The sequence below is a fragment of the Streptomyces sp. NPDC058239 genome (genome assembly GCF_042882185.1).
Taxonomy (GTDB): Bacteria; Actinomycetota; Actinomycetes; order Streptomycetales; family Streptomycetaceae; genus Streptomyces.
On sequence record NZ_JBHVWS010000018.1, the window covers coordinates 1 to 92,060 of the forward strand.

Here is a 92,060-nt window from a genome sequence, read left to right on the forward strand (position 1 = left end):
TCTGGCGTTGACTTTTGGCACGCTGTTGAGTTCTCAAGGAACGGACGCTTCCTTTGTACTCACCCTCTCGGGCTTTCCTCCGGGCTTTCCCTTCGGTCTTGCGTTTCCGACTCTATCAGACTCTTTCGTGTCCGATTCCCGGTCGAAGCGGCCCCCTGCGGAGCAGGAGAATTTTTACTGCGCTTTCCAGTTCTTCGCTTTCGCGTTTCCCTTTCCGGCGAGTCCGACTCTATCAGATCCTTTCGGGCCTGATTCCCAGTCAGCGGGGTTTGTCTTCCCGGCCGTTGGGCCGTTCCGACGAGTGAGACTTTAGCGAATCCTGGGCCTCGACGCTAATCGGGGTCGCGCTCCTTCGAACGCGGATTCTTCATTTCGCAAATGCGCACAGAAAGTCTGGCGACAGATGTCGCTGACCAGATGTGGTTACTGCGGAATGGCTGCCCGGGGACCGACCGGAGTCGGCGCTCACGTCGGACAACTCGGAGAACATTACGGATGTGGGCGTGTCGTGTCAACCTCGGGCCTGCCCGGCTTCTGATGGAAGGCCAGGCGGTAGTCGCGGGGGCTGGTGGAGAGGTGGCTGGCGAAGTGCTGGCGCATGGTGATCTCACTGCCGAAGCCGGTGCGGCGGGCGACCTCGGGGAGCGGCAGGTCCGTCTGTTCCAGGAGCTTCTGGGCTGCGGCAACGCGTTGGGTGATCAGCCACCGGAGAGGGGTCGTGCCGGTGGTGGCCTGGAAGTGACGGGCGAAGGAGCGGGGGGACATTCCGGCGTGCGCGGCGAGGCCGGCGACCGTGTGGGGTTCGTCCAGACGGGTCAGGGCGAAGGCCCGAACCGAGGCGAGGGTGTCGGCGTCACGGTCGGTGTGGGGCGTGGGGTGCTCGATGAACTGGGCCTGGGTGCCGGTGCGGAAGGGGGCCGTGACCATCGAACGGGCGATCGTCGCGGCCGTCTCCGCGCCGTGGGCCGTACGTACGAGATGGAGACAGAGGTCGATGCCGGCCGCGGTGCCCGCTGACGTCCAGATGTTGCTGTCGTGGAGGAACAGGGCGTCCTGGACGACCGTCACGTGGGGATGGTGGGTGCGCAGGAGGTCGGTGAGATTCCAGTGGGTGACTGCCTGGCGGCCGTCGAGGAGGCCGGCCTGGGCGAGGGTGAAGGCTCCGCCGCAGAGGGCCGCGATGGGGGTGGCTCGGGCATGGGCACGGCGCAGCGCCTCGAGGACCGGTTCGGGCGCCGGTGTCAGATGGTCGTCGAGGCCGGGGACGACGATCAGGTCGGCACGGGTGAGCCAGGCGAGGGTGCGGTCGGGGGTGAGGGAGAGGCCGCCGCGCAGGGGGATGGGGGCCGGGTCGGCGGCGGTGCGGCGCAGGTCGAAGGGCGGGACGCCGCGGTCGGTGCGGTCCACGCCCCAGACCTCCGTGATGACGGAGACGTCGAATGCGCGGATGCCGGGAAAGGAGACGAGCGCGATGCGGGTGGGCGGGCGGCCGGTCGTGGGCATGATGGCAGTAAAGCATCGATCGATGGCTTTTTGACCTCTGGGGCATAGGGGTGCGGCGCGGCAGCATCGTTCGTATGGAGATCGCAGAGAACGCAGCGCTGGTCGTGGTGGACGTGCAGGAAGGCTTTGAGGAGGAGGCGTACTGGGGGGCGCGGAACAATCCCGGGGCCGATCGGAACATTGCGGGGCTGATCGATGCCTGGCAGGCGAGTGGACGGCCCGTGGTGTTCGTACGGCATGACTCGCCCAAGCCGGATTCGCCGTTGCGGGTGGGGCAGCCGGGGAATGACTTCAAGGGGTACGTGGAGGAGCGGCGGGGGAAGGGCGGTGGGCCCGAGCTGTTGCTGACGAAGAGCGTGAACTCCGCCTTCTACGGGACGCCCGATCTCGGGGCGTGGCTGGATCGTGGCGGGGTGCGGCAGATCGTCGTGGCCGGGATCCAGACCAATATGTGCGCGGAGACGACGGCGCGAATGGGCGGGAACCTCGGGTACGAGGTGTTCTTCGCGCTGGATGCGACGTACACCTTCGACGGGGTCGGGCCGTGGGGGTGGACGCTGGGCGCGGATGAGCTGGCGCGGGCCACCGCCGTGTCGTTGCACGGCGGTGGGTTCGCGAGGGTGGTGCACAGTGCGGAGCTGATCGAGGCTGCCGGGTAGCCGTCAGCCGTTGCCGGAGGCGAGTTCGCGGCTGCGGTCGCGGGCTGCTTCGAGGGCGGCGATGAGGGCGGCTCGTACGCCGTGGTTCTCCAGTTCGCGGATGGCGCTGATGGTGGTGCCGGCCGGGCTGGTGACGGCTTCGCGGAGCTTGACCGGGTGTTCGCCGCTGTCGCGGAGCATCACGGCGGCGCCGATGGCGGCCTGGACGATCAGGTCGTGGGCCTGGGCGCGGGGCAGGCCGAGCAGGATGCCCGCGTCGGTCATCGCCTCGACGAGGAAGTAGAAGTACGCCGGGCCCGACCCGGAGAGGGCGGTGGCCGCGTCCTGCTGGGACTCGGGGACGCGCAGGGTCTTGCCGACGCCGCCGAAGATCGCCTCGGCGGTGGCGAGGTGTTCGGTGGTGGCGTGGCTGCCTGCGGAGATGACGGACATGCCCTCGTCGACGAGGACGGGGGTGTTCGGCATGACGCGTACGACCGGGCTGTTCGCGGTGAGGCGGTCCTCGATGAAGGCGGTTGTGATGCCTGCGGCGGCGCTGATGACCAGGCGGTCGGCGGTGACGTGCTGGGCGAGCTCGTCCAGGAGCCGGCCCATGTCCTGGGGCTTGACCGCGAGAATGAGGATGTCGGCGCGCTTGGCGGCCTCGGCGTTGGTGACGGAATCGACGCCGTAGCGGCTGTGGAGTTCCTCGGCACGCTCGGAACGGCGGGTGGTGACCAGCAGGTTCGCCGGGCGCCAGCCTGCCCGGATCATGCCGCTGAGCAGGGCCTCGCCGATCTTGCCGGTGCCGAGGACTGCAACTGTCTGGGTCATGCGGTTCACCCTCCGGGCGGTGCTCGCGCTTCTCGGTGCGTCGTGCTGACGGTTCTCGGTGCTCGTGTCCGTCATCCTCGCACCGGGGCCGGTCAGGCGGTACGTCGGCGGAGCGTGGCCGCGCCGAGGGCGAGGACGAGCAGGGCGCAGCCCGCGACGACCAGGACGTCGCGGACGAAGTCGCCGGTGACGTCGGTGTGGTGGAGGACCTCGTTCATGCCGTCGACCGCGTACGACATGGGCAGGACGTTCGAGATGGCTTCGAGGACGGGCGCCATCCGGTCGCGTGCGATGAACAGTCCGCAGAGCAGGAGCTGCGGGAAGATCACGGCCGGCATGAACTGGACGGCCTGGAACTCGGATGCGGCGAAGGCGGAGACGAAGAGGCCCAGTGCCGTGCCGAGCAGGGCGTCGAGCAGGGCGACCAGGAGCAGGAGCCACGGTGAGCCGGTGACGTCCAGGCCGAGCGCCCAGGCCGAGAGTGCGGTGGCCAGGAGGGACTGGACGATCGCGACGGCGCCGAAGGCCAGGGCGTAGCCGCCGATCAGGTCGCCCTTGCCGAGCGGCATGGCGAGGAGGCGTTCGAGGGTGCCCGAGGTGCGTTCGCGCAGGGTGGCGATCGAGGTCACCAGGAACATCGTGATCAGCGGGAAGATGCCGAGGAGCGAGGCGCCGATGGCGTCGAAGGTGCGGGGGCTGCCGTCGAACACGTACCGGAGCAGCGTGATCATCACGACCGGGATCAGGAGGAGCAGCGCGACGGTGCGGGGGTCGTGGGTCAGCTGGCGCAGGACGCGGGTGGCGGTGGCGAGCATGCGGGCGGGGCTGAGGGGTGGTGCGGCCGGGTGGGGCTGCGGGTGCGGAGTGCTCATCGGACGGTCTCCTGACGGGTGGCGGCTTCGTCGACCAAGTGGAGGAACGCCTCTTCGACGGTGGCGGCGTGGGCGGCGGTGCGCAGCGCCTCGGGGGTGTCGTCGGCGAGGATCGCGCCCTCGCGCATGAGGAGCAGCCGGTGGCAGCGCTCGGCCTCGTCCATGACGTGGGAGGAGACGAGGAGTGTGGTGCCGCGGTCGGCGGCGAGGGCGTGGAAGAGGTTCCACAGGTCTCGGCGGAGTACCGGGTCCAGGCCGACGGTCGGCTCGTCGAGGACCAGGAGTTCGGGGGTGCCGAGCAGGGCCACGGCGAGGGAGACACGGGTGAGCTGGCCGCCGGAGAGGGTGCCGGCCAGTGCGTCGGCGTGGCTGGCCAGGTCTACCTCGGCGATCGCGCGGGTGACGGCGGTGCGGCGGGCGTCCCGGTGGCGGCGGCCCGGCTGGAGGATCGCCGCGAAGTAGTCGAGGTTCTGCCGGACGGTCAGGTCGGTGTAGACGGACGGGGCCTGGGTGACGTACCCGATGCGCGGGCGGAGGGTGGGGTGTCCGGCGGGGCTGCCGAGCACGTCGAGGGTGCCGGTGACTTTGGCCTGGGTGCCCACGACGGCACGCATCAGGGTGGATTTGCCGCAGCCGGAGGGGCCCAGGAGGCCGGTGATCCTGCCGGGTTCGACGGTGAAGTCGAGGTCGCGGAGGACGGTGCGGCTGCCTCGTACAACGGTGAGGCCGCGGGCCTCGATGGCGACGCCCGGAGAATTCATCATGCGATGAATTTTGATCCTGGCGGTGTCTGCCCGTCAAGGGCGCGGTGCGGTCCGGCCTGTGGGGCTGCGGGGGTCTGCGCGGTGCGGCGTGGTGTGGGCGCGGGCGGTCGGGGCGCGATCGGACGGTGGCATTCCACCCCTTTGCGCTTCCGCGACCATCAGCCGGTTCCGGATCCCGGCCGGGCATTCAACTCCCTTAAAGGACAATGATTTTCACCGCCCCCGGTACCCATGCGTGCCTCCGGCGGGCTGCGTCATACCGACCACGCATGCCCCGCGGCCCTGGAGGGCTGGGCCGCGGAGCGGGAGGCTCGCGAGGCGCGCGCCCCCTCGACGTGCGGATCAGGAGCGCGGTGGGGCCGGGGTCGAGCCCGGGCGGATCGCCACGCTCAGGTCGACCACGTAACTCTCCTCGACCGTGCCGTCCGGGAAGAGCTCCGCCAGCCGGTCGCGCTCCTGGGTGAGGAATCGGTGCGTGGGCTCCTCACCGAGGACGAGAAAGGCGGAGTGGCTGGCGAGGTTGGCGAGGTGGGTGCCGAGGGACACCCGTCGGGTCCAGGGCACCGTGCGGTGTACGAAGCCGAGCCCGGACGGCAGATCGCGGGAGTGGACGGGCGAGCCGTGGGCACCCTCGTCGGCACCGAGGAAGCGGCGAAGACGGGCGTCCTGCTCGGCGATCCAGGGGACGGAGTGGTCGCAGACGTTCCACCAGAGGGCGAGTGCCCCGCCGGGGCGCAGGACGCGCAGGGCCTCGGCGGCGGCGCGGCTCCGGTCGGTCCAGTGCCAGGACTGGGCATACGTGACCAGGTCGGCCGATGCGGTGGCGATGGGAAGGCGGTTGCCGTCGCCGCGCACGAGCGGCACGTACGGGAGTGCCCGGTGCAGTTCTTCCGCCATGCCCGAGCCCGGCTCGACCGCGGTGACCCGGGCGCCCCGGTCGTGGAGAAGTCGGGTGGAGATACCCGTGCCCGCGCCGACGTCGATGGTGCGGGCACCACGCAGGGGGCGGCCGGCCAGTTCCTCGACCGTGTCGAAGAGGGCGGGCGGGTAGCCGGGGCGGGCCGCGGCGTACTGGGCGGCTGCGCGGTCGAAGGAGAGGGCGCGGGGTGGGGAGGCGGGTGAGGCGGTGCGTGCCCGGGAATCGGAGTCGGAGCCGGAGCCGGAGCCGGAAGGAAGCATGGAGCCATCGTGCGCCCGCGCGGGGGCCTTGCGCCGGTGCTCGCGGGACTCGACCCGCGCTTGTGGGGGCCCTGCGCTCGTGGGGCCCTACTTGCCCTTGGGTCGCTTTCCCTTGGTGATCTTGCGGGCGGCCGGGTTTCCGGTGCGGGCCGAGCGGCGCTTCGCGTAGCGGGCCAGGGCCGTCTCGTACTCCGTGCGGCGCAGTTGCTCGCCCGGCGCCTCCTTGAACGTACGGAGGAAGTACGCGATCAGTGAGCCGACGAAGCCGATGGTCTTGAGGCCGCGCAGATTGGCCTCGCGCGCCGGATCGGCCGGGCGGCGGCTGAAGCCTTCCCACGTCTTGCGGAAGGCGATGGCGCTGCAGATGGCGAACATCAGGACGACCAGGATGCCGACGGCGTTGCCGACGTCGGCGATCTCCAGTCCCTGGAAGGCGAAGCGGAGTACGAAGCAGGCGGCGACCGCGGCCGCGAGGGAGCCCACCGCCGCCCCGACGCGTCGCAGCCCGTAGCCCCCGTCGTGGTCGACCCAGGTCGTACCGAAGAAGAGCAGGGGCTCGGGCTGCGGGCCGGGCGTGGTGGAGCCGGGCGTGGTGCCGGGGCCGGGGGCTTCGCTGTTCTCGCTCACGAGGTCGATTATCCCCGGGCGGTCCCGGTCCCGATCGCCGTCCCCGTCACAGTCCCGATCGCGGTCCTGGTCGCCGTCCCGGTCAGTCGCAGCGCGGGGCGATGTAGCCGTCGCTGCCCGTGTGGACGTAGGCGTCCGCCACGAACTGGCCGTTGGCGATGTTGTCCCAGAGGTTCGAGGTGCCGTACGGGCCGGCGACCCGCTCCCCCGGCTTCTGGCAGTAGACCGGAACCTTCATTCCGTACGGAAGCGTCCTGACGATGCCGTACTGGGTGCCCGGTCCCGTGCGGACGTTGACCCGGTAGCCCGGTGCGATGGGGTACCTGGTGACGTCGTCGGTGCCGGCGAGCGCGGCCACGTCCTCGGCCGCGTCGGTGGTGCCGGTGGTGATGTCGGTGTGCTCTTCCATGGCCGTGAGGCCCTCCCCCGTTGAGAGACGGTGTGTACGACGCGCAGGCTACAAGCCCCGCCCGTTTCGCACGCACCATCGACTAGGCTCCGTGCGTCGCGCTTGCGGACGAACACACGGGGGTGGGCGATGCCGCCGCTGCGAGGTACCGGAGCCAATCCGGAAGCGGAGCATCCGGAGTACGCCGGTCACTACCGCCTTGAGGCATGTCTCGGCGCGGGCGGCATGGGTGTCGTGCACCTGGCGCGCTCCACCTCGGGGCTGCAGCTCGCCGTCAAGGTGGTGCACCGGCACTATTCGGCAGACCCTGAGTTCAGGGCACGCTTCCGGCAGGAGGTCGGGGCGGCGAGGCGAGTCAGCGGGGCCTTCACGGCATCGGTCGTCGATGCCGATCCGGACGCCGCACGGCCGTGGATGGCCACTCTCTACGTGCCCGGCCCCACGCTCTCCGACCAGGTGAAGCGGAACGGGCCGATGGCCCCCGCCGAACTGCGCAGACTGACGGCGGGACTTGCCGAGGCGCTTCGCGACATCCATCGGGCCGGAGTGATCCACCGCGACCTCAAGCCGAGCAATGTGCTGCTCTCCGACTCCGGGCCCAAGGTCATCGACTTCGGGATCTCCCGGCCGTACGACAGCGATCTGCGCACCGAGACGGGCAAGCTGATCGGCTCGCCGCCGTACATGGCGCCCGAGCAGTTCCAGCGGCCGCGTGAAGTCGGGCCCGCCGCGGACGTGTTCGCGCTGGGGGCCGTGCTCGTCCATGCGGCGACCGGCCGGGGGCCTTTCGACTCCGACAGCCCGTACATCGTGGCCTACCAGGTGGTCCACGACGAGGCCGATCTGGCGGGGGTGCCGACGGATCTGGCGCCGCTGATCGGCCAGTGCCTGGCGAAGGACCCTGCGGAGCGGCCCACTCCGGACGACATCATGGCGGCGCTGCGCCCTCCTTCGTACGACGCCGCCGCGTTCATACCGTCGCAACGGCGGCCGGGTGCGGTCGAAGCCCCGGCGGTGTCGGGGCCAAGGATCGCGACGGGGGCGGATGCGGACACGCATGCAGGCGCGGGCGCGGCGGCGCGGGGCAGGAAGGCGACCGCGAGCGGTGGCGGCAAGCGGCGGTGGCTGGCAGCCGCTGCGGCACTGCTCGTCATGGGTGCCGGTGGGGTGTGGGCTGCCGGGGTGGTGGGCGACTCAGGGGGCTCGGGTGAATCGGACGGCTCCGGTGAGTCGGGCGAGTCGGGCGGCACGGCAGCGGCGTTCGCGCCGTGGCGGACGCCGCTGCCGACCTCGGGCAGCTCCACGCCGGTCTGTTCCTCGGCGGGTGGTGCCGGCGAAGAGGCGTCCGGCCCGTCCGCCGCGCTGTACTGCGCGGCGGACGGTGTCGGCGCCGCCCGGTTGGACCCCGCGGACGGCCGGGTGCTGTGGTCCCGTCACGGCCCCGCCGGGGACACCCCGTCGGTCGGCGTGGTGTCGGTCTCCGGCGGTCTGGTGCATACGGCGGTGCCGGGCGGAAAGCTCCGGGCGTACGACCCCGCCAAGGGCGAACAGGTCTGGGACGCGGATCTCTCCCCGTACCTCGGCGCCCCCTTCGCCGCGGGTGACACGCTGCTGCTGGTCAGTGAGGACGGCACGACCGAAGCGCTCGACTCCGCGACCGGCGTGTCCCTCTGGCGGCATCCGCTCACCGGGCACCAGCGGCCGGACTACGCGCTGTACGACGAAGGATCGGGACTGGCCTACGCATTCGAGCACTCGGCCTACGGGTCCAGCACGCTGGTCACGGCCGTCGATGCGGCGACGGGGCACGCGGCGTGGCAGCGGCGGCTGGACGGAATGCTCACCCCGGTGGGGACCTCGGACGGTGCGCTCGTCCTGACGTCCATGAACGGGGACGCCCAGACCGTCGGGCTCGTCCGCTACGACCCGGAACGCAAGAGCGTCGCACGGGTGGCGCTGCCGTTCCGGATGAACGAACCGGAGGTCGTGGTGGGCGGGGACACCGCGTATCTGCTGGCACACGGTGGAACCCTGGTCGCCGTCGACACGGGCCCGGCAGGCGACGGAGCTGTCCGCTGGCAGCTGGAGACCGCTGCCGGGCGGACGTCGGCGCCCGTTCTCGCCACCGGGAACCGGCTGTACTTCTCGGCGGCGGACGGGCGGCTGCTCGCCGTGGACACCGAGCGCGGAACGCTGCTGGGCCAGACGAGCCCCCGGCTCCGGGACGGGAAGCTCACGTACGCATCGGCGCTGCCCGCCCCTGTCGCCGCCGGCCGGACCGTCTTCGGTACCGCGCCCGACGGGTCCGTGTTCGCCGTCGACGGACAGGACCCCGCTCACTGGTGAGAGCGGGGTCCTGCGGCAGCGTTCGCGGCTGCCTCGGTCAGCCTTTGTTCAGCCGAGCTTGGACACGTCCCGCACCGCGCCCCGGTCAGCGCTCGTCGCCATCGCCGCGTACGCGCGCAGCGCCGCGCTGACCTTGCGTTCGCGGTCCTTCGGCGCGTACACGCCGTTCAGCGCCTCACGGCGGGTGGTCAGCTCGGCCTCGGGAACGAGGAGCTCGATCGAGCGGTTCGGGATGTCGATCCTGATCCGGTCGCCGTCCTCGACCAGCGCGATCGTGCCGCCCGACGCCGCCTCCGGCGATGCGTGGCCGATCGACAGGCCCGACGTGCCGCCGGAGAAGCGGCCGTCGGTGACGAGCGCACAGCTCTTGCCGAGGCCGCGGCCCTTCAGGAAGGAGGTGGGGTAGAGCATCTCTTGCATGCCGGGACCGCCGCGCGGACCCTCGTAACGGATGACGACGACGTCGCCCTCCTTGATCTCCTTGCGGAGGATCTTGTCGACGGCCTCGTCCTGCGACTCGCAGACGACCGCCGGGCCCTCGAAGGTCCAGATCGACTCGTCGACGCCCGCCGTCTTCACGACGCAGCCGTCCTCGGCGAGATTCCCCTTGAGGACCGCGAGGCCGCCGTCCTTGGAGTACGCGTGCTCCAGGTCGCGGATGCAGCCGCCCGCCGCGTCCAGGTCGAGGGTGTCCCAGCGCTCGGACTGCGAGAAGGCCGTCGCGGAACGCACACATCCGGGGGCCGCGTGCCACAGCTCGACGGCCTCGGGGGACGGGGAGCCGCCCCGGACGTCCCAGTTCTTCAGCCACTCGCCGAGGGTGGCGGAGTGCACCGAGTGCACGTCCTCGTTGAGCAGACCGCCGCGGTAGAGCTCACCGAGGATGGCCGGGACGCCGCCCGCCCGGTGGACGTCCTCCATGTAGTAGGTGCCGCCGGGGGCCACGTTGGGCGCAACCTTCGACAGGCAGGGGACACGGCGCGAGACCTCGTTGATGTCTTCGAGGTCGTAGGCGAGCTCGGCCTCCTGTGCCGCGGCGAGGAGGTGCAGGATCGTGTTGGTGGAGCCGCCCATGGCGATGTCCAGCGCCATCGCGTTGTCGAACGCGGCGCGGGTGCCGATGGAGCGCGGCAGGACCGTCGCGTCGTCCTGCTCGTAGTAGCGCTTGGTGATCTCCACGACCGTGCGGCCGGCGTCCTCGTACAGCGCCTTGCGGGCGGTGTGTGTGGCGAGGACGGAGCCATTGCCGGGGAGGGAGAGGCCGAGGACCTCGGTCAGGCAGTTCATCGAGTTGGCGGTGAACATGCCGGAACAGCTGCCGCAGGTGGGACAGGCGTTCTCCTCGATACGGAGGATGTCCTCGTCCGAGACGTTCTCGTTGACGGCGTCGCTGATCGCATTGATCAGGTCGAGCTTGCGGACCGTGCCGTCGACGAGGGTGGCCTGGCCGGCCTCCATCGGGCCGCCGGAGACGAAGACCGTCGGAATATTCATGCGCATCGCGGCCATCAGCATGCCGGGCGTGATCTTGTCGCAGTTGGAGATGCAGATCAGCGCGTCCGCGCAGTGCGCCTCGACCATGTACTCGACGGAGTCGGCGATCAGGTCGCGCGAGGGGAGCGAGTAGAGCATCCCGGCGTGGCCCATCGCGATGCCGTCGTCGACGGCGATGGTGTTGAACTCGCGGGGGACGGCACCTGCGGCCCTGATCGCGTCGGAGACGATCCTGCCCACCGGGGCGAGGTGGGTGTGGCCGGGGACGAATTCGGTGAAGGAGTTGGCGACGGCGACGATCGGCTTGCCGATGTCCTCGCTCGCTACGCCCGAGGCCCGCATAAGGGCGCGGGCGCCCGCCATGTTGCGGCCGTGGGTGACAGTGCGGGACCTCAGCTGGGGCATCGTCTCTCGCTCCTTCGACAGAAAAGACTGCTTCCGAGCCTACGCCTCCGGCTCCAAGATCTGGACACGGTGTCCGGTATGCGGGATGGAACGCTCGGTGGGTGGGCGGGTGATCGGGGGCAGTGGGGGGTGCGCGGCGAGCGGGCCGCTGCGCGGGGCTGGTCCCTGCCCGCCCCTTCCCGGAGCCGGGGCTCTGTCCCCGACCCCGCTCCTCAAGCGCCGGAGGGGCCGGAGGGGCCGGATACAGCCGGGGGTGGCCGACGAGGCTGAAGTTTCAGGATTCCGTCAGGTAGCGCTGCAGTGTCGGTGCCACCATCTCGATGATCTTCTCCGGGGGCGCCGAAGCAAGCGGTTCCGCCCGGATGACGTAGCGCAGCATCGCGATCCCGAGCATGTGTGAGGCAGCCAGTTCCGCGCGGAAGGTCGCGTCCGGTACGTCCAGTGCCTCCGCGATGCGTTCCAGGAGGCGGCGCAGGACGAAGCCGCGGAGGACCTTCGCCGCCGCCTCGTGCGTCAGTGCGGACCGCATGATCGCCAGCAGGGGTGCCCTGGACGCCGGGTTCTCCCATACGGCGATGAAGTAGCGGGCCAGCCGCTCCCCCAAGCCGTCCGTGCCGCTGCCGAGGATGGCCGGGATCACCAGGGCCGGCTCGAAGGAGAGCTCGATGGCGGCCGCGAAGACCTCGTCCTTCGTACCGAAGTAGTGGTGGACGAGGGCGGAGTCGACGCCTGCCGCCTTGGCGATGCCCCGGATCGACGTCTTGTCGTAGCCGCGCTCCGCGAACTCGGTACGGGCCGCCTCCAGGATGCGGGTGCGGGCGTCGGGGCCGGTGGTCTCGGCCGTACGGGAGGGGCGGCCGCGGCGCTTGGGGGCGGAACCGGTGGGATCGGTGTGGCCACCGGTCATGGGCGCGGCGCCTCGGCCGAGGACGACGCCAGGTGGAGCCGGGTGAAGGCCAGCGCCTCCGCCAGGTCGGCCTCGCGTTCGGCGGTGGACATGGCGCGGCGGGTGTTGACCTCGATGACGACATGGCCGTCGAAGCCGGTACGGGCCAGGTGTTCCAGGAGTTCGGCGCAGGGCTGGTCGCCACGGCCGGGCACCAGGTGCTCGTCCTTGTTGGAGCCCTTGCCGTCGGCGAGATGGATGTGGGCGAGCCGGTCGCCCATCCGGTCGACCATCGCCATGCCGTCCGTGCGGGCCGTCGCGGTGTGCGACAGGTCCACGGTGAAGTGGCGGTAGTCGTCGTTGGTGACGTCCCAGTCGGGGGCGTACGCCAGCATCTCGCGGTCCCGGTAGCGCCAGGGGTACATGTTCTCGACGGCGAACCGCACATCGGTCTCGTCCGCCATGCGCCAGATCCCGGTGACGAAGTCGCGCGCGTAGTTGCGCTGCCAACGGAACGGCGGGTGGACGACGACGGTCGTCGCCCCGAGCTTCTCAGCGGCGGCACGGGCCCGCTGGAGCTTCACCCACGGATCGGTGGACCAGACGCGCTGCGTGATCAGCAGACAGGGCGCGTGGACGGCCAGGATCGGCACCTGGTGGTAGTCCGAGAGCCGTCGCAGCGCCTCGATGTCCTGGCTGACGGGGTCGGTCCACACCATGATCTCGACGCCGTCGTAACCAAGGCGCGCGGCGATCTCGAAGGCCGTCGCCGTCGATTCCGGGTAGACGGAAGCCGTCGACAGGGCGACCTTCGCATCCGGGATGCGCACCACTGGTTCTGCCACTGGGACAGCCTACGGGCAGTGCGACGCCGCGCCGAGAGACCCGGGCGGAAAGTGAGGAGGGCCATGGCGGGCTTCCGGCCGCCCCGGCGGTGCTCAGCTCGGCGCGGCCTGCTCCGTGGGCTCCGTCGGCATGTGGTCCAGACGGCGCAGGATGACACCCTCACGCAGCGCCCAGGGGCAGATCTCCAGCTCCTCGACCCCGAACAGATCCATGGCCCCCTCCGCCACCAGCGCCCCGGCCAGCAGCTGCGCGGCCCGGCCCTCGGAGACCCCGGGCAGGGTGCCGCGCTGCTCGACCGTCATCGCGGCCAGCTTCGGCACCCACTCCTCCAGCGCCTTGCGGGTGAGCGCACGCTGCACGTACAGGCCGTCGGTGGAACGTGCGGCACCCGCGATCCTGGCGAGCTGCTTGAACGTCTTGGAGGTGCCGACGACATGATCCGGGCGCCCGAGGCGGGTGAATTCCCCGACGCTCCGGGCGATCCTGGCCCGCACATGGCGGCGCAGCGCCTTCACCTCCGCCGGGTCCGGCGGATCGCCCGGCAGCCACCCGGCGGTGAGCCGGCCGGCCCCGAGCGGCAGCGAGACCGCGGCGTCCGGCTCCTCGTCCATGCCGTACGCGATCTCCAGCGAGCCGCCCCCGATGTCCAGGACCAGCAGCCGCCCCGCCGACCAGCCGAACCAGCGGCGCGCGGCGAGGAAGGTGAGCCGGGCCTCCTCCGCACCGCTGAGGACGGCGAGGTCGATGCCCGTCTCGTCCCGCACCCGGGCCATCACCCGGTCGGCGTTGCTCGCCTCCCGTACCGCGGACGTGGCGAACGGCAGAACGTCCTCGCACCCCTTGTCCTCGGCGGCCTGGAGCGCATCTGTGATCGTCGCCACGAGCCGGTCCACACCGTCGGGACCGATCGCCCCGTCCCCGTCGAGAAGTTCGGCCAGGCGCAGCTCCGCCTTGTGCGAGTGCGCGGGCAGCGGGCGGGCGCCGGGGTGCGCGTCCACCACCAGCAGATGCACCGTGTTCGAACCCACGTCGAGGACTCCGAGTCTCATACCAGGAACGCTACCGGGACCGCGGACTTACTCTTGGCGCGTGCCAAAGACGAAAAAGGCGAAGCCGGGCAAAATCACGAAGAAACAGAAAACGAAGCAGGAGATGCAGCAGCAGGAAGTGAACGGGCCGGACCGGTCCGAAGACGAGACGGGGATCGATTTCGCACGCGCCTGGGTCGAGTTCCCGGACCCCGCGGACGACGAACAGATCTTCCGCTGCGACCTGACCTGGCTGACGTCCAGGTGGACCTGCATCTTCGGCAGTGGCTGCCAGGGCATCCAGGCGGGCCGCGCGGACGACGGATGCTGCACGCTTGGCGCGCACTTCTCGGACGAGGACGACGAGAAGCGGGTGGCGAGCCATGTCGAACGGCTGACCCCTGATCTGTGGCAGTTCCACGATGTCGGTACGGAGACGGGCTGGGTCGAGGTCGACGACGACGGGGAACGCCAGACGCGGCGCTGGAAGGGTTCGTGCATCTTCCAGAACCGTCCCGGGTTCGCGGCCGGAGCGGGCTGCTCGCTGCACATCCTGGCGCTGCGGGAGGGCAAGGAGCCCCTGGAGACCAAGCCGGACGTCTGCTGGCAGCTGCCGGTCCGGCGTACGTACGACTGGATCGACCGGCCCGACGACACGCGCGTGCTCCAGGTCTCGATCGGCGAGTACGACCGCAGGGGCTGGGGTCCGGGCGGCCACGATCTGCACTGGTGGTGCACATCGGCGACCTCGGCGCACGGGGCCGGTGAGCCGGTGTACGTGTCGTACCGCCCGGAACTCATCGAGCTGATGGGCAAGAAGGGGTACGACCGGCTGGTCGAGCTGTGCGAGGAGCGCCTGTCCTCGCTGCTGCCGATGGCGCCGCACCCGGCGGATCCGGTCGATCCGGCGTGACGGCGTGACGGCGTGACGGCTGAGGTGCCTTCCGGCGACTCGGCCGGTCACGTCGCGTGGGCTGCCGCAGCCCCGGACGGACTGTTTCAGCCCGTCGGTGTGGTGGTGCCCGTACCCGGCTCGGTCGGGGTCGTGGAGCCGGACGGGCCCGGGGACGGCGTCGGATCGGTCGGGGACGGGCCCGACGGTGACGGCGTGGGGTCCGTCGGGTCGGGGGTCGGGTCGGTCGGCTGTGTGGGATCCGGCGAGGAGGGGGGCGGATCCGACGGTACGGACGGGCCCGAGGGGCCGGGGCCGCCGGGTGACGGTGCCGTCGCCCCGGATCCCCGGATCGCCACGACCGAACCGGAAGGGGCGAGGGCGATGCGTGCGCTCCAGGGACCGGCGGGTTCCCGCCGGTGGTCCACGAGGACGCGGATCGTGATGCTCGCGCCCGCGGCGAGCGTGCCCGAGGAGCTGCTGAGGCGCAGCCAGGACGCATCCGCGCGGGCCGACCAGGCGACGGGTGCGCCGCCCGAGGCGGTGAGGCGGATGAGTGTCGTGCCGCCGGACGAGCGGGCCTCGACCGTGAGCCCGCCGATGCCGCCCCGCACCGGACCCGAGCTGATCACCTCGGCCGAGACGTCCGGGGCATGGCCGTCCGTGAAGCTGACGCCGGGCTGGGGACGGGCATTGCCCGCGTTCTCGTAGTGGCCGTCCGGGGTGCCGTCGAGGTAGTCGTGGTGGACGTCCGTCCCGGTCGCGGTGACCGAGGAGCCGTCGTGGCCCTCGCCGGTCTGCGGCGCGCCGCGGTAAGCCGTCCACAGCGCGATCACCGGGGCGGCGACGACCGTCGCCACCACCGTCGTCGTCACGACTCTGGCCCGCAGCCGATCCCGGCGAGCGGCGTGGTCCTTCGGGTCCATGGGGAAGCCCGCCCGGTCGAAACGCGGGCCGGCGGACCGGTTCCGCTGGGCGTGGACCATCGCGACGTATGCGGAGGGCCGTGGCGCCTCGACGACCGGCAGCGCGGCGGCCGGGGTGACGGCCGCGCCCGGCCAGGGGCCCTCGGCGCCGGCCCGCTCGGCGGCCCGGCGGCAACGGGGGCAGTCGTCGACATGGCGGACGAGTTCGCGGCGCAGGGTCGCGGAGAGCAGGACGCGGTGGTCGCCGGTGAGCCGGGCGACGGTGGGGCAGTTGCTGCTCTCGACGACGGCGAGGGCTGCGCGGGTGCGTTCCACCTCGCAGGCCGCGGCGGCCAGGAGCTCGCGGGCGGTCGCCGGTTCGAGGCCCAGGACGGAGGCGACGGCGCGCGGGGCGAGGCGGTGGCGCACGGCGAGTTCGAGCGCTTCGCGCTGTTCGGGGGTGGTGCCCGCGGCCTCCGGCCAGGCCAGCTGAGCGAGTTCACGGCGGTGCGCCTCGGCGGCGGCTTCGGATTCGGGGGCGTTGCCCGCCGGGTCGCCGCCCGGCGTGAACGGAGCGACCTCAGTGGCCTTCGCGACGACGGCCGGGGACGTACGGCGGCCCGCGCGCGCCCCCTGGGTGGCCGTCCCGCCCGGCTGCTTGCCCGGAGGTCCTCCCCCCGCCCGCTTCGCCTCGCGCTGCGTCTCCTGCTCGGCCGACCGTCTTCCCGACAGCTTCCCGGCATTGTGGCGGTGGGCCTGACGGCCCTGTTTCTGCTCGGCGAGCTTGCGCAGACACATCCATCTGGCCAGCGCGTACAGCCAGGATTTACGTTCCTCCTCACCCGCCGGGCACCGGCCGTCCTGCCGTTCCGCGATCGCGAGCACACCGCCGAGCGCCTCGGTGGCGGCATCGTGGTCGCAGAGCACGGAGAGGCAGTAGGTGAACAGGCCATCGAGATGCGGCTCGTAACGTGCAGGCGGCCGCCGCGGCGAAGGCTGCGCCGAGGAGTGGGGCGCACGGTGTCGCGACCGGTGTGCGCCGGTGGTGTGCGTAGGGGGCTCCAGCCTGCTGCTCGTCACCTGGCGACCGTAGGCAGCACAGAGCATGCCTTTAGCGCCCCTTCAGCACATTTAATCCTTACGGGTGAACGTATCGCTCAAAAGGGGACAGGGATCCCTGGGCCAGAAGACGGAATCCCTGATTTCGCCGGTGCGCCGGGCCGATCCGGGGGCCGCCGGCGGAAGCGCGCCCGTGCCGGGCGGCGTCGGCGGACCGCGCCCGGCGGCATTGTCGGACCACACCTATACGGTTGCGCCATGGCTGCCCGTACAAAATCCGCGAAGGACCGGCCGTCCTACCGCTGCACCGAATGCGGCTGGACGACCGCCAAGTGGCTCGGCCGCTGCCCCGAATGCCAGGCATGGGGGACGGTCGAGGAGTTCGGCGGCGCCCCCGCCGTGCGGACCACCGCGGCCGGCCGGGTCAGCACCGCCGCACTGCCCATCGGCCAGGTCGACAGCCGGCAGGCCACCGCCCGGTCGACCGGCGTCGGCGAGCTGGACCGGGTGCTCGGCGGCGGTCTCGTGCCGGGTGCCGTCGTGCTGCTCGCGGGCGAGCCGGGCGTCGGGAAGTCGACGCTGCTGCTGGACGTGGCCGCGAAAGCGGCGAGCGACGACCACCGCACGCTCTATGTCACCGCCGAGGAGTCCGCGAGCCAGGTCCGCCTGCGCGCCGACCGGATCCGGGCGATCAACGACCATCTGTATCTCGCCGCGGAGACCGACCTGTCCGCGGTCCTCGGCCATCTGGACGCCGTCAAGCCGTCGCTCCTCATCCTCGACTCCGTACAGACGGTCGCCTCGCCCGAGATCGACGGGGCGCCCGGCGGCATGGCACAGGTCCGGGAGGTCGCCGGTGCCCTCATCCGGGCCTCCAAGGAACGCGGTATGTCCACGCTGCTGGTCGGCCATGTCACCAAGGACGGGGCGATCGCCGGGCCGCGGCTGCTGGAGCATCTCGTCGATGTGGTGCTGTCCTTCGAGGGCGACCGCCATGCCCGCCTGCGGCTCGTACGGGGCGTCAAGAACAGGTACGGCGCGACCGACGAGGTCGGCTGCTTCGAGCTGCACGACGAGGGCATCACCGGCCTCGCCGACCCGTCCGGGCTGTTCCTCACCCGCCGCGACGAGCCCGTGCCCGGCACCTGCCTGACCGTCACCCTGGAGGGCAAGCGGCCGCTCGTCGCCGAGGTGCAGGCGCTGACGGTCGATTCCCAGATCCCTTCGCCCCGGCGCACCACCTCGGGTCTGGAGACGTCCCGGGTGTCGATGATGCTGGCCGTTCTGGAGCAGCGCGGCCGGATCAGCTCGCTCGGCAAGCGGGACATCTACAGCGCGACGGTCGGCGGTGTGAAGCTCTCCGAGCCCGCCGCGGACCTCGCGGTCGCACTGGCGCTGGCCAGTGCCGCGAGTGACACACCACTCCCCAAGAACCTGGTGGCGATCGGCGAAGTAGGTCTCGCGGGCGAGGTCAGAAGGGTTACGGGGGTCCAGCGCAGGCTGGCCGAGGCGTACCGTCTGGGCTTCACGCACGCACTGGTTCCGACCGACCCGGGGAAGGTCCCGGCCGGTATGAAGGTCACAGAAGTCGCCAACATGGGTGATGCACTGAGAGTGCTCCCGCGCCGGTCTCGCGAACAGGCCCCACAGGAGGAGAACGCGCGCCGGTAGACTTTGCCCTGGTCTCGCCCGTCCGTACGAACGGTATGAGGGACGTAAGGGCACCGCAAACCTGTGACCGGAGGAGTGCAGTGGCAGCCAGCGACCGGGCAGCATCGCCCGGAAAGTCCGGCCAAGGCACCGGTAACGAGGCGCTGATGCGCGCCTCGTTGACCGCCGTCGCGCCCGGAATGGCCCTGCGGGACGGCCTGGAGCGCATCCTCCGTGGCAACACCGGCGGGCTGATCGTCCTGGGCATGGACAGAACCGTCGAGTCGATGTGCACCGGCGGATTCGTGCTGGACGTGGAGTTCACCGCGACGCGCCTGCGCGAGCTGGCCAAGCTCGACGGGGCGCTGATCCTCGACAAGGACATGACCAAGATCCTGCGGGCCGGTGTGCAGCTGGTCCCGGACGCCTCCATCCCCACCGAGGAGACCGGCACCCGCCACCGCACGGCGGACCGGGTCTCCAAGCAGTGCAACTTCCCGGTCGTCTCGGTCTCGCAGTCGATGCATCTCATCGCGCTGTACGTGGACGGGGAGCGCCGGGTCCTGGAGGAGTCCGCCGCGATCCTCTCCCGCGCCAATCAGGCACTCGCCACCCTGGAGCGGTACAAGCTCCGGCTCGACGAGGTCGCGGGCACCCTCTCGGCGCTGGAGATCGAGGACCTGGTGACGGTCCGGGATGTGACGGCCGTCGCACAGCGGCTGGAGATGGTCCGCCGGATCGCGACCGAGATCGCGGAGTACGTGGTGGAGCTGGGCACGGACGGCCGGCTCCTCTCGCTCCAGCTCGACGAGTTGATCGCGGGCGTCGAGCCGGAGCGAGAGCTGGTCGTGCGCGACTATGTACCGGAGCCGACCGCGAAGCGGTCCCGTACGGTCGCCGAAGCACTGACCGAACTCGACGCGCTCTCCCACACCGAACTGCTCGAACTCCCCGTCGTGGCAAGGGCGCTGGGGTACAGCGGCTCGCCGGAGACGCTGGATTCGGCGGTCTCGCCGCGCGGCTTCCGGCTGCTGGCGAAGGTACCGCGGCTGCCCGGGGCGATCATCGAACGGCTGGTGGAGCACTTCGGCGGTCTGCAGAAGCTCCTTGCCGCCAGCGTGGACGACCTCCAGACGGTGGACGGAGTCGGCGAGGCGCGGGCGAGGAGCGTGCGCGAGGGGCTGTCGCGACTGGCCGAGTCGTCGATTCTCGAGCGGTACGTGTAGCGGTACGCGCAACAGACACAGGCGGTGCCGGGGCCCGGGAGACCGGGCCCCGAAGTATTTTCCCGGGCCCGGTCCCGCAGGTTCCCAGCCCTCTTCTCAGTCCTTCGCGAGTACGAACGAGGCGCGCTGCAGCGGCTCGCCCGGCGCCTTCGCCTCGACCAGGTACGTACCGGGCCCCGCGGTTTCCGCGGGCGGCGTCGCGCACTGCGGAGTGCTCTTCCTGCGGTCCCACTCCACGGTGTGGACGACGGTCGAGCCCGCCGGGACCTTCAGCAGCAGGCTGCCCGCGTTGCGTGGGCAGTCCTTGGAGGACCACACCTGGCTGTCGTCGCCACCGGCCTCGGTGATGGTGAGCACCGCGCTCTTCGGCCCGAAGTCGGCCTTGCAGGTGGTGGACGAGGTGTTCTTGGCGATCAACCGGAACTTCGGCTTCTCACCGGGGCTGTAGTTGAGTTCGGTGCTCAGGCTCAACTGCAGTGTGCCGGCAGCGCAGTCGGGGAGCGAGGAGTCTGCCGGGACCTGCTCTCCGGTCGTCGCGCCGCCTCCGCTCACGCCGCCGGTTCCGGTGTCCGATCCGCTGCCGGTGTCCGTGCCGCCCTCACCGTCACCGCCGTCGCTCGCGCCGCCGTCGGAGCCCGCGCCCGTACCGCTGTTGTCTCCGCCGCCGCTGTCCGAGTCGCCCGACTCGTCGCGCCCGCCCGGCTGTTGACTGATGGCCGGACCCGACTGGGAGGGGCCGGGAGTGATCGAGCGTGCGGGACCCGATCCGCCGGGCCGGGAGTCGTCCGTGTTCCCCTTGCCGCCACCGGAGGTGACGGCCCACACGATCAGCAACGCGAGCAGCGCAACCAGCGTCGCCGCTACGGCCCTCCGTCGCCAGTAGATGGTGGAGGGAAGCGGCCCGATCGGATTACGCAAAGATCCCACGGCGCAAACTGTACGAGAGATCGGCGCCAACTCCCGCCCCACCCGCCGCCCGGCACTGAAGTTTTGCGGATCATCATCTCGGGGCGGCCCGCTCCGGCCCCGTACTTCCGCCGAGTTGGGCCCCGGGGAACGCCCAAGGTGACCACCCGGTTCTGTTGACTACCCTCTGTCACATGGATAGTTCATCTACTGCCCCGCTCTACCGGGACATCACCGACTTCGCGCATGACATGCCGTCATGGGTGCAACACCTGGCCGAGATATGGACGGAACTCGGACTCCTGGTCTTCGGCGTCCTGTTCATCACCGGGTGGTGGCGTGCCCGACGGGCGGACGACGGCGCCCTGGCGCTGGCGGCGCTCGCACCCATTGCGACGGCCTTCGCCTATGTGGGCAGCGAGGTGCTCAAGTCGATGGTGGACGAGGAACGCCCGTGCCGGGCGGTCGTCGGGGCGGCGGCCTCGCTGGTGCCGTGTCCGCCGACGGGCGACTGGTCGTTCCCCAGCAACCACTCCGCGATCGCCGGCGCGGCAGCCGTCGCCCTGGCGATCGCCCGGCCCCGGCTGGCCTGGCTCACTGCCCCGCTGGCTCTGCTGATGGCCTTCTCGCGGGTCTTCGTCGGGGTGCACTATCCGCATGACGTGGCGGTCGGTCTGCTGCTGGGTGCGGTGGTGGCCGCCGTGGCGGTCGCCGTGCTGTACCGGCCGGCACGGTCGCTCGTCCGGACGGTGCGGGGCAGCGGGGCGCCCCTGGCCGTCTGGGCATCGGGCCCGGGGGCGGCGGCCGGCCGGTCCAGGCGGCGGGGCAGACGGCACTGACGCCCCGGGGGAGTCTCCTTGGGCCGGTTGCCGGATATCGCGGGGACAGACGGGTGGCAATATCACCCCAAGGGCCCCCAGCAGGAGCGACACCACCGTGCCCGGAGCCATCGTCCGCCCTTCCGTGTCAGGATCGGTGATGCGATGACTGCCATGACTGCGACACAGACGCCCCCCGCCTCCCTCCACGCTCCCGTCATCGGGTGGTTCGAACAGCACGCCCGCGATCTGCCCTGGCGCCGCCCCGAAGCGGGCGCCTGGGGTGTGATGGTGAGCGAGTTCATGCTGCAGCAGACCCCCGTCAGCCGGGTCCTCCCGGTGTACGAACAGTGGCTGGCCCGCTGGCCGCGCCCGGCCGATCTGGCCGCCGAGCCGCCCGGCGAGGCGGTCCGCGCCTGGGGCCGGCTCGGCTACCCCCGCCGGGCGCTCCGCCTGCACGGGGCCGCGCAGGCAATAACTGAACGGCACGGCGGCGACGTACCGAGCGAGCACGGTCAGCTGCTCGCGCTGCCCGGGATCGGTGAGTACACCGCGGCGGCCGTGGCCTCGTTCGCGTACGGACAGCGGCATGCCGTACTCGACACGAACGTCCGCCGGGTGTTCGCCCGGGCCGCGACCGGCATCCAGTACCCGCCGAACGCGACCACCGCCGCCGAACGCAAGCTCGCCCGGGCCCTGCTCCCCGAGGAGGACGAACGGGCCGCCCGCTGGGCCGCCGCGACGATGGAGCTCGGTGCCCTCGTCTGCACCGCCAAGAACGAGGACTGCACACGGTGCCCGATCGCCGGACAGTGTGCCTGGCTGCTGGCCGGGAAGCCCGCCCACCAGGGGCCCCCGCGGCGCGGTCAGACCTACGCAGGCACGGACCGGCAGGTGCGCGGACGGCTGCTCGCCGTGCTGCGCGAGGCCGTGGCACCGGTGCCGCAGTCGGCACTGGACGCGGTGTGGGACGAACCGGTGCAGCGAGCCCGCGCGCTGGACGGCCTGGTCGCGGACGGCCTGGTCGAGCCGCTGGCCGGAGGCCAGTACCGGCTGCCGCTCAGCTGAAGGTCCCTGCTGCCCCTCCCCCGCTGTTACACAACCGATGGACAGCCGTGCGTCAGCGTATGGCTGCTCCGCACAGCCCCGTGACAACAGCTCCGTAGCGTCAGCGACGTCAGCCCGGCCGATCGATGGCTGACGGCGGTACTACGGGGATCTACGGGGACGGAGGCGGTTGGAATGGCGCAGGGCGAGGTGCTCGAATTCGAGGAGTACGTACGCACTCGGCAGGAGGCACTGCTGCGCAGTGCACGCCGGCTGGTCCCCGACCCCGTGGATGCGCAGGACCTGCTGCAGACCGCCCTGGTCCGTACGTACGGCCGCTGGGACGGCATCGCCGACAAGTCTCTCGCCGACGCATATCTGCGCCGCGTCATGATCAACACCCGTACCGAGTGGTGGCGGGCCCGCAAGCTGGACGAGGTTCCCACCGAACAGCTGCCCGACGCCAGCGTCGATGACGGCACCGAGCAGCGCGCCGACCGCGCCCTGCTGATGGATGTGCTGGGCGTACTGGCTCCCAAGCAGCGCAGCGTCGTCGTGCTGCGACACTGGGAGCAGATGAGTACGGAGGAGACGGCTGCGGCGCTCGGCATGTCGGCCGGTACGGTGAAGAGCACGCTGCACCGTGCGCTGGCACGACTGCGCCAGGAGCTGGAGAGCCGTGAGGCAGCGAGCAGGGAGGCCCGGCTCCGGGAGGAGCGGGGTCTGACGGCGGACGACCGTGCTCCGGCCGTCGGCGCCCCGGTCCGTGCGCGGGCAACGGCGCGGGTAGGGGCGCAGGCGGGCAGGCGTATGGACGAACGGGGGCGGGAGCGGTGCGCGGCCTGACAGCCAGCGGTGACAGCGGTAACGGCGACTGTGGCGGCGCAGGAGACGGCGGTGGCCACTGGGCCACCGGCAGTCGTGGCCGGGTCCTGACCGGCTGGGCGGCGAGCACCACGACTCTGGTCGGGCTCGCCGCTTTCGGGCTGCTCGCCGTCGGCTGCTCCACCGGCGGTACCGGCACCCGGGACGAGGGTCCGGCAGGCACCCAGCCGGTCGCCCAGGCCACGCCGAGCGCCGATCCGACGTCCACTGCGAAGCCCACGCCCCGGATCGATCCCGTGGCGCTGCTCAAGCAGGACCCCAAGGTCAGCGAGCGGGTCAGGATGGTTCTGAAGCCCTGCAGCGGCTCCGAGTACCCGGTGGACACCTCGTACGGCACCATGACCAACGGCCCCTCGGCCGATGTCGTGGTGAACGTGATGACCTGCGGCGATTCGGTGGGCGTCGGAACCTATGTGTACCGCCAGAAGGGCAACGGCACGTACGAGAACGTGTTCGCCATCGAGCAGCCCGCGGTGTACGGCACCATCGACCGCGGTGATCTGGTGGTGACGGCCCAGGTCTACGAGAAGAAGGACTCGGTCGCGTACCCCTCCGGCGAGGAAGTGATCACCTACCGCTGGGCGGACAACCGGTTCAACGAGCACGACCGGGTGCACAACGACTTCAACCGAGCCGTCGGCAATGGGGAAGCCGGTCTTCCGGAATCCGCCGAACCGGCGGGGAACTGAGAGCAGTCCGATGGCCGAGACCCACGTCCTGTTCGTCGAGGACGACGACGTCATCCGCGAGGCCACCCAGCTGGCGCTGGAGCGCGACGGCTTCGCGGTCACCGCGATGCCCGACGGACTGTCGGGTCTCGATGCGTTCCGGGCCGACCGTCCCGACATCGCCCTGCTCGATGTGATGGTGCCGGGGCTCGACGGGGTCAGCCTCTGCCGTCGTATCCGCGACGAGTCGACGGTCCCGGTGATCATGCTGTCGGCCCGGGCCGACTCGATCGATGTGGTGCTCGGCCTGGAGGCCGGCGCCGACGACTACGTCACCAAGCCCTTCGACGGGGCGGTCCTGGTCGCCCGGATCCGTGCCGTGCTGCGCCGCTTCGGTCATGCGTCGGGCGGGCAGCCGGGCAGCGGGGAGCCGGAGTCGCAGCCCGTCGGCGGGGTGCTGGTCTTCGGCGATCTGGAGATCGACACCGAGGGCATGGAGGTCCGCCGGGGCGGCCGGCAGGTGGCACTGACCCCGACCGAGATGCGACTGCTGCTGGAGTTCTCCGCCGCGCCCGGCACGGTGCTCTCCCGCGACAAGCTCCTGGAGCGGGTCTGGGACTACGGGTGGGGCGGTGACACCCGGGTCGTGGATGTCCATGTGCAGCGGCTGCGCACAAAGATCGGCCAGGACCGGATCGAGACGGTCCGCGGCTTCGGCTACAAACTCCGGCCATGAAGCGGCTCGCCCTGCGGACGGGTGTCCGCTGGAAGATCAGCATCGCGATCGCGGCGGTCGGCGCGCTGACCGCGGTCGCGCTCAGCTTCGTCGTCCACAACGCCGCCCGGGTCTCGATGCTGGAGAACGCGCGCGAGGTCCAGCTGGAGCGGCTGACCTACGCGCAGCTGCTGTACGAGGCGAAGAAGACGCAGAAGGCCGACCCCCGGTTCGGAGCCAAGCTCAACGACCCGACGATGCCGCGCAGCCTGCGCGCGGAGACCAACAGGAACCGGCGCGCCACGCACGTCGAGGAGACCAGGAACGGGGTGCCCGATGTGTGGGCGGCCGTGCCGGTCGGCAACGGCGATGTGCTCTCGCTGCACACCCGTTTCGCCGACCGCAGCGCCACGATCATGGGCGATCTCGACCGGGCGCTGATCATCGGCTCGGTCTCGGTGGTGTTCGGCGGCTGCGCGCTGGGCGTGCTGATCGGCGGGCAGCTGTCGCGCCGGCTGCGCAAGGCGGCGGCCGCGGCGGGCAGAGTCGCGCAGGGCAATACGGATGTACGTGTCAGGGAGGCCGTCGGCGGTGTCGTCCAGGACGAGACCGATGAGCTGGCCCGCGCGGTGGACGCGCTGACGGACGCGTTGAACGAACGCATCGAGGCGGAGCGCCGGGTCACCGCGGACATCGCACACGAGCTGCGTACCCCGGTGACCGGTCTGCTGACGGCGGCCGAGCTGCTGCCGCCGGGCCGCCCCACCGAGCTCGTACGGGACCGGGCGCAGGCGATGCGCACCCTGGTCGAGGATGTGCTGGAGGTGGCTCGGCTGGACAGTGCGTCGGAGCGGGCCGAACTGCAGGAGATCGCGCTGGGTGAGTTCGTCAGCCGGCGGATCGCGCTGCTGGACCCGGATGTGCAGGTGCAGGTCGTCCACGAGTCCTGGGTCAGCACCGATCCGCGCCGGCTTGAGCGGATCCTCGGCAATCTGCTGGGGAACGCCGCCAAGCACGGTGCCACTCCGGTGGAGGTCACGGTCGAGGGCCGGGTGGTGCGGATCCGCGATCACGGTGCCGGGTTCCCGGCGGCGCTGCTGCGTGAGGGTCCGAGCCGGTTCCGTACCGGAAGCAGCGACCGGGCCGGACACGGACACGGTCTGGGGCTGACGATCGCGGCCGGTCAGGCGCGGGTCCTCGGGGCCCGGCTGACCTTCCGCAACGCGGCGCCGGAAGGGGCGGCGAAGGGCGCGGGCGGGGCGATCGCCGTGCTGTGGCTGCCCGAGCACGCGCCGACCAACACCGGCAGCTTCCCGATCCTGCGCCTGTCCGAACAGCGCACGCCGGGCAGCGGCGACGGGCAGAGCGCGGAGTCCGGCCGCAGGCAGTCCGGCGGCTGAGCCGGATACGGGAGGAGGCTCCCGGGGCGCGCCCCGGGAGCCTCCTCGTACACCGCTCGTACACCGCTCGTGCAGCGCGAGGGCTCAGACGGCCTCGGGCTGCTTGTCGCCTGCGACCGCGGCCGACTCCTGCGCACTGTCCGACGACACGGTTTCCGGGCCCGCTCCCCGCAGCGGGACCTCCTTGACGAACACCGACGCGAGCAGGGCGATCACTCCGACCGAGGCGCCCACCAGGAACGCGATGTGGGTGCCGGACGACACCGCGAACTGATACGCCTCACGCATCGCATCCGGCAGCTTCGCCAGGCTCGCCGCGTCCAGCTGTGCGGACTTCGCCGTGGCTCCCCCGCCGCCGCGGGCCGCCATCTCGTCCTGCACCCGCCCGGTGAACAGCGCGCCCATGATCGCGACACCGAAGGAGCTGCCGAGCGTACGGAAGAGGGTGGTCGCGGAGGAGGCGACTCCCATGTCCTTCATCTCGACGCTGTTCTGCGCGACGAGCATGGTGATCTGCATCAAAAAGCCCATGCCCGCACCGAGCACCGCCATGTAGATGCCGGAGGTGAACCGCGTGGTTCCGGTGTCCATCTGCGAGAGCAGGAACAGACCGGTCACCATCAGGACCGAACCCACCACGGGGAAGATCTTGTACTTGCCGGTGCTGGTGGTGACCCGTCCCGCGATCAGCGAGACAACCATCATCGACAGCAGCATCGGCAGGAGCAGCAGACCCGAGTTGGTCGCCGACGCGCCCTGGACGGACTGCTGGAACAGCGGCAGGAAGAGCACCGCACCGAACATCACGAAGCCCGACATGAAGCCGACGACGGACATCAGGGTGAAGTTGCGGTTGCGGAAGATGTGGAGCGGAATGATCGGTTCTGCAGCCTTCGTCTCGACGAAGAGGAAGCCGACGAGCGAGGCGACACCGATCGCTATGAGCTCCATGATCACAGCGGAGTTCCAGTCGTACTCCGAACCGCCCCAGGTGGTGACCAGCACGATCGCGGTGATGCCGAGGGTCAGCAGACCCGCGCCGAGGTAGTCGACCTTCGCCTCGGTGCGCTCCCGCTTGGGCAGATGAAGCACGGCGGTCACCATGGTGAGGGCGACCGCGCCCAGCGGCAGGTTGATGTAGAAGCTCCAGCGCCAGCCGAGGTGGTCGGTTATGGTGCCGCCGACCAGCGGACCGCCGATCATGGCGATCGCCATCACACCGGCCATCATCCCCTGGTACTTGCCTCGCTCGCGGGGCGGCACCAGGTCACCGATGATCGCCATGACGCCGACCATCAAGCCGCCCGCGCCGAGTCCCTGGACCGCCCGGAAGCCGATCAGCTGACCCATGTCCTGGGCCATTCCGCTCAGTACCGAGCCGATCAGGAAGATCACGATGGACGTGAGGAAGATGCCCTTGCGCCCGTACATGTCGCCGAGCTTGCCCCAGATGGGGGTGGAGGCCGCGGTGGCCAGGGTGTACGCGGTGACGACCCAGGACAGATGCTCCAGGCCGCCGAGGTCACCGACGATGGTCGGCATGGCAGTGCCGACGATCAGATTGTCCAGCATGGCGAGCAGCATCGTGATCATCAGGGCGAGCATCACCACCTGGACGCTGCGCTGCCGCTTCTCGGGTTTCTCGGCAGGCCGGCCGTCCGCCTTTCCGCCCGCCGCCTTCTTCAGGTCCGACATGGTCCCCACTCCCCTGATCCCCTGTGCGTGCCGGGCACTTACTTGCCGCCCGGCTAGTTGACTACACTGGGGAAAGTAGACCCGTAACTAGCCGGGCGTCAAGTAAGTATCGAGGGAGAGCGCCATGGGCAGCACACCGCAGCCGCGCCGGGGCAACACGCGCCAGCGCATTCAGGACGTCGCCCTGGAACTCTTCGCCGAACAGGGCTACGAGAAGACCTCACTGCGCGAGATCTCCGAGCGGCTGGATGTCACCAAGGCCGCGCTGTACTACCACTTCAAGACCAAGGAAGACATCCTGACCAGCATCTTCGACGACCTGAACCAGCCGGTCGAGGAGCTGATCGAGTGGGGCAGGGGCCAGCCCCCCAGCCTGGAGACGAAGAAGGAGATCCTGCGCCGCTACAGCGAGGCGCTGACCGCCGCCGCCCCGCTCTTCCGGTTCATGCAGGAGAACCAGGCGACTGTACGGGAGCTCAGCATCGGGAAGACCATCAAGGACCGCGTCATCGGCCTGGTCGATCTGATCAAGGAACCGGACGCTTCGCTGACCGACCAGGTGCGCTGCTTCACCGCGCTCTTCACGATGCACGCGGGCATGTTCGCCCTCAAAGACTTCGAAGGCGACCCCGAGGAGAAGCGCAAGGCCGTCCTCGAAGTCGCCTTCGATCTGGTCACCCGGGCACACAGCCCGGGGTCCGTCGAGTAGGGCCGGACAGGCCCTGAGGGGTGCGTCCCGGTCGGGTCAGACCATGACGCCTTCCTTGTGCAGGAACGAGACCGGGTTGATCGCGGAACCATAGTTCGGCGTGGTCCGGATCTCGAAGTGCACGTGCGGACCGCTGGAGTTTCCGGTGTTGCCGGAGAGGGCGATCTTCTCGCCCGTCTTCACGGTCTGGCCGATGTGCACATCGATCCGCGACAGGTGGGCGTACTGCGAGTACACACCGTTGCCGTGGCTGATCACGATGGCATTGCCGTACGCGGGGCCGTCACCGCCGCCGTTCGGACCGGCCTTCACGACCGTGCCACTGTGCGCGGCCTGCACCTTGGTGCCGATCGGCACGGCGAAGTCCTGGCCGGAGTGCTTGTGGGCCCAGCGGGCGCCGTCGTTGCCGAAGCACGCGCTCAGCACGTAGTGGCGCACCGGGGTCTCCCAGGCGGCAACCTTCTTCACGGCCGCCTTCTTGACCGCCGCGCGTTCGGCCTTGGCCGCCTTGGCCGCCTTGCCCTGCACGGCCGCCTGCTTGGCGACCGAGTCGGCCGCACTGGTGTTGATCAGGTTCGCGGCGTCGGGGGCACCCGCCGTGCCGGCCGCGAACGCAGCGCCCACACCGAGAACCATCGACGTCCCCAGGCCGGCTGCCACGACGGCGCCACGGACACGGGACAGGGACGGGCGACGGGAGTGGAACGAAACGCGCTTCGACATAAGCGGAGAACCTCCGGAGATGACTGGACCCGACGCTTCCGCCGGGCTTGCCATCCCTTGGTAACCCGCATCCCCACCAATGCTCAAACACCCCATCTACGAACAAAAGCCGTAGCAGGAGCCTCGGGAATTCACCGGCGCAGGTTTCGCGGGCCCCATTTCCGAACTCATCGAAACTCTTGTTTCGGACAGGTTTAGCCCCAGCCCCAAACAGCCCTAATCGGACTAAACATAGCGATCCGGGCTTCTCTCCTTCCGCCCCGAAGACCCCTCCCCACGCAGGGGCAGAGGCCTCCGTCGCAGCCGCGGCGCCTGCCCCTATCACCCCTAGTAGGCCCGGAACGGGCTGTGCGCCTTGTCACTGGCGGTGGGACCTGAGGCCGTCCGATTCGGGACCTTCGGCCTGCAACCCGACTACGCCGACACGGCGACCGGCTCAGCTCCCGGGGGCAGGCCATGGCCGGTGACGCCGCAGGCCGGGGACATGGACGGTACAGAGCTCGCCGACGCCGTCGAGTCGGTCCGCAACCAGCTCATCGACGCCGCGGGCCGCGCCATCGGCCGCCCCGTGTCCTTCGAGGCCGGACGGATCGGCCACGAGGACGAGGGCAGCACGGCGCGCTTCGGCCGCAGGGCGGCGCAGCCGTGAGCAGTGCGCCGCCCACGGCCCCCGAGTCGCCCACTGCGCGTACGGTCGTCGTCCTCGGCCCCGGGGCGCCGTCCAGGGCAGCGGCGCCCTGCTCACCGACCGTCTCGTACTGACCTGCGCCCATGTGTGTGAAGGGAAGCCGGGCCACCGTCATCGGCAACCACGAGCTGACCCGGCGGCGAAGGACTCGATGTACGCCACTGACGGCAGCAGGCACGGCGGCACGGCGGCACGGCACAGCAAAAGGGGCTGCCCCGGACCGTTCTCACGGTTCCGGGGCAGCCCCTTCGGATGCTCAGGCGCTCGGGGGCGTCCTTACACGTCCTTCGACATGTTCGGGCCCGCGCCGCCTGCCGCCTGCTCGATCGGGGGGACGTCGGGCAGAGCCGACTTCTCCTCGCCGCGGAAGGTGAACTTCTTCTCCTCACCCTCGCCCTCGGTGCCGACGACCACGATGTGACCGGGGCGCAGCTCACCGAAGAGGATCTTCTCGGAGAGGATGTCCTCGATCTCGCGCTGGATCGTCCGGCGCAGCGGCCGGGCGCCCATCACGGGGTCGTAGCCCTTCTTCGCCAGGAGCGACTTGGCTTCCGAGCTCAGCTCGATGCCCATGTCGCGGTCCTTCAGGCGCTCGTCCACCTTGGCCAGCATGAGGTCGACGATCTGGATGATGTCTTCCTCGGTGAGCTGGTGGAAGACGACCGTGTCGTCGACACGGTTGAGGAACTCGGGCCGGAAGTGCTGCTTGAGCTCTTCGTTGACCTTGACCTTCATCCGCTCGTAGTTCGTCTTGACGTCACCCTGGGCGGCGAAGCCCAGGTTGAAGCCCTTCGAGATGTCCCGGGTCCCGAGGTTGGTCGTCATGATGATGACCGTGTTCTTGAAGTCCACGACCCGGCCCTGGGAGTCGGTCAGGCGACCGTCTTCCAGAATCTGGAGCAGGGAATTGAAGATATCGGGGTGGGCCTTCTCGACCTCGTCGAAGAGGACGACGGAGAACGGCTTGCGGCGCACCTTCTCGGTGAGCTGACCGCCCTCTTCGTAACCCACGTAGCCGGGGGGAGAACCGAAGAGGCGGGAAACCGTGTGCTTCTCGCTGAACTCCGACATGTCGAGAGCGATCAGCGCGTCCTCGTCGCCGAAGAGGAATTCGGCGAGCGTCTTGGAGAGCTCCGTCTTACCGACACCGGACGGGCCGGCGAAGATGAACGAGCCACCGGGGCGCTTCGGGTCCTTCAGACCGGCTCGCGTACGGCGGATCGCCTGCGAGAGGGCCTTGATGGCGTCCTTCTGGCCGATGACGCGCTTGTGGAGCTCGTCCTCCATGCGCAGCAGACGGGAGGACTCCTCCTCCGTCAGCTTGAAGACCGGAATACCGGTCGCGGTGGCCAGGACTTCGGCGATCAGCTCGCCGTCGACCTCGGCCACGACGTCCATGTCGCCGGCCTTCCATTCCTTCTCGCGCTTGGTCTTCGCGGCGAGAAGCTGCTTCTCCTTGTCACGCAGGGACGCGGCCTTCTCGAAGTCCTGCGAGTCGATCGCGGACTCCTTGTCGCGGCGGACGCCCGCGATCTTCTCGTCGAACTCGCGGAGGTCCGGCGGCGCGGTCATCCGGCGGATGCGCATCCGGGAACCGGCCTCGTCGATCAGGTCGATCGCCTTGTCCGGCAGGAAGCGGTCCGAGATGTACCGGTCGGCCAGCGTCGCGGCCTGGACCAGCGCCTCGTCCGTGATGGAGACGCGGTGGTGGGCCTCGTAGCGGTCGCGCAGGCCCTTGAGGATCTCGATGGTGTGCGGCAGCGACGGCTCCGCGACCTGGATGGGCTGGAAGCGGCGCTCGAGAGCGGCGTCCTTCTCCAGGTGCTTGCGGTACTCGTCGAGCGTCGTGGCACCGATGGTCTGCAGCTCGCCGCGGGCCAGCATGGGCTTGAGGATGCTGGCGGCGTCGATCGCGCCCTCGGCGGCGCCCGCACCCACCAGGGTGTGGAGCTCGTCGATGAACAGGATGATGTCGCCGCGGGTGCGGATCTCCTTGAGGACCTTCTTCAGGCGCTCCTCGAAGTCACCGCGGTAGCGGGAGCCGGCGACCAGCGCACCGAGGTCGAGGGTGTAGAGGTGCTTGTCCTTGAGGGTCTCGGGCACCTCGCCCTTGACGATGGCCTGCGCCAGTCCTTCGACGACCGCCGTCTTGCCGACGCCGGGCTCGCCGATGAGAACCGGGTTGTTCTTGGTACGGCGGGACAGCACCTGCATGACCCGCTCGATCTCCTTCTCGCGCCCGATGACCGGGTCGAGCTTGGATTCGCGAGCGGCCTGGGTGAGATTCCGGCCGAACTGGTCGAGCACCAGGGACGTGGAGGGCGTGCCTTCCGCGGGGCCGCCCGCGGTCGCCGCCTCCTTGCCACCCGAGTAGCCGGAGAGCAGCTGGATGACCTGCTGCCGCACCCGGTTCAGGTCGGCGCCCAGCTTCACGAGGACCTGGGCTGCGACGCCCTCGCCCTCGCGGATCAGGCCGAGCAGGATGTGCTCGGTGCCGATGTAGTTGTGGCCGAGCTGGAGGGCCTCGCGGAGCGACAGCTCCAGGACCTTCTTGGCCCGGGGCGTGAAGGGGATGTGCCCGGACGGGGCCTGCTGGCCCTGGCCGATGATCTCCTCCACCTGCTGGCGGACCGCCTCGAGCGAAATCCCGAGGCTCTCCAGGGCCTTAGCGGCGACACCCTCACCCTCGTGGATAAGGCCCAGGAGGATGTGCTCGGTGCCGATGTAGTTGTGGTTGAGCATCCGGGCTTCTTCCTGAGCCAGGACGACAACCCGCCGCGCGCGGTCGGTGAACCTCTCGAACATCGTTAATCGCTCCTCAGAGCGGTCAGGCAGTAAGGGGTCGGTCCCCTCCCTGTCCTTCCGCAGCTTAGTCCCGCAAGCGGGGACCGCTCATTCCAACTGCCGACACCGTCCTTGGCCTCCTGCCCCGAACGCCGACATCTGCTCCAACCCGATGGTGCGAGACGATGTTCCCGCAGGCCAGGCAGATACCCCTTTCACCAGTACGCCGATGGCGAACGTGAGATGCCCGAGCCTGCGTGTCGCCCCTTCCCACTAGGGATGTCTTACCCGCAATTACAGACAGTCCATGCGGCGCACGCCGGTTCCCTCCGCTACGGGCGAACATCTTCGCGCTCCCGAATACGTCCCTACGCCCCCAACTCGGACACACTGAGCACTCGACTGCAGACTCTGCGTAACCCCTGGGGTGACTCGGCCGTTCTCCCGGCATGGCCATCACCGTCCCGTCCACCCTGCTGTCGCTCGCCGACGAGCGGGAGGGCCACACCGAGTGCGCACGGTGGGCGCAGTGGTACGAGCGCGAGCTCGGCTGGGCAACGGAGGGCACCACACCGGTGCGGTTGCTGACCGGACTGCGGTTCGACGTCCTGGAGGTGCCTGCGGCCGCCGGCCATGCGGCGCTGCGGCGGGTGGGCCGCACCGGACCTGTGGCGCTGACGGGCTCGCGGATGAGCCTGCTGGTGGCAGCGGGAAGCGCCGACGAGCTGCCGGGGCTGCTCGACTGGCTGGAGTGGGGCGGGGTCGCCCTCTCGCTGACCGCCATCGGTACGGGCGGTCGGATCACTGCGCCGACGCCGCCCGGCCGGGTGGCGGGCCGGTCGGGGGCCGCCGCATGGCTGCGGCCCCCCGGGCTGCGGCACGATGGAGAACCGGAGTTCCCGGCCCTCGTCGGCCTCGGGAGCAGGGGTGGGGATGCTCCCGATCTCGTACGGCTCGTGGACGCGGTGGCGACGGAATGCCACCGGGTCCGGTTGATGCGCGCCCGAACGGGGCGGTCGACCGATGAGTCGACAGCTCAGCCGTTGGCCTTCTCGTAAGCCTCACGGATCTCCGCGGGAACACGGCCGCGGTCATTCACATTGTGGCCGTTCTCGCGCGCCCACTTACGGATCTCCGCGGTGTCCTTGTTGCCACCCGTAACGGCACGGCCCTTGCCACGGCCGGCCGCTGCACGGCCACCCGTACGCCGGCCACCCTTGGTGTACGGCTCAAGAAGACCACGGAGCTTGTCCGCGTTGCTCGTGGTGAGGTCAATCTCGTACGTCTTGCCATCCAGAGCGAACGTGACTGTCTCGTCCGCCTCGCCACCGTCGAGGTCATCGACAAGAAGGACCTGAACCTTCTGTGCCACCGGATTTCCTTTCATCGAAAATGCAGTACGCGGAAAGGAAACCGCTTTTCCCCGGAAAACACAAACCCCCGGGAGAGGTTCAGGATCCCGAGAAGACGGGAAACATGCGCGATTCGGACATAGGGCTACGGCTTCTTGTGGCGGTCACAGGTGCAGAAGCATCCGACTGTTGCCCAAGGTGTTCGGCTTCACTCGTTCGAGACCCAGGAACTCTGCTACACCCTCGTCATAGGAACGCAGCAGCTCGCTGTAGACATCTCCGTCGACCGGTGTCTCACCGATCTCCACGAAGCCGTGCTTCGCGAAGAAGTCGACTTCGAAGGTGAGACAGAAAACCCGCCGTACGCCCAGCCAACGGGCGGTCTGCAACAACTTGTCCAGTACTTGATGCCCGACTCCGGCGCCCCTGATGCTGTGATCGACCGCGAGAGTACGCACTTCGGCGAGGTCTTCCCACATCACATGCAGTGCACCGCAGCCGATGACCCGGGCGTCCTCGTCGCGTTCTGCGATCCAGAACTCCTGGATGTCCTCGTAAAGCGTCACCGTTGCTTTGTCGAGCAGGATGCCTTCGCGTACGTACCCGTCGAGGAGACGGCGGACCGATGCCACATCGCTGGTCCTGGCACGGCGGACTGTGATGGCCACGTTTATAACCGACGGTTCGGTACGGAAATCGGTATGCGGAAGCTCTGAGGACATACCCAGACGCTATCGCCCGGTCTCCGTGTCCGCGTCATCGGCCGGATCTTCGGTCGCTTCTCCGGCAGGTTCATCAGTCGGTTCATCGACCTCTTCACGGGTCGCTTCATCCGCCGCTTCATCGGACGGCAGCTCGGCGGCCCCCAGCAGGTTGGGCAGAACGATCCGCATGGCGTCCTTGAGGGCCTCGCGCTGCTCGGCGGACATCATGCCGAAGAAGGCGACGAGAGCGGCGGCGGGGTTGTCACTGTGCGACCATGCTTCGTTCATCAGTGCGGCCGAGTAGGCGGCGCGGGTGGAGACCGCCGTATATCGATATGCGCGGCCGTCGACTTCCCTGCGCACCCAGCCCTTCTGATGGAGATTGTCCATTACCGTCATGACGGTGGTGTAGGCGATGGAGCGTTCCTGCTGAAGGTCCTCAAGGACTTCCCGCACGGTGACCGGACGGTTCCATTGCCAGACCCGTGTCATCACGGCGTCTTCCAGATCTCCCAATTGGCGGGGCACAATGTCACTTTAGTGCCAGATGCCGGGAATGCTCGGCTATTTACGCAGCGAAAGGGCGCACGACTCTTGACAAGTCGTGCGCCCTTCACGTGCTGCGAGGTCCGGGGAAGTCAGACGCCGTCGGTACGCGGCGTCTGCTGGACCGAATCGGCGCGGCTGATCGCCATGTCCACGGCCGCGTCCTCCTTGGCCTTGTTGGGACCGCCCTGGCTCTTGACGATCGTCACGACGAGGCCGATGAAGAAGGCGGCCATCACCACGGGGGGCACGAGCGCGGATACGTAGTCCATGGCATCCAGAGTAGCGAGGCCGGCACCGACTTCCGCGCGCCCCCTCCGCGTTGCGGCGCGGCTATCCCGCGGCCCACTGCTGCGGTGGCGGGACCGGACGGCGGGGCGGGAAGACCTCCGAGGGCTTCGGCGCCGGGCGCTCGGACGGCGGGGCCGGCCGGGGCGGGGCCGCCGGGGTCTTCGGCCGTTCGGGTTCGGCGTCGGCGACCCGGCCGCCGGGCAGGGCAAGGAGCCGGCTGCGGGGTGCGGGGGCCGCCGACGGTGCGGAACGTCCGGCGAGGCGGGCCCGTACCGATCGCTCCGCGAGCGCCTGGCAGCGCTCCAGTAGCGCGGCGGCCACGGGTCTGTGGCGCAGGGCGCGCAGCGCGGCGAGGTCATCGGGACGGGGGTCGTATCCGCCCGCCAGGGCGTCCTGGAGAAGCTCCAGATAGCCGCTGACGGAGCCGGGGAGGGCGTCGCGGTAGCGGACGAGGTCGGCGAGGAGGAACGTGCGCAGCCGTCCCGCCTCGCCGACCGCCTCGTCCACGGCGCCTGCCAGCCGCAGGCAGTCCTGGACGTCCTCGTCGGGCAGGGGCGTGGGGTGAAGGGCGATGGCGAGGGCGCGTCGGAGCACACGCAGCTCGTCCGCGCTGAACGCCATACCGCCGCGTGATCCGTAAGGCGTGGGCATGACGCGACAATACGTGCTAAATGGACAAAATCGGCTTAACTGGCCGTTGACGGCGCGGCGGCGGCCCCCGTTCCGCCGAACCGTTCCCGCAGGTACGCCCCGCACCCGCTACATCCGGGACACGTTCCGCTCGTACACCAGACGCAGACCGATGAGGGTGAGCCAGGGCTCGTGCTCGTCGATGACGGAGGACTCGCCCAACACCATCGGCGCAAGGCCGCCCGTCGCGATGACGGTGACGTCGTCGGGGTCGGCCGCCAGCTCCTTCTTCATCCGTGCGACAACACCGTCGACCTGGCCCGCGAAGCCGTAGATGATGCCCGACTGCATCGCCTCGACCGTGTTCTTGCCGATCACGCTGCGCGGCCGGGCCAGCTCGATCTTGCGGAGCTGGGCACCCTTGACGCCCAGTGCCTCGACCGAGATCTCGATGCCGGGGGCGATGACACCGCCGGTGTACTCGCCGCGGGCGGAGACCGCGTCGAAGGTGGTGGCCGTGCCGAAGTCGACGACGATCGCCGGACCGCCGTACAGGTCGACGGCGGCGACCGCGTTGATGATGCGGTCCGCGCCGACCTCCTTCGGGTTGTCCATCAGGATCGGCACCCCGGTCTTGATGCCCGGCTCTACGAGGACCGCGGGGACGTCGCCGTAGTAACGGCGGGTCACCTCGCGCAGCTCGTGCAGGACGGCCGGGACCGTGGAACAGATCGCGATGCCCTCGATGCCGTCGCCCAGTTCCTCGCCGAGCAGCGGGTGCATGCCCATCAGGCCCTGGAGCAGCACCGCGAGCTCGTCCGCGGTGCGGCGGGCGTCGGTGGAGATCCGCCAGTGCTCGACGATCTCCTCACCGTCGAACAGGCCGAGGACGGTGTGGGTGTTGCCGACGTCGATGGTGAGCAGCATCAGACGCCGGCCCCGTCGGTGTCGCGGAAGTCCAGGCCGATGTCGAGGATCGGCGAGGAGTGGGTGAGCGCGCCGACCGCCAGGTAGTCGACGCCCGCTTCCGCGTAGGCGCGTGCGGTGTCGAGGGAGAGCCGGCCGGAGGACTCCAGGACCGCGCGGCCGCCGACCAGGGCAACCGCCTCGGCCGTCTGCAGCGGGGTGAAGTTGTCCAGCAGGATCAGGTCGGCGCCCGCGTCGAGGACCTCTCGGACCTGCTGCAGGGTGTCGACCTCGACCTCGATCGGTACGTCCGGGAACTCATCGTGTACGCGCTTGAAGGCTTCGGCCACGCCGCCCGCCGCGACGACGTGGTTGTCCTTGACCAGCGCCGCGTCCGACAGCGACATGCGGTGGTTGACACCGCCGCCGCAGCGCACCGCGTACTTCTCCATGGCGCGCAGGCCCGGGGTGGTCTTGCGGGTGTCGCGGACCTTGGCCTTCGTGCCTTCGAGCACATCGGCCCAGGCACGGGTGGCGGTCGCGATGCCGGAGAGCCTGCACAGCAGGTTGAGCGCGCTGCGCTCGCCGGTGAGCAGGTCACGGGTGCGGGTGGTGACGGTCAGCAGCTTCTGGCCGGGGGCGACGCGGTCGCCGTCCTCGACATGGCGCTCGACCGCGAACTCGTCCGTGCAGACGATCGACAGAACGGCCTCGGCGACGCGCAGACCGGCCACGACGCCCGCCTCACGGGCGGTGAAGTCGCCGGTGGCCACGGCGTCCTCGGAAACGGTCGCGACGGTGGTGACGTCGACACCGCCGTCGAGGTCCTCCTCGATGGCGACGTGCGCGACGTCCTCGACCTGGACCGGGTCCAGGCCCGCGTCGGCGAGGAGCTGGGCGAGGTCGGGGTCGAGGCCGCACTCCAGGGGGTCGAGCTCGTAGAACTCGTCCCCGCCGCAGCCGCAGCCGTCCCCGCAGCCGCCCGCGGACGGTGCGGGCGCGCCGATCTGGATCAGCGGTACGTCCACGGGTGTGGGGCGCGGATTCTCTTCGGGCGTGCTCACGGTTACGGCTCCTCGGTGACATCGGCGGGGTGAATCAGTGGTGCTGCTGCTGCGCAGTCTGGTGCCTGCGTCGGGCGTACGGGCCCGAATGCCTCGGTCTCCGTCCGACGGAGGACCGGTTGACGCTCCGGGGTGAGCCGGACGACGAGGTGGCGGCGCCAGTTCTCGTCGTCGCGCTCGGGCCGGTCCTCGCGCCAGTGGCAGCCGCGGGTCTCCTCGCGCCGGCGGGCGGCGGCGACCAGGACGCGTGAGACGAGGAGCAGGTTGGTGGCCTCCCACGCCTCGACACCGGGCACCGCGACCTTGGGCTCGGCAGCCCCGGCGGCCTCGGCGGCGCTGTTGTGCAGGGCCTCCAGCTCCTCGGCGGCGGCGGCCAGGCTCTCGGCGGAGCGGAGGACTCCGGCGCCCCGGGTCATGATCCGCTGGATCGTGGCGCGTGCCTCGGGGGCGAGCAGCGGCGAGGGGGCGGGAAGGGTGCCGGTGGTCGCGGCGCCCGCGCTGGGCCGGTCCTCGACGATGTCCGCCGCGATGCGCTCGGCGAAGACGAGGCCCTCCAGGAGGGAGTTGGACGCCAGCCGGTTCGCGCCGTGCACGCCGGTGCAGGCGACCTCGCCGCAGGCGTACAGGCCGGGCACGGTCGTACGTCCCCGCAGGTCGGTGCGGATGCCGCCGGAGGCGTAGTGCGCGGCGGGGGCGACCGGGACGGGTTCGGTGACCGGGTCGATGCCGTGGGCGCGGCAGGCCGCCAGGATGGTGGGGAAGCGCTGTTCCCACATCCGGGCGCCGAAGTGGCGGGCGTCGAGATACATGTGCTCGGTGCCGTGCAGCTGCATCTGGCGCGTGATGGCCTTGGCGACGATGTCGCGCGGGGCCAGTTCCGCCAGTTCGTGCTGCCCGGCCATGAAGCGCGTACCGGACGCGTCGACGAGATGGGCGCCCTCGCCCCGTACCGCCTCCGACACCAGGGGCTGCTGGCCCTCGGAGCCGGCGCCGAGGAAGAGGACCGTCGGGTGGAACTGGACGAATTCGAGGTCGGAGACCTCCGCACCGGCCCGCAGCGCCAGGGCCACGCCGTCGCCCGTGGAGACCGCCGGGTTGGTGGTGGCGGAGAAGACCTGGCCCATGCCGCCGGTGGCGAGGACCACCGCGGGGGCGCGGACCGCGCCGACACCGTCGTGCTGGCCCTCGCCCATGACGTGCAGGGTGACGCCCGCCGTACGGCCTTCGGCATCCGTCAGGAGGTCCAGGACCAGGGCGTTCTCGACGGTGTGCAGGGCGGCTTCGCGGACCGCTTCGACCAGGGCGCGGGAGATCTCGGCACCCGTCGCGTCACCGCCCGCGTGGGCGATACGGCGGCGGTGGTGGCCGCCCTCGCGGGCCAGCGCGATGTCGCCGCTGTCCGTGGTGTCGAAGTGGGCGCCGGTATCGATCAGCCGGCGCACGGCGTCGGGGCCCTCGGTGACCAGGGTCCGTACCGCGGCCTCGTCGCACAGGCCCGCGCCCGCGACCAGGGTGTCGTCCAGATGCTGCTCGGGGGTGTCGCCGTCGCCTAGGGCAGCCGCGATGCCGCCCTGCGCCCAGCGGGTGGAGCCGTCGTCGAGTCGGGCCTTGGTGACCACGACGGTGGCAAGGCCCGCGGCTGCGCAGCGCAGCGCGGTGGTGAGACCGGCCACGCCGGAGCCGACCACCACGACGTCGGCGTCGATGGACCAGCCGGGGGCGGGGGCGGTCAGCCGTATTCCGGTCACGTGGTGGCTCCGAAGGTCAGCGGGATGTTGTCGATGAGGCGGGTCTTGCCGACCTTCGCGGCGATGGCGAGGATCGCGTCACCGGTGGTGCGGTCGTCGGGGATCTCGGTGAAGTCGGCCGGGTCCACGAGCGCGAGGTAGTCCAGGGCGAGCGGCGGCTGTTCGGCGGCCGCGTCGTCGAGGATCAACTGCGCCGCGGCGCGTACCGCCGCGGGTCCGTCCACGGGGCGGGCCAGCGCCACCGCCTGGGTGTCGGCGGCCGCCCGGGTCTCACCGAGCGCGGTGAGCGCGGCGGCCCTGCCGGTGGTCGCCGCGGTGGTCTGCGCGCGGGCGTGCAGCGCCTGCTGGGCGGCGAGCCTGTCCCGCGCGGCGAACAGGGCCCGGGACAGGGCGAGGGCGGTGTGCCGTTCCTCGGCGTCCAGGAAGCGGTTGCGGCTGGAGAGCGCGAGGCCGTCCGGTTCGCGGACCGTCTCCACGCCGACGATCTCCACGGGGAAGTTCAGATCGCGCACCATGCGATGGATCAGTGCCAGCTGCTGGGCGTCCTTCTGCCCGAAGAACGCGGCATCGGGGCGGGTGAGGTGCAGCATCTTGGCGACGACGGTGAGCATCCCGTCGAAGTGCCCGGGGCGGGAGACGCCTTCGAGCCGCTCGCCCATGGGGCCCGCCGAGATCCGGACCTGCGGTTCGCCGCCGGGGTAGACCTCGTCGACGGACGGTGCGAAGACCGCGTCCGCCCCGGCGGCGCCGGCCACGGCGAGATCGGCGTCGAGGGTACGGGGGTAACGCTCCAGGTCGGCGGCCTCGCCGAACTGGAGCGGGTTGACGAAGACGGTGACGACGACCTGGCCGTCCGTGCCCGCGGCCGCACGTGCGGTACGGATCAGGGTGGCGTGGCCCTCGTGCAGGGCGCCCATGGTCATGACGACAGCCCGCTGCCCCTTGAGGGGGGCGAACGCGGCGAGTTCGGCGGCCGTACGGAGAAGGGTGGCCGCGGGGGCGGTGCCGGGTGTGCGGGGCGGGGCGGCGGTGTGGGACGTACCGGACGCGCCGGGCCTGCCGGTCCTGCCGGTCCTGTTTGTCATCGGGACTCCTGTGATCCGGTGCCGCCCGTGGTGCCGGCGCCGTCGGCCAGGACTCCGAGCAGGTCCTCGGCCAGCTCCGGCTTGAGCATGCCGTGGGCGAGTGCACGGTCGGCGGTGGCGCGGGCCATCGCGACATAGCCGGCCACGGCCTGCGGAGCGTGCCTGCGCAGCTCGCCGATGTGCGCGGCGACCGTGCCGGCGTCGCCGCGGGCCACGGGGCCGGTCAGCGCGGCATCGCCGGAGCGCAGGGCGTTGTCGAGCGCGGCGCCCAGGAGCGGGCCGAGCATCCGGTCGGGGGCGGCGACCCCGGCCGTACGCAACAGCTCCATCGACTGGGCGACCAGGGTGACCAGGTGGTTCGCGCCGAGGGCGAGCGCCGCGTGGTAGAGCGGGCGGGACTCCTCCGCGATCCATTCGGGCTCGCCGCCCATCTCGATGACCAGCGCCTCGGCCGCGAGTCGCAGTTCCTCGGGGGCGGTCACGCCGAAGGAGCAGCCGGCCAGCCGCTGGACGTCGACCGAGGTGCCGGTGAACGTCATCGCCGGGTGCAGGGCGAGCGGCAGGGCGCCGGCCCGCAGAGCCGGGTCCAGCACCTTCGTCCCGTAACGCCCCGATGTGTGGACGATCAGCTGCCCCGGCCGCACGGCGCCGGTCTCGGCGAGGCCCTCGACCAGGCCGGGCAGGGCGTCGTCGGGAACGGTCAGCAGCACCAGCTCGGCGCGTGCGAGGACTTCGGCGGGCGGCACCAGCGGTACGTCGGGGAGCAGGGCGGCAGCCCTGCGCACGGACGCGTCGGAGACGCCCGACACGGCTACCGGCCGATGCCCGGCGAGCTGCAGGGACGCGGCGAGAGCGGGGCCGACGCGGCCCGCGCCCACGACGCCGACCGTGAGGCGGGCGGGGCGGTCCCTCGCGTCGAGGGGCTCCTTGGGGGCTGTTGCATTCACGCGGCGGTGGCCTTCCGTTCCAGTCCGCGGGGGGTACCGGACGATTTCTCTGCATGCTACGCCAGCGTTTCGTCCTGACTCCTGGCTGTCCACAGCCTGTGGGAAAAGTCTGGGCGGGGGCGCGGCCCGAGGCCCGGGTGAACCCGGAAATCGTTCGGGCCCGAGCTGCGCTCTGCGTGATGATCGTCCCATGACAGACATGGCAGAAACGGACGAGCAGGCACGACAGCAGCAGGCGCAGGACGGGGCGCGGAGCGACGCTCAGGAGCCGGAGCGGTCGAAGGAGGACGTGCAGTCGAAGGAGGACGCGCAGTCGAAGGAGGACGCGCAGCGGCTGCGCAGGACAAATGCCTGGCGCGCGGCCGAGCGGGTCCTGATCACGCCGCCCGTGTACCGCTCGCTCGGTGAACGGCTGGCCGCGCTTGCGGCGGGGGCCGGATCGGTCACCGATCCGGACCTCCCGGTGGACATCTACGGCGATGGCGTCGTCGCCGAGCTGGAGGGGCGCATCGCGGGGCTGCTGGGCATGGAGGCCGCCGCGTTCTTCCCGACGGGGACGATGGCCCAGCAGGTCGCGCTGCGGTGCTGGGCCGGGCGGACCGGCAATTCCACGGTGGCGCTGCATCCCCTGGCGCACCCCGAGGTGCACGAGCGCGGCGCGCTCGGGGCGGTGAGCGGGCTGCGTACCGTCCATCCGACATCCGAGCCCCGGCTGCCCACGGCGCAGGAGATCCGTGACTTCGCCGAGCCGTTCGGCACGATGATGCTGGAGCTGCCGTTGCGCGATGCCGGTTTCGTCCTGCCGGCATGGGAGGAGCTGGAGGCCGTGGTGGCGTCCGCGCGGGAACGCGATGCAGTGGTGCACTTCGACGGCGCGCGACTGTGGGAGTGCGCCCCCCATTTCGGGCGGGAGCTGTCGGAGATCGCGGCGCTCGCGGACAGTGTGTACGTGTCGTTCTACAAGACCCTCGGCGGAATCTCCGGGGCCGCGCTGGCCGGTCCCGAGTCGCTGATCGAGGAGGCCCGCACCTGGCGTCACCGGTACGGCGGGCAGCTCTTCCAGCAGTTCCCTGCGGCACTCGCCGCCCTGATCGGCCTGGAGCAGGAGCTGCCGCAGCTGCCGTCGTACGTGGCACAGGCGAAGGTGGTGGCCGGGGCGATGGCCGAGGGCTTCTCGGCGGCGGGCGTCGGGTGGTTCCGGGTGCATCCGGAGCCGCCGCACACGCACCAGTTCCAGGTGTGGCTGCCGTACGAGGCGGAAGTCCTGGCGGAGGCGTCGGTGCGGCAGGCGGAGGAGACGGGCGTGGCGCTCTTCCGCGTCTGGCACCCCGCAGCTGCCGGACCGCCCGGAGTGTCGTTCACCGAGGTCACAGTGGGACGGGAAGGGCTGGAGTGGACGGCGGGGGATGTACGGGCGGCGGTGGGGGAGTTCGTGAAGCGGCTGGCTTGGTATTGGGCTTAGCGGGGGTTGGCCGGGCCGGCCGGGGGGTGCCGGACACGTGCCCCCGGAGTTCCGCCCGGACGGTTCCGTCCTCACACACCGGACGGGCTGGAGTTGCCGCATCGGCTGGGGACGCCGGGCCGGGCGGTGCGGTGGCGTCGGGTGAACAGGGCCCGTAGCGCCGTCCGCCAGCGGCGGCGCGCCGGGCGGCCCGCGATCACCGCGTCGAAGCGGCGCCGGTCGCGTGCCTCGCGCACCACCCCCCAGTCGTGCCGACCCGGCAGTGGGGGCGGCAGTTCCCCGTGCTGAGCTGCGCGGTAGCTGTCGATCATGTGCTGCTGAATGGCGTCCATGGCCTCAGCGTGAGCCTGTCCCGGCCGACCCGGCCCGTCGATTGACGACCACCGTCAAACGGCGCGTGGCCTGCTGCGCGCACCCCGCACTATGGAGGGGTGAGCGTGCACATCGACATCGCGGGGCTGGCGCCCGAGCGCATCGTTTTCGAGACCTCCCCCCTCGCCGAGCTGGGGCTGGCCCTGCACGCCCTCTCCGAGCCGGGGCACCACCCGGGCCTGCACGGCTGGGCGACGGCGACCGCCAGCGCGCTGGAGCCCGATCTCGCCGACCGGCTGCACGAGGCCGACTTCCTGTGGCGCCACACGTTCTCGGACGTCTTCATGCCGTTCGCCGGGGTCCGTGGCGGCAACGGCAGGACGGGAGCGAATCTCGCCGAGGACCTGGACATCCTCGACCGGCTCGACGACGAACGGTTCGTCTCCGCCGCCCTGGAATTCACCTGCCACAGCCTGTACGGGACGGGAGCACCCTCGCCGCTCAGCGACGCCACGATGCGCGCCCGCGCCCTGGACATGGCGGCGACGCGCGGCCCGCACCAGGTGGAGTTCACCAAGCAACTGCTGGCCGACCCCATCTCCGTACGCCGCTGGATCCGGCGCCTGTTCGAGGACTGCGACCAGGCGTTCTTCGCCGACACCTGGCGGCGGGTGCAGGTCCAGCTGGTCGCCGACGCCCGGCACAAGACGGATCTGCTGCGGCGCAAGGGGCTCGGCGAGGCGGTGGGCGCGGTGTCCCCGGCCCTGTCGCTCGACGAGGCCGGGACCCGGATCAGCGCCGACAAGCTGACCGAGGGCCGGACCGACGCGGCCGACCCCGCCGTGGGCCCCGGGCTCACCCTCATCCCGTCCACCTTCGGCTGGCCGCACCTGAATCTGCTGCACGCGCCGGGCTGGCGTCCGGTGATCCATTACCCGGTGCACCACCCCGAGCTGCCCTCCCCCGCCTCCGTGGAACTGCTCCAACTGCGCATGGAGGCGCTGGCCCACCCGATGCGGATGCGCCTGTGCCGCCACCTCGCCCGATCCGCGCACACGACCGGTGAACTCGCCGACACGCACGGCATCACGGCGCCCGAGGTCTCCCGGCATCTCGCGGTGCTGAAGAAGGCCGGCCTGGTCACCACGCGGCGGCGCGGCCGGTACGTGCTGCACCAGCTGAACCTGACCCTGGTGGCACGGCTCGGCAGCGACTTCCTGGAGGGCATCCTGCGCTGAGCCGTGGCCGGTTCAGTCGAAGCGGATGTGCTTGATCCCCGTCCAGGTACGCCGCACCCGGTGCCGCAGCGCGCTGTCCCTGTCCGGCAGCACGGTCAGCCCCGCCGATCCGGCGATCCTGTCGGCGACCTGCGGGATCGTCAGCCGGTCGGTGCGGAGGTGCTCGGCGAACTCCGGCTCCGCGAGCCGCTCCAGGCAGTGATCCAGCTTCCGCACGGCGAAACTCTCCCGCTTGAGCCCGCGCCCGAGCCCCCGTTCGCTCAGCCGGCGCAGCACCGTGGCCCGCTCGGCGAGCAGCGCGAAGTGGTGCACCGAGTGCCCGTCGTCGCGCAGTCGCCCGATGATCTCGGCGAAATAGCCGGGGTCGACGAGCGTCATCGGGACGATCACCGGCCCCGGATGACCCCGCAACGCCATTTCCAGTACCTCGCGAACGCCGTCGCGCCAGGCCGTCAGATCCTGGAAATCACCGCGCAGTGCGGGCGGCAGCATCCGGTGCAGCCCAAACCCGACGTGCTCGGGGTCGCAGACCACGCTGCCGGGCAGCCGCCGATTCAGCTCATACGCCGTTTGCGTCTTGCCGCCGCCGAACGGTCCGTTGATCCAGAGCAGCGCGCCCACGGGTCAGCCCACCCCGCCGCCGCCGGCCCGGACCAGCCCCGTCTCGTACGCGAGGACGACGACCTGCACCCGGTCGCGCAGGCTCAGCTTGGTGAGGATGCGGCCCACGTGCGTCTTCACGGTCGCCTCGGAGAGCACCAGGCGGGCCGCGATCTCGCCGTTCGACAGGCCCTGCGCGACCAGCAGCATCACTTCGCGTTCGCGTTCGGTGAGCTTGCCGATGCCCTTGTGCTGCGGTTCGCTGTTGCCGCTCGGCAGCATCGGTGAGAAGCGGTCGAGCAGCCGGCGGGTGGTGGACGGGGCGACGACGGCGTCGCCGCTGTGCACGGAGCGAATGGCGGCGAGCAGTTCGGCGGGCGGCACATCCTTGAGCATGAAGCCGCTGGCCCCGGCCTTCAGCCCGGAGAAGGCGTACTCGTCGAGGTCGAACGTGGTCAGGATGAGAACCTTGGGGGCTTCCGGCTGGGCACAGATGCGACTGGTGGCCTCGACGCCGTCCAGCCTCGGCATCCGGACATCCATCAGCACCACGTCGACGGCGGTGGCGCGCAGGATCTCGATCGCCTCCGCCCCGTCGCCGGCCTCGGCCACGACCTCCATGTCCGGCTGGGCGGCGAGCACCATCCGGAAGCCGGTGCGCAGCAGCACCTGATCGTCGACGAGCATCACGCGGATGGCCATGAGGTGTCCTGTCTCCTGTCTGTCCTGCAAAAAAATCCGAAGACCTAGTGGGCCGGCTTGAGCGGTAGCAGCGCGCTGATCCGGAACCCGCCGCCGGGCCGCGGCCCGGCGTCCAGCGTGCCGCCGACCATGCCGACCCGCTCGCGCATACCGATCATTCCGTGGCCCGCGCCGTCGGCGCCGCCGTCCTCGTACAGCTCGTGCGCCGCGCCCCGCCCGTCGTCCTCGACCAGCAGCCCGAGCCCGTCGTCGAAGTAGACCAGCCGCACACTGGCCCCGGCGTCCGGGCCACCGTGCTTGCGGGTGTTGGTCAGGGCCTCCTGCACGATGCGGTACGCGGTCAGCTCGACCCCGCTGGGCAGCGGGCGAGGCGTGCCTTCGATCTTGAAGTCGACGGTCAGTCCGGTCTGTCTGACCTGCTCGATCAGGACCTCGATCTGGTCCACATCGGGCTGCGGGACATACTCCCCGCTCTCCTTCGCGTCGCCGGTCCGCAGCACCCCGAGCAGCCGCCGCATCTCGGCGAGGGCCTGCCTGCCGGTGCTGGAGATGGTCTCCAGGGCCTGCCGGGTCTGGTCGGGGGCCGCGTCCATGACGTACGCCGCACCGTCGGCCTGCACCACCATCACGGAGACGTTGTGCGCGACGACATCGTGGAGTTCGCGGGCGATACGGGCCCGCTCGGCAGCCACCGCGACCTTCGACTGCGCCTCTCGCTCCCGCTCCAGCCGGGCTGCGCGCTCCTCCAGCTGGCTGAAGTAGGCGCGCCGGGTCCGCATCGAGTCGCCGAGCACCCAGGCGAGCACGAACGGCACGGTCATCACGACGACGACGAAGACCTGCTGGGGCCAGCTGTTCTGCGGTACGTCCTGCGGCCAGCGCAGCTGGGAGACCCCGGCCGCGCTCAGGCTGCAGACCAGTGCGAGCCGGGACGCCCAGCGTTCCCCCAGGGCGGCCACGGTGAAGACGATCACCAGCATCGCGAAGTTCGCGACGCCCGGCTTGACCCCGGACACCAACTGCGCGACGCCCATCGCGACGGCGAGCAGCAGCATCTTCTCCGGCGCGCGCCGGCGCAACGCGACGACGGTGCAGAGGCCGACGACGATCAGCAGGGCAGCGAGCCGCTCACCGGTGCTGTCCGCATGCGCCACCATGGACAGGCCGGAGAGCCCGAGGAGGAAGACAGCCCAGAAGCTGTCGACGCCCGTCGGGTGTCTGCGGATGAAGTCGTAGAGGCGCTGCACGTAACCCAGCGTAGGGACAGGCGGGAGGTGCATGGGTCAGCCGAAGGGCCGATCCAGCTGCTGGGACCGTACTCCCCAAGGTGGAGACTTGGAAACGTGACGGATGAGTGGCGTGGGTGGCAGGAGGCGGCAGAGACCGCTTTGTACGGAGACGGGGGGTTCTACCGGAGCCCCGAGGGACCGGCGGGCCACTTCCGTACCTCCGTCCACGCATCCCCGCTGTTCGCCTCCGCCGTCGCCCGGCTGCTGGTCGGGACGGCACGGGAGCTGGGCACGGACTCGGTCGACCTGGTGGACCTGGGGGCGGGGCGGGGCGAACTGCTGACGGGGGTGCTGGCGGCGCTGCCGGCCGTGGGCGCCGACGGCCTCGCCGTACGGGCGTACGCCGTGGAGATCGCCGCCCGCCCGGCCGGTCTGGACACCAGGGTCGAGTGGTGCGCCGAACCGCCGCAGAGGACGCACGGTCTGCTGTTCGCCAACGAGTGGCTGGACAACGTCCCGACCGACGTCGCCGAGACCGACGCGGACGGTGTCGACCGGTATGTCCTCGTCCGGACGGCGGACGGTACGGAACGGCTGGGCGAGCCGGTGACCGGGGCGGACGCCGAGTGGCTGCGCCGCTGGTGGCCGTCGGCCGGACCGGGCAGCCGCGCGGAGATCGGCCGGCCGCGCGACGAGGCCTGGGCACGGGCGGTGTCCACGCTGTCCGGGGGACTCGCGGTGGCGGTGGACTACGCCCACGTAAGGGAGGCCAGGCCTCCCTTCGGCACGCTGACCGGCTTCCGGTCCGGCCGCGAGGTGCGGCCGGTGCCGGACGGCAGCTGCGACCTCACCTCGCACGTGGCGCTGGACGCGTGCGCGGCGGCGGTGGACGCCGGGGCCGGCGCGCCGCCCGAGGTACTGACGCAACGCGAGGCGCTGCACCACCTCGGCATCAACGGCGAGCGCCCACCACTGACCCTGGCGTCGACCGACCCGGCCGGATACGTACGGGCCCTCGCCTCGGCGGGCGAGGCAGCGGAACTGACGGCCCGGGGCGGCCTGGGCGACTTCGGCTGGCTGATGCAGCGGCGGGGCTGAGGACCCAGCCCCGCCGGCGCATGAGGCGCGGACTCCGGAGGCCGAGCGAAATCCGGCCCCTCCGGCGATTGAGGCGCGGGGCCCGGGGCGGAGCCCCGGACGCTCAGGGAATACTGGCCGTATGACGGAGACGACAGTCGGCATCGGCGGCGCAGCGGAGAGCACCGACATGGTGCTCAACATCGGCCCCCAGCACCCCTCCACCCATGGCGTGCTCCGTCTGCGTATCGTCCTCGACGGCGAACGCATCCAGCACGCCGAACCGGTCATCGGTTACATGCACCGCGGCGCGGAGAAGCTGTTCGAGGCCCGCGACTACCGGCAGATCGTGATGCTCGCCAACCGCCACGACTGGCTGTCGGCGTTCTCCAACGAGCTGGGCGTCGTGATGGCCGTCGAGCGCATGCTCGGCATGGAGGTCCCGGAACGCGCGGTCTGGACGCGCACCCTGCTCGCCGAGCTGAACCGGGTCCTGAACCATCTGATGTTCCTCGGTTCGTACCCGCTCGAACTCGGCGGGATCACCCCGGTGTTCTACGCCTTCCGCGAGCGCGAGGAACTCCAGGCCGTGATGGAAGAGGTCTCCGGCGGCCGGATGCACTACATGTTCAACCGGGTCGGCGGCCTCAAGGAGGACCTCCCGGCGGGCTGGCTCGGCCGCGCCCGGGACGCCGTCGCCTCGGTCCGGTCCCGGATGGACGTGTACGACGACCTGGTGCTCGGCAACGAGATCTTCCGGGGCCGTACCCGAGGTGTCGGCGTGCTGTCCGCCGACACCGTGCACGCGTACGGGGTGTCCGGGCCGATCGCCCGTGCCTCGGGGGTCGACTTCGATCTGCGCCGCGACGAGCCGTATCTCGCGTACGGGGAGCTCCAGGACACACTCAAGGTCGTCACCCGCACCGAGGGCGATTGCCTCGCCCGCTTCGAGTGCCTGCTGGAGCAGACGCACAACGCTCTGGATCTGGCGGACGCCTGCCTGGACCGGATGGCCGGCCTCGCGCCCGGCCCCATCAACCAGCGGCTGCCAAAGGTGCTGAAGGCCCCCGAGGGTCACACCTACGCCTGGACCGAGAACCCGCTCGGCATCAACGGCTACTACCTGGTGTCCAAGGGCGAGAAGACCCCGTACCGGCTGAAGCTCCGATCTGCCTCGTACAACAACATCCAGGCGCTCACCGAGCTCCTGCCGGGCACGCTGGTCGCCGACATGGTGGCGATCCTGGGCTCGCTCTTCTTCGTCGTCGGCGACATCGACAAGTAGGCCGGCACCCGGACCGACCCGCGCAGCGCCTGCGCGCCTACGAGATCGCGCTGCGCAGCTCCGCCACGTCCAGCTGCTCGGTCTCGTCGTGCGCGGTCAGGTCGATGACCTTGCCGACGGCCCGGTTCTCGGCCGTGCCCGTGCGGTGCGCGGCCAGTGCCTCCTCGCCCACCACGTCCGCGAGGTCCTCGTTCTGCACCGACTCGATCGCGGCGCGCGCCTTCTGCGTACCGAAGAAGTCGAAGCTGCCCTGCGGCACCAGATGGCGGCGGGACGCCGCGTACGGAGCGATGGCGCTGGCGGCCGGCACGGTGCGCGCCGCGGGCAGCGCGGCGGCCGGCCGGGTCGCGGGAAGGGCGGTCGGCGGGCGGAGGTGCTGCGCCCCGGACGCGTCCGCGGCCGCCGCGTGCTTCCCCTGCCGCTCCTCCGCCTCCCGGGCCCGCTCCGCGAGATCCCGCTTCCTGGCCTGCTCGGCGGTACGGCGCGCCTCCTGGAGTGCCCCGTTGCGCGAGAGGTCCTCCAGCGCCTGGGCGGCACGCAGATAGGCGGCCGGTGTCGGTGTGCTGCGTGCGGCGGGCAGCTCCCGGGGCGCGGCGGCTTCGAGCGCGAGCTGCCTGCGGCCCTCCAGCGCGCTGGCCCGCTCGGTCTCGGCGTTGGCGTACCGCCGAAGCAGCGCGGCGTGCTCCCCGCGCAGACCGGCGAGCTCCACCCGCTTGCGGCGCAGCTTCGTCTCCAGCCGTACGCGCAGCTCCCGCGACTCCTCCAGGTCGGCCTCGAACTCGGCCATGCGCTCTTCGGCCCGCCATTCGTCGCCGGCCCGGGCACGCGTCAGCTCCGCGACACGACGGCCCGCTTCCCGGTCCCAGCTGCGCATCAGATACGCACCGGTCACGGCAGCGGCCGCCGCGGCGGCCACCAGACCGCGCAGGACCAGGGGCTCGGCGAGCAGCCAGGCGCCCGCGGCACAGAGGACCGAGACTCCGACGACGGCCGAAGACGGAAGGATTCTGTGCAGAGGTGGCGAATGGCGATGACGTCCACGTGGCATGGCCTGAAATTTACAGTGCGTACGGGGTGCTTGGGGGGCCGCCCGCCAATCTGTTCCCTGCCGGTTACCTGACGGCCCCTTATCCCCCCCAATCCCTACTTCTTGATGAGGCCCTTCGACTGCAGATAGTCCTTGGCGACATCGGCGGGCTTTGCACGCTCGGCGTCGACCTTGCGGTTCAGTTCCGCCAGATCCTCGGTCGTGAGGGCCTTGGTGAGCTTGCCGAGTGCGTCGGCAATGTCCTGGGACCCCGCGTCCTTGGCATTGACGACCGGCAGAACGTTGTCCGCGTTCTGGAGCTTCTTGTCGTCCTCCAGGAACACCAGGCCGTAGCTGTCCAGGACCGCGTCCGTGGTGGTGGTGAGGACCAGCTGGTCCTTGCCGTCCTTCACGGCCTGCTTGGACTGCGGAGTACCGACTCCCTTGGGGTCGATACCGGTGACATCGATGCCGTACGTCTGCTTCAGACCCGGTGCGCAGAACGGCCGCACCTCGCACTCGTCACCCGCCGCGATCTTCACTTCGGCCTTCGACCTGCCGAGATCCGAAAGGGTCTTGAGCTTGTTCTCGGCGGCGAATTCCTTGGTCACCGCGAAGGCGTTCTGGTCGACGGCCTCGCCGACCGGGAGCACCTTCAGCCCGCGCGGGGTGGCGAGCTTCTCCAGCGCCGCGACCGTGGCGGCCGCATCACCGGAGGCGACCGGCTTCTTCTCTGCCTCCTTCGCTCCGTTCACCTTGGCGTTGAGGAATTCGGCGATCGTCGCGGCATATTCGGGGACGACATCGATCTCGCCCTTCTCCAGGGACGGTTCGTACAGTTCCCTATTGGCCACCGTGGTGACCGAGGTGCTGTATCCGGCATCGCCCAGGATCTGCGCGTACAGCTCCGCGAGCACCTTGGACTCGGTGAAGGAGGCCGCGCCGACGACGAGCGAGCCCTTCTTGCCGGAGCCGCCGGAAGATGCCGATCCCCCCTTGTCCTTCTCCAGGCTGTCGCCACCGCAGGCGGCGAGCGAGCCGGCCAGCGCGACCATGCCGATGACCGCGCCCGCTATTCGCGAGGTCTTGCTCATGAGTTGTTCTCCGTCCACAGCGACAGGGTCTGTTTGAGATGGGGTCCGGGATCGAGGGGTGCGATGAAGTGGGCCCGACGGGCGGTCGTGCCGCGTCGTCATGCCGTCCTGCGGCGGCGCAGCGGTGAAAGCACCCGGTCCAGGCCCACCAGCACCGCCTCCACCAGCAGGGCGAGCACGGCGACCAGCAGCGCCCCCGCGACCACCTGCGGCGTGTTGTACGTGTTGAACCCGGCGGTGATGATCCGGCCGAGTCCGCCCTGGCCGACCATCGCGGCGATCGTCGCCGTGGCGACCACCTGGACCGCGGCCGAGCGCAGCCCGGTCATGATCATCGGGTAGGCCAGCGGGAGTTCGACCCGTACGAAGAGCTGGCCCCCGGACATTCCCATGCCCCGCGCCGCCTCGGTCACCGACCGGTCGACCTCCGTCATCCCGACATAGGCGTTGGTGAGCAGCGGCGGCACGGCGAACAGCACCAGCGCGATGATCGTCGGCACATACCCGGCGTTGCGCAGCGGCGAGACCATGAAGAGGGCCAGCACCGCGAAGACCGGGATCGCCCGCCCCACATTGGAGATGTTGACGGCCAGCGCGCCCCCCTTCCCGATGTGTCCGAGGCAGAGCGCGATCGGCAGGGCCAGGGCGCAGGCCAGGGCGAGCGCGACGCCGCTGACGTACAGATGCTCACCGAGCCGGTGGGCCGCCCCGTTCTCCCCCGACCAGTTGGCGCCGGTGGTGAGCCAGGTCCAGGCCTCGCCGAGAACTCCCATGGTCAGACCACCTTTGCCGTGGCGCCCGCGACCGCATCCGCGCCTGCTGTGCGTATTCGGGTCCAGGGGGTCAACATCCGCTGGAGGCCCAGCAGCAGCAGATCGGCGACGACCGCGAGCAGTACGCACAGGACCGAGGCGGCGAGCACTTGGGCCTTGAAGAAGCTGGGCAGCGCGTCCCCTATGAGGTTGCCGAGGCCGCCTCTGCCGATGATCGATCCGACCGTGGTCAGCGCGATCGTCGAGACCGTCGCGATCCGCACCCCGGCCATCAACGCGGGCATGGCAAGGGGGAGTTCGACCTCCCACAGCAGCCGGACCGGCCCGTACCCCATCCCCTTGGCGGCTTCCTTCGCCTCCTGCGGGACCGCTTCGAGGCCCGCCAGGATGTTCCGCACGAGGATGGTCAGCGAATACAGCACCAGGCCGGTGACGACCAGCGCCGCGGAAAGTCCGAACAGTGGCAGCAGCAGCGAGAACATGGCGAGCGAAGGCACGGTGTAGAGGACCGTCGTCAGCCCGAGGACCGGTCCGGCGAAGCGGCGGCTGCGGCGGGCGAGCAGCGCCAGCGGAAAGGCCACCAGGAGTCCGATCAGCACCGATAGCGCGGTGATCCAGATGTGCTGGACCGTCGCATCGGTCAACTCCTGACTGCGGGAACGGAGATACTCCCCACAGATCCAGTCGTTCGTCACCATGCAGTTCTGTGCGGCAGCCATCCGTCCCCCCTCCGATTACCGCCTCGTACCGATGTTCTGGTGACCCTATCCTCGACCACTGACAATCGCCGAGGCCGTTGTATTCCAGCAACATGTCCTTCACAGAACACGCGCGACAATGGGGAACCATGATCCGTTTCGAGCATGTCACCAAGCGGTACGCGGACGGCACCACCGCCGTCGACGACCTTTCCTTCGAGGTCGCCGAGGGTGAACTCGTCACGCTCGTCGGACCGTCGGGCTGCGGCAAGACGACCACCATGAAGATGGTGAACCGGTTGATCGAACCGACCGAGGGCCGGATATTCCTCGACGGGGACGACATATCCGCCATCGACCCCGTCCGGCTGCGCCGTCGTATCGGCTATGTGATCCAGCAGGTGGGGCTCTTCCCGCACCGCACGGTCCTGGAGAACACGGCGACCGTTCCTCATCTCCTCGGCTGGAAACGGGGAAAGGGCCGTGAGCGCGCGGCGGAACTCCTCGACCTTGTCGGACTCGATCCTTCCGTTTATGGCGACCGCTATCCGGAACAGCTCTCCGGCGGTCAGCGTCAACGCGTGGGCGTGGCAAGGGCACTGGCCGCGGATCCGCCGGTGCTCCTGATGGACGAACCTTTCGGTGCGGTCGACCCGGTCGTCCGGGAACGGCTGCAGAACGAATTCCTGAAACTCCAGGCACAGGTCCGCAAAACCGTGCTGTTCGTCACGCACGACATCGAGGAAGCGGTCCGGCTCGGTGACCGTATCGCCGTCTACGGACAGGGCTCCATCGAGCAGTTCGACTCCCCGGCGACCGTGCTCGGCGCCCCCGCCACCCCCTATGTCGCAGACTTCGTCGGCGCCGACCGCGGCCTCAAGCGGCTCTCCGTGACCCCCATCGAGGAGGGCGACCTCGACCAGCCGCCGGTCGTCCACCTCGACGACTCCCTGGCGAGGGCTACCGAGCGGCTACGGGCCGAAGGTGCGCGCTGGGCCGTCGTGCTGGACGGCGAGGACAATCTGCACGGCTGGATCCCGGCCGACGGCTTCACCACCGGGACCAAGGACACCGTGCGCGCCCACGCCCGCAGGATGGAGGCGTGGCTGCCCGTCGGCGCCCCGCTCAAGCAGGCGTTCGCCACCATGCTCCAGCACGACGCGGGCTGGATCGCCGTCATCGACAAGGAGAGCAACGGCCGCTTCCTCGGCGTACTCACCCCGGCCCGGCTCCATGAGGCGCTGCGCCGCTCGATCGACGCGGACGCCCAGGACGTCCCGCGTGCCGAGGTGGCCGTCGAGACGGTGGAGAGCGTCATCAAGACCACCGCACGGTGAGCCGGTGGACGGAAACCGGGAAGCGGGCCCCGAACCGGGCCCGTCTCAGTTCTCGCTCAGCCGGCTGCTCATCCAGTCCAGCGCCGAAGGGATCTCCCGCCGCCAGGTGTTGAAGTTGTGCCCGCCGCTGTCGAGCACGATCGACGAGACCTGGGCGGGCGGCTTCACCTTGGCGATGAACTGCCGCGTGGTGCGGTAGTTCCCCTCGCCGTGCCTGGAGGTCGTGACGAGGAAGGACGAGTCGGGCTGCGGCAGATTGTCCAGGCTCCACATCAGATCGGAACGGTCGCGCGCCCCCTGGTCGCCGTGGAAGAGGTCGCCGGTCGTCGGGTCCTCGGCCGCCTTGTAGTACGCGGAGAGCCCGGCGCTCGCGGCGAACCGGTCCGGATGGTGGAGCCCGATCTTCAGCGCACAGTAACCGCCGGTCGAATTGCCCATTATGCCCCAGTTGCGGGCCAACTTGCCGACCCGGTAGGTATCGGATACCGCCCGCGGCAGATCCTCGGCGAAGAACGTCTCGGCCTTCGGTCCACCCTTTATGTCCACACACTCGGTGTCCCGCGGCGGCGCCACCGTCGGCCGCAGCATCACCAGGATCATCGGCTGCGACCGGCCGGCCTTCACCCGCTCGTGCGCCGTCCGCGGGTACTGAAGGCCCTTCAGCAGGTTCTCCGCGACACCCGGGTAGCCGGTGAGGACGGCGACCGCGGGGAACTTCCGGCGGGCGAACGCCGCCTGGAAGTACTCCGGCGGGAGGTACACATACGCCGAACTCTCGATCTTCGACTTCCGCCCCGCTATCACGACCTTGTCGATCCGGCCGCCCATCGTGGGCCGCGAACCGCCCGGCACGTCCGGCCGCTGTATCCCGACCCGCACGATGTTTTTGGATGCCGGCGTTCCGGCCGCGTGGTCCGTGACCACACCCAGATCCTGCTTCTGGCCGAACAGATCGGCCCAGGAACCGTAGAAGAGGAACGAGTTGTTGGCCACCAGCCCGACGGAGACGAAGACCGTCACCTGAGTCGCCAGCAGCAGGCCGACCCTGCCGAACACCGCGGACACGCTGCGCCGGGCCAACCGCGGCCAGAGCCAGACCGTGGCGGCGAAGAACACAACGGCCAGCACAATGGCCGCGGCCAGAAATGTCTTGCTGGTAAGACCCATGGGAGGTGAGCTTTCTTGTCGGGAATTTTCCGGCCGGCGGGTGAACCCTCGCCCCGGAAGCCTCGTCCTACAGATCGCACATCGTCCGGAAGGCCTCAGCCGAAGGACTCAAGAATCTCTCGCGGAACCACGGGAAGCGATGTCTGTCACGCTAGATGGGGATAAATCAGGATCGGTTCCGAGTCCTGTACGCAAGTTCGTACGCGGCCCGCGTCCCGAATCCGTACCGACGCTGGTCGGTACCGCCTGCACCGTCGTCGGCCTGATCGATGTCGCCGCAGGCGTCTTCCCGCGCTTTCGGCACAGCCGGATGCACACTCTCGCCGAGGTGCTCCCCGGTGCCCTCGGGCCGTTCGCCGCCGCCCTCTCCCTGAGCGCGGGCGTCCTGCTGCTGCTTCTCGCCCACGGACTCAAGCGGCACAAGCGGCGGGCCTGGCGGGCGGCCGTCGTGCTCCTGCCCGCCGGTGCGCTGGCGCAGTTCGTCTACCGGCACTCGGTCATCGGCACGCTCGTCTCGCTGGTGCTCTGCCTGCTGCTGGTTCGCCATCGCGGTGAATTCGCCGCGCTCCCCGACCCCAGGAGCCGCTGGTGGGCCCTGGCCAACTTCGTCCTCCTCGGCGCGGGTTCGCTGGGTCTGGGTCTGATCATCGTCAGCGTCCACCCCGGCCGGGTCATGGGGAGCCCCAGCATCGCCGACCGACTCCAGCACGTGCTGTACGGGCTGTTCGGCTTCGAGGGCCCTGTCGAGTACGCCGGAGTCACCTCCTGGACCGTGGCGTTCTCGCTCGGCGCCCTCGGTCTGCTGACCGCCGTCACCACCATCTACCTCGCCTTCCGGCCCGAGCACCCGGCCGCCCGCCTCACCGAGGACGACGAGGCCCGGCTGCGTGCCCTGCTGGAGAAGCACGGCGGCCGCGACTCGCTCGGCCACTTCGCGCTCCGCCGCGACAAGGGCGTCGTCTTCTCCCCCAGTGGCAAGGCCGCCGTCTGCTACCGCGTCGTGTCCGGGGTGATGCTGGCGAGCGGTGACCCGATAGGCGACGTGGAGGCCTGGCCCGGCGCCATCGAGCGCTTCATGGACGAGGCCAAGGCCCACTCCTGGACCCCCGCCGTGATGGGCTGCAGCGAGACCGGCGGCGAGGTCTGGACCCGCGAGACCGGACTCGACGCACTGGAACTCGGCGACGAGGCGGTGGTGGATGTCGCGGATTTCTCGCTCGCCGGGCGCGCGATGCGCAACGTACGCCAGATGGTGAAGCGCATTGAACGTCTTGGCTACGAGACCCGGGTCCGGCGCATCCGCGACATCAACGAGGCCGAGCTGGCCCGCATCCGGCGGGCCGCCGCCGACTGGCGCGGCACCGACAACGAGCGCGGCTTCTCCATGGCGCTCGGCCGGATGGGCGACCCGGCCGACGGGGACTGCATCATCGCCACCGCCCACAAGGCCGACGAGCACACCGCCGACTCCCCGTACGGCGACCTGAAGGCCGTACTCCACTTCGTCCCGTGGGGCAGGGACGGCATGTCACTCGATCTGATGCGCCGCGACCGCTCCGCCGACCCGGGCATGAACGAGCTGCTGATCGTCGCCGCCCTGCAGGCCGCCTCCCGGCTCTCCGTCGAGCGCGTCTCGCTGAACTTCGCGATGTTCCGCTCGGCACTCGCCCGCGGCGAGAAGCTGGGCGCGGGACCGGTGCTGCGGACCTGGCGCGGACTGCTGATCTTTCTGTCGCGCTGGTTCCAGATCGAGTCGCTGTACAAGTTCAACGCCAAGTTCCGGCCCCGCTGGGAGCCCCGCTTCGTCGTCTACCGCGCCGCCCGTGACCTGCCTCGCATCTCCCTCGCGGCCATGCAGGCCGAGGGCTTCGTGAACTTCGCGCTGCCCCGCCCCCTCGCCCGCCGGTTCCCGGGACGTCGGCCGCGCCCCTGTGCCCACACCCGGGTGCCGGGCCAGGAGCACCACGCCCGCGCGGCGTAACGGCACTCCGTACGGGGCCTACGCTGGTCGCATGAGTACCTTGCGTGGACGAGGCACGGTCCAAGGCCTGCCGGAGTGGGACCGCTGTGCGGTCATGGGTGTCGTCAATGTGACCCCGGACTCCTTCTCCGACGGCGGCCGCTGGTTCGACACCACGGCCGCGATCAAACACGGCCTCGGCCTGGTCGCCGAGGGCGCCGACCTGATCGATGTCGGCGGCGAGTCGACCCGCCCCGGCGCCAGTCGGGTGGACGCGTCGGAGGAGTTGCGGCGCGTGGTCCCGGTGGTCAAGGGCCTGGCGTCCGAAGGGGTCACGGTCTCCGTGGACACCATGCGGGCCCGTGTCGCCGAGGAGTCGGTCGCGGCCGGAGCCGCCCTGGTCAACGATGTGAGCGGCGGCCTCGCCGACCCGGACATGGTCAGGGTCGTCGCCGCGGCCGGCACGCCGTTCGTCGTGATGCACTGGCGCGGCTTCAGCGAGTCCATGAACAGCCGGGCGGTGTACGAGGACGTCGTCGCCGAGGTCGTCGCGGAGTTGCGGGAGCGGATGGACGCCGTGATCGCGGGCGGTGTCGCCCCGGAACGGATCGTGATCGACCCCGGTCTCGGCTTCGCCAAGGACGCCGGCCACGATCTCTCCCTGGTCGCCCACCTCGACGAGCTGCGCACCCTGGGCCGCCCGCTGCTGGTTGCCGCCTCCCGCAAGCGCTTCCTCGGCCATGTGCTGGCCGGCGAGGGCGCCGCACCGCCGCCCGCCCGCGAACGCGACGCCGCCACTGCGGCGATCTCCGCGCTCTCCGCCCGCGCCGGCGCCTGGGCCGTCCGCGTCCACGAGGTACGGGCCACGGCCGACGCGGTACGGGTCGCCCGCGCCGTCGAGGGAGCCGCGTGAGCGGGCCCCGCGACGAGCACGCGGAGGCGGCTGCCGACATCGCGGCCGTCGAGCAGGCCAACACCGCCTTCTACGAGGCGATGGAGCGCGGCGACTTCGACGGGCTCTCCGGGCTCTGGCTGCCGGGCGAGGACCTCACCGTCTCCTGCGTCCACCCCGGCTGGCCGGTGCTCACCGGCCGCGGCGAGGTGTTGCGCAGTTACGCCCTGATCATGGCGAACACCGAGTACATCCAGTTCTTCCTGACCGATGTCGGGGTCTCGATGACCGGCGACACGGCCCTGGTGACCTGCACGGAGAACATCCTCAGCGGCGGCCCCGCGGAGGACGGCAACGCGCTCGGTCCCCTGGTCGGCCAACTCGTCGTGGCCACCAATGTGTTCCGGCGCACACCGGACGGCTGGAAGCTCTGGTCCCACCACGGCTCGCCCGTCCTCACCGAATCCGGTGAGGACGAGGACGAGGACACGTCCTCCTGACCGAGGCATCCGCCCGACAGGGGTTGGAATCCGGAACCGCGGGTAGAAGCGGCTACCAGCCCCGCAAGGCCCTGTCCATAGCCCCCGCGGGCGGGCACTGTCGGTGGTCGCAGGTAGATTCGAAAGAGAGCACCCAGCCGTCCGCACACGGCCCCCGTGTCTCTACGCCCAACGACAGCAGGAGTGATTCGCGTGGATCGTGTCGCGCTGCGCGGCCTCAAGGCCCGTGGACACCATGGCGTCTTCCCCCGAGAACGGGAAGAGGGTCAGACGTTCATCGTGGACCTGGTGCTCGGCCTCGACACCCGCCCCGCGGCAGCCGCCGACGACCTGACGAAGACCGTGCACTACGGCATCGTCGCTGAGGAAGTCGTCGACGTGGTGCAGGGGGAACCGGTCGATCTGATCGAAACGCTCGCGGAGCGCATCGCCCAGAAGTGCCTCAAGCACGAAGGAGTCGAGGAGGTGGAGGTGGTGGTGCACAAGCCGGATGCACCGATCACCGTCCCCTTCGACGATGTGACCATCACCATCACCCGGAGCCGAGTATGACTGCATTTTCTACCGAGGGGCAGAGCGACCCGACCGTACAGCCGGTTCCCGCCTCCGTGGTCGAGCAGGTGGACGCCGCGGACATCACCCTCTCCAACCCCAAACGCGCCGTGATCTCCCTGGGCTCCAATCTGGGCAACCGTCTGGAGACCCTCCAGGGCGCCATAGACGCCCTGGAGGACACCCCCGGCCTGCGGGTCAAAGCGGTCTCCCCGGTGTACGAGACGGAGCCCTGGGGCGTAGCTCCCGGCTCCCAGCCCTCGTACTTCAACGCGGTGATCGTCGTGAAGACGACGCTCCCCCCGTCCTCCCTCCTGGAACGCGGCCAGGCCATCGAAGAGGCCTTCGACCGGGTCCGTGAGGAACGCTGGGGCCCGCGCACCATCGACGTCGACATCGTGGCGTACGCAGACGTCGTCTCCGACGACCCGGTGCTCACCCTCCCCCACCCCCGTGCCCATGAGCGCGCCTTCGTGCTCGCCCCTTGGCACGACGTCGACCCCGAGGCCCAACTGCCCGGCGCCGGCCCCGTCGCGGAGCTGCTGGCCGGTGTCGGCCGGGAGGGCGTACTGCCCCGGGCCGATCTGGAACTCCGTCTGCCCGAGTAGTCGTTAGGCTCAACGGAAACGGATCACCGGCGACACGGATCACCGGCGACACGAACCACTGGTGACACGCACCACTGGCAGCGAAGGGCGGATCACTCGGTGAAGCAACTACGGCTCGGGGTACTGGCCGGCCTCTTCGCCGCAGCCGGGGTGCTCTCCTGGGGCGGTGCCCGTCTCTGGGACTCCCTGGGCAGTCTGCCGAGCGTTCCCCTCGCCGCGCCGATCGTGCTCGCGGTGATCGCCGCCATCCTGCTCGCGACGGCGCTCTCCATCCGTTCCCGGCTGCGCGCCCAGCGTGAGCGCCGGCCGGGAGCCAAGGGCGTCGAGCCGCTGATGGCGGCCCGCGCAGTCGTCTTCGGCCAGGCCAGCGCGCTGGTCGTCTCCCTGGTCTCGGGCATGTACGGCGGCACGGGCGTCTTCCTGCTCGGCTCCCTCGACATCCCGGCCCGCCGCGACCAGGCGATCTACGCGGGCCTCGCGGTCCTGGCCGGCATCGCGGTGGTCGCAGCGGCCCTCTGGCTGGAGCGCATCTGCAAGCTCCCGGAGGACGAGGACAACGACAAGAGCTCGGCGGCCGCGTAGCGGTCACCGAGCTCTCCCCTCACAGCCGCTCCGGAGCTCAGCGCGCCATGATCAGGCTCATGGCCTCGGCGCGCGTCGCGGGGTCGCGGAGCTGGCCGCGTACCGCCGAGGTCAGCGTCTTCGCACCGGGCTTGCGGATACCGCGCATCGACATGCACATGTGCTCGCACTCCACGACGACAACGACCCCGCGCGGCTCCAGAATCTCCATGAGCGAATCGGCGATCTGCGTGGTGAGCCGCTCCTGGACCTGCGGGCGCCGGGCGAAGACATCGACGAGGCGGGCCAGCTTCGACAGACCGGTGATCTTGCCGCTGGTCGCCGGGATGTACCCGACATGCGCGACACCCCGGAACGGCACCAGATGGTGTTCACAGGTGGAGAACACCTCGATGTCCTTGACCAGCACCATCTCGTCGTGGCCGAGGTCGAACGTGGTCGTCAGAACGTCCTCGGGCTCCTGGTAGAGGCCCGCGAATATCTCCTTGTACGCCCGTGCCACCCGCCCCGGCGTCTCTCGCAGTCCCTCACGGTCCGGGTCCTCGCCCACGGCGAAGAGAAGTTCGCGTACGGCCGCCTCGGCCCGCTTCTCGTCGAACTCACCGATCGAACCCTGGCCGTCCAACGTCACCGGGTCGGTCATCTGTGCCTCGTTCCTCTGAGCTGTCACCCGCACATACCTCCGCACGGGCGTACGAAAAAGCCGCGCCCCCACAGGCTAGAACCTGCGGGGGCACGGCATCCATTCCGGGCCCGGTGCGACTCCCGTGACAGGGGCCACACCGGGGTCGCGGGACCTCAGCTCTCGGAGCGGTCCTCCGGGAGCACCTCGGTGGCCGGGACGGTGTCCGTGGGGACGACCGAGCCGTTCGCCGTGGTGGCGCCGTTGGTGAGGGCGAGCTCCTTCGGCGAGAGCACCGGCGGCCGCGTCGACGGGGTGCGTCGGGCGGAACCGGTCCATGCCGGACGGGACGGGCGCTTCACGATCGGGGCGAAGATCTCGGCGATCTCCTCCTTGCCGAGCGTCTCCTTCTCGAGGAGCTGGAGAACCAGAGCGTCCAGCACGTCGCGGTTCTCGACGAGGATCTCCCACGCGTCGTTGTGCGCGGTCTCGATGAGCTTCTTGACCTCTTCGTCGACGAGGGCCGCGACCTCTTCCGAGTAGTCGCGCTGGTGGCCCATCTCCCGGCCCACGAAGGGCTCGGTGTTGTCGCCGCCGAACTTGATCGCGCCGAGCCGCTCCGTCATGCCGTACTGCGTGACCATCGCGCGGGCCGTTGCGGTGGCCTTCTCGATGTCGTTCGCAGCGCCGGTGGTCGGGTCGTGGAAGACCAGCTCCTCGGCCGCGCGCCCGCCCAGCATGTAGGCCAGCTGGTCGAGCATCTCGTTGCGCGTCGTGGAGTACTTGTCCTCCTCCGGGAGCACCATCGTGTAGCCGAGGGCGCGGCCGCGGGAGAGGATCGTGATCTTGTGGACCGGGTCCGACTGGGGGGAAGCCGCCGCGACCAGGGCGTGTCCGCCCTCGTGGTACGCGGTGATCTTCTTCTCCTTCTCGGACATGATCCGGGTCCGCTTCTGCGGACCCGCCACGACGCGGTCGATGGCCTCGTCGAGCATCTTGTTGTCGATCAGCTTCAGATTGCCGCGCGCCGTGAGGAGCGCCGCTTCGTTCAGCACGTTCGACAGGTCGGCACCGGTGAAGCCGGGCGTACGACGGGCAACGGCGCCGAGGTCGACGTCCTTTGCGATCGGCTTGCCCTTCTGGTGCACCTTGAGAATCTCGAGACGGCCCTGCATGTCCGGCCGGTCGACCGCGATCTGCCGGTCGAAACGGCCCGGTCGCAGCAGCGCCGGGTCGAGGATGTCCGGCCGGTTCGTGGCGGCGATCAGGATGACGCCGCCCTTCACGTCGAAGCCGTCCATCTCGACGAGCAGCTGGTTCAGCGTCTGCTCGCGCTCGTCGTGACCGCCGCCCATTCCGGCACCGCGGTGCCGGCCGACGGCGTCGATCTCGTCGACGAAAACGATCGCCGGAGCGTTCGCCTTGGCCTGCTCGAAGAGGTCACGGACCCGGCTGGCACCGACACCGACGAACATCTCGACGAAGTCGGAACCGGAGATCGAGTAGAACGGGACGCCCGCCTCGCCCGCGACGGCGCGTGCGAGCAGCGTCTTGCCCGTACCGGGAGGCCCGTAGAGCAGGACACCCTTCGGGATCTTGGCGCCGACTGCCTGGAACTTCGCCGGCTCCTGGAGGAACTCCTTGATCTCCTGGAGCTCCTCGACGGCCTCGTCCGACCCCGCCACATCGGCGAACGTCGTCTTCGGGGTGTCCTTGGTGATCAGCTTCGCCTTGGACTTCCCGAACTGCATGACCCGGGAGCCGCCGCCCTGCATCTGATTCATCAGGAACAGGAAGACGACCACGATCAGGACGAAGGGCAGCAGCGAGAGGAGGATCGAGATGAACGGGGACTGCTTCGACGGCGAGACAGTGTAGCCCTTGTCGATCTTGCCGCTCTCGAACTTCTGCTGCAGCGTGTCGGCCAGCTGGACACCCTGGTTGCCGATGTAGTTCGCCTGGAACTTGCTGCCGGACTCGCCCGAGAGCTTCTGGCCCTTGTTCAACTCGATCTTGATGATCTGTTCGTCACCGGTGGTCAGCTTGGCCTGCGCCACCTGGTCCTTGCTGATCGCCTGGATCACCTTGCCGGTGTCCACCGATTTGTAGCCGCCCGACGAGCCGACGACCTGCATCAACACGACCACGGCGAGGACGGCCAGCACGATCCACATGACCGGCCCACGGAAGTATCGCTTCACGTCCATCCATACGGGGCGATGACGCCCCGTCCCTCCTGCCCGTAGGTAAATGCTGCTGTGAGAAAAGACTGTTCTTCGGACGGTACCCCAGCATTGCCGCCTGCGGCTGCCGAGGACGTCTGTCAAAACCCGCCTTCAAAGGCTCAACGGCGGGAATCCGGTGAAAGGTTCCCGTCGTCCGCCCCGGACGGGCCGGGCGCCCCGGCTGGGCAAGAGGTGCCGGGAGGCGGTCAGCCCCCGTAGACGTGCGGAGCGAGCGTGCCGACGAAGGGAAGATTGCGGTACTTCTCCGCGTAATCCAGCCCGTATCCGACGACGAACTCGTTGGGGATGTCGAAGCCGACCCACTTGCAGTCGAGCGCGACCTTGGCCGCGTCCGGCTTGCGCAGCAGGGTGCAGATCTCCAGGGACGCCGGCTCACGCGATCCGAGGTTCGACATCAGCCAGGACAGCGTCAGGCCCGAGTCGATGATGTCCTCGACGATCAGGACGTGCTTGCCCTTGATGTCGGTGTCCAGGTCCTTGAGGATCCGGACCACTCCGGAGGACTGGGTGCCCGCGCCGTACGACGAGACGGCCATCCAGTCCATGGTGACGGGGGTGGACAGCGCGCGCGCCAGGTCCGCCATCACCATCACTGCGCCCTTGAGGACGCCGACGATGAGCAGGTCCTTGCCCGCGTACTCCGCGTCGATCTTCGCGGCCAGCTCGACGAGCTTCGCGTCGATCTCTTCCTTGGTGAGGAGCACCGACTGAAGGTCGGTGCCCATGTCCTTCTCGTTCACCCGCGTCTCTTTCTTTGCCTGCCGGATCCGGGGTATTGGCCCGGACCTGCGCGGCCGCTCGCCTGCATGTCAGCCGCTCGTGCTTCAGCTCTGCCGAATCACCAGTCTGCCACCCTGCCGCATGGCTTCGACCCGGCCGGGCAGGTTGATGGCCCGCTGGCCGCGCCAGCCGGTGATCAGACGGTCGACTTCCTCGATGTGCCGGGCGAAGAGCGAACCGGCCGGGGAGCCCGCCTCCATGGCGGCCCGGCGCAGTACGCGCCGGCGCACGGCGGGCGGCAGCGCGTACAACTTGGCGCATTCCAGCCGGCCCGCGTCGTCCCGTACGGCGCGGTCGGCCTCGGCGGCCCAGGTGTCCAGGGCGTCGGCATCGTCGCGGGAGAGCTGCGCCGTACGGGCCAGGGCCTCGACGACCCCTTTGCCCAGGGCCTTCTCCAGGGCGGGCAGGCCCTCGTGGCGCAGTCGGGACCGGGTGTAGGCGGGGTCGATGTTGTGCGGGTCGTCCCAGACGGGCAGCGACTGGACGAGGCAGGCCTTGCGGGCGGTCTGCCGGTCGAGCTGGAGGAAGGGGCGGCGGTAGCGGCCGGACGGGCCGGATGCGGCGGCCATGCCGGAGAGGGAGCGGATGCCGGAGCCGCGGGCGAGGCCCAGCAGCACCGTCTCCGCCTGGTCGTCACGGGTGTGGCCGAGCAGGACGGCGGCGGCGCCGTGCCGCTCGGCCGCTGCGTCCAGGGCGGCGTAGCGGGCGTCGCGGGCCGCGGCCTCGGGTCCGCCTTCCTGGCCGACCTGCACGGCGACGGACTCGACCGGGTCGAGGTGCATGGCGATGAGGCGGTCGACGACCTCGGCGGCCCGGGTGTCGGATCCGTCCTGGAGGCCGTGGTCGACGGTGATGCCGCCGGCCCGGACGTCGAGTTTGCGGGCCTCGAAGGCGAGGGCGGAGGCGAGTGCCATGGAATCGGCGCCGCCGGAGCATGCCACCAGCACCAGCGGGGTATCGGGGCGTTCGGGGAGTGCGGCGCGCTGCCTGCCCGCACCGGCTTCGGCGAGCTCGGGGTGCGGGGTGCGCCGGGCGTGCTCGGCGCTCCGGGCGTGTTCGGTGAGTACGTCGTGGAGTACGCGGCGGACCGCCAGGCGTATCGCCGCGACCGCAGGATGGGGACCCATGTCCGGTGCCCTTCGTGAAGTTTTGGGAGGTGCCTCGAGTGCCGGGACGGGAAAAGCGCCGTCACTCAGAGTGCGTCGATGGTGACAGAGGCAAGCCGTCCATCGAGCATTGCACGCCTTCCCATGCCTCTACGGTCCCTCGGATGGGTGAATACCGGCGCGTTCATGTCCTGTCGTCCGCCGTCGGGCCCGTCGTGATCAGGACTCTGCCTTACGGTGCACCCTCGCGATCCAGTCCGCCGGTTTCGCGATCTCCGCCTTGGTCGGGAGGGTGTTCGGCGAGGTCCAGACCCGGTTGAAGCCGTCCATGCCGACCTCGTCGACCACGGCACGGACGAATCGCTCGCCGTCGCGGTACTGGCGCAGTTTGGCGTCGAGTCCGAGAAGCTTGCGCAGCGCCTGGTCGAGTCGGCTCGCACCGCGCGCCCTGCGCTGCTGGAACTTCTCCCGGATCTCGCCGACGGAGGAGACGACCTCGGGGCCGACGCCGTCCATCACGTAGTCGGCATGGCCTTCGAGCAGGGACATCACGGCGGTGAGCCGACCGAGGATCTCGCGCTGGGCGGGTGTCTGGACCAGTTCGACGAGGCTGCGGCCGCCGTCCTCGCCGTCCTCGCCCTCGGGGCGGCCCCCGGCCAGGGACTGGGCGGCCTCGCGGAGCCGTTCCAGCACGGTCATCGGGTCGACGTCGGTCTCTTCGAGGAACGACTGGATCTCACCCTGCAGATGGTCGCGGAGCCAGGGCACACCGGTGAACTGGGTGCGATGGGTCTCCTCGTGGAGGGCGACCCAGAGCCGGAAGTCGTGCGGGTCGACCTCGAGTTCGCGCTCGACGTGGACGATGTTCGGGGCGACGAGCAGCAGCCTGCCGCCGCCGTCGGCCGAGGCCGGGAGCTCACGGGTGGCGGGGGCGAACGTCTCGTACTGGCCGAGGACCCGGGAGGCCAGGAACGACAGCAGCATCCCCACCTCGACGCCGGTCACCTTGCCGCCGACCGCACCGAGCACTGCGCCGCCCGGGCCGTTGCCGCGCCGGTCCTGCATCTTCCCCAGGAGCGGGCGGAGCAGTTCGCGGAAGCCCGCGACATTGGCCTTGATCCAGCCGGCCCGGTCCACGACCAGGACCGGGGTGTCCTCCGGCTCGGTCCCCTCGGGGATCATCCGGGTGAAGGAACGGACGTGCTCCTCCGCGGCCTTGGCATGCCGGCGCAGCTCCGCGACGACCTCGCGGGCGTCCTCGCGGCTGATCTCGGGCCCCGGCCGCACAAGTCGGGTCGCGGTCGCGACCGCGAGATTCCAGTCGACCATCTCGGCACCACCGATGCTCGTCATGCGTCAACCGTACGTGCTCGGGTGCGTCCGCGGTGTGGTGTTGACCGGCTCATCGGGTACGGGAGGCGAGGCTGGTGGCGAGGGCGTCGAGGGAGGACTGGGCCTCGGACGGGGATGTCGTACCGGATGCCAGGAAGGCGAACGCGAGCAGCCGGCCCTGCCTGTCGACGACCGTCCCGGCGAGGGTGTTCACGCCGGTGAGGGTGCCGGTCTTGGCGCGGATCAGGCCGGTGCCCGCGGACTTCTGGGTGTAGCGGCCGCTGAGCGTGCCGCTGAACCCGGCCACCGGGAGGCCGGTGAGGACGGGGCGCAGTTCGGGGTGGTCCGGGGCGGCGGCGCGGGCGAGGAGGCCGGCCAGCAGTCCGGCGGTGACCTTGTCCTTGCGGTTCAGCCCGCTGCCGTCGGCGAAGTTCGCACCTTTCAGCGGCAGGCGGAGCTTTTTGAGCTGTGCGGTGACGGCCCGTCGGCCGCCGTCGAAGTCGGCCCGTTCGCCCGCGGCCAGGGCGGTCTGCCGGGCGAGTGCCTCGGCGATGTCGTTGTCGCTGTTGGTCAGGGCCCGTTCGACCAGTGCGGAGAGCGGGACGGAGAGGTGTTCGGCGATCTGCCGGGACTTGGCGGCCGGACGGCCGGGCGCCGGGCCGGACCGGGTGGCGATCCCGGCATCGTCGAGCAGCTTGCCGAAGGTCCGGGCTGCGTCACCTGCCGGGTCGGCGCTGCGCGGGGCGGGTCCGCTGCTGGATTTGTCGAGCCTGCCCTCGTCGATCATCAGGGCGCTGACGGGCGCGATGTTCTCGTTGGGGCCGATCGGGTGCCGGGCCGGGCCGGAGTAGCGGGAGGTGTCGTACGTGAGGCGGACCGTTTTGACACCCCGGTCCTTCAGGGTGCGGGCGGTGCCGGCGGCCAGTGCGCGCAGGGCGGCCTTGTCGAGGGTGGGGTCGCCGCCGCCGACCAGGGCAATGCTGCGGGAGTCGGGGGACGCCCGGACCGTCGTGGCAATGCGGTGGTCGGGGCCGAGGGTGCTCAGGGCGGCGACCGCGGTGGCGATCTTGACGGTGGAGGCGGGTGTCATGGGCGTGTCGGCGCCCTGGCCGTACAGCCGCTCGTCGGTGGCGGTGTCGATGACGACGGCGGTACGCACGGTGCCCAGGGCGGGGACCTTCAGCAGCGGGCCCAGGGTGGCACGGAGGGCGGCCGCGGCGCCGTCCGGCGCGTCCCGGGCGTCCGGGGCGGCGTTGTCGACGACGGAGGACAGGGGGGTGAGGACGGCCGGGGCGCTGGGTGCGGGCTCCGGTCCGGACGGTGCGCCGGGTTCGTGATGTACGCCACCTGTGCGGCTCCTGGCGGCGGCCCAGTCCTGCTCGGCCTTACGCTGACCCGAGTCCCAGGGGCCGGCGGCAAGGACGACGCCGGCTGCGAGCGCCAGGCCGAGGCCGGCGGAGACAGCCGTGAACTGCCGATCGTTCAGTCCCCTCAACCTGATCATGCTGGCCTGCCGGGTGAGCCTGCTCAGCTTGTCGAGCGGATTGACCGACGGTCTTTTCACCGGCTCGTCCACCGTTGACCAGCCCCTTTCGCGAGCACACATCTGCGTGGGGGACACTTAATCACCAGTCGTATGTCTTGATCATGGAGGAGCCACCCGTGGAGTTCGACGTCACCATCGAGATCCCGAAGGGTTCGCGGAACAAGTACGAGGTGGACCACGAGACCGGTCGGATCCGCCTGGACCGTCGACTCTTCACCTCGACCAGCTACCCGGCGGACTACGGCTTCGTCGAGAACACCCTCGGCGAGGACGGTGACCCGCTGGACGCGCTGGTCATCCTGGACGAGCCGACCTTCCCCGGCTGCCTCATCAAGTGCCGCGCCATCGGCATGTTCCGGATGACGGACGAGGCCGGCGGCGACGACAAGCTGCTGTGCGTGCCGGCCTCCGACCCCCGGGTGGAGCACCTGCGCGACATCCACCACGTGTCGGAGTTCGACCGCCTGGAGATCCAGCACTTCTTCGAGGTCTACAAGGACCTGGAGCCCGGCAAGTCCGTCGAGGGCGCCGACTGGGTCGGCCGCGCCGAGGCCGAGGCCGAGATCGAGGCCTCCTACAAGCGCCTTGAGGCACAGGGCGGCGCACACTGACCCAAGGGTCGCGGCCGGATTCCGGCCGGGGTACATCGCACGGTTCCGTTTACGGTTCCGTGCCGGAGCCGGGCGGCATTCCTTCCCACGGGGTGCCGCCCGTTTCGTATGCCCGTCCGCGTATCCGTCCGGTCCGTGGTTCCGCCCGCCTCGCATCCGGACCCTTGCCCGTGGCCATACTGGGCAGAAGCGCAACCGAAGACGCGCAGCCGATGAGGAGCGAGGTCGAGTGGTGGCGGAACCGGGCGGTTCGGAGGACCAGAAGCCCCAGTCCGACGAGGCGCGCAGCGCCTTCGTCCCGCCAGCCGGGGTGGGGAGGCCCGCGTCTGCCTCCGACGACGACCACCCGACGTCGGAATTCGCCATTCCGACCGGTCTGACGACCGAGCTCCAGGGGTCGGGGACAGGTTCCGCTTCGGGCTCCGGATCCGGTTCCGGTCCGGCCTCCGGCTCGGACACGATCGGCTCCGCCTTCGCCCCGCCGCGCAGCTACAGCGACCGGCATCCGCCACCCGCGTTCACTCCGGCGCACGGCAGCCCGATGATCCGGCTGACCAAGGAGGCCCCTTGGCAGGACCGGATGCGCACGATGCTGCGGATGCCGGTCGCCGAGCGCCCGGCACCCGAGCCGGTGCAGAAGTCCGACGAGGCGGGGCCCGCGGTGCCGCGCGTGCTCGACCTGACGCTGCGTATCGGGGAACTGCTGCTCGCCGGCGGTGAGGGTGCCGAGGACGTCGAGGCGGCGATGTTCGCGGTGACACGCAGCTACGGCCTGGACCGCTGCGAGCCCACGGTCACCTTCACCCTGCTGTCGATCTCGCACCAGCCGTCGCTGGTCGACGACCCGGTGACGGCGAGCCGTACCGTACGCCGTCGCGGCACCGACTACACCCGGCTGGCCGCCGTCTTCCGGCTCATCGACGACATCACCACCGAGGATGTCGAAGTCTCGCTGGAGGAGGCCTACCGGCGTCTGGCGGAGATCCGGCGCAACCGGCATCCGTACTCCGGCTGGGTGCTGACGCTGGCCGGCGGCGGTCTTGCGGGGGCGGCATCGGTGCTGGTCGGCGGTGGTCCGCTGGTGTTCCTGGTGGCGGCGATCGGCGCGATGCTCGGCGACCGGCTCGCCTGGCTCTTTGCCGGGCGAGGGCTGCCGGAGTTCTACCAGTTCGTGGTGGCCGCGATGCCGCCCGCCGCGATGGGCGTGGCACTGACCCTCACCCACTGGTCGGACGTACGGCCGTCCGCAGTCATCACCGGTGGGCTGTTCGCGCTGCTGCCGGGGCGGGCCCTGGTCGCCGGTGTGCAGGACGGGCTGACCGGTTACTACATCACCGCCGCCGCGCGTCTGCTCGAAGTCATGTACTTGTTCATCGGCATCGTCGTCGGTGTGCTGCTGGTCCTGTACCTGGGACTTCAGCTGGGCGCCCAGCTGAACCCCGAGGCCAGGTTCGTCGCCCCCGACCGGCCGGTGGTGCAGATCCTGGCATCTATGGCGCTCTGTTTCGCCTTCGCGATCCTGCTCCAGCAGGACCGGTCCACCGTGCTGGCGGTGACCCTCAACGGCGCAGTGGCCTGGGTGATCTACGGGGCGATGGCCAGGACCGGCGGCATCTCGCCGGTGGCGGCGACAGCGACGGCGGCCGGTCTGGTGGGCCTGTTCGGGCAGCTGCTCTCGCGCTACCGGTACACCTCGTCGCTGCCGTTCATCACGGCGGCGATCGGCCCGCTGCTGCCCGGCTCCGCCACGTACTTCGGTCTGCTCGGCATGGCACAGGGCAACGTGAACACCGGGCTCGCCTCGCTGTCGACCGCGGTGGCGACGGCGCTGGCCATCGCGATCGGGGTGAATCTGGGAAGCGAGATCTCCCGGCTGTTCATGCGGGTGCCGGGGGCGGTCGGCGGGGCGAACCGCCGCGCGGCCAAGCGGACGCGCGGCTTCTGAGGCTGCCGCCGGTACGGCTCCGGGTCAGCGCTTGGCGTGGCGGCCGCGCTGGCCGGAGGCCGGGCTGCCGCCGGCGGACGGGCCATGGCCCTCGCCGCCACCGGCCGCCGCTTCCTTCTTCGACTTGGAACGAGCCCGCAGGAACTCGATCGCGATCGGCACCACCGAGATGAGCACGATCAGGATGAGCATCGCCTCGATGTTCTCGTGGACGAAGTCGATCTTGCCGAGGGCTGCGCCGAGCAGCGTGACCCCGACGCCCCAGAGCACACCGCCGATGATGTTGAACGTGATGAACGAGCGGTAGTTCATCCGGCTCACACCGGCGATGATCGGCGTGAACGTACGCACGATGGGCACGAAGCGGGCCAGGATCAGCGACTTCGGTCCGTACTTCTCGAAGAACTCGTGGGCCTTCTCGACGTTCTCCTGCTTGAAGAGGCGGGAGTCCGGGCGCTTGAAGAGCGACGGACCGACCTTGCGACCGAAGAGATAGCCCACCTGGTCGCCGATGATCGCCGCCAGCGCCACCAGGACGCAGACCAGCCAGAGCGGATACTTCAGCTGGCCCGTGGTCACCAGCAGACCCGTGGTGAACAGCAGAGAATCGCCGGGAAGGAAGAAGCCGATCAGCAGTCCGGACTCGGCGAACACGATGAGGAGGACGCCGGGAAGTCCGAAGGTGTTGATCAGATAGTCCGGGTCCAGCCAGCTCGGTCCGAGCGCAAGCGTATTCAAGGGTCCGGGCTCCTGGATCGATCGATGGCGGCTGCGTGGCCGCCCAAAGCTATCAACGCAGGATGACGCCCCCGGGTTCCAGTGGCCCCCGCGAGAACGCGCACGGGGCGAACCGGGACAAAGCCGCCCTCTGGAGGTGCCACGCGATGGGCATTGAGGATTACGGCGGCGGTCAGCACAGTCCAGGTTCTGGTCGTCACCACGAACGACGTCCCGGGCTACCAGGTGACCCAGGTGATCGGCGAGGTATTCGGCCTGACGGTACTTCCCCGAGCTCTCGACTGCGCTCAAGCGGGGAGACCCCGTTCGCCACCTCGGCAGCCGGATCGGCGCCGGGCTGAAGTCCATGATCGGCGGCGAGCCGAAGGGACTGACGAAGACCCTCGTCGCAACCCGCAACCAGGCGATGGAACGCCTCGTCGAGCACGCGCAGGCCCGGGGCGCCGACACGGCGCTGATGATGCGCTTCCATGTGACCGAGGCGGCCGACGTGCGCACGGAGGTGTGCGCGTACGGAACGGCCGCCGTGATCAGCAGGAGCTGAGCGACGCGGCCACGGGGGTGAGAGCGCCCCACCCCCGTGCCGATCACGCGAGGCGCTCCGCGTTGGCGTCGATCGCGTCCCGCAGGTGCTCGGACAGGCCCGGCCGCATCGACTCGTAGTACGCGCGGAACTGCGGGTCGGACACATACATCTCGCCGAGTCCCCGGTGGATCTCGGGAGTGCACTCGTAGAACCACTTGGTGATGTGGAGCCGATGGGCCTCGGCGAGCTCCATCGCCCGTTCCCCGGTGGCCGGTTCACCGGCCTCCATCAGCGCGTTGTAGGCGGCGCCCCAGTCGGCGACCTCCGCCTGCATCCGCTTCCAGTCGTCCTTGGTGTACCGGGCGACCCGGCGCTGCGACTCGGCGTACGTGGCAGTGCCGCCCCAGCGGCGTTCGGCCTCCTCCGCGTGCTCCTCGGGGTCCTTGCCCCCGAAGACCTCGAACTTCTCCTCGGGCGTGAGGTTGATGCCCATCTTCCGTGCCTCCATGGCTGTTTCGACGGCGGCGGCCATCTTTCGCAGTTCGGCGATCCGGTCGGACAGCAGCCGGTGCTGGCGCCGCAGATGCTCCTGCGGGTCCGCGTCCGGGTCGTCGAGCAGTACCGCGATCCCGTCGAGCGGGAAGCCGAGCTCCCGGTAGAACAGGATCTGCTGCAGCCGGTCGAGGTCACCGTCGTCGTAGCGGCGGTGACCCGAGTGGCTGCGCCCGCCGGGCGAGAGCAGTCCGATGCCGTCGTAGTGATGCAGGGTGCGCACCGTGACTCCGGCGAATCCGGCGACCTGTCCCATGGAGTAGTCCATGACCCCCGCTCCCTTCTCCGTTCCGGTACGTACGTACTGAGCCTGAGTCCTGACGCGACGTGAGGTGCAAGCCCGAAACGCCGCTGCCCCGGCGCCATTTGAGGGGTTATACGGCTTTTGCATCGTTATGGTGAGCCGATGGCCACAGATTCTCCCGATCCCGCCGGAACCGCTGCCGCCAAAACCGTTCCCGCCGAAACCACTCCCGTACGCCGGCTGCTGCCCGTCATCGTGCCCGCGCTGGCCGTCGGGATCGTCTCGGCCCTCGTCCTGCTCGGTATCAGCCTGCTCGCGGAGAAGCTGCAGGACGTGCTCTGGGGGACGCTCCCCGACACGCTCTCCATCGGCCGCTACTCCACGCTCTGGATGATCGTGATGCTCACCGCGAGCGGACTGGTGGTCGGGCTGCTCATCCGGGCCGTGCCCGGCCATGCCGGACCCGATCCGGCGACCACCGGGCTGGTCGATCCGCCATTGGCGCCGGGTGTGGTCCCGGGGCTGCTGCTCGTCACGGTCCTCACCCTGGCGGGCGGGATCAGCCTCGGTCCGGAGAATCCGATCACGGCCGCCAATATCGCGCTGACCTTCTGGCTCGGCCGACGGTTCGCGCCCGGCACACCGGCGGAGCTGTGGATCCCCCTCGCCGCGGCCGGCACCATCGGTGCGCTCTTCGGCACCCCGGTCGCCGCCGCGCTGATCCTTTCCGAGACTCTCGCCTCCCGCGCCCGACCCGGTGCGCTCTGGGACCGGCTCTTCGGCCCTCTCGCGGCGGGCACCGCCGGTGCGCTCACCATGACACTGCTGACCCACCCCGACTTCGACCTGTCGCTGCCGGCCTACACCAGCCCGCACTGGGGCGATCTGCTCTCCTCGGTCGTCATCGCCGTGGCGGGCGCGCTGCTCGGCCTGGCGGCGGTGTACGCCTTCCCATATGCGCACCGGGCCTTTTGGGCCTTGAAGCACCCGGTCCCGGCCCTGGCCCTCGGCGGGCTGCTGCTCGGCCTGCTGGGTGCGCTGGGCGGCCGTCTCACCCTCTTCAAGGGGCTCGACGAGGCGAAGGAGATCGCCGCCGATCCGAGCGGCTGGTCGGCCGGGCAGTTCGCGGTCATGGCCGTGGTGAAGACGGCCGCGCTGCTGATCGCGGCGACCTGCGGTTTCCGGGGCGGACGGATCTTCCCCGCCGTCTTCGTGGGTGTCGCGCTGGGGCTGTGCGCCCATGCCCTGGTCACGTCGGTGCCGGTGGCGCTGGCGGTGACCTGTGCGGTGCTGGGGGTGCTGCTGGCCGTCACCCGGCAGGGCTGGCTGAGCCTGTTCACCGCGGCGGTGCTGGTCGGTGACGCGGCCGTGCTCCCGATGCTGTGCATCGCCTCGCTGCCGGCCTGGCTGCTGGTGACCGGGCGGCCGCAGATGCAGCTGTACGAGGACGGTACGCCGCTGAGGTGAGCTCGGGGCCGTCTCGCCCGGCCCCTGCCCCCTCGCCGCCATTCGACGCGCCGGATGCCCCTGCTTTCCGTAATGTCGCACCCATATGGATACATATGGATACAGCCCGTAAGGTCCTGCCGGAGGTTTCCGCCATGCCCACGTCCGTCAACGTCGCCGTCATCTATTACTCCTCGACCGGCACCGTCGCCGCGATGGCCAAGGCCATCGCACAGGACGCCGAGAAGGCCGGTGCGGAGGTACGGCTGCGCAAGGCCGGTGAGCTCGCCCCGCAGGCCGCCATCGACTCCAGCCCGGCCTGGGCCGCCAACGCGAAGGCGACCGCGGACATCGCCGAGGTGTCGAAGGACGACATGATCTGGGCGGACGCCGTGATCTTCGGTACGCCGACCCGGTTCGGCAATGTCGCCGCCCAGCTCAAGCAGTTCATCGACACCCTCGGCAGCCTCTGGCAGGCGGGCCGTCTCGCCGACAAGGTCTACAGCGGTTTCACCTCCACCAGCACCCCGCACGGCGGCCAGGAGTCCACGCTGCTCGCGCTCTACAACACGATCCACCACTTCGGCGGCATCCTCGTCGCCCCCGGCTACACGGACCCGTCGAAGTTCGTCGACGGCAATCCGTACGGCACTTCGCACGTCGCGGGGCAGGGCGACATCCCGGTCGGCGTGCAGACCCTGACCGCAGCACGGGTCCAGGCCGAACGGGTCGTGAAATTCACCCGGGCCATCAAGGACGGCCTCGCCGTCGAGAGCTGAACCACCGCACACCGACAGGACCGTCGCGGGTCACGATGCCCGCCGAGAGCCGGGAAGGACTGTCCGCCGATGCCTCTCCACAAAGGTTCGCCCCAAGGCCGGGAACCGTCGAAGGAACGCCGCAGGCTGGCCCTCAACCCGTTCTTCGGGGAGGCCGACCCGACCGCCGGGATGGAGTCGGCACCGCCCCGGCACCGGCTGCCCGACGGACCGATGCCGCCCTCGACCGCGTACGGCCTGGTCCACGACGAGCTGATGCTCGACGGCAACTCCCGGCTCAACCTCGCCACCTTCGTCACCACCTGGATGGAACCCCAGGCCGGGGTCCTGATGGGCGAGTGCCGCGACAAGAACATGATCGACAAGGACGAGTACCCACGCACCGCCGAGCTGGAACGGCGCTGTGTGGCGATGCTCGCCAACCTCTGGAACGCCCCCGACCCCTCGGCTGCCGTGGGCTGCTCGACCACGGGCTCCAGCGAGGCCTGCATGCTCTCGGGCCTGGCGCTGAAACGCCGGTGGGCGGCCAGGAACGCCGACCGCTACCCGGCGACCGCCCGGCCGAACCTCGTCATGGGCATCAATGTGCAGGTCTGCTGGGACAAGTTCTGCAACTTCTGGGAGGTCGAGCCGCGGCTGATCCCGATGGAGGGCGACCGCTTCCACCTGGACCCGCAGGACGCGGCCGACCTCTGCGACGAGAACACCATCGGCGTCGTCGGCATCCTCGGCTCCACCTTCGACGGCTCGTACGAGCCGATCGCGGAACTCTGCGCGGCGCTGGACGCCCTCCAGGAGCGCACCGGTCTCGACATCCCCGTCCATGTCGACGGGGCGTCCGGTGCGATGGTGGCGCCCTTCGTGGACGAGGACCTGGTGTGGGACTTCCGGCTGCCCCGGGTCTCCTCCATCAACACCTCCGGGCACAAGTACGGGCTGGTCTACCCGGGCGTCGGCTGGGCGCTGTGGCGTTCGCCCGCAGAGCTGCCCGAGGAACTGGTCTTCCGGGTCAACTACCTGGGCGGCGACATGCCGACCTTCGCACTGAACTTCTCCCGGCCCGGCGCACAGGTGGTGGCGCAGTACTACACCTTCCTGCGGCTGGGCCGGGACGGATACCGGGCCGTTCAGCAGGCGTCCCGGGACGTCGCCGGCGGGCTGGCGAAGCGGATCGAAGAGCTCGGGGACTTCCGGCTCCTCACCCACGGGGACCAGCTGCCCGTCTTCGCCCTGACGACCGCGCCGGATGTGCGGGCGTACGACGTCTTCGACGTGTCGAGGCGGCTGCGCGAGCACGGCTGGCTGGTACCCGCGTACACCTTCCCCGCCAACCGGGAGGATCTGTCGGTGCTCCGGGTGGTGTGCCGCAACGGCTTCACGTCGGACCTCTCCGAGCTGCTCCTCGAGGACCTGAAAATGATCCTGCCCGACCTGCGCCGCCAGCCGCACCCGATGAGCCACGACAAGCAGGCGGCGACGTCATTCCACCACTGAGGGCCGGGCCGCCTCTAACGGCCGATCCGGGCGAACCTCCTTACGGCCAGCGGGAAGAACACCGCGATCAGCACCAACGGCCAGGCCACCGCGAGCAGTTCGGCATGGCCGGACGCCCAGGTGCCACCGGGCCCGCCCGGGTTGCCGAACAGGCCGCGCACCGCCGTGGCCGTGGCCGACATCGGGTTCCATTCGACGACCGCGCCCAGCCGGCCCGGCATCGACTCGGGGGTGGCGAAGACGTTGGAGAGGAAGCCGACCGGCCAGACCAGGATCTGCACCGCCTGCACCAGCTCCGGCTTCCCGGCCACCAGCGCCAGCTGGATACCGATCCACAGCATCGCGAAGCGCAGCAGCAGAAGCAGCCCCAGCGCCCCCAGCGCCGCGGCGGGCCCGTGGTGCCAGCGCCAGCCGAGCGCGTAACCGACGCCGGTCATCACGGCGAGCGCGGCGGCCGACTGGAGCATGTCCGCGACGCTGCGGCCGACCAGCACCGAACCGGAGACCATCGGCATGGCACGGAACCGGTCGATGACGCCCTTGTTGAGGTCCTGGGTGATCGCCAGCATGGTCGACTCCAGGCCGAAGGCCATGGTGAGCACGAGCATGCCGGGCACCAGGAACTCGGTGTTGTCACCGTCGACGCCCCGCCCGCCGCCGACCAGATAGTTGAACATCAGCAGCAGCATCACGGGGAAGACCAGGCCGACGACGATCCGCGCCGGTTGCCGTGCCCAGTGCGCCAGTTCGCGTCGCGTCATCGTCCAGGAATCGGACACCGCCCAGCTCATCGCGCTCATGCCGTCACCTCCGCGCGCTCCGGCCTCCGGTCGGTCAGCGAGAGGAACACCTCGTCCAGCGTCGGGCGTCGCACCGCGATGTCCTCCGCCTCGATGCCCGCCTCCTCCAGCGCCCGCACGGTCCGGGTCAGGGTCGCCATCCGGTCCGGCGCCGGTGCCCCGATCAGCCGCCGGTCCGCGTCGACGACCGCACCTTCACCCAACAGCAGGGCAGCGGCCGCCAGTTGCGAACCGTCCCGGACCACGACATCGATGCGGTCCCCGGCCACCATTGCCTTCAGCTCGTCGACCGTCCCCTCGGCGGCCACCCGTCCGGCATCGATCACCGAGATCCGGTCCGCCAGCTGATCGGCCTCCTCCAGATACTGCGTGGTCAGCAGTACGGTCGTGCCGCCGCCCACCAGTGAGCGCACCGCCGACCACACCTCGGCCCGGCCGCGCGGGTCCAGTCCGGTGGTCGGCTCGTCCAGGAAGAGCACCTCCGGGTCGGTGATCAGCGAAGCGGCAAGATCGAGCCGTCGCCGCATGCCGCCGCTGTACTCCTTGACCGGCCCCCGGCCGGTGTCCGCGAGCCCGAAGCGGGCCAGCAGTTCGTCCGCCCGCGCACCCGCCCGGCGCACGCCCAGGTGGTACAGACGGCCGAACATCTCCAGGTTCTGCCGGCCGCCGAGCTCTTCGTCGACCGCCGCGTACTGCCCGAGCAGCCCGATGCGGCGCCGGACCTCGCCGGCCCGGTCCCGTACGTCGAACCCCGCCACCTCGACCCGCCCCTCGTCGTGCCGCAGCAGCGTCGACAGGATGCGTACGGCCGTGGTCTTGCCCGCGCCGTTGGGGCCGAGCACAGCATGGACGGTGGAACGGCGGACCGTGAGGTCCAGGCCGTCCAGGGCGCGCTTCTCCCCGTATCGCTTGTGCACACCTTCGACAACGATCGCGTCGGTCAAAATCGCCACACCCTCTCGTAGTCAAACTTGACTAGCGGGTCGAAGGTAACCGCACCGACTCCATTCGTCAAACTTGATTACTCGTCGTCGCCCGGATCGTGGACACCCGTCGCATACGGGTTCTCCTGCCCCTCGGCGAGCACACCGACGAAGGGTTCACCCTCCCCCGCGAAGGTGTACGCCCCGCCCTCGATGCGGGCGATCAGCCCACGCGTCCACTCGGCCCCGGCATCCGCCGAGTGGACCCACATGTTCATGATTTCGCCGATGTGACCGATCGACTCGGGCCCGGCCTCCGGCGTGTAGTACTCGGTGACCGAGGCCCGCCAGGCCGTGAGACCGGCCACCCGCTCCTTGAGCAGCGCGATCGCCTCGGACCGCTCCAGGTCGACGATGCCGCCGAGGCCGGCCGACAGCACATCCAGCTTCTGGTCGTACGAGGTCAGCGCCGCGCGCAGCAGAGTGAGGTACTCCTCGTTGCCCCGCTCGGTGATCTCGTACTCGGTACGGGGCGGGCCGCCCGCCGTACTCGGGGCGGTCTCATGGGCGACCAGCAGCCCCTGCTTCGCCATCTGCTTCAGTGCGTGGTACACCGACCCGGGTTTGGCGTTGGACCACTCGTGAGCGCCCCAGTACTCCAGGTCGTTGCGGACCTGATAGCCGTGCGCCCGGCCGTGCTGACGCACGGCACAGAGGACCAGCAGCCGGATCGCGGACATGTCACGCACCCTTTCTATTCAACTTTGATTAGAGTATCCCCCCGCCTCGGCGACCAGCTCGAACGCGGTTCGGCCGTCCAGGGACTCCCGGATGATGTCGGCGTGCCCGGCGTGCCGGGCGGTCTCCTCGACGAGATGAACCAGCAGCCAGCGCATCGAGCAGTTCTCGTCCTTCGGGAACCAGGGCGCCTCGGGCAGCGGGAACGTGTCGTTCATGCTCTCCACGGAGTGGATGAACTCCTCGGTCTCCGCCGCGACCTTCGCCCAGAACTCCAGCATCTGCGGGACGGTCTCGTCCCCGACAAGACGGAAGCTGTCCGCCCAGGTCTCCTCGGTGCGGGCCTTCTCGTTGGGGCGCTGCTGGGCGAGGCACAGCCAGTTCAGCTCGGTCTCGGCGACGTGCTTGAGCAGCCCGGAGAGGGAGAGTTCACTGGCGCTGGGCCGGCTCGCCGCCTGCTCCTCTGTCAGACCGATGAGCGAGCGCCGGATCGCGCCGCGCTGCGCCTCGACGAAGGAGAGGAGCGCGCCGCGCTCGTCGCCGGAGGCTTCTGCGGGAACGTGAGTGACCATGATGTCCGCCTTGGGGAACCGTGCCGGTTTCTTCCTGACACCGACCAAGCTACGGATCCTTGCGGTCAGCTCCTGTCCTCAACCCACCGGTGTCAGAAAGGGAATGCAGTCCGGCCGTGCTGAATGGACATCCACTTCTGGGTGGTGAAGGCGTCCACGGTCGCCTCGCCGTTCAGCCGGCCGATCCCGGAGGACTTCTCGCCCCCGAAGGCCACCAGCGGATCGTCCTGGACGGTGGAGTCGTTGACGTGGAACATCCCGCTGACGACGCGCTGCGCGAACCGCACCCCGCGTTCGGTGCTGCGGCTGTGCACAGCGCCGCTGAGTCCGTACGGGGTGTCGTTGACGATCCGTACGGCATCGTCCTCGCCGTCGAACGTCACCAGCAGTGCCACCGGACCGAATATCTCCTGGGACAGCAGCGGGGAGCCCTCGGGGAGCCCGGAGAGCACGGTCGGTTCGACGAGGTTGCCGCGGGTCCGGCCCCGTACGAGCGCGGTGGCCCCCTCGGCCAGTGCCTGGTCGACCAGGGCGGTCAGGGCGTCGGCCTGGAAGGTGTTGATGACCGGGCCGATCTGGGTCTCCGGGTCGCGCGGGTCACCGGTCCGCAGCGCGGCCACCCTGGCGGTGAACTTCTCGGTGAACTCCCGCTCGACGCGGCGGTCCACCAGGATGCGGTTGGCGGCCATACAGACCTGTCCCTGGTACACGAAGCGGCTGAAGACGGCCGCGTCGACCGCATAGTCGATGTCGGCGTCCTCCAGCACCACCAGGGCGCTGTTGCCGCTGAGTTCGAGGATCGTCCGCTTGAAGTGTCCGGCCGCGATCGCGCCGACGTGGCGGCCGACCCGGTCCGTACCCGCGAAGGAGATCACCTTGGGCACGGGGTGCTCGATGAACGCGTCCCCTATCTCGGCGACATCGGTGATCAGGATGTTGAGCAGTCCGGCGGGCAGCCCGGCATCCTCGAAGATCCTGGCGATCAGCCCGCCGCCGACGACCGGGGCGTTCTGATTGGGCTTGACGACGACCGCGTTGCCGAGCGCGAGGGCCGGTGCGACGGACTTCATCGTCACCAGAAAGGGGAAGTTGAAGGGGCTGATCACACCTATGACGCCGACGGGCTGCCGGTAGAGACGGTTCTCCTTGCCGTCCACCGGGGAGGGCAGGATGCGGCCCCGGTGACGCAGCGCCTGCTGGATCGCGTCGCGCAGGAACTCCTTGGCGACGCGCACCTCGTACTCCGCCTTGAGACGGGTGCCGCCCAGCTCGTCGACGATCGCCTCGACGATGTCGTCGTGCAGCTCCTCGGTGATGCGCAGGGCGCGTTCCAGGACGCTGCGGCGCTCGTACGGGCCGGTGGTGGCCCAGGACCGCTGGGCGCGTTCGGCGGCGCGGTAGGCCAGGTCGACCTCCTGCGCGGTCGCGATGGTGATCGCGGCGAGTTTCTCCCCGTTGTAGGGATTGAAATCGATGATGTCCCACGAGCCGGTGCCGGTCCGCCACTCACCGTCGATGTACTGGTCGGCCAGCTCGTAGAAGAAGGACATGCGATCCCTTAACTCAGGTGCAGACTCCCGTCGAACCGCCATCGTACTGATGAATCAGATGAGTTGGAGTAGACCACGGAGCAGATCGCGGCTCTCCTCGGGACCGGGACTGTCCTCGTGCAGCCGCACCATGGCCTTTTCGTACTGAGCGACTTCTTCGGCCTTGTCCAGATAGAGCGCACTTGTCAGCTGCTCCAAATAGACAATGTCCGACAGATCGGATTCCGGGAATCGGAGCATCGTAAAAGAACCGCCCTCCCCCGCATGCCCGCCAAAACTGAAGGGCATCACTTGAAGAGTGATGTTGGGCCGTTCCGACATCTCGATCAGATGCCGCAATTGTCCACGCATCACTTCACGGTCGCCGTACGGCCGGCGCAGCGCCGCCTCGTCCAGCACGGCGTGGAAACGGGGTGCACGTTCGGAGACGAGGGCCTTCTGACGCTCCAGCCGCAACGCAACCCGGCGGTCGATCTCGACGGCCGGGGCGTCGCCCATGCCCCGGGCGACGACCGCGTGCGCATAGGACTCGGTCTGCAACAGGCCATGGATGAACTGGACTTCGTACACCCGGATGAGCGATGCCGCTCCTTCCAGACCGATGTACGTCTGGAACCACCCGGGCAGCACATCTCCGTAACTGTGCCACCAGCCCGCCACATTGGCCTCGCGGGCCAGGCCGAGCAGGGCGTCGCGCTCCGCCTCGTCCGTGACGCCGTAGAGCGTGAGCAGGTCCTCGACATCCCTGGCCTTGAAGCTCACCCGTCCCAACTCCATGCGGCTGATCTTCGATTCGGAAGCCCGGATGGAGTAGCCGGCCGCCTCGCGGGTGATCCCGCGCGAGTCGCGCAGCCGCCTGAGCTGCGAGCCCAGCAGGATGCGCCGCACCACAGATCCACTCGACTCGCCTGCCGCCACTGGTCCGGTCCTCCCCATCGCTTCCTGGACACCGGGGCTCCCCCTGAACCCCAAGTGCCGGATTCTGCCATCAAAACGCTTCAGCCCGTACTCATTCGATTACGGAAATGAGAAGACTCCCAGAAAGCTACGAAAATACACGCAGGAAGAAATGACCAAGAACCGGCACGGGTTCGGACAGGTCAGGCGCGTGCACGTGCATCTGCCCTTGCATCTGCCCTGCGCATTCGGAACCATGGCCCTCGCGCACCTGCGTGCTCGTTCGTGTTGTGCCGCTGTACCCCGCAGTACCGATACAGCCACGAATCCTGGGAGTGCCTCGCATGGGGACGAATGGATCGACGATGCTCGAGCCGTTACGGCAGGGGCTTCCCCCAATCGATCCCTCAGCCGTCTCCGGATCGGCCACCTGCACCCTGCCCGCCCGCTACGAAGCCGTGGGCGGGGCACGGAGGTTCACCAGGACGACGCTGAACGGCTGGGGACTGGACGAGCGCTTCGACGATGTCGCACTGGTCGTCTCCGAACTCGTGACCAACGCTCTGCGGCACGCCCTGCCTGCGGACACCGCACCTGAGCCTCACGAACCTCCCGTACGGCTGCACTTGATGCGCTGGAGCTCGCGCCTGGTGTGCGCCGTGCGCGACCCCAGCCAGGAGAGCCCCATAGCCTCCGAGGCTCCCGACTCGGCGGAGTCGGGCCGCGGCCTCTTCCTGGTGGAGTCCTTCAGCGACTCCTGGGGCTGGCACCCCTCCCCCGCTCCGGGAGCGGACAACCCGAACATCGCGGCGACACCGCGCGGCAAGGTGGTCTGGGCACTGTTCCGGCTGTCCGACGACGTGTGACCCGCGCGGTGGCCGCGCGGGCTGCCGGCGGATGGCCGGACACCGCCCGGAGGGACGCGGTCAGCCGCCCGCTATGAGGTGGTCGAACTCCCCGTCCTTCACCCCGAGCAGCAGCGCCTCTATCTCGGCCGGCGTATAGACCAGGGCCGGCCCGTCGGGGTGGCGCGAATTCCTCATCGCCACATCCCCGTCGGGCAGTTTCGCGAACTCCACGCAGGATCCCTGGGAGTTGCTGTGTCTGCTCTTCTGCCAGACGACTCCGCGAAGCTCTGTGGCCGCCATGCCGTTGTACACGTGGTGCACAGGACGCTCCCCGAGTTGCAAGGTGCAAGTGTCAACTGTCTCGGATCATAGCTGTGTTCAATTTTCCATGCATGAGCAGATGCATGAGCTGATGCACGTGCACGCGGGGTGTTCTCACGATTACAGCTTTGGACGCAGAGATAGACGTACGGGACGCCTGTTTGGCTCCGTCTACCCCGAGTTGGACAGCTCATCCCGGTGGCACGCGCTGGTAGCTTGGCGCGGTCTTTTGTCAACAAGGGGGAATTCCACATGCGCGAAGTCGTACGTACCGGTGCCGTAATCATCGCCGGACTCGTCACCGCCGCAGCACTGACCGGCTGCAGCAGCGACGGCAGGAAGAGCGACCCGGACGGCGGCTCCGGCGCCGCGAAGTCCGGTCAGGCTCCCGGCGACAGCGACAGCGACTCCGGGGCCGACGCCGCGGCGCTGGAGGGCGGCTGGGCCGGAAAGACCGACGGCAAGGCCGTGGTCCTGTCCGTCGCGTCCGGGAAGGCCGTACTCGTCACCGAGCAGCGCGCCTGCACGGGCACCGTGAAGGACATGGGCAAGGTGATGCTGGCGCTGAAGTGCGCCGACGGCGACACCGACCGCACCATGGGGTCCATCGTGTCCAACGACGGCAAGACCGTCGTCGTGTCCTGGGACGGCGGGACGAAGGACACCCTGGCCAAGACCGAGCCGGGCGCGATCCCGTCGGGTCTGCCGGACCTGCCGACACCCTGACGGCCGGCCGCTCCGTCCCCTCAATCGGCTTGATCCGATGGAGGGTTCGGCTTCGACGCACCGTCCAGCCCCCGGGAGAACTCCTCCAGGGCTTCCAGGAGGAGGCCGGCCCCGTTCCGTACGAACGGGGCCGCCTCCCCTTCGCCCGTCCGCTGCGCGTCCCACTGCGCCAGCGCCTCGCGTACCTCCGCCCAGTCCGGTACGCGCCGCTCCCGCACCTCCTTCGCCCCCTGTTCGGTGGCCCGGCGCAGCGCTTGTGCCAGGCGCGCGGCGGCCGGTACGGGGGTGGCGCTGCCGCACGGGAGGTGGGCCTCCAGCAGCATCGCGACCCGGCCGAACTGGGCGAGGGCGTGCTGGGCGTCGTCGGCGGCGGCGCGGGAGAGGCCGCGGTTGCGCACCGGTTCGTGCTGGGCGGTGGCAAGCGCCTCCTGCCAGGCGACGCGGGCCTCGCGGGTGCCGAGCAGGGCGGAACGGACGTCGTCCCGGCCGCGCTCGGCCGGTTCGGCGTACTGGCCGACGACCGCGGCCGCGTACCGCCCGTCCGCCTGCAGCCAGTCGCCGAGCCTGCCGCGAAGCCTCGGGGTCTCCCACGCCGGGTAGACGGCGTACGAAATCATCGCGAGGAGGCCGCCGACAAGGGTGAGGAAGACTCGTTCGTGTACGGTCTGCGACCAGTTGCCGCCCGCCATGCCGAGCAGGAAGACGACATACGCGGAGACACACGCCTGGCCGACCACGTACCCGGTGTGCATCAGCAGATACATCAGCAGGGCGCAGAGCACGGAGAGCATCGCGGACCAGGTCACACCGGGGTCGGTGATCCGAGCGATCGCGGTGGCGAGCGAGACGCCGACGATCGTGCCGCCGAAGCGGGCCACGGCACGCCCGTACGTCTGGGAGAACTCCGGCCGCATCACCATGACGGCCGCCATGGGTGCCCAGTAGCCGTGACCGAACGGCAGCGCGGTACCGATGAGATAGCCGACGGCGACGACGACGGAGACCCTCACGGCGTGCCGCAGGATCGGTGAACCGGGGCGCAGTTCGGCGCGCACCGCCCTCCCGACGACGGGGACCAGCCGCAGGAGCGTGGGACGGCGGCGGTGCGGAGCGGCGGGGGTCCCGTCCCCGGTGGTCCTGATGGTCTCGGCGGCCTCCTCGGCCTCGGCCTGTTCCTCCTTCGTCCCCTCGCCCTCGGCCGTCTCGATGACATCGGAGAGCAGCGCGCCGAGCCGGGCGGCGGCGCGGCGGGACGGGCCGGTGAGGAGAGTGCCGGTGTCGGGGGTCTTGAGCGCGGCGACGGCGGGCGGGGAGAGCTTCACCGGGTCGCCGTTGCGGATCGCCCGGGCCGCCGAGTCGAGCACGGATCCGGCGGCCGTGAGGAGCTCGCGGACCCGGTCCCGCTCCGGCCCCTCGGACGGGACACCCATCGCCGGGTCCGCGAGCGAGGCGAGCACCGGTCTGATCCGTTCGGCGACACCGCGGGAGCCACGCAGCTCGGGCGGCCGGCGGCGGGCCTGCCGCGGGGTGACCGCGGCCGCGCTGCGGGCCGTCATCAGCGGCACCGGATCGAAGGCGGCGAGCGGGTCCTGGCGCAGCCGGCGGGCGTAGTCGGCCTCGGCGGCCAGGGCGTCGGCAAGGGCATCGCGCTGGGCGCCCCATCTCCGTACCGGGAACAGGACGATCAGCGCCGCCTGCACCACACCGCCGAACAGGATCATCACGACATGCACGGCCGAGTTCGCGACGGAGGTGGGCAGGGTGACCGTCACCAGCATGATCGCCACGTTGGACGACGCGATGAGGCCGCCTGTCGGTCCCGCCGCCCAGGCCAGGCCCGCGAGGAACGTCCAGAGCACCAGCAGGGCCACGAACAACGGCACTCTGGGACCGGCGAGATAGCCGAGGAATGTCGATACGGCGAGGCTCGCCCCGGAGACCAGGGCGAGGACGGGCCGGGGGCGCCAGCTGCGCTGGAACGTGGCGATGGCCGCCTGGAACGCACCGAACGCGGAGCTCGCGGCGACCACCGGCCCGAAGAGCGCGAGGCCGGCCCCGATGACGAGGGCGAGACCGGCCGCACCGCGGATCGCGATGAGCGGTTCGAGGCGCCGCCGCTCGATCGTCAGCCCCGAGCGGGCGGTCTCCTTCAGCGCCCGGAGCCAGCTCATGCCCAGAGCCTAGCCGGAATCACCGATAGGCCCGAGTTGCCGTAATTCAGACGGCATCTGAGGTTTCTACCGGTTTCCTCGCCTGCCGTGGATCTCCGGCCCGGCCCCGCCCATCCTCGCCCGGTCCGCGGCGGCCGTCCCATGGGTCCATCCGTCGAGGTCCGTGGCGCCCCTGACGCGCGTGGTCGTGGTCTCGGGGAACATCCGCTCGGCGGTGTCCGTGACGGCCATGTCTCGGGCGGCGAGGACCGGGAGCAGATGGGGTGCTGCCACCCCTGCGGTTTCGGATTCGGTCTCGGCCTCGGCGGCCGCCGTGACGCGGGCGGTGTCGGCGGCGAGCCGGCTGCCCAGTCGCTGGGCGTACGCCATCAGGAAGGACTGCCGGAACGTCTTGGTCCGCTTGCGTCCGCCGGCCCGCTGGCCCGCCTCCGCCTTCGTCATCGCCACCGTGCCCTGGACCAGCAGGGAGGTGTACAGCAGCTCCACGGCCTCCAGGTCCGGCTCGAAGCCGACCACCGTGGAGAAGCCGAGGTCACTGTTCCACACCGCACGGCAGCGGTTCGCGGAGGCGACCGCGTCGAGCAGGATCGCCTTCGCCGTCTCGTACGGGGCATCGACCCCGACCCGGCACGCTCCCGGCGCCTCCTTGCTGTGGGTACGGGCGGCGAGCAGGGCCTCGTCGATGGAGTGCCGGGCCATCAGCTCCTGCGCCTTGGTGGTGAGGGCCTCCGCCTCCTCGGGGAAGCCGGTCGCCTCCGCCTTGGCGAGCAGGGCACGGATCCGGGTCAGCATCCGGGGTTCGTCGTGCGCGGGCGGCAGGTTCAGCCCGTGCGGGGAGGTGCCGGGCGGCGGACCGGCCGGTTCGATGGCGGGGAGCCTGAGCAGCAGCCGGTACAGGCCGAGGAGAGCGCAGGCGCGGGAGAACCGGTCGGGCCGGTTCCGGGGCGGCGCGGCGGGGAGCCCGTCGAGCTGGGACCGCCAGCGGGGCGGCAGTTGCTCGTACCGTCCGGTCTCCGATGCGATCAGCCCGGCGGCGAGGCCGACCGCGGTCTCGTCGAGTTCGCGGCGGACGATGCGCACGACATCGGCGGGCTGCCAGCCGCGCTCCCAGGCACGGCGGACGAAATCCTCGCCGCGCCGGAACAGTTCCGCGTCGGCCGTCGGATCGGCGGCCAGGAGGGAGGCTCCGGTGTCGAGACCGGCGTCGCCCTCGGAGTAGAGGGCTGCCGCGAATGCCTGGTCGATCACCGGTTCCATGAGGCCAGGGTAGGCAGGGCGGTGCGGCCGGGTATGTCTGGCCCTACCCCGAGGACGGGCTCTGGTGGTCGTGATCGCGGAGCGCGGAAACGGTTCGATCGAGGACATGACTTCCCCGCATGCATCCGCCGCATCCGCGAGTGCCACCGATGCCGTACGGCTCCGTTCCGTACGCCGTACCTATGGAGAGGTCGACGCCCTCGACGGCATCGACCTCACCGTCCGCCCCGGTACCTTCACCGCCGTCATGGGCCCGTCCGGCTCCGGCAAGTCCACGCTGCTGCACTGCGCGGCCGGGCTGGACCGGCCGACGTCCGGCACCGTCGAGGTGGGCGGGGTGGAGCTGACCGGGCTGAGCGAGCGCCGGCTGACGCTGCTGCGCCGGGACCGGATCGGCTTCGTCTTCCAGGCGTTCAACCTGGTCCCTTCGCTGACCGCCGCACAGAATGTCGCGCTGCCGCTGCGGCTCGCGGGCCGCTGCCCGTCCCGTACCGAGGTGCGTGAATCCCTGGCCCGGGTCGGTCTCGCCGACCGGGCGGGGCACCGGCCGGCCGAAATGTCCGGCGGGCAGCAGCAGCGGGTGGCCCTGGCGCGGGCCCTGATCACCCGGCCCGCGGTGCTCTTCGGCGACGAGCCGACCGGTGCACTGGACACCGCGACGAGCCAGGAGGTGATGGCGATGCTGCGGGAGCTGGTGGACCGGGAGGGGCAGACGATCGTGATGGTCACCCATGACCCGATGGCCGCGGCCTGTGCGGACCGGGTGGTCTTCCTGGTCGACGGGCGGGTGGCTGACGATCTGACCGGCCTGCCGGCCGAGCGGATCGCGGCCTGGATGGCGGCGGGACGTACCGCGGCACGCCGCACGACTGCCGTCGTAGCGGGTGTCGCGGGTTGTGCGGGGGTGGCATCGTGCTGACCGTCGCCCTGGCCACCCTGCGTACCCGCTGGACCACGCTCATCGGCACCTTCGCCGCACTCGCGCTGGGCGTGGGGCTGATCGCGTCCATGGGCCTCGGCCTCGCCTCGACCTTCGACGCCCCGAACCGGGCGCCGCAGCGGTTCGCCGGATCGCCGGTGGTGGTGATGGGCGACGACACCCTGACCGTGAAGGTGCGGCGCGGGCCGTCCACAACGGAGGTCAGCCGCAAGCTCACTCATCCACAGCCTGTGGATATCGCACTCCTGCGCGACCTCCGGGCGCTCGGCCAGGTGACACGGGACGACAGAAACGGAGCGCACCGCGGGCCGGACGCCGTAGGCGTGGACGCGCCCGTCGCCGAGGTGCGCCGCGTCGTCGGCGACCGCGCCCTGGTCCTCACCGGCGACGGCCGCCGCCGCGCCGACCCGGCCACGGAGCGGGACGCCGAGGGGTTGCTGACCGTGAACGCCCTGCTCGGCACGGCGGGCGGCGTCACCGCCTTCGTCTCGGTCTTCGTCGTCGCATCGACGTTCGCCTTCGCGGTGGCGCTGCGCCGGCGCGAGTTCGGGCTGCTGCGTACGGCCGGCGCCACGCCGGGCCAGCTGCGGCGGCTGCTGCTGACCGAGGCGGCCGTGGTCGGCACGCTCGCCTCGGTTGCCGGGTGCGCGCTGGGCCGCTGGGCCGCGCCGCTGTCGGCCGGGCTGCTGGTCGACGAAGGGATGGCACCGCCCTGGTTCACCATCCGCCCGGTTGCCTGGCCGCTGCACGCCGCCTTCTGGACCGGCCTGGTCGTGGCGTTCGCGGGGGTCTGGGCGGCCTCGCGGCGGGCGGGCAGAACCGGCCCGGCCGAGGCGCTGCGCGAGGCCGATGTCGATACGGGCGTGCTGCCGCCGGCCCGTCGTCTGCTGGGCTTCGCCCTGCTCGCGGGAGCCGCGTTCCTCATGGCGAAGTCCCTCGCCACGGACCCGTCCGCGCTGCTGAAGCGGAAGACATACACCACTCAGCCGATGGTCCTGATCACGGCCGCTGCCCTGCTCGCGCCGCTGCTGGTACGCCCATTGGCCCGGCTGATCCGGCTGCCCGGGGCGACCGGAATGCTCGTGACCGCGAACACATCGGCGTCGCTGCGGCGTACGGCGGCGGTGGCCGCTCCGGTGCTGATCACCGTGGCGCTGGCTGGTTCGGTGGCCGGCTCCGCGATGACGGTGACGGCGGCGAAGGCGGCCGAGGCACGCGAGCACACCCGGGCCGATCTGGTCGTGACGGGCGAGGAGTTGAAGGTACGGCCGGTGCGTGGCGCAACGCTGTCCGCGTCCGCCTCGACAGCCGTCCACGTACGCGAGGAGGGCACCGCTCTCATCACTTCCCAGGCGCGGGCGGTGAACGACGCGAAGGCCCTCGCGACGGTCGAGCGGCTGCCGGTGGCGGCGGGCGACGTCCGGGATCTGGACGACCGCTCGATCGTGGTGAACGAGGAGTGGGAACAGCACACGGTGGGCTCGACGGTACGGGTGTGGCTCGGCGACGGACGGCCGGTCGCGCTGCGGATCGCGGCGGTGCTGGAGCGCGGGACGGGGAACAACGGGGCCTATGTCACGAAGGCGAACGCGCCGGCGGCTCCGGTGGACCGGATCGACGTACGCCTCTCGCCGGGCGCGAACCGGGCCGCTGTCGCAGCACAGTTGCGCGACACCGGCGGCGAGGTGCGGTCGACGGAGCAGTGGCTGGCCGCGACACACCCGCGTACGAGTCCGCAGACCCGGCTCGGCTTGATCGTGATCCTGGGGATCGCGCTGGTGTACACGGCGATCGCCCTCGCCAACACGATGCTGATGGCGGGGTCCGTACGGTCCTCGGAGCTGAGCGCGCTCCGGCTGGCCGGGGCCGCCCGGCCGCAGGTCCTCGCGGTGGTGGCCGGGGAGACGCTGTTCGCGGTCGGGCTCGGGGCGCTGCTCGGACTGGCCGTGACCGCGGTCAACCTGGCGGGCCTCGCCGCCGCGCTGGCCTCGCTGTCCGCACCGGTGACGATGTCGGTGCAGTGGCCGCTGATGGTCGGGGCGGCCGGGGTGTGCGCGGTGGTCGCGGTCGGAGCAGCGCTGTTGCCGAGGCCGGTGCGGCGCCGCTCGATGCCGGTGCACCGAAGGTCCGGATGGGCCGTACGGAACCGGGTCGGACAGCGCGCTTAGTCCATCCAGCCCCACCCACTGACGATGTATCCGCTTTCATCCTTTCGTCCATGTTTTGCATGGTTTCATCTCGCCATGGAGGCGAACAAGTGATGACTGGAGACCGACAGCAGGACACGAACACAAGGGCGATCACGTCGCGGCGACGCGTACTGGCCGCAGCCGCACTCGCACCGATGCTGACCGCCGCAGGACCGGCCGCCGCTCGCGCCCTGCCCGACGGGATGACCGGGCCGGGGCACGGCAGGCGGGTCAGGCCGGTGCCGACCGGCCTGGCGGACTGGGCCGGCGTGGCGAGAGCGCTGGGCCGCACCGGCAACATGCTGCGCGGAACGACCTACCACACGGGCTTCCCCCGGCGGGACCTTCATGTGGTCTCCGACGGCGTGGTCGTCACACCGGGGCTCGCGCTGGGCACGCATGTGGCCTTCGTCCGTTACGCCGACGGCAGCACGATGCTGATGGGCGACGTGGTGGTCACCGAGGACGAACTGCAGTGGGTGACCGATGCCTGGCAGGCACACGGAATCGAGCAGACCGCGCTCCACAAGCACCTGCTCGCCCAGACCCCCGACATCTGGTGGACCCACGTCCACGCACACGGTCACGACGCGGTCGCACTGGCGCGCGGTCTGCGCGCCGGATTCGACCGCACCGGAACCCCGCCCGCCCTGCCGCCGGGCAGACCGACCCGGGTCGACCTGGACATCGCCGGAATGGAGGCGGCGCTGGGCGCCAAGGGTTCCATCGAGGACGGGCTCTACAAGAACATCTTCGTACGCCGCGAGACCATCGCGGACGGCCATCTGATCCTGCCGCCCGGCCTGGGATCGACCAGCGCTTTCAACTTCCAGCCGCTCGGCGGCGGCAGGGCCGCACTCAGCGGTGACTGCGTCATGCTCGCCGGCGAGGTGCAGAACGTGCTGAAGGCGCTGCGGCGCGGCGGGATCAGGCTCGTCGAGCTGCACAACCATCACCTGGCGGAGGACCCCCGCCTGTTCTTCACCCACTTCTGGGCCGTGGGCGACGGCGTCGAGCTCGCCCGGGCGGTGCGCCGCGCGGTGGACGTCACCGACGTCGTACCTTCCGGCTGAGACCGGCCGTTCACTTCGATCCCGGCGAACGCGCCGAACCCGCCGTACCGGTCGGACGGGGGGGGGGGTGCCAGTTAGCCCCGCTCCCCGCCACCGCCCGGCGCAAGAAAGCTCAAACA

At 70.3% G+C, this 92,060-nt stretch carries 87 protein-coding genes and 1 pseudogene; 36 read left to right on the forward strand and 52 right to left on the reverse strand.

Annotated elements, in window-relative coordinates:
- Window positions 1-489: 489 nt before the first annotated feature.
- On the reverse strand, window positions 490-1,503 hold the full coding sequence (locus ACFVYE_RS20310; RefSeq protein WP_389606707.1) for a GlxA family transcriptional regulator: 1,014 nt from the start codon (window positions 1,501-1,503) through the stop codon (window positions 490-492).
- 74 nt (window positions 1,504-1,577) lie between these two features.
- Between ACFVYE_RS20310 and ACFVYE_RS20315 the strand changes: the two genes are divergently transcribed.
- Complete coding sequence (locus tag ACFVYE_RS20315; protein WP_389606709.1) at window positions 1,578-2,162, forward strand: cysteine hydrolase family protein; 585 nt, start codon at window positions 1,578-1,580, stop codon at window positions 2,160-2,162.
- Between the two features lie 3 nt (window positions 2,163-2,165).
- Here the strand turns inward: ACFVYE_RS20315 and proC are convergent, their stop codons facing one another.
- The 6 genes from proC to ACFVYE_RS20345 form a co-directional block, all read right to left on the reverse strand.
- Entirely contained in the window at window positions 2,166-2,975 is an 810-nt protein-coding gene (gene proC / locus ACFVYE_RS20320) for a pyrroline-5-carboxylate reductase (protein ID WP_383977927.1), read from the reverse strand.
- Window positions 2,976-3,067: 92 nt separating this feature from the next.
- The gene (locus ACFVYE_RS20325) at window positions 3,068-3,847 is read right to left on the reverse strand and encodes an ABC transporter permease (protein ID WP_383977924.1); all 780 of its coding nucleotides are present in this window, start codon (window positions 3,845-3,847) and stop codon (window positions 3,068-3,070) included.
- A complete protein-coding gene (locus tag ACFVYE_RS20330; protein WP_383977921.1) occupies window positions 3,844-4,611 on the reverse strand; it encodes an ABC transporter ATP-binding protein in 768 nt (255 codons plus the stop codon). Before ACFVYE_RS20330 ends, ACFVYE_RS20325 begins: the two co-directional genes overlap by 4 nt.
- 342 nt (window positions 4,612-4,953) lie before the next feature.
- Window positions 4,954-5,790 carry a class I SAM-dependent methyltransferase gene (locus ACFVYE_RS20335; protein WP_383977918.1) on the reverse strand — a complete coding sequence of 279 codons (837 nt, stop codon included), beginning with the start codon at window positions 5,788-5,790 and terminating at the stop codon, window positions 4,954-4,956.
- Window positions 5,791-5,877: 87 nt separating this feature from the next.
- Entirely contained in the window at window positions 5,878-6,417 is a 540-nt protein-coding gene (locus ACFVYE_RS20340) for a hypothetical protein (RefSeq protein WP_383977915.1), read from the reverse strand.
- An 82-nt stretch (window positions 6,418-6,499) separates the two neighbouring features.
- A complete protein-coding gene (locus tag ACFVYE_RS20345) occupies window positions 6,500-6,826 on the reverse strand; it encodes an SH3 domain-containing protein (RefSeq protein WP_383977912.1) in 327 nt (108 codons plus the stop codon).
- A 129-nt stretch (window positions 6,827-6,955) separates the two neighbouring features.
- On the opposite strand from ACFVYE_RS20345, the gene ACFVYE_RS20350 reads away from it, so the two are divergent.
- Entirely contained in the window at window positions 6,956-9,172 is a 2,217-nt protein-coding gene (locus ACFVYE_RS20350; RefSeq protein WP_389606713.1) for a serine/threonine-protein kinase, read from the forward strand.
- Window positions 9,173-9,220: 48 nt separating this feature from the next.
- Here the strand turns inward: ACFVYE_RS20350 and ilvD are convergent, their stop codons facing one another.
- The 4 genes from ilvD to ACFVYE_RS20370 form a co-directional block, all read right to left on the reverse strand.
- Entirely contained in the window at window positions 9,221-11,071 is a 1,851-nt protein-coding gene (ilvD, locus tag ACFVYE_RS20355; protein WP_383974517.1) for a dihydroxy-acid dehydratase, read from the reverse strand.
- Window positions 11,072-11,345: 274 nt separating this feature from the next.
- On the reverse strand, window positions 11,346-11,978 hold the full coding sequence (locus ACFVYE_RS20360; protein ID WP_383974520.1) for a TetR family transcriptional regulator: 633 nt from the start codon (window positions 11,976-11,978) through the stop codon (window positions 11,346-11,348).
- Window positions 11,975-12,802 carry a sugar phosphate isomerase/epimerase gene (locus tag ACFVYE_RS20365; RefSeq protein WP_351259788.1) on the reverse strand — a complete coding sequence of 276 codons (828 nt, stop codon included), beginning with the start codon at window positions 12,800-12,802 and terminating at the stop codon, window positions 11,975-11,977. Before ACFVYE_RS20365 ends, ACFVYE_RS20360 begins: the two co-directional genes overlap by 4 nt.
- Window positions 12,803-12,895: 93 nt before the next feature.
- The gene (locus tag ACFVYE_RS20370) at window positions 12,896-13,852 is read right to left on the reverse strand and encodes a Ppx/GppA family phosphatase (protein WP_383974522.1); all 957 of its coding nucleotides are present in this window, start codon (window positions 13,850-13,852) and stop codon (window positions 12,896-12,898) included.
- Window positions 13,853-13,892: 40 nt separating this feature from the next.
- Here ACFVYE_RS20370 and ACFVYE_RS20375 point away from each other — a divergent pair, with 40 nt between their 5' ends.
- Window positions 13,893-14,744, forward strand: a complete 852-nt coding sequence (locus ACFVYE_RS20375) for a hypothetical protein (protein ID WP_383974525.1) — start codon at window positions 13,893-13,895, stop codon at window positions 14,742-14,744.
- 86 nt (window positions 14,745-14,830) lie between these two features.
- Here the strand turns inward: ACFVYE_RS20375 and ACFVYE_RS20380 are convergent, their stop codons facing one another.
- Window positions 14,831-16,735: a hypothetical protein gene (locus ACFVYE_RS20380; RefSeq protein WP_383974527.1), complete on the reverse strand. Its 1,905-nt coding sequence runs from the start codon at window positions 16,733-16,735 to the stop codon at window positions 14,831-14,833.
- A 210-nt stretch (window positions 16,736-16,945) separates the two neighbouring features.
- Here ACFVYE_RS20380 and radA point away from each other — a divergent pair, with 210 nt between their 5' ends.
- Together radA and disA are read left to right on the forward strand one after the other, a co-directional pair.
- On the forward strand, window positions 16,946-18,358 hold the full coding sequence (gene radA, locus ACFVYE_RS20385; protein ID WP_383974530.1) for a DNA repair protein RadA: 1,413 nt from the start codon (window positions 16,946-16,948) through the stop codon (window positions 18,356-18,358).
- A gap of 80 nt (window positions 18,359-18,438) precedes the next feature.
- On the forward strand, window positions 18,439-19,563 hold the full coding sequence (disA, locus tag ACFVYE_RS20390; RefSeq protein WP_383974533.1) for a DNA integrity scanning diadenylate cyclase DisA: 1,125 nt from the start codon (window positions 18,439-18,441) through the stop codon (window positions 19,561-19,563).
- A gap of 96 nt (window positions 19,564-19,659) precedes the next feature.
- Here the strand turns inward: disA and ACFVYE_RS20395 are convergent, their stop codons facing one another.
- The gene (locus ACFVYE_RS20395; RefSeq protein WP_389606718.1) at window positions 19,660-20,490 is read right to left on the reverse strand and encodes a hypothetical protein; all 831 of its coding nucleotides are present in this window, start codon (window positions 20,488-20,490) and stop codon (window positions 19,660-19,662) included.
- A 173-nt stretch (window positions 20,491-20,663) separates the two neighbouring features.
- Here ACFVYE_RS20395 and ACFVYE_RS20400 point away from each other — a divergent pair, with 173 nt between their 5' ends.
- From ACFVYE_RS20400 to cseC, 6 genes are all read left to right on the forward strand, one after another.
- Window positions 20,664-21,308 carry a phosphatase PAP2 family protein gene (locus tag ACFVYE_RS20400; RefSeq protein WP_383974539.1) on the forward strand — a complete coding sequence of 215 codons (645 nt, stop codon included), beginning with the start codon at window positions 20,664-20,666 and terminating at the stop codon, window positions 21,306-21,308.
- Window positions 21,309-21,452: 144 nt separating this feature from the next.
- Window positions 21,453-22,355: an A/G-specific adenine glycosylase gene (locus ACFVYE_RS20405; RefSeq protein ID WP_383974542.1), complete on the forward strand. Its 903-nt coding sequence runs from the start codon at window positions 21,453-21,455 to the stop codon at window positions 22,353-22,355.
- Between the two features lie 174 nt (window positions 22,356-22,529).
- Window positions 22,530-23,180: a SigE family RNA polymerase sigma factor gene (locus tag ACFVYE_RS20410; RefSeq protein ID WP_383974545.1), complete on the forward strand. Its 651-nt coding sequence runs from the start codon at window positions 22,530-22,532 to the stop codon at window positions 23,178-23,180.
- Window positions 23,168-23,908, forward strand: coding sequence for a hypothetical protein (locus tag ACFVYE_RS20415; RefSeq protein ID WP_389606721.1), 741 nt, complete (start codon window positions 23,168-23,170; stop codon window positions 23,906-23,908). The genes ACFVYE_RS20410 and ACFVYE_RS20415 overlap by 13 nt, the downstream gene beginning before the upstream one ends.
- Before the next feature lie 10 nt (window positions 23,909-23,918).
- A complete protein-coding gene (cseB, locus tag ACFVYE_RS20420; protein WP_383974549.1) occupies window positions 23,919-24,623 on the forward strand; it encodes a two-component system response regulator CseB in 705 nt (234 codons plus the stop codon).
- Complete coding sequence (cseC, locus tag ACFVYE_RS20425; RefSeq protein ID WP_389606723.1) at window positions 24,620-26,002, forward strand: two-component system sensor histidine kinase CseC; 1,383 nt, start codon at window positions 24,620-24,622, stop codon at window positions 26,000-26,002. Before cseB ends, cseC begins: the two co-directional genes overlap by 4 nt.
- Window positions 26,003-26,086: 84 nt before the next feature.
- Here the strand turns inward: cseC and ACFVYE_RS20430 are convergent, their stop codons facing one another.
- The gene (locus tag ACFVYE_RS20430; protein WP_389606725.1) at window positions 26,087-27,697 is read right to left on the reverse strand and encodes an MDR family MFS transporter; all 1,611 of its coding nucleotides are present in this window, start codon (window positions 27,695-27,697) and stop codon (window positions 26,087-26,089) included.
- 124 nt (window positions 27,698-27,821) lie between these two features.
- Here ACFVYE_RS20430 and ACFVYE_RS20435 point away from each other — a divergent pair, with 124 nt between their 5' ends.
- A complete protein-coding gene (locus tag ACFVYE_RS20435) occupies window positions 27,822-28,406 on the forward strand; it encodes a TetR/AcrR family transcriptional regulator (RefSeq protein WP_383958359.1) in 585 nt (194 codons plus the stop codon).
- 36 nt (window positions 28,407-28,442) lie between these two features.
- Here the strand turns inward: ACFVYE_RS20435 and ACFVYE_RS20440 are convergent, their stop codons facing one another.
- Window positions 28,443-29,129 (reverse strand): M23 family metallopeptidase, encoded by a 687-nt coding sequence (locus tag ACFVYE_RS20440; protein WP_383958361.1) that lies wholly within the window; start codon window positions 29,127-29,129, stop codon window positions 28,443-28,445.
- Window positions 29,130-29,613: 484 nt separating this feature from the next.
- Here ACFVYE_RS20440 and ACFVYE_RS20445 point away from each other — a divergent pair, with 484 nt between their 5' ends.
- Window positions 29,614-29,778 carry a hypothetical protein gene (locus ACFVYE_RS20445; protein WP_383958363.1) on the forward strand — a complete coding sequence of 55 codons (165 nt, stop codon included), beginning with the start codon at window positions 29,614-29,616 and terminating at the stop codon, window positions 29,776-29,778.
- Window positions 29,779-30,093: 315 nt separating this feature from the next.
- On the opposite strand, the gene ACFVYE_RS20450 is transcribed toward ACFVYE_RS20445, so the two are convergent.
- Window positions 30,094-32,622, reverse strand: coding sequence for an ATP-dependent Clp protease ATP-binding subunit (locus ACFVYE_RS20450; protein WP_327368166.1), 2,529 nt, complete (start codon window positions 32,620-32,622; stop codon window positions 30,094-30,096).
- Between the two features lie 428 nt (window positions 32,623-33,050).
- Between ACFVYE_RS20450 and ACFVYE_RS20455 the strand changes: the two genes are divergently transcribed.
- Window positions 33,051-33,659 carry an SCO3374 family protein gene (locus ACFVYE_RS20455; protein ID WP_383958365.1) on the forward strand — a complete coding sequence of 203 codons (609 nt, stop codon included), beginning with the start codon at window positions 33,051-33,053 and terminating at the stop codon, window positions 33,657-33,659.
- Here ACFVYE_RS20455 and ACFVYE_RS20460 read toward each other — a convergent pair.
- The 10 genes from ACFVYE_RS20460 to ACFVYE_RS20505 form a co-directional block, all read right to left on the reverse strand.
- Complete coding sequence (locus tag ACFVYE_RS20460; RefSeq protein WP_093894032.1) at window positions 33,638-33,973, reverse strand: Lsr2 family protein; 336 nt, start codon at window positions 33,971-33,973, stop codon at window positions 33,638-33,640. The genes ACFVYE_RS20455 and ACFVYE_RS20460 overlap by 22 nt on opposite strands.
- A gap of 144 nt (window positions 33,974-34,117) precedes the next feature.
- Window positions 34,118-34,675: an amino-acid N-acetyltransferase gene (locus tag ACFVYE_RS20465; RefSeq protein ID WP_327274511.1), complete on the reverse strand. Its 558-nt coding sequence runs from the start codon at window positions 34,673-34,675 to the stop codon at window positions 34,118-34,120.
- 9 nt (window positions 34,676-34,684) lie between these two features.
- Window positions 34,685-35,185: a BlaI/MecI/CopY family transcriptional regulator gene (locus ACFVYE_RS20470; RefSeq protein WP_383958367.1), complete on the reverse strand. Its 501-nt coding sequence runs from the start codon at window positions 35,183-35,185 to the stop codon at window positions 34,685-34,687.
- Window positions 35,186-35,295: 110 nt separating this feature from the next.
- Complete coding sequence (locus tag ACFVYE_RS20475; RefSeq protein WP_383958369.1) at window positions 35,296-35,475, reverse strand: hypothetical protein; 180 nt, start codon at window positions 35,473-35,475, stop codon at window positions 35,296-35,298.
- A gap of 61 nt (window positions 35,476-35,536) precedes the next feature.
- Window positions 35,537-36,115 (reverse strand): hypothetical protein, encoded by a 579-nt coding sequence (locus tag ACFVYE_RS20480; RefSeq protein WP_383958531.1) that lies wholly within the window; start codon window positions 36,113-36,115, stop codon window positions 35,537-35,539.
- A 138-nt stretch (window positions 36,116-36,253) separates the two neighbouring features.
- Complete coding sequence (locus tag ACFVYE_RS20485) at window positions 36,254-37,051, reverse strand: type III pantothenate kinase (protein ID WP_114245204.1); 798 nt, start codon at window positions 37,049-37,051, stop codon at window positions 36,254-36,256.
- A complete protein-coding gene (gene nadC, locus ACFVYE_RS20490; RefSeq protein ID WP_389606733.1) occupies window positions 37,051-38,094 on the reverse strand; it encodes a carboxylating nicotinate-nucleotide diphosphorylase in 1,044 nt (347 codons plus the stop codon). The genes ACFVYE_RS20485 and nadC overlap by 1 nt, the downstream gene beginning before the upstream one ends.
- Before the next feature lie 2 nt (window positions 38,095-38,096).
- Entirely contained in the window at window positions 38,097-39,842 is a 1,746-nt protein-coding gene (locus ACFVYE_RS20495) for an L-aspartate oxidase (protein ID WP_389606735.1), read from the reverse strand.
- Entirely contained in the window at window positions 39,839-40,927 is a 1,089-nt protein-coding gene (gene panC / locus ACFVYE_RS20500; protein ID WP_389606737.1) for a pantoate--beta-alanine ligase, read from the reverse strand. Before panC ends, ACFVYE_RS20495 begins: the two co-directional genes overlap by 4 nt.
- Entirely contained in the window at window positions 40,924-41,874 is a 951-nt protein-coding gene (locus ACFVYE_RS20505) for a Rossmann-like and DUF2520 domain-containing protein (protein WP_383958378.1), read from the reverse strand. The genes panC and ACFVYE_RS20505 overlap by 4 nt, the downstream gene beginning before the upstream one ends.
- Window positions 41,875-42,073: 199 nt before the next feature.
- On the opposite strand from ACFVYE_RS20505, the gene ACFVYE_RS20510 reads away from it, so the two are divergent.
- On the forward strand, window positions 42,074-43,336 hold the full coding sequence (locus ACFVYE_RS20510; RefSeq protein ID WP_389606803.1) for a threonine aldolase family protein: 1,263 nt from the start codon (window positions 42,074-42,076) through the stop codon (window positions 43,334-43,336).
- A 71-nt stretch (window positions 43,337-43,407) separates the two neighbouring features.
- On the opposite strand, the gene ACFVYE_RS20515 is transcribed toward ACFVYE_RS20510, so the two are convergent.
- Complete coding sequence (locus ACFVYE_RS20515) at window positions 43,408-43,668, reverse strand: hypothetical protein (protein WP_383958380.1); 261 nt, start codon at window positions 43,666-43,668, stop codon at window positions 43,408-43,410.
- A gap of 105 nt (window positions 43,669-43,773) precedes the next feature.
- On the opposite strand from ACFVYE_RS20515, the gene ACFVYE_RS20520 reads away from it, so the two are divergent.
- On the forward strand, window positions 43,774-44,886 hold the full coding sequence (locus ACFVYE_RS20520) for a DUF5937 family protein (RefSeq protein WP_383958535.1): 1,113 nt from the start codon (window positions 43,774-43,776) through the stop codon (window positions 44,884-44,886).
- Between the two features lie 12 nt (window positions 44,887-44,898).
- Here the strand turns inward: ACFVYE_RS20520 and ACFVYE_RS20525 are convergent, their stop codons facing one another.
- From ACFVYE_RS20525 to ACFVYE_RS20535, 3 genes are read right to left on the reverse strand one after another with little or no spacing between them, the layout of a single operon-like run.
- Window positions 44,899-45,507: an AAA family ATPase gene (locus ACFVYE_RS20525; protein WP_383958382.1), complete on the reverse strand. Its 609-nt coding sequence runs from the start codon at window positions 45,505-45,507 to the stop codon at window positions 44,899-44,901.
- Window positions 45,508-45,510: 3 nt separating this feature from the next.
- Window positions 45,511-46,188, reverse strand: a complete 678-nt coding sequence (locus ACFVYE_RS20530) for a response regulator (protein WP_383958384.1) — start codon at window positions 46,186-46,188, stop codon at window positions 45,511-45,513.
- A gap of 44 nt (window positions 46,189-46,232) precedes the next feature.
- Window positions 46,233-47,435 (reverse strand): sensor histidine kinase, encoded by a 1,203-nt coding sequence (locus tag ACFVYE_RS20535; protein ID WP_389606740.1) that lies wholly within the window; start codon window positions 47,433-47,435, stop codon window positions 46,233-46,235.
- 96 nt (window positions 47,436-47,531) lie between these two features.
- Between ACFVYE_RS20535 and ACFVYE_RS20540 the strand changes: the two genes are divergently transcribed.
- Together ACFVYE_RS20540 and ACFVYE_RS20545 are read left to right on the forward strand one after the other, a co-directional pair.
- Window positions 47,532-48,515, forward strand: a complete 984-nt coding sequence (locus ACFVYE_RS20540; protein ID WP_389606742.1) for an SAM-dependent methyltransferase — start codon at window positions 47,532-47,534, stop codon at window positions 48,513-48,515.
- Window positions 48,516-48,636: 121 nt separating this feature from the next.
- The gene (locus ACFVYE_RS20545; protein ID WP_327274501.1) at window positions 48,637-49,779 is read left to right on the forward strand and encodes an NADH-quinone oxidoreductase subunit D; all 1,143 of its coding nucleotides are present in this window, start codon (window positions 48,637-48,639) and stop codon (window positions 49,777-49,779) included.
- 37 nt (window positions 49,780-49,816) lie between these two features.
- Here ACFVYE_RS20545 and ACFVYE_RS20550 read toward each other — a convergent pair whose 3' ends face one another.
- The 4 genes from ACFVYE_RS20550 to ACFVYE_RS20565 all read right to left on the reverse strand — a co-directional run bounded on the left by ACFVYE_RS20550 (window position 49,817) and on the right by ACFVYE_RS20565 (window position 53,392).
- Window positions 49,817-50,827 (reverse strand): hypothetical protein, encoded by a 1,011-nt coding sequence (locus ACFVYE_RS20550; protein ID WP_389606745.1) that lies wholly within the window; start codon window positions 50,825-50,827, stop codon window positions 49,817-49,819.
- Window positions 50,828-50,922: 95 nt separating this feature from the next.
- Window positions 50,923-51,900: an ABC transporter substrate-binding protein gene (locus tag ACFVYE_RS20555; protein ID WP_383958392.1), complete on the reverse strand. Its 978-nt coding sequence runs from the start codon at window positions 51,898-51,900 to the stop codon at window positions 50,923-50,925.
- A 98-nt stretch (window positions 51,901-51,998) separates the two neighbouring features.
- Window positions 51,999-52,673 (reverse strand): ABC transporter permease, encoded by a 675-nt coding sequence (locus ACFVYE_RS20560; protein WP_383958394.1) that lies wholly within the window; start codon window positions 52,671-52,673, stop codon window positions 51,999-52,001.
- A 2-nt stretch (window positions 52,674-52,675) separates the two neighbouring features.
- Window positions 52,676-53,392 carry an ABC transporter permease gene (locus ACFVYE_RS20565; RefSeq protein ID WP_389606747.1) on the reverse strand — a complete coding sequence of 239 codons (717 nt, stop codon included), beginning with the start codon at window positions 53,390-53,392 and terminating at the stop codon, window positions 52,676-52,678.
- Between the two features lie 128 nt (window positions 53,393-53,520).
- On the opposite strand from ACFVYE_RS20565, the gene ACFVYE_RS20570 reads away from it, so the two are divergent.
- On the forward strand, window positions 53,521-54,708 hold the full coding sequence (locus tag ACFVYE_RS20570) for an ABC transporter ATP-binding protein (RefSeq protein ID WP_383958399.1): 1,188 nt from the start codon (window positions 53,521-53,523) through the stop codon (window positions 54,706-54,708).
- Window positions 54,709-54,753: 45 nt separating this feature from the next.
- On the opposite strand, the gene ACFVYE_RS20575 is transcribed toward ACFVYE_RS20570, so the two are convergent.
- Window positions 54,754-55,875 (reverse strand): alpha/beta hydrolase, encoded by a 1,122-nt coding sequence (locus ACFVYE_RS20575; RefSeq protein ID WP_383958400.1) that lies wholly within the window; start codon window positions 55,873-55,875, stop codon window positions 54,754-54,756.
- 139 nt (window positions 55,876-56,014) lie between these two features.
- Here ACFVYE_RS20575 and ACFVYE_RS20580 point away from each other — a divergent pair, with 139 nt between their 5' ends.
- The 6 genes from ACFVYE_RS20580 to ACFVYE_RS20605 all read left to right on the forward strand — a co-directional run bounded on the left by ACFVYE_RS20580 (window position 56,015) and on the right by ACFVYE_RS20605 (window position 60,969).
- Window positions 56,015-57,856: a phosphatidylglycerol lysyltransferase domain-containing protein gene (locus tag ACFVYE_RS20580; RefSeq protein WP_383958402.1), complete on the forward strand. Its 1,842-nt coding sequence runs from the start codon at window positions 56,015-56,017 to the stop codon at window positions 57,854-57,856.
- 94 nt (window positions 57,857-57,950) lie between these two features.
- The gene (folP, locus tag ACFVYE_RS20585) at window positions 57,951-58,748 is read left to right on the forward strand and encodes a dihydropteroate synthase (protein ID WP_383958536.1); all 798 of its coding nucleotides are present in this window, start codon (window positions 57,951-57,953) and stop codon (window positions 58,746-58,748) included.
- Complete coding sequence (locus ACFVYE_RS20590) at window positions 58,745-59,227, forward strand: nuclear transport factor 2 family protein (protein ID WP_383958404.1); 483 nt, start codon at window positions 58,745-58,747, stop codon at window positions 59,225-59,227. The genes folP and ACFVYE_RS20590 overlap by 4 nt, the downstream gene beginning before the upstream one ends.
- Before the next feature lie 192 nt (window positions 59,228-59,419).
- Window positions 59,420-59,779, forward strand: a complete 360-nt coding sequence (folB, locus tag ACFVYE_RS20595) for a dihydroneopterin aldolase (protein ID WP_189546133.1) — start codon at window positions 59,420-59,422, stop codon at window positions 59,777-59,779.
- A complete protein-coding gene (gene folK, locus ACFVYE_RS20600) occupies window positions 59,776-60,387 on the forward strand; it encodes a 2-amino-4-hydroxy-6-hydroxymethyldihydropteridine diphosphokinase (RefSeq protein WP_389606750.1) in 612 nt (203 codons plus the stop codon). Before folB ends, folK begins: the two co-directional genes overlap by 4 nt.
- A gap of 99 nt (window positions 60,388-60,486) precedes the next feature.
- On the forward strand, window positions 60,487-60,969 hold the full coding sequence (locus ACFVYE_RS20605) for a DUF3180 domain-containing protein (protein WP_383958409.1): 483 nt from the start codon (window positions 60,487-60,489) through the stop codon (window positions 60,967-60,969).
- A gap of 37 nt (window positions 60,970-61,006) precedes the next feature.
- On the opposite strand, the gene folE is transcribed toward ACFVYE_RS20605, so the two are convergent.
- The 6 genes from folE to dacB form a co-directional block, all read right to left on the reverse strand.
- Window positions 61,007-61,612, reverse strand: a complete 606-nt coding sequence (gene folE / locus ACFVYE_RS20610) for a GTP cyclohydrolase I FolE (RefSeq protein WP_114245223.1) — start codon at window positions 61,610-61,612, stop codon at window positions 61,007-61,009.
- Between the two features lie 155 nt (window positions 61,613-61,767).
- Entirely contained in the window at window positions 61,768-63,798 is a 2,031-nt protein-coding gene (gene ftsH / locus ACFVYE_RS20615; RefSeq protein ID WP_383958411.1) for an ATP-dependent zinc metalloprotease FtsH, read from the reverse strand.
- A 224-nt stretch (window positions 63,799-64,022) separates the two neighbouring features.
- Entirely contained in the window at window positions 64,023-64,562 is a 540-nt protein-coding gene (gene hpt / locus ACFVYE_RS20620) for a hypoxanthine phosphoribosyltransferase (RefSeq protein WP_072487175.1), read from the reverse strand.
- A 99-nt stretch (window positions 64,563-64,661) separates the two neighbouring features.
- Window positions 64,662-65,744: a tRNA lysidine(34) synthetase TilS gene (gene tilS / locus ACFVYE_RS20625; protein WP_383958413.1), complete on the reverse strand. Its 1,083-nt coding sequence runs from the start codon at window positions 65,742-65,744 to the stop codon at window positions 64,662-64,664.
- A gap of 198 nt (window positions 65,745-65,942) precedes the next feature.
- Window positions 65,943-67,076, reverse strand: coding sequence for a zinc-dependent metalloprotease (locus tag ACFVYE_RS20630; protein ID WP_383958414.1), 1,134 nt, complete (start codon window positions 67,074-67,076; stop codon window positions 65,943-65,945).
- A 49-nt stretch (window positions 67,077-67,125) separates the two neighbouring features.
- Window positions 67,126-68,631 carry a D-alanyl-D-alanine carboxypeptidase/D-alanyl-D-alanine-endopeptidase gene (gene dacB, locus ACFVYE_RS20635; protein WP_389606757.1) on the reverse strand — a complete coding sequence of 502 codons (1,506 nt, stop codon included), beginning with the start codon at window positions 68,629-68,631 and terminating at the stop codon, window positions 67,126-67,128.
- A gap of 86 nt (window positions 68,632-68,717) precedes the next feature.
- Between dacB and ACFVYE_RS20640 the strand changes: the two genes are divergently transcribed.
- Both ACFVYE_RS20640 and ACFVYE_RS20645 read left to right on the forward strand, forming a co-directional pair.
- Complete coding sequence (locus ACFVYE_RS20640; RefSeq protein ID WP_003968257.1) at window positions 68,718-69,212, forward strand: inorganic diphosphatase; 495 nt, start codon at window positions 68,718-68,720, stop codon at window positions 69,210-69,212.
- A 229-nt stretch (window positions 69,213-69,441) separates the two neighbouring features.
- Window positions 69,442-71,157, forward strand: a complete 1,716-nt coding sequence (locus tag ACFVYE_RS20645) for a threonine/serine exporter ThrE family protein (protein ID WP_383958418.1) — start codon at window positions 69,442-69,444, stop codon at window positions 71,155-71,157.
- Between the two features lie 24 nt (window positions 71,158-71,181).
- Here ACFVYE_RS20645 and ACFVYE_RS20650 read toward each other — a convergent pair whose 3' ends face one another.
- Window positions 71,182-71,895, reverse strand: coding sequence for a DedA family protein (locus ACFVYE_RS20650; RefSeq protein WP_383958420.1), 714 nt, complete (start codon window positions 71,893-71,895; stop codon window positions 71,182-71,184).
- Between the two features lie 146 nt (window positions 71,896-72,041).
- Between ACFVYE_RS20650 and ACFVYE_RS20655 the strand changes: the two are divergent.
- Window positions 72,042-72,439: pseudogene (locus tag ACFVYE_RS20655) on the forward strand (YbjQ family protein).
- 43 nt (window positions 72,440-72,482) lie between these two features.
- On the opposite strand, the gene ACFVYE_RS20660 reads toward ACFVYE_RS20655, so the two are convergent.
- Window positions 72,483-73,241, reverse strand: coding sequence for a MerR family transcriptional regulator (locus ACFVYE_RS20660; RefSeq protein WP_389606759.1), 759 nt, complete (start codon window positions 73,239-73,241; stop codon window positions 72,483-72,485).
- Between the two features lie 138 nt (window positions 73,242-73,379).
- Here ACFVYE_RS20660 and ACFVYE_RS20665 point away from each other — a divergent pair, with 138 nt between their 5' ends.
- The 3 genes from ACFVYE_RS20665 to ACFVYE_RS20675 all read left to right on the forward strand — a co-directional run bounded on the left by ACFVYE_RS20665 (window position 73,380) and on the right by ACFVYE_RS20675 (window position 76,936).
- Complete coding sequence (locus tag ACFVYE_RS20665; RefSeq protein ID WP_389606761.1) at window positions 73,380-74,684, forward strand: ion channel protein; 1,305 nt, start codon at window positions 73,380-73,382, stop codon at window positions 74,682-74,684.
- A 134-nt stretch (window positions 74,685-74,818) separates the two neighbouring features.
- Entirely contained in the window at window positions 74,819-75,442 is a 624-nt protein-coding gene (gene wrbA / locus ACFVYE_RS20670; protein ID WP_383958426.1) for an NAD(P)H:quinone oxidoreductase, read from the forward strand.
- 69 nt (window positions 75,443-75,511) lie between these two features.
- On the forward strand, window positions 75,512-76,936 hold the full coding sequence (locus ACFVYE_RS20675) for a glutamate decarboxylase (RefSeq protein ID WP_383958428.1): 1,425 nt from the start codon (window positions 75,512-75,514) through the stop codon (window positions 76,934-76,936).
- A gap of 14 nt (window positions 76,937-76,950) precedes the next feature.
- Here the strand turns inward: ACFVYE_RS20675 and ACFVYE_RS20680 are convergent, their stop codons facing one another.
- The 6 genes from ACFVYE_RS20680 to ACFVYE_RS20705 all read right to left on the reverse strand — a co-directional run bounded on the left by ACFVYE_RS20680 (window position 76,951) and on the right by ACFVYE_RS20705 (window position 82,455).
- Window positions 76,951-77,736 (reverse strand): ABC transporter permease, encoded by a 786-nt coding sequence (locus ACFVYE_RS20680; protein WP_389606764.1) that lies wholly within the window; start codon window positions 77,734-77,736, stop codon window positions 76,951-76,953.
- Window positions 77,733-78,680 carry an ATP-binding cassette domain-containing protein gene (locus tag ACFVYE_RS20685; protein WP_389606806.1) on the reverse strand — a complete coding sequence of 316 codons (948 nt, stop codon included), beginning with the start codon at window positions 78,678-78,680 and terminating at the stop codon, window positions 77,733-77,735. The genes ACFVYE_RS20680 and ACFVYE_RS20685 overlap by 4 nt, the downstream gene beginning before the upstream one ends.
- A gap of 77 nt (window positions 78,681-78,757) precedes the next feature.
- The gene (locus tag ACFVYE_RS20690) at window positions 78,758-79,399 is read right to left on the reverse strand and encodes a PadR family transcriptional regulator (RefSeq protein WP_389606766.1); all 642 of its coding nucleotides are present in this window, start codon (window positions 79,397-79,399) and stop codon (window positions 78,758-78,760) included.
- Between the two features lie 18 nt (window positions 79,400-79,417).
- Window positions 79,418-79,969 carry a DinB family protein gene (locus ACFVYE_RS20695; protein WP_383958436.1) on the reverse strand — a complete coding sequence of 184 codons (552 nt, stop codon included), beginning with the start codon at window positions 79,967-79,969 and terminating at the stop codon, window positions 79,418-79,420.
- 92 nt (window positions 79,970-80,061) lie between these two features.
- Complete coding sequence (locus ACFVYE_RS20700) at window positions 80,062-81,519, reverse strand: aldehyde dehydrogenase family protein (protein WP_389606768.1); 1,458 nt, start codon at window positions 81,517-81,519, stop codon at window positions 80,062-80,064.
- A gap of 54 nt (window positions 81,520-81,573) precedes the next feature.
- Entirely contained in the window at window positions 81,574-82,455 is an 882-nt protein-coding gene (locus tag ACFVYE_RS20705; RefSeq protein WP_383958539.1) for a helix-turn-helix domain-containing protein, read from the reverse strand.
- A 326-nt stretch (window positions 82,456-82,781) separates the two neighbouring features.
- Between ACFVYE_RS20705 and ACFVYE_RS20710 the strand changes: the two genes are divergently transcribed.
- Window positions 82,782-83,282, forward strand: coding sequence for an ATP-binding protein (locus ACFVYE_RS20710; RefSeq protein WP_383958440.1), 501 nt, complete (start codon window positions 82,782-82,784; stop codon window positions 83,280-83,282).
- Between the two features lie 60 nt (window positions 83,283-83,342).
- Here the strand turns inward: ACFVYE_RS20710 and ACFVYE_RS20715 are convergent, their stop codons facing one another.
- Window positions 83,343-83,585 (reverse strand): DUF397 domain-containing protein, encoded by a 243-nt coding sequence (locus ACFVYE_RS20715; protein WP_037690973.1) that lies wholly within the window; start codon window positions 83,583-83,585, stop codon window positions 83,343-83,345.
- A gap of 252 nt (window positions 83,586-83,837) precedes the next feature.
- Between ACFVYE_RS20715 and ACFVYE_RS20720 the strand changes: the two genes are divergently transcribed.
- Window positions 83,838-84,311 (forward strand): hypothetical protein, encoded by a 474-nt coding sequence (locus ACFVYE_RS20720; protein WP_389606770.1) that lies wholly within the window; start codon window positions 83,838-83,840, stop codon window positions 84,309-84,311.
- Window positions 84,312-84,331: 20 nt separating this feature from the next.
- Here ACFVYE_RS20720 and ACFVYE_RS20725 read toward each other — a convergent pair whose 3' ends face one another.
- The gene (locus ACFVYE_RS20725; RefSeq protein ID WP_389606772.1) at window positions 84,332-86,482 is read right to left on the reverse strand and encodes an FUSC family protein; all 2,151 of its coding nucleotides are present in this window, start codon (window positions 86,480-86,482) and stop codon (window positions 84,332-84,334) included.
- A gap of 66 nt (window positions 86,483-86,548) precedes the next feature.
- The gene (locus tag ACFVYE_RS20730; RefSeq protein ID WP_383958447.1) at window positions 86,549-87,739 is read right to left on the reverse strand and encodes a DUF2786 domain-containing protein; all 1,191 of its coding nucleotides are present in this window, start codon (window positions 87,737-87,739) and stop codon (window positions 86,549-86,551) included.
- Between the two features lie 106 nt (window positions 87,740-87,845).
- On the opposite strand from ACFVYE_RS20730, the gene ACFVYE_RS20735 reads away from it, so the two are divergent.
- The 3 genes from ACFVYE_RS20735 (at window position 87,846) to ACFVYE_RS20745 (ending at window position 91,941) form a co-directional block, all read left to right on the forward strand.
- Window positions 87,846-88,658: an ABC transporter ATP-binding protein gene (locus ACFVYE_RS20735; RefSeq protein ID WP_383958449.1), complete on the forward strand. Its 813-nt coding sequence runs from the start codon at window positions 87,846-87,848 to the stop codon at window positions 88,656-88,658.
- Window positions 88,652-90,847 (forward strand): ABC transporter permease, encoded by a 2,196-nt coding sequence (locus tag ACFVYE_RS20740; RefSeq protein WP_389606774.1) that lies wholly within the window; start codon window positions 88,652-88,654, stop codon window positions 90,845-90,847. The genes ACFVYE_RS20735 and ACFVYE_RS20740 overlap by 7 nt, the downstream gene beginning before the upstream one ends.
- Before the next feature lie 92 nt (window positions 90,848-90,939).
- Complete coding sequence (locus ACFVYE_RS20745) at window positions 90,940-91,941, forward strand: DUF1259 domain-containing protein (protein WP_383958453.1); 1,002 nt, start codon at window positions 90,940-90,942, stop codon at window positions 91,939-91,941.
- Window positions 91,942-92,060 lie beyond the last annotated feature (119 nt).

Coding starts and splice junctions, on each gene's coding strand:
- ACFVYE_RS20310 (WP_389606707.1), bottom strand. CDS start 1,503: ATGCCCACGACCGGCCGCCCGCCCACCCGCATCGCGCTCGTCTCCTTT.
- ACFVYE_RS20315 (WP_389606709.1), top strand. CDS start 1,578: ATGGAGATCGCAGAGAACGCAGCGCTGGTCGTGGTGGACGTGCAGGAA.
- proC (WP_383977927.1), bottom strand. CDS start 2,975: ATGACCCAGACAGTTGCAGTCCTCGGCACCGGCAAGATCGGCGAGGCC.
- ACFVYE_RS20325 (WP_383977924.1), bottom strand. CDS start 3,847: ATGAGCACTCCGCACCCGCAGCCCCACCCGGCCGCACCACCCCTCAGC.
- ACFVYE_RS20330 (WP_383977921.1), bottom strand. CDS start 4,611: ATGATGAATTCTCCGGGCGTCGCCATCGAGGCCCGCGGCCTCACCGTT.
- ACFVYE_RS20335 (WP_383977918.1), bottom strand. CDS start 5,790: ATGCTTCCTTCCGGCTCCGGCTCCGGCTCCGACTCCGATTCCCGGGCA.
- ACFVYE_RS20345 (WP_383977912.1), bottom strand. CDS start 6,826: ATGGAAGAGCACACCGACATCACCACCGGCACCACCGACGCGGCCGAG.
- ACFVYE_RS20350 (WP_389606713.1), top strand. CDS start 6,956: ATGCCGCCGCTGCGAGGTACCGGAGCCAATCCGGAAGCGGAGCATCCG.
- ilvD (WP_383974517.1), bottom strand. CDS start 11,071: ATGCCCCAGCTGAGGTCCCGCACTGTCACCCACGGCCGCAACATGGCG.
- ACFVYE_RS20360 (WP_383974520.1), bottom strand. CDS start 11,978: ATGACCGGTGGCCACACCGATCCCACCGGTTCCGCCCCCAAGCGCCGC.
- ACFVYE_RS20370 (WP_383974522.1), bottom strand. CDS start 13,852: ATGAGACTCGGAGTCCTCGACGTGGGTTCGAACACGGTGCATCTGCTG.
- ACFVYE_RS20380 (WP_383974527.1), bottom strand. CDS start 16,735: ATGCTCTGTGCTGCCTACGGTCGCCAGGTGACGAGCAGCAGGCTGGAG.
- radA (WP_383974530.1), top strand. CDS start 16,946: ATGGCTGCCCGTACAAAATCCGCGAAGGACCGGCCGTCCTACCGCTGC.
- ACFVYE_RS20400 (WP_383974539.1), top strand. CDS start 20,664: ATGGATAGTTCATCTACTGCCCCGCTCTACCGGGACATCACCGACTTC.
- ACFVYE_RS20405 (WP_383974542.1), top strand. CDS start 21,453: ATGACTGCCATGACTGCGACACAGACGCCCCCCGCCTCCCTCCACGCT.
- ACFVYE_RS20410 (WP_383974545.1), top strand. CDS start 22,530: ATGGCGCAGGGCGAGGTGCTCGAATTCGAGGAGTACGTACGCACTCGG.
- cseB (WP_383974549.1), top strand. CDS start 23,919: ATGGCCGAGACCCACGTCCTGTTCGTCGAGGACGACGACGTCATCCGC.
- cseC (WP_389606723.1), top strand. CDS start 24,620: ATGAAGCGGCTCGCCCTGCGGACGGGTGTCCGCTGGAAGATCAGCATC.
- ACFVYE_RS20430 (WP_389606725.1), bottom strand. CDS start 27,697: ATGTCGGACCTGAAGAAGGCGGCGGGCGGAAAGGCGGACGGCCGGCCT.
- ACFVYE_RS20435 (WP_383958359.1), top strand. CDS start 27,822: ATGGGCAGCACACCGCAGCCGCGCCGGGGCAACACGCGCCAGCGCATT.
- ACFVYE_RS20440 (WP_383958361.1), bottom strand. CDS start 29,129: ATGTCGAAGCGCGTTTCGTTCCACTCCCGTCGCCCGTCCCTGTCCCGT.
- ACFVYE_RS20445 (WP_383958363.1), top strand. CDS start 29,614: ATGGACGGTACAGAGCTCGCCGACGCCGTCGAGTCGGTCCGCAACCAG.
- ACFVYE_RS20450 (WP_327368166.1), bottom strand. CDS start 32,622: ATGTTCGAGAGGTTCACCGACCGCGCGCGGCGGGTTGTCGTCCTGGCT.
- ACFVYE_RS20455 (WP_383958365.1), top strand. CDS start 33,051: ATGGCCATCACCGTCCCGTCCACCCTGCTGTCGCTCGCCGACGAGCGG.
- ACFVYE_RS20465 (WP_327274511.1), bottom strand. CDS start 34,675: ATGTCCTCAGAGCTTCCGCATACCGATTTCCGTACCGAACCGTCGGTT.
- ACFVYE_RS20475 (WP_383958369.1), bottom strand. CDS start 35,475: ATGGACTACGTATCCGCGCTCGTGCCCCCCGTGGTGATGGCCGCCTTC.
- ACFVYE_RS20480 (WP_383958531.1), bottom strand. CDS start 36,115: ATGGCGTTCAGCGCGGACGAGCTGCGTGTGCTCCGACGCGCCCTCGCC.
- ACFVYE_RS20485 (WP_114245204.1), bottom strand. CDS start 37,051: ATGCTGCTCACCATCGACGTCGGCAACACCCACACCGTCCTCGGCCTG.
- panC (WP_389606737.1), bottom strand. CDS start 40,927: ATGACAAACAGGACCGGCAGGACCGGCAGGCCCGGCGCGTCCGGTACG.
- ACFVYE_RS20510 (WP_389606803.1), top strand. CDS start 42,074: ATGGCAGAAACGGACGAGCAGGCACGACAGCAGCAGGCGCAGGACGGG.
- ACFVYE_RS20515 (WP_383958380.1), bottom strand. CDS start 43,668: ATGGACGCCATTCAGCAGCACATGATCGACAGCTACCGCGCAGCTCAG.
- ACFVYE_RS20530 (WP_383958384.1), bottom strand. CDS start 46,188: ATGGCCATCCGCGTGATGCTCGTCGACGATCAGGTGCTGCTGCGCACC.
- ACFVYE_RS20545 (WP_327274501.1), top strand. CDS start 48,637: ATGACGGAGACGACAGTCGGCATCGGCGGCGCAGCGGAGAGCACCGAC.
- ACFVYE_RS20550 (WP_389606745.1), bottom strand. CDS start 50,827: ATGCCACGTGGACGTCATCGCCATTCGCCACCTCTGCACAGAATCCTT.
- ACFVYE_RS20555 (WP_383958392.1), bottom strand. CDS start 51,900: ATGAGCAAGACCTCGCGAATAGCGGGCGCGGTCATCGGCATGGTCGCG.
- ACFVYE_RS20560 (WP_383958394.1), bottom strand. CDS start 52,673: ATGGGAGTTCTCGGCGAGGCCTGGACCTGGCTCACCACCGGCGCCAAC.
- ACFVYE_RS20565 (WP_389606747.1), bottom strand. CDS start 53,392: ATGGCTGCCGCACAGAACTGCATGGTGACGAACGACTGGATCTGTGGG.
- ACFVYE_RS20570 (WP_383958399.1), top strand. CDS start 53,521: ATGATCCGTTTCGAGCATGTCACCAAGCGGTACGCGGACGGCACCACC.
- ACFVYE_RS20575 (WP_383958400.1), bottom strand. CDS start 55,875: ATGGGTCTTACCAGCAAGACATTTCTGGCCGCGGCCATTGTGCTGGCC.
- ACFVYE_RS20580 (WP_383958402.1), top strand. CDS start 56,015: ATGTCTGTCACGCTAGATGGGGATAAATCAGGATCGGTTCCGAGTCCT.
- folP (WP_383958536.1), top strand. CDS start 57,951: ATGGGTGTCGTCAATGTGACCCCGGACTCCTTCTCCGACGGCGGCCGC.
- folK (WP_389606750.1), top strand. CDS start 59,776: ATGACTGCATTTTCTACCGAGGGGCAGAGCGACCCGACCGTACAGCCG.
- folE (WP_114245223.1), bottom strand. CDS start 61,612: ATGACCGACCCGGTGACGTTGGACGGCCAGGGTTCGATCGGTGAGTTC.
- ftsH (WP_383958411.1), bottom strand. CDS start 63,798: ATGGACGTGAAGCGATACTTCCGTGGGCCGGTCATGTGGATCGTGCTG.
- hpt (WP_072487175.1), bottom strand. CDS start 64,562: ATGGGCACCGACCTTCAGTCGGTGCTCCTCACCAAGGAAGAGATCGAC.
- tilS (WP_383958413.1), bottom strand. CDS start 65,744: ATGGGTCCCCATCCTGCGGTCGCGGCGATACGCCTGGCGGTCCGCCGC.
- ACFVYE_RS20630 (WP_383958414.1), bottom strand. CDS start 67,076: ATGACGAGCATCGGTGGTGCCGAGATGGTCGACTGGAATCTCGCGGTC.
- ACFVYE_RS20660 (WP_389606759.1), bottom strand. CDS start 73,241: ATGGACTACTCCATGGGACAGGTCGCCGGATTCGCCGGAGTCACGGTG.
- ACFVYE_RS20665 (WP_389606761.1), top strand. CDS start 73,380: ATGGCCACAGATTCTCCCGATCCCGCCGGAACCGCTGCCGCCAAAACC.
- wrbA (WP_383958426.1), top strand. CDS start 74,819: ATGCCCACGTCCGTCAACGTCGCCGTCATCTATTACTCCTCGACCGGC.
- ACFVYE_RS20675 (WP_383958428.1), top strand. CDS start 75,512: ATGCCTCTCCACAAAGGTTCGCCCCAAGGCCGGGAACCGTCGAAGGAA.
- ACFVYE_RS20680 (WP_389606764.1), bottom strand. CDS start 77,736: ATGAGCGCGATGAGCTGGGCGGTGTCCGATTCCTGGACGATGACGCGA.
- ACFVYE_RS20690 (WP_389606766.1), bottom strand. CDS start 79,399: ATGTCCGCGATCCGGCTGCTGGTCCTCTGTGCCGTGCGTCAGCACGGC.
- ACFVYE_RS20695 (WP_383958436.1), bottom strand. CDS start 79,969: ATGGTCACTCACGTTCCCGCAGAAGCCTCCGGCGACGAGCGCGGCGCG.
- ACFVYE_RS20700 (WP_389606768.1), bottom strand. CDS start 81,519: ATGTCCTTCTTCTACGAGCTGGCCGACCAGTACATCGACGGTGAGTGG.
- ACFVYE_RS20705 (WP_383958539.1), bottom strand. CDS start 82,455: ATGGGGAGGACCGGACCAGTGGCGGCAGGCGAGTCGAGTGGATCTGTG.
- ACFVYE_RS20710 (WP_383958440.1), top strand. CDS start 82,782: ATGCTCGAGCCGTTACGGCAGGGGCTTCCCCCAATCGATCCCTCAGCC.
- ACFVYE_RS20720 (WP_389606770.1), top strand. CDS start 83,838: ATGCGCGAAGTCGTACGTACCGGTGCCGTAATCATCGCCGGACTCGTC.
- ACFVYE_RS20725 (WP_389606772.1), bottom strand. CDS start 86,482: ATGAGCTGGCTCCGGGCGCTGAAGGAGACCGCCCGCTCGGGGCTGACG.
- ACFVYE_RS20730 (WP_383958447.1), bottom strand. CDS start 87,739: ATGGAACCGGTGATCGACCAGGCATTCGCGGCAGCCCTCTACTCCGAG.
- ACFVYE_RS20735 (WP_383958449.1), top strand. CDS start 87,846: ATGACTTCCCCGCATGCATCCGCCGCATCCGCGAGTGCCACCGATGCC.
- ACFVYE_RS20745 (WP_383958453.1), top strand. CDS start 90,940: ATGACTGGAGACCGACAGCAGGACACGAACACAAGGGCGATCACGTCG.